At 34.0% G+C, this 115343-nt stretch carries 95 protein-coding genes, 4 tRNA genes and 7 pseudogenes (1 of these 106 running past the window's edge); 67 read left to right on the forward strand and 39 right to left on the reverse strand.

All coding sequences use genetic code 11. From position 1 onward, the window contains the following. Together dnaA and secF are read left to right on the forward strand one after the other, a co-directional pair. The gene (gene dnaA, locus ACQ4M0_RS00005) at window positions 1–1383 is read left to right on the forward strand and encodes a chromosomal replication initiator protein DnaA (RefSeq protein WP_213863681.1); all 1383 of its coding nucleotides are present in this window, start codon (window positions 1–3) and stop codon (window positions 1381–1383) included. A 157-nt stretch (window positions 1384–1540) separates the two neighbouring features. Further along, the gene (gene secF / locus ACQ4M0_RS00010; protein WP_007302794.1) at window positions 1541–2416 is read left to right on the forward strand and encodes a protein translocase subunit SecF; all 876 of its coding nucleotides are present in this window, start codon (window positions 1541–1543) and stop codon (window positions 2414–2416) included. A 5-nt stretch (window positions 2417–2421) separates the two neighbouring features. On the opposite strand, the gene ACQ4M0_RS00015 is transcribed toward secF, so the two are convergent. Further along, window positions 2422–2946 carry a TIGR02281 family clan AA aspartic protease gene (locus ACQ4M0_RS00015; RefSeq protein WP_213863682.1) on the reverse strand — a complete coding sequence of 175 codons (525 nt, stop codon included), beginning with the start codon at window positions 2944–2946 and terminating at the stop codon, window positions 2422–2424. Window positions 2947–3059: 113 nt separating this feature from the next. Here ACQ4M0_RS00015 and yidC point away from each other — a divergent pair, with 113 nt between their 5' ends. The 3 genes from yidC to nusB are packed head-to-tail and all read left to right on the forward strand — an operon-like array spanning window position 3060 to window position 5657. Continuing rightward, a complete protein-coding gene (gene yidC / locus ACQ4M0_RS00020) occupies window positions 3060–4769 on the forward strand; it encodes a membrane protein insertase YidC (protein WP_019236304.1) in 1710 nt (569 codons plus the stop codon). Beyond that, window positions 4747–5175 carry a 6,7-dimethyl-8-ribityllumazine synthase gene (locus tag ACQ4M0_RS00025; protein WP_052264871.1) on the forward strand — a complete coding sequence of 143 codons (429 nt, stop codon included), beginning with the start codon at window positions 4747–4749 and terminating at the stop codon, window positions 5173–5175. The genes yidC and ACQ4M0_RS00025 overlap by 23 nt, the downstream gene beginning before the upstream one ends. Continuing rightward, entirely contained in the window at window positions 5175–5657 is a 483-nt protein-coding gene (nusB, locus tag ACQ4M0_RS00030; protein WP_006014794.1) for a transcription antitermination factor NusB, read from the forward strand. Before ACQ4M0_RS00025 ends, nusB begins: the two co-directional genes overlap by 1 nt. Before the next feature lie 99 nt (window positions 5658–5756). Here nusB and ACQ4M0_RS00035 read toward each other — a convergent pair whose 3' ends face one another. The 3 genes from ACQ4M0_RS00035 to ACQ4M0_RS00045 form a co-directional block, all read right to left on the reverse strand. Continuing rightward, a complete protein-coding gene (locus ACQ4M0_RS00035) occupies window positions 5757–6401 on the reverse strand; it encodes a hypothetical protein (RefSeq protein ID WP_438456405.1) in 645 nt (214 codons plus the stop codon). A 67-nt stretch (window positions 6402–6468) separates the two neighbouring features. Continuing rightward, window positions 6469–6930: a dUTP diphosphatase gene (gene dut, locus ACQ4M0_RS00040; RefSeq protein WP_438456406.1), complete on the reverse strand. Its 462-nt coding sequence runs from the start codon at window positions 6928–6930 to the stop codon at window positions 6469–6471. A gap of 458 nt (window positions 6931–7388) precedes the next feature. Beyond that, window positions 7389–8345 carry an IS5 family transposase gene (locus ACQ4M0_RS00045; protein WP_213863789.1) on the reverse strand — a complete coding sequence of 319 codons (957 nt, stop codon included), beginning with the start codon at window positions 8343–8345 and terminating at the stop codon, window positions 7389–7391. A gap of 220 nt (window positions 8346–8565) precedes the next feature. Between ACQ4M0_RS00045 and ACQ4M0_RS00050 the strand changes: the two genes are divergently transcribed. The 3 genes from ACQ4M0_RS00050 (at window position 8566) to ACQ4M0_RS00060 (ending at window position 10131) form a co-directional block, all read left to right on the forward strand. After that, entirely contained in the window at window positions 8566–8967 is a 402-nt protein-coding gene (locus ACQ4M0_RS00050; protein ID WP_127463556.1) for a DUF3168 domain-containing protein, read from the forward strand. Further along, window positions 8942–9331 (forward strand): phage tail tube protein, encoded by a 390-nt coding sequence (locus tag ACQ4M0_RS00055; protein WP_438456407.1) that lies wholly within the window; start codon window positions 8942–8944, stop codon window positions 9329–9331. The genes ACQ4M0_RS00050 and ACQ4M0_RS00055 overlap by 26 nt, the downstream gene beginning before the upstream one ends. A gap of 65 nt (window positions 9332–9396) precedes the next feature. Continuing rightward, window positions 9397–10131 (forward strand): hypothetical protein, encoded by a 735-nt coding sequence (locus tag ACQ4M0_RS00060; protein WP_127463557.1) that lies wholly within the window; start codon window positions 9397–9399, stop codon window positions 10129–10131. A 56-nt stretch (window positions 10132–10187) separates the two neighbouring features. On the opposite strand, the gene ACQ4M0_RS00065 is transcribed toward ACQ4M0_RS00060, so the two are convergent. After that, on the reverse strand, window positions 10188–10559 hold the full coding sequence (locus tag ACQ4M0_RS00065) for a holo-[acyl-carrier-protein] synthase (RefSeq protein ID WP_019236308.1): 372 nt from the start codon (window positions 10557–10559) through the stop codon (window positions 10188–10190). Continuing rightward, window positions 10556–11815 (reverse strand): proline--tRNA ligase, encoded by a 1260-nt coding sequence (proS, locus tag ACQ4M0_RS00070; RefSeq protein ID WP_438456408.1) that lies wholly within the window; start codon window positions 11813–11815, stop codon window positions 10556–10558. Before proS ends, ACQ4M0_RS00065 begins: the two co-directional genes overlap by 4 nt. 279 nt (window positions 11816–12094) lie before the next feature. On the opposite strand from proS, the gene ACQ4M0_RS00075 reads away from it, so the two are divergent. The 3 genes from ACQ4M0_RS00075 (at window position 12095) to ACQ4M0_RS00085 (ending at window position 14921) form a co-directional block, all read left to right on the forward strand. Further along, complete coding sequence (locus ACQ4M0_RS00075) at window positions 12095–12589, forward strand: hypothetical protein (protein WP_007302735.1); 495 nt, start codon at window positions 12095–12097, stop codon at window positions 12587–12589. Between the two features lie 27 nt (window positions 12590–12616). Further along, complete coding sequence (gene dxr / locus ACQ4M0_RS00080; RefSeq protein WP_213863711.1) at window positions 12617–13792, forward strand: 1-deoxy-D-xylulose-5-phosphate reductoisomerase; 1176 nt, start codon at window positions 12617–12619, stop codon at window positions 13790–13792. Between the two features lie 172 nt (window positions 13793–13964). Next, window positions 13965–14921: an IS5 family transposase gene (locus tag ACQ4M0_RS00085; protein WP_213863789.1), complete on the forward strand. Its 957-nt coding sequence runs from the start codon at window positions 13965–13967 to the stop codon at window positions 14919–14921. Between the two features lie 119 nt (window positions 14922–15040). On the opposite strand, the gene ACQ4M0_RS00090 is transcribed toward ACQ4M0_RS00085, so the two are convergent. Continuing rightward, the gene (locus tag ACQ4M0_RS00090) at window positions 15041–15295 is read right to left on the reverse strand and encodes a hypothetical protein (protein WP_438456400.1); all 255 of its coding nucleotides are present in this window, start codon (window positions 15293–15295) and stop codon (window positions 15041–15043) included. A 46-nt stretch (window positions 15296–15341) separates the two neighbouring features. Here ACQ4M0_RS00090 and ACQ4M0_RS00095 point away from each other — a divergent pair, with 46 nt between their 5' ends. Together ACQ4M0_RS00095 and ACQ4M0_RS00100 are read left to right on the forward strand one after the other, a co-directional pair. Beyond that, on the forward strand, window positions 15342–16478 hold the full coding sequence (locus ACQ4M0_RS00095; protein WP_438456409.1) for an IS481 family transposase: 1137 nt from the start codon (window positions 15342–15344) through the stop codon (window positions 16476–16478). Then, a pseudogene (locus tag ACQ4M0_RS00100) lies at window positions 16457–16558 on the forward strand (IS200/IS605-like element ISW1 family transposase); the annotation flags it as partial. The gene ACQ4M0_RS00095 and the pseudogene ACQ4M0_RS00100, both read left to right, overlap by 22 nt. A 16-nt stretch (window positions 16559–16574) precedes the next feature. Here ACQ4M0_RS00100 and ACQ4M0_RS00105 read toward each other — a convergent pair. After that, window positions 16575–17321 (reverse strand): hypothetical protein, encoded by a 747-nt coding sequence (locus ACQ4M0_RS00105; RefSeq protein WP_213863941.1) that lies wholly within the window; start codon window positions 17319–17321, stop codon window positions 16575–16577. A gap of 213 nt (window positions 17322–17534) precedes the next feature. On the opposite strand from ACQ4M0_RS00105, the pseudogene ACQ4M0_RS00110 reads away from it, so the two are divergent. Then, window positions 17535–17648 (forward strand): annotated as a pseudogene (locus ACQ4M0_RS00110) (IS481 family transposase); the annotation flags it as partial. 298 nt (window positions 17649–17946) lie between these two features. On the opposite strand, the gene glmS reads toward ACQ4M0_RS00110, so the two are convergent. From glmS to ACQ4M0_RS00125, 3 genes are all read right to left on the reverse strand, one after another. Continuing rightward, window positions 17947–19758, reverse strand: coding sequence for a glutamine--fructose-6-phosphate transaminase (isomerizing) (glmS, locus tag ACQ4M0_RS00115; RefSeq protein WP_438456410.1), 1812 nt, complete (start codon window positions 19756–19758; stop codon window positions 17947–17949). 8 nt (window positions 19759–19766) lie between these two features. Beyond that, window positions 19767–20180: a preprotein translocase subunit YajC gene (gene yajC / locus ACQ4M0_RS00120; protein WP_006012489.1), complete on the reverse strand. Its 414-nt coding sequence runs from the start codon at window positions 20178–20180 to the stop codon at window positions 19767–19769. A gap of 130 nt (window positions 20181–20310) precedes the next feature. Continuing rightward, window positions 20311–20387, reverse strand: a tRNA-Asp gene (locus ACQ4M0_RS00125). 181 nt (window positions 20388–20568) lie between these two features. Between ACQ4M0_RS00125 and rpsB the strand changes: the two genes are divergently transcribed. The 5 genes from rpsB (at window position 20569) to ACQ4M0_RS00150 (ending at window position 24728) form a co-directional block, all read left to right on the forward strand. Further along, a complete protein-coding gene (gene rpsB, locus ACQ4M0_RS00130; RefSeq protein WP_012482019.1) occupies window positions 20569–21384 on the forward strand; it encodes a 30S ribosomal protein S2 in 816 nt (271 codons plus the stop codon). Continuing rightward, a complete protein-coding gene (gene tsf, locus ACQ4M0_RS00135) occupies window positions 21381–22226 on the forward strand; it encodes a translation elongation factor Ts (protein ID WP_108784350.1) in 846 nt (281 codons plus the stop codon). The genes rpsB and tsf overlap by 4 nt, the downstream gene beginning before the upstream one ends. Continuing rightward, window positions 22210–22953: a UMP kinase gene (gene pyrH, locus ACQ4M0_RS00140; RefSeq protein ID WP_010407219.1), complete on the forward strand. Its 744-nt coding sequence runs from the start codon at window positions 22210–22212 to the stop codon at window positions 22951–22953. Before tsf ends, pyrH begins: the two co-directional genes overlap by 17 nt. Before the next feature lie 7 nt (window positions 22954–22960). Then, a complete protein-coding gene (gene frr / locus ACQ4M0_RS00145; protein WP_007302601.1) occupies window positions 22961–23518 on the forward strand; it encodes a ribosome recycling factor in 558 nt (185 codons plus the stop codon). Between the two features lie 193 nt (window positions 23519–23711). Continuing rightward, the gene (locus ACQ4M0_RS00150; RefSeq protein ID WP_012482020.1) at window positions 23712–24728 is read left to right on the forward strand and encodes a substrate-binding domain-containing protein; all 1017 of its coding nucleotides are present in this window, start codon (window positions 23712–23714) and stop codon (window positions 24726–24728) included. Window positions 24729–24830: 102 nt separating this feature from the next. Here the strand turns inward: ACQ4M0_RS00150 and ACQ4M0_RS00155 are convergent, their stop codons facing one another. Further along, window positions 24831–25799: a hypothetical protein gene (locus ACQ4M0_RS00155; RefSeq protein WP_007302603.1), complete on the reverse strand. Its 969-nt coding sequence runs from the start codon at window positions 25797–25799 to the stop codon at window positions 24831–24833. A gap of 124 nt (window positions 25800–25923) precedes the next feature. Here ACQ4M0_RS00155 and ACQ4M0_RS00160 point away from each other — a divergent pair, with 124 nt between their 5' ends. Together ACQ4M0_RS00160 and dcd are read left to right on the forward strand one after the other, a co-directional pair. Then, window positions 25924–27381 (forward strand): TrkH family potassium uptake protein, encoded by a 1458-nt coding sequence (locus ACQ4M0_RS00160; protein WP_438456411.1) that lies wholly within the window; start codon window positions 25924–25926, stop codon window positions 27379–27381. 71 nt (window positions 27382–27452) lie between these two features. Continuing rightward, complete coding sequence (dcd, locus tag ACQ4M0_RS00165; protein WP_006012513.1) at window positions 27453–28010, forward strand: dCTP deaminase; 558 nt, start codon at window positions 27453–27455, stop codon at window positions 28008–28010. Here dcd and ACQ4M0_RS00170 read toward each other — a convergent pair whose 3' ends face one another. Next, complete coding sequence (locus tag ACQ4M0_RS00170) at window positions 28011–29036, reverse strand: hypothetical protein (protein ID WP_438456412.1); 1026 nt, start codon at window positions 29034–29036, stop codon at window positions 28011–28013. It lies immediately after the preceding gene. A gap of 126 nt (window positions 29037–29162) precedes the next feature. Beyond that, window positions 29163–30398 carry a metallophosphoesterase family protein gene (locus ACQ4M0_RS00175; RefSeq protein WP_052265037.1) on the reverse strand — a complete coding sequence of 412 codons (1236 nt, stop codon included), beginning with the start codon at window positions 30396–30398 and terminating at the stop codon, window positions 29163–29165. A 190-nt stretch (window positions 30399–30588) separates the two neighbouring features. Between ACQ4M0_RS00175 and ACQ4M0_RS00180 the strand changes: the two genes are divergently transcribed. The 8 genes from ACQ4M0_RS00180 (at window position 30589) to ACQ4M0_RS00215 (ending at window position 38869) form a co-directional block, all read left to right on the forward strand. Then, a tRNA-Leu gene (locus ACQ4M0_RS00180) sits at window positions 30589–30676 on the forward strand. A gap of 20 nt (window positions 30677–30696) precedes the next feature. Further along, complete coding sequence (locus tag ACQ4M0_RS00185) at window positions 30697–31782, forward strand: GTP cyclohydrolase II (RefSeq protein WP_438456413.1); 1086 nt, start codon at window positions 30697–30699, stop codon at window positions 31780–31782. 72 nt (window positions 31783–31854) lie between these two features. Continuing rightward, window positions 31855–32535, forward strand: coding sequence for a virB8 family protein (locus ACQ4M0_RS00190; RefSeq protein WP_007302609.1), 681 nt, complete (start codon window positions 31855–31857; stop codon window positions 32533–32535). Then, entirely contained in the window at window positions 32522–33313 is a 792-nt protein-coding gene (gene virB9, locus ACQ4M0_RS00195; protein ID WP_029237539.1) for a P-type conjugative transfer protein VirB9, read from the forward strand. Before ACQ4M0_RS00190 ends, virB9 begins: the two co-directional genes overlap by 14 nt. A gap of 16 nt (window positions 33314–33329) precedes the next feature. Next, window positions 33330–34841: a TrbI/VirB10 family protein gene (locus tag ACQ4M0_RS00200; protein WP_438456414.1), complete on the forward strand. Its 1512-nt coding sequence runs from the start codon at window positions 33330–33332 to the stop codon at window positions 34839–34841. 1 nt (window position 34842) lies between these two features. Next, window positions 34843–35835 (forward strand): P-type DNA transfer ATPase VirB11, encoded by a 993-nt coding sequence (gene virB11 / locus ACQ4M0_RS00205; RefSeq protein WP_438456415.1) that lies wholly within the window; start codon window positions 34843–34845, stop codon window positions 35833–35835. Between the two features lie 30 nt (window positions 35836–35865). After that, complete coding sequence (locus tag ACQ4M0_RS00210) at window positions 35866–37884, forward strand: type IV secretory system conjugative DNA transfer family protein (RefSeq protein ID WP_438456416.1); 2019 nt, start codon at window positions 35866–35868, stop codon at window positions 37882–37884. A 100-nt stretch (window positions 37885–37984) separates the two neighbouring features. Then, complete coding sequence (locus tag ACQ4M0_RS00215; RefSeq protein WP_213863946.1) at window positions 37985–38869, forward strand: P44/Msp2 family outer membrane protein; 885 nt, start codon at window positions 37985–37987, stop codon at window positions 38867–38869. A gap of 178 nt (window positions 38870–39047) precedes the next feature. Here the strand turns inward: ACQ4M0_RS00215 and topA are convergent, their stop codons facing one another. Further along, window positions 39048–41498 (reverse strand): type I DNA topoisomerase, encoded by a 2451-nt coding sequence (topA, locus tag ACQ4M0_RS00220; RefSeq protein WP_019236955.1) that lies wholly within the window; start codon window positions 41496–41498, stop codon window positions 39048–39050. Window positions 41499–42146: 648 nt separating this feature from the next. Between topA and ACQ4M0_RS00225 the strand changes: the two genes are divergently transcribed. Together ACQ4M0_RS00225 and radA are read left to right on the forward strand one after the other, a co-directional pair. Continuing rightward, window positions 42147–43418, forward strand: a complete 1272-nt coding sequence (locus ACQ4M0_RS00225; RefSeq protein WP_438456417.1) for an MFS transporter — start codon at window positions 42147–42149, stop codon at window positions 43416–43418. Window positions 43419–43484: 66 nt separating this feature from the next. Next, window positions 43485–44828 carry a DNA repair protein RadA gene (gene radA / locus ACQ4M0_RS00230; protein ID WP_019236958.1) on the forward strand — a complete coding sequence of 448 codons (1344 nt, stop codon included), beginning with the start codon at window positions 43485–43487 and terminating at the stop codon, window positions 44826–44828. 751 nt (window positions 44829–45579) lie between these two features. Here the strand turns inward: radA and ftsY are convergent. Continuing rightward, a complete protein-coding gene (gene ftsY, locus ACQ4M0_RS00235) occupies window positions 45580–46491 on the reverse strand; it encodes a signal recognition particle-docking protein FtsY (protein WP_019236959.1) in 912 nt (303 codons plus the stop codon). A gap of 176 nt (window positions 46492–46667) precedes the next feature. Here ftsY and iscU point away from each other — a divergent pair, with 176 nt between their 5' ends. From iscU to ACQ4M0_RS00255, 4 genes are read left to right on the forward strand one after another with little or no spacing between them, the layout of a single operon-like run. Continuing rightward, window positions 46668–47051, forward strand: a complete 384-nt coding sequence (gene iscU, locus ACQ4M0_RS00240; protein WP_007302620.1) for a Fe-S cluster assembly scaffold IscU — start codon at window positions 46668–46670, stop codon at window positions 47049–47051. Between the two features lie 5 nt (window positions 47052–47056). Beyond that, the gene (locus tag ACQ4M0_RS00245; protein ID WP_006012614.1) at window positions 47057–47443 is read left to right on the forward strand and encodes a HesB/IscA family protein; all 387 of its coding nucleotides are present in this window, start codon (window positions 47057–47059) and stop codon (window positions 47441–47443) included. Continuing rightward, window positions 47436–47894: an iron-sulfur cluster co-chaperone HscB C-terminal domain-containing protein gene (locus tag ACQ4M0_RS00250; protein ID WP_007302621.1), complete on the forward strand. Its 459-nt coding sequence runs from the start codon at window positions 47436–47438 to the stop codon at window positions 47892–47894. The genes ACQ4M0_RS00245 and ACQ4M0_RS00250 overlap by 8 nt, the downstream gene beginning before the upstream one ends. Next, window positions 47872–49767, forward strand: coding sequence for an Hsp70 family protein (locus ACQ4M0_RS00255; protein ID WP_019236960.1), 1896 nt, complete (start codon window positions 47872–47874; stop codon window positions 49765–49767). The genes ACQ4M0_RS00250 and ACQ4M0_RS00255 overlap by 23 nt, the downstream gene beginning before the upstream one ends. Before the next feature lie 3 nt (window positions 49768–49770). On the opposite strand, the gene lepB is transcribed toward ACQ4M0_RS00255, so the two are convergent. Continuing rightward, a complete protein-coding gene (gene lepB, locus ACQ4M0_RS00260) occupies window positions 49771–50556 on the reverse strand; it encodes a signal peptidase I (RefSeq protein ID WP_007302623.1) in 786 nt (261 codons plus the stop codon). 199 nt (window positions 50557–50755) lie between these two features. On the opposite strand from lepB, the gene ACQ4M0_RS00265 reads away from it, so the two are divergent. Then, window positions 50756–51112, forward strand: coding sequence for a TrbC/VirB2 family protein (locus ACQ4M0_RS00265; protein ID WP_007302624.1), 357 nt, complete (start codon window positions 50756–50758; stop codon window positions 51110–51112). Window positions 51113–51114: 2 nt separating this feature from the next. Here the strand turns inward: ACQ4M0_RS00265 and ACQ4M0_RS00270 are convergent, their stop codons facing one another. Continuing rightward, on the reverse strand, window positions 51115–52113 hold the full coding sequence (locus tag ACQ4M0_RS00270; RefSeq protein WP_438456418.1) for a pyruvate dehydrogenase complex E1 component subunit beta: 999 nt from the start codon (window positions 52111–52113) through the stop codon (window positions 51115–51117). A gap of 61 nt (window positions 52114–52174) precedes the next feature. After that, window positions 52175–53659, reverse strand: a complete 1485-nt coding sequence (locus ACQ4M0_RS00275; RefSeq protein WP_438456419.1) for an ankyrin repeat domain-containing protein — start codon at window positions 53657–53659, stop codon at window positions 52175–52177. Window positions 53660–53984: 325 nt separating this feature from the next. On the opposite strand from ACQ4M0_RS00275, the gene uvrA reads away from it, so the two are divergent. Continuing rightward, the gene (uvrA, locus tag ACQ4M0_RS00280; protein WP_438456420.1) at window positions 53985–56798 is read left to right on the forward strand and encodes an excinuclease ABC subunit UvrA; all 2814 of its coding nucleotides are present in this window, start codon (window positions 53985–53987) and stop codon (window positions 56796–56798) included. 51 nt (window positions 56799–56849) lie between these two features. Next, window positions 56850–57563: a double zinc ribbon domain-containing protein gene (locus ACQ4M0_RS00285; RefSeq protein ID WP_438456421.1), complete on the forward strand. Its 714-nt coding sequence runs from the start codon at window positions 56850–56852 to the stop codon at window positions 57561–57563. A 115-nt stretch (window positions 57564–57678) separates the two neighbouring features. On the opposite strand, the pseudogene ACQ4M0_RS00290 reads toward ACQ4M0_RS00285, so the two are convergent. Beyond that, window positions 57679–57960: pseudogene (locus tag ACQ4M0_RS00290) on the reverse strand (transposase); the annotation flags it as partial. A 481-nt stretch (window positions 57961–58441) separates the two neighbouring features. Here ACQ4M0_RS00290 and ACQ4M0_RS00295 point away from each other — a divergent pair. Next, window positions 58442–59500, forward strand: a complete 1059-nt coding sequence (locus ACQ4M0_RS00295) for an ankyrin repeat domain-containing protein (protein ID WP_438456422.1) — start codon at window positions 58442–58444, stop codon at window positions 59498–59500. Window positions 59501–59817: 317 nt separating this feature from the next. Then, window positions 59818–61155 carry an AAA family ATPase gene (locus ACQ4M0_RS00300; RefSeq protein WP_213863953.1) on the forward strand — a complete coding sequence of 446 codons (1338 nt, stop codon included), beginning with the start codon at window positions 59818–59820 and terminating at the stop codon, window positions 61153–61155. Between the two features lie 356 nt (window positions 61156–61511). On the opposite strand, the gene ACQ4M0_RS00305 is transcribed toward ACQ4M0_RS00300, so the two are convergent. Further along, window positions 61512–62468, reverse strand: a complete 957-nt coding sequence (locus ACQ4M0_RS00305) for an IS5 family transposase (protein ID WP_213863789.1) — start codon at window positions 62466–62468, stop codon at window positions 61512–61514. Window positions 62469–62749: 281 nt separating this feature from the next. Between ACQ4M0_RS00305 and ACQ4M0_RS00310 the strand changes: the two genes are divergently transcribed. From ACQ4M0_RS00310 to ACQ4M0_RS00335, 6 genes are all read left to right on the forward strand, one after another. After that, the gene (locus ACQ4M0_RS00310) at window positions 62750–65953 is read left to right on the forward strand and encodes a glycoside hydrolase/phage tail family protein (RefSeq protein ID WP_438456423.1); all 3204 of its coding nucleotides are present in this window, start codon (window positions 62750–62752) and stop codon (window positions 65951–65953) included. Window positions 65954–66041: 88 nt separating this feature from the next. Beyond that, entirely contained in the window at window positions 66042–67187 is a 1146-nt protein-coding gene (locus tag ACQ4M0_RS00315) for a hypothetical protein (RefSeq protein ID WP_264376766.1), read from the forward strand. A 203-nt stretch (window positions 67188–67390) separates the two neighbouring features. After that, window positions 67391–68539 (forward strand): hypothetical protein, encoded by a 1149-nt coding sequence (locus ACQ4M0_RS00320; RefSeq protein ID WP_265025019.1) that lies wholly within the window; start codon window positions 67391–67393, stop codon window positions 68537–68539. Between the two features lie 105 nt (window positions 68540–68644). Continuing rightward, window positions 68645–69469 (forward strand): hypothetical protein, encoded by an 825-nt coding sequence (locus tag ACQ4M0_RS00325; RefSeq protein ID WP_007302637.1) that lies wholly within the window; start codon window positions 68645–68647, stop codon window positions 69467–69469. Window positions 69470–69589: 120 nt separating this feature from the next. After that, window positions 69590–70417 (forward strand): hypothetical protein, encoded by an 828-nt coding sequence (locus ACQ4M0_RS00330; protein WP_438456424.1) that lies wholly within the window; start codon window positions 69590–69592, stop codon window positions 70415–70417. Between the two features lie 210 nt (window positions 70418–70627). Beyond that, window positions 70628–71584 (forward strand): IS5 family transposase, encoded by a 957-nt coding sequence (locus ACQ4M0_RS00335; RefSeq protein ID WP_213863789.1) that lies wholly within the window; start codon window positions 70628–70630, stop codon window positions 71582–71584. A gap of 300 nt (window positions 71585–71884) precedes the next feature. On the opposite strand, the gene lipA is transcribed toward ACQ4M0_RS00335, so the two are convergent. The 7 genes from lipA to rpsD form a co-directional block, all read right to left on the reverse strand. Next, a complete protein-coding gene (lipA, locus tag ACQ4M0_RS00340) occupies window positions 71885–72757 on the reverse strand; it encodes a lipoyl synthase (protein ID WP_007302639.1) in 873 nt (290 codons plus the stop codon). Beyond that, complete coding sequence (rpmB, locus tag ACQ4M0_RS00345) at window positions 72750–73064, reverse strand: 50S ribosomal protein L28 (RefSeq protein ID WP_007302640.1); 315 nt, start codon at window positions 73062–73064, stop codon at window positions 72750–72752. Before rpmB ends, lipA begins: the two co-directional genes overlap by 8 nt. A 54-nt stretch (window positions 73065–73118) precedes the next feature. Continuing rightward, complete coding sequence (locus ACQ4M0_RS00350; protein ID WP_438456426.1) at window positions 73119–73442, reverse strand: DciA family protein; 324 nt, start codon at window positions 73440–73442, stop codon at window positions 73119–73121. 9 nt (window positions 73443–73451) lie between these two features. Continuing rightward, window positions 73452–73832, reverse strand: a complete 381-nt coding sequence (locus ACQ4M0_RS00355) for a hypothetical protein (protein ID WP_438456427.1) — start codon at window positions 73830–73832, stop codon at window positions 73452–73454. Window positions 73833–74096: 264 nt separating this feature from the next. Continuing rightward, window positions 74097–74291 carry a Fe-S cluster assembly protein IscX gene (iscX, locus tag ACQ4M0_RS00360; RefSeq protein ID WP_026097274.1) on the reverse strand — a complete coding sequence of 65 codons (195 nt, stop codon included), beginning with the start codon at window positions 74289–74291 and terminating at the stop codon, window positions 74097–74099. Window positions 74292–74311: 20 nt separating this feature from the next. After that, window positions 74312–74398 (reverse strand) — tRNA-Leu (locus ACQ4M0_RS00365). Between the two features lie 10 nt (window positions 74399–74408). Further along, window positions 74409–75023: a 30S ribosomal protein S4 gene (gene rpsD / locus ACQ4M0_RS00370; protein ID WP_006012690.1), complete on the reverse strand. Its 615-nt coding sequence runs from the start codon at window positions 75021–75023 to the stop codon at window positions 74409–74411. 113 nt (window positions 75024–75136) lie between these two features. Between rpsD and tkt the strand changes: the two genes are divergently transcribed. After that, complete coding sequence (gene tkt / locus ACQ4M0_RS00375) at window positions 75137–77065, forward strand: transketolase (RefSeq protein WP_438456428.1); 1929 nt, start codon at window positions 75137–75139, stop codon at window positions 77063–77065. 115 nt (window positions 77066–77180) lie between these two features. Here tkt and ACQ4M0_RS00380 read toward each other — a convergent pair. Continuing rightward, window positions 77181–78218, reverse strand: a pseudogene (locus tag ACQ4M0_RS00380) (IS481 family transposase); the annotation flags it as partial. Window positions 78219–78601: 383 nt separating this feature from the next. Here ACQ4M0_RS00380 and dnaQ point away from each other — a divergent pair. From dnaQ to ACQ4M0_RS00445, 13 genes and pseudogenes are all read left to right on the forward strand, one after another. After that, window positions 78602–79154, forward strand: a pseudogene (gene dnaQ, locus ACQ4M0_RS00385) (DNA polymerase III subunit epsilon); the annotation flags it as partial. 69 nt (window positions 79155–79223) lie between these two features. Beyond that, window positions 79224–79304: pseudogene (locus ACQ4M0_RS00390) on the forward strand (IS5/IS1182 family transposase); the annotation flags it as partial. A gap of 33 nt (window positions 79305–79337) precedes the next feature. Continuing rightward, a complete protein-coding gene (locus ACQ4M0_RS00395; protein ID WP_438456429.1) occupies window positions 79338–80450 on the forward strand; it encodes an ankyrin repeat domain-containing protein in 1113 nt (370 codons plus the stop codon). Beyond that, window positions 80428–81501, forward strand: a complete 1074-nt coding sequence (locus tag ACQ4M0_RS00400; RefSeq protein WP_438456430.1) for an ankyrin repeat domain-containing protein — start codon at window positions 80428–80430, stop codon at window positions 81499–81501. The genes ACQ4M0_RS00395 and ACQ4M0_RS00400 overlap by 23 nt, the downstream gene beginning before the upstream one ends. 120 nt (window positions 81502–81621) lie before the next feature. Next, a complete protein-coding gene (locus tag ACQ4M0_RS00405; protein ID WP_438456431.1) occupies window positions 81622–82371 on the forward strand; it encodes an NTP transferase domain-containing protein in 750 nt (249 codons plus the stop codon). Window positions 82372–82496: 125 nt separating this feature from the next. After that, window positions 82497–83450 carry an NAD-dependent epimerase/dehydratase family protein gene (locus ACQ4M0_RS00410; protein ID WP_438456432.1) on the forward strand — a complete coding sequence of 318 codons (954 nt, stop codon included), beginning with the start codon at window positions 82497–82499 and terminating at the stop codon, window positions 83448–83450. Next, on the forward strand, window positions 83407–85734 hold the full coding sequence (locus ACQ4M0_RS00415) for a glycosyltransferase (protein WP_438456433.1): 2328 nt from the start codon (window positions 83407–83409) through the stop codon (window positions 85732–85734). Before ACQ4M0_RS00410 ends, ACQ4M0_RS00415 begins: the two co-directional genes overlap by 44 nt. After that, a complete protein-coding gene (locus ACQ4M0_RS00420; RefSeq protein ID WP_438456434.1) occupies window positions 85695–87371 on the forward strand; it encodes a WG repeat-containing protein in 1677 nt (558 codons plus the stop codon). Before ACQ4M0_RS00415 ends, ACQ4M0_RS00420 begins: the two co-directional genes overlap by 40 nt. 4 nt (window positions 87372–87375) lie before the next feature. After that, window positions 87376–88365, forward strand: coding sequence for a phytanoyl-CoA dioxygenase family protein (locus tag ACQ4M0_RS00425; RefSeq protein WP_438456435.1), 990 nt, complete (start codon window positions 87376–87378; stop codon window positions 88363–88365). After that, window positions 88366–90159, forward strand: coding sequence for an ABC transporter ATP-binding protein (locus ACQ4M0_RS00430; RefSeq protein ID WP_438456436.1), 1794 nt, complete (start codon window positions 88366–88368; stop codon window positions 90157–90159). Further along, window positions 90143–91192 (forward strand): threonine aldolase family protein, encoded by a 1050-nt coding sequence (locus ACQ4M0_RS00435; protein ID WP_438456672.1) that lies wholly within the window; start codon window positions 90143–90145, stop codon window positions 91190–91192. The genes ACQ4M0_RS00430 and ACQ4M0_RS00435 overlap by 17 nt, the downstream gene beginning before the upstream one ends. Then, entirely contained in the window at window positions 91189–92241 is a 1053-nt protein-coding gene (locus tag ACQ4M0_RS00440; protein WP_438456437.1) for a threonine aldolase family protein, read from the forward strand. The genes ACQ4M0_RS00435 and ACQ4M0_RS00440 overlap by 4 nt, the downstream gene beginning before the upstream one ends. A gap of 127 nt (window positions 92242–92368) precedes the next feature. After that, window positions 92369–93514: an MFS transporter gene (locus tag ACQ4M0_RS00445; protein WP_438456438.1), complete on the forward strand. Its 1146-nt coding sequence runs from the start codon at window positions 92369–92371 to the stop codon at window positions 93512–93514. Window positions 93515–93531: 17 nt separating this feature from the next. Here ACQ4M0_RS00445 and ACQ4M0_RS00450 read toward each other — a convergent pair whose 3' ends face one another. The 3 genes from ACQ4M0_RS00450 to ACQ4M0_RS00460 all read right to left on the reverse strand — a co-directional run bounded on the left by ACQ4M0_RS00450 (window position 93532) and on the right by ACQ4M0_RS00460 (window position 96288). Beyond that, window positions 93532–94839: a UDP-glucose dehydrogenase family protein gene (locus ACQ4M0_RS00450; protein ID WP_438456439.1), complete on the reverse strand. Its 1308-nt coding sequence runs from the start codon at window positions 94837–94839 to the stop codon at window positions 93532–93534. 47 nt (window positions 94840–94886) lie between these two features. Then, on the reverse strand, window positions 94887–95786 hold the full coding sequence (locus ACQ4M0_RS00455) for a DMT family transporter (RefSeq protein WP_214303431.1): 900 nt from the start codon (window positions 95784–95786) through the stop codon (window positions 94887–94889). 304 nt (window positions 95787–96090) lie between these two features. Then, on the reverse strand, window positions 96091–96288 hold the full coding sequence (locus ACQ4M0_RS00460) for a hypothetical protein (protein WP_063630617.1): 198 nt from the start codon (window positions 96286–96288) through the stop codon (window positions 96091–96093). Between the two features lie 412 nt (window positions 96289–96700). Here ACQ4M0_RS00460 and ACQ4M0_RS00465 point away from each other — a divergent pair, with 412 nt between their 5' ends. Together ACQ4M0_RS00465 and gatC are read left to right on the forward strand one after the other, a co-directional pair. Beyond that, on the forward strand, window positions 96701–97621 hold the full coding sequence (locus ACQ4M0_RS00465; protein WP_149168843.1) for a ribose-phosphate diphosphokinase: 921 nt from the start codon (window positions 96701–96703) through the stop codon (window positions 97619–97621). Then, entirely contained in the window at window positions 97611–97964 is a 354-nt protein-coding gene (gene gatC, locus ACQ4M0_RS00470) for an Asp-tRNA(Asn)/Glu-tRNA(Gln) amidotransferase subunit GatC (RefSeq protein WP_007302647.1), read from the forward strand. Before ACQ4M0_RS00465 ends, gatC begins: the two co-directional genes overlap by 11 nt. Before the next feature lie 38 nt (window positions 97965–98002). Here the strand turns inward: gatC and ACQ4M0_RS00475 are convergent, their stop codons facing one another. From ACQ4M0_RS00475 to ACQ4M0_RS00495, 5 genes are all read right to left on the reverse strand, one after another. Continuing rightward, complete coding sequence (locus tag ACQ4M0_RS00475; RefSeq protein WP_438456673.1) at window positions 98003–99259, reverse strand: protein TolB; 1257 nt, start codon at window positions 99257–99259, stop codon at window positions 98003–98005. A gap of 446 nt (window positions 99260–99705) precedes the next feature. Continuing rightward, entirely contained in the window at window positions 99706–101340 is a 1635-nt protein-coding gene (locus ACQ4M0_RS00480; RefSeq protein ID WP_438456440.1) for a ribonuclease J, read from the reverse strand. A 169-nt stretch (window positions 101341–101509) separates the two neighbouring features. Next, a complete protein-coding gene (gene dnaJ / locus ACQ4M0_RS00485) occupies window positions 101510–102628 on the reverse strand; it encodes a molecular chaperone DnaJ (protein WP_438456441.1) in 1119 nt (372 codons plus the stop codon). Window positions 102629–102710: 82 nt separating this feature from the next. Continuing rightward, a tRNA-Arg gene (locus ACQ4M0_RS00490) sits at window positions 102711–102788 on the reverse strand. 852 nt (window positions 102789–103640) lie between these two features. Next, the gene (locus ACQ4M0_RS00495; protein ID WP_007302652.1) at window positions 103641–106700 is read right to left on the reverse strand and encodes a phosphoribosylformylglycinamidine synthase subunit PurL; all 3060 of its coding nucleotides are present in this window, start codon (window positions 106698–106700) and stop codon (window positions 103641–103643) included. Between the two features lie 108 nt (window positions 106701–106808). On the opposite strand from ACQ4M0_RS00495, the gene ACQ4M0_RS00500 reads away from it, so the two are divergent. From ACQ4M0_RS00500 to fumC, 3 genes are all read left to right on the forward strand, one after another. Next, window positions 106809–109607: a PD-(D/E)XK nuclease family protein gene (locus ACQ4M0_RS00500; RefSeq protein WP_438456442.1), complete on the forward strand. Its 2799-nt coding sequence runs from the start codon at window positions 106809–106811 to the stop codon at window positions 109605–109607. A 214-nt stretch (window positions 109608–109821) separates the two neighbouring features. Continuing rightward, window positions 109822–111228, forward strand: coding sequence for an ankyrin repeat domain-containing protein (locus ACQ4M0_RS00505; RefSeq protein ID WP_438456443.1), 1407 nt, complete (start codon window positions 109822–109824; stop codon window positions 111226–111228). Between the two features lie 192 nt (window positions 111229–111420). Further along, window positions 111421–112809, forward strand: a complete 1389-nt coding sequence (gene fumC, locus ACQ4M0_RS00510; RefSeq protein ID WP_017532669.1) for a class II fumarate hydratase — start codon at window positions 111421–111423, stop codon at window positions 112807–112809. A 24-nt stretch (window positions 112810–112833) separates the two neighbouring features. Here fumC and ACQ4M0_RS00515 read toward each other — a convergent pair whose 3' ends face one another. Beyond that, window positions 112834–113766, reverse strand: coding sequence for a hypothetical protein (locus ACQ4M0_RS00515; RefSeq protein ID WP_438456444.1), 933 nt, complete (start codon window positions 113764–113766; stop codon window positions 112834–112836). 319 nt (window positions 113767–114085) lie between these two features. Here ACQ4M0_RS00515 and tnpA point away from each other — a divergent pair. Next, a pseudogene (gene tnpA, locus ACQ4M0_RS00520) lies at window positions 114086–114504 on the forward strand (IS200/IS605 family transposase). Between the two features lie 184 nt (window positions 114505–114688). On the opposite strand, the gene ACQ4M0_RS00525 reads toward tnpA, so the two are convergent. Further along, window positions 114689–115165 (reverse strand): hypothetical protein, encoded by a 477-nt coding sequence (locus ACQ4M0_RS00525; RefSeq protein WP_438456445.1) that lies wholly within the window; start codon window positions 115163–115165, stop codon window positions 114689–114691. A 125-nt stretch (window positions 115166–115290) separates the two neighbouring features. Here ACQ4M0_RS00525 and ACQ4M0_RS00530 point away from each other — a divergent pair, with 125 nt between their 5' ends. Then, window positions 115291–115343: the 5' end (the start) of an HAD family hydrolase gene (locus ACQ4M0_RS00530; protein WP_010401658.1), read on the forward strand. Its footprint extends 589 nt past the window's final position; 53 of the gene's 642 nt are visible here — the first part of the coding sequence; the start codon lies at window positions 115291–115293; its stop codon lies beyond the right edge, outside the window.

The following is a 115343-nucleotide window of genomic DNA, read 5'->3' on the forward strand; positions in this document are numbered from 1 at the left end:
ATGAACTTAACTAACCCTAAGGTTTTTACTATGTTTTTTGATCAGATTATTACAGTAACGGACCACAATGTTACTTGGGAAAAAATCCAAAATTATCTCCATAATCTCTATGGAGAAGCAACATATAACAGCTGGCTGAGTTCACTAAGATTTATCAGCAACAGAAATGGAGAAGTTTTGTTGTCTGTACCAACAAGATTTATAAAGGAGTGGATTACAGTTCACTACATGGAAAAAATATTGTCATTATGGCAAAGCGAAGATCAAAGTGTATGTTCTATTGATATTCAATTAATTGAAGAAAGAAATTCAAATTCTAATACGATACTAAAAAATAGAGAGGAAAATAATCATAATCTTGGTTCACCACTAGATACCAGATTCACTTTTGATAATTTTGTGGTAGGAAAGTCAAATGAGTTAGCATTTACAGCGGCAAAGCGTGTAGCGGAATCTATAGATCCAATATCAGGAAGCAACCCTTTATTTCTATATGGTGGAGTGGGACTTGGTAAAACACATTTAATGCATGCTATAGCTTGGGACATAGTCAATTCTCCGTCAGCAAAAAGAAAAGTGGTATATTTATCAGCAGAGAAATTTATGTATCAATATATTACGGCGCTGCGGAGCAAAGATATTATGTTATTTAAAGAGCAATTTAGATCAGTAGATGTATTGATGGTAGATGATGTGCAATTTATCAGTGGTAAAGATAGTACACAAGAAGAATTTTTTCACACTTTCAATGCATTGATAGACCAAAATAAACAATTGGTTATATCAGCTGATAGGTCTCCTAGTGATCTTGATGGAGTAGAAGAAAGAATAAAATCACGACTTGGTTGGGGATTAGTTGCAGATATTAATGAAACAACTTTTGAATTAAGACTTGGTATATTGCAGGCGAAAGTGGAACGAATGAATATGTATGTTCCAAAGGATGTCCTAGAATTTTTGGCAAGGAATATAAAATCCAATATAAGAGAACTAGAAGGAGCATTAAATAAGGTTGCTCATACCTCTTTAATTGGAAGAAGCATGACAGTAGAATCAGCTAGTGAGACCCTAATTGATCTTCTTAGGTCAAATCATAGGTCAATCACAATAGAAGAAATACAGAAAAAAATAGCTGAATTTTTCAATATAAAGATTGCAGATATGCAATCTAATAGAAGGCTCCGCAGTCTTGCGAGGCCGAGACAAATAGCTATGTATTTCGCAAAGAAGTTTACGCAAAAAAGTTTACCAGATATTGGAAGAAATTTTGGTGGTAGAGATCATGCTACTGTTATACACGCAGTCAAACAAGTGGAAAATTTCATAAGAACTGACCCAAAATTTGCTGATGAAATCAATCGATTAAAAAAGATGTTTAAGTAGCACTTTATTAATGACAACCAGGCTGTTTTCATTTTTTTGATCAAATATCTTGTTCAAGTAGATTAAGTAAATCAAAGATCATTATTAGTATAAGCTAAGAGAAAATAGCTAGTCGATTGCTTAAAAAGTATATAAAATCACAATTTAAGTAGGAAATATGGCAATTAGACTTATTCCAGATAATCTTGATATAAGATTTAGTAAATATAGAAATTTGACAGCACTTGTTAGCGTTATTCTTATCATTTTTTCAATGCTTACTTTTATGCTGCGTGGAATGAATTTGGGTATAGACTTTACAGGTGGAATTTTGATAGAGATAAAATCTTCAAGCAAGGATGATGCTATTCTCGGTATATTAAAAGAGAGTGGATTTACGATACAGAGTTCAAAAGCTGGTGATAACTTAGTTGTGCGGTTTAAAGATGAGGGAGATGAAGATAAAATTAAAAAGGTTAAAAGTATATTAGAAAGCAAATTAGGTAATTTAGTAACTTATCGTAAAATAGATTATGTTGGTCCACAAATAGGCTCAACGCAGATATTTGAAGGGATATCAGCCATGTTAATTGCAATTATTGGAATATTTTTTTATGTTTGGCTTAGATTTAGCTGGCAGTGTGGACTTGGTGGAATAATGGCACTGATCCATGATGTGATTTTAACTCTTGGCTTTATCAGCTTAACGAGTATTGAGTTTAATATTTCATCAGTTGCAGCTCTACTTACCGTGATTGGCTATTCAATCAATAATTCAGTGGTTATATACGATCGGATTCGAGAGTATAAAAAAAATAGAAAAGATGTAGAAATGGATGAAATAGTTGATGCTAGCATTAATTCTACACTATTTCGTACTATGTTAACTTCAGGTACTACTCTTCTTGCTGCTCTTCCTTTAGTGCTGATTTGTACAGGTGTGGTCAGAGACTTCTGCTTAATCATTTCTTTTGGCATTGCAATCGGCACCTGTTCCGCAATATTTATCTCTGCTCCTATATTGACCTGCAGAGCGTTGATAAGTAGAGTATAGAACGTTTAACTACGATATAATATTAGCTTATTATCCCTAATAGTGAAATGAAAATATCTCAAAAAGCTCATACCAAGTAATGAATGGGACATAGAGTGAGTATTAACACTAGCGTGTACATCATTAATTAAAAAATTTCCTATTTTAACTTGAGGGATGTGAACAACACCAGCTTTTATTTGACCTTTTGCAGTTTCATATATTTTAAAGTCTTGAATGTTTTGTAAGTTAATACCAGCATGTAACGCATCTTTTTGCGATAGAACAATATCAGTTGCTCCGGTATCAAGCAAAAACGTTATATTACGATCATTGACTTGAGCTTGAATATAAAAGTGTCCATCGTATGACTTTGTAAATTCAATACTTTCGCCATTTTGAACCCTTCCTTTGTACGGTAGAAAAGTGCTCAGAAACCTATTGCTTAGTTTATCCCCTTGTGAATCAATAAACATTGCAGTAATGACTATTATCAGTAGCCAAATAACTAGATTTTTTGCTGCATTCATATTATTAAAATTTGAAGCCATAAGAGTAAATTTTTAAGATTAGCGTTAAAAGCTATTATTAAAAATAAGTAAATTTTATTGTTTTAGTACAATATTTAATATATACTTTAAGGAGGTATGTTCGATTTAATTTCATGTCAGAAGCAAAAAATTTAATTTTAGCAACAATTCTTTCTATATTGATTATAGTATTATGGCATATTATTTATGATAATTTTCTTAACACGAGCCAAAGCCAACCATCGATTGAAAATATTGAACATATCGAATCTTCTAACGACCTTGCTCCTATGATATACCAAAATCGTTCTGAAATTATTAATTCTACTAGAGAACAGAGAGTTAATTTAACCAATAACATGCTTGAAGGATCAATTTCTCTGAAAGGTGCAAGGTTTGATGACTTAATCTTAACTAACTACCACTTAGAACCGAGTTCTTCTTCTCCACAAGTGGTGTTACTGTCACCTGCAGAATCAAAAGATGTATATTTCGCAGAATTTGGGTGGCTCGATCCGAATGAAAAGATTAAAGTTCCAGATTCTAAAACAGTATGGCAAGCAGATAAACTCAATCAAAAAGAGGTCAATTTATTTTGGGATAATGAAAATGGCATTTTATTTAGAATGAAAATTAGCCTTGACGATAACTACATGTTTAAAGTTGAGCAAATTATTGAAAACAATACAAAAGATAATGTAGTTTTGGTTCCCTATGGTAAAATCAATCGTAAACGTGATAATATTAACGAATCCTATTGGATATCACATGAAGGAGTACTAGGTGCATTTAACAATAAACTAGAGGAGTGGACATATAAGGATATTTCCAAGAAACGTTTAATAAAGGCCAGCACAAGTGAAAAAAGTTGGTTTGGTTTTGCTGATAAATATTGGTTTACAGCTATCATACCTGAAAAATCTGATCAAATAAATGTAAGTATTAAGCATACGAATGTTAATAACATTGATAAGTTTCAAGTAGATTTTGTTAAACCTTACAAACACATACTCCCTGGTGCAAGTGTTTCTACTCTGAACTACTTTTTTGCTGGGGCAAAGAAATTGAATTTACTTGATTCTTATAAAGACACTCTCAATATACCTTTGTTTGATAAGGCTGTAGATTTTGGTGTTCTTTATTTTATAACCAAGCCGGTGTTTTTACTGCTTGAATATTTTAACTTTGTTTTGAAAAATTTTGGCTTAGCAATATTATTGCTAACTTTAGTAATCAAACTTTTGATGCTTCCCTTATCTAATAGATCATATATTTCGATGTTCAAGGTGAAAAGCCTGCAGCCTGAATTAACTCGTATAAAAGAGTTGTACAAAAATGACAGCTTAAAGCAGCACAAAGAGACAATTGCGTTGTTCAAGAGAAACAATGTAAATCCAATGTCGAGCATTTTCCCTATGCTCATACAAATACCAGTATTTTTTGCTCTGTATAAAGTATTATTTGTTACTATAGAGATGAGACACGCCCCTTTTTATTTATGGATTAAGGATCTTTCAGCTTCTGATCCAACAAACATTTTTACATTATTTGGGTTGTTTAATTATAACTTTCCTATTTCTATAGGCATTTTACCTATAATTTTCGGCGCTACCATGATAATTCAGCAGAAGCTAAGTGAGAAAGATCAAACCAGTAAAGATGATATTCAAGTAAATGTTATGAAGTTTTTACCTTACATTTCCGTCTTTATTTTTTCTTCTTTTCCTGCCGGCCTGGTAATATATTGGATATTTAGTAATATTATAACTCTGGTTCAACAATACTTAATAAAGTTCTTCTTAACAAGAAAAGTCGGGATAAATGTCGAAAATACTAATAGTTAATTCAATTTATTATACCGAAATAGCGAACCTTTTGCTTGAAGGTGCAGTCGATAGATTAAAAGAAAGTCATGCAAGCTATGACATAATTGAAGTTCCTGGTGCATTTGAGATACCAGCTACAATTCTCTTTGCAGTAAAAAGCAAGAATGCTAATTATGACGGTTATTTAGCTCTTGGGTGCGTGATTCGCGGTGAAACTGATCATTATAAATACGTTTGTAAAGGAGTAATCGAAGGCTTAAATGAAGTTATTATGCATTATGCAATACCCCTTGGTATGGGCGTAATTACCGCTGACAGCAAAGATAAAGCACTAATTAGAGCTGACAAAAATAAAAAGAACGTTGGTGGCCATGCAGCCTCAACTGTTTTGCATATGATAGATCTACACAATAAATTAAAATAATGGAGGAAAAACCAGTAGATAAAAAGTGGCGCATAAAAAGAAGTACGGCAAGATTTCTTGCTGTACAAATTGCTTATTCAAATATTTTTGTAAGTTACAACAAAAGCACTTTTAAATTGGAAAATTGTGAGCTTAAGGACTACATAAGTACGTTGAAAGATATATTTGAATGTGAAGAATTTGAACATCAGTTCTTAGAAAACTTGTTATGTAAGGTTATAAAAAGCAGTGAAGAATATGATAAAATAATAGAGTCTTATTTACACCCAAGCTGGTCACTTTCACGATTAAATCTTATAAGCTTATCTATTTTGCGTATTGCAGTATGTGAGTTAATTGATTTTGATACACCAGCACCAATTGTTATTAATGAATATACTAACATTGCATCTGATTTACTTGATGCTCCAAACAAAATTGGCTTTATTAATGGGTTGTTAGATAAGGTAAAGGATGCAGTCAGACTAAATAAAAATCCTTAGCAAATTTCTTACAAGTATGTGAATATCTATTTTTTGAGACAGTTTCTACAATAAGTTTAAGTCATTAACACTAAAAAATGAAGGGAAGACTTATTCCTTTTATACTTGGCTGATTAATAATCTTGCTGGCTTTTCGTGTTCAACTTTTGGTGACTTAACAATTGAGCTTGGCACAAATTCGATGGTTAGTTCTTGAACATTATTTTCTTCAACGTTTAAACCTAACGTTTTTAACTCCTGTCCACAATTTATCTGTTCAAATGTACTATCCCCTTTCTTCTTGTATAGCTGATGTATATCAAGGAGTTTAGTGTTGCCAAGCAAGATTGGATCAGGATTATCAATATATCTGATCTGACCATAACTCTCAGCTTTGAATACTTCGCCTTTTGAGTTAGTAAAATCTATAGTATATTCACCATTTTCGTTCTTATAGTTATTTTCAATAAATTCAAGATCCTCATTTGTTACTTGCAATATCAGGTATCTTTGATAGCTACCAGTAACAATTCTCGGAGCTTTAAGCTCAGATATTTCATTGTTTTTGATGATGGAATATGTTACTGAAGCAATCAGTGCAAAGGTAACAGTTGCAAGTAGATTTATTCCAATTGGCCCTATCATAGAAGCTGAAGACATCCAACATGGAACTGAAAGTGTTGTTGCTGCACCTATGACACATAGAGAAGTAAGTACTATAAGTACAATGTTTGTTTTTTGAAGATAGTTCTTAGAAGTTAACATAATATCTCATTTAAATAAGTTGAAGTAATATGTAAAAAATTATTATTGTCAACTTATAAACAATAAATTATCTACCACTTGAGCCAAAGCCTCCTTCATTGCGGACGGTTTCTTCTGTGCAGAATTCTTCTCTGTCATCCCAAATTACCTGAGATACAGGAGTGATGAGGATTTGTGCGATTCTATCTCCTCTTTTTATTTCATATGGCTGATTACTTAGATTGATTAGGCAAACTTTAACTTCACCTCGATAATCGGAGTCTATAGTGCCCGGAGAATTTAAGACAGTGATTCCATATTTTGCAGCAAGCCCAGAACGTGGGCGAACTTGCCCTTCAAAACCGTTTGGTATTGCAATCACAATGCCAGTTGGAATAAGTAACCTTTCAAGTGGATTTAAAATAACAGAGTCGTCCAATGCAGCATAAAGATCCATGCCAGCACTCTGCATAGTTGCATAACAGGGAAGAGGCAAGCTTTTACCATGTGATAACTTTTTTATTTCTACTTTAATTTTATCTCTCTGCATTTTTATTCACCAGTTATGAAAATTTGATTGTAGCATGTAAATTATGCCTGTAAAAGATAAGAAAACTACTTGACAAATATTGCCAACTTTCCTTATTATGACACTAAGGGTATTTATGACTCAAAACTTGTTTTTGACCTGCAGGCTCAATAACAAAAATTCAGTGAAAAACTTAAGGTACTTATTGGCGGATTACATAAAATTATAGCTGCTGCATGTCTTTTTTATTTTTTCTACGTTCAGCCAAAACGCGCTTATTTTAAGCGTTAGCACATTATTACAGCGCCAGTTTAAATTATTATAGAGTCAAACTCACTAAGTGGGGATCCTTTTGCCTTTTTTATAATTAGTAAATTTATTAATATTTTGGATTAGTGAGGAGTCCTATAGAGATAGCACTTGATGCTGGAATGGCTTTGTTGCACAGCTCTTCGGATAGTGGGTAATGTATAATAAATTCATGAAGCTATATCAAACTTAGCCATGCCTATTTCAGTAAATTTGTTAAGCAAATAACACTTGAGTAGCAGTTCCTTCTCACGATTAATCTCAGATTTATTCCTAAAACTAAATCCAAATATTTGCTTCAGTCGCGAGAAAAAACTTTCTATATAAGATCTCTTCCAATAATTTATCTCTTTTTTCCACCTCTTCATACCATCTTCATCATATGACTTTATGAGCTTGATTGTAGAATTTCTCTCATTCATATAATCCAACTTTGGATGCTCTACTGCATTATTTTGCGGAGGAATCCTTGTCTTTATGTCAAGCTCATCGCACAGTTTGTATAACTTCTTTCGATTATATGCCCTATCTGCATATATCGTGCTTATGTTATACTTGGTATCCACTCTTTCAATAAGATCACAGGCTCCATAGTGGTCGGAATAAACTCCACTACTGTATTTTGCAGCTATAACTTTTTTACTACCTATCTCTAGCATTACATGTAGCTTTCTTGTTTGCTCATAGCGGCGATACTTTCTATCTGTACCATTTGCCTTACTATGGCCTGGAATATTATTGTAGATGCTGATACCTGTACTATCTATAGCAATTTCAATATCTTCCATATCGTTCTTATCAACTCTGCAGTCGTTGATTTTGATATTAAGCTTTTTAAACCTTCTTGAAGCCTGCGAATAGCTGATAATTTGCAAAATTTTCCCTATTTGCTCAAGATATTTCTCTATAAATCCCACTGTTTGCCTAAGACCAATCCTGAATAGATAGGTTATTATGTGAATTAGAATCACTACTTTGTCGCTGTAGACATTGTTGCCACCTGCTACTTTTGGACTATTTTCGTACCAATTTTCAATGGCATCGTTGATATAATGAAAAACATTTCCCCTTTCTTGAAGAAATTTGTTATATTCATTGCAGTTACTGACTTTCATTCTTATTGGCATATTTTTCCTTTGTCGGCTAAATATCTATTTTATAACAAATTCCATCAGTAACTGCCTGTTCTTTCCTTGAGTGGTGCAACAAAGCCATTCCAGTACTGGAATGATACTACATAGTCTCCTTGAATGACACTAAAGGCGCCACTGGAGTCTGTTATATCTGCATTGCAACTACTTTCATGGCACCCCTGCAAATTGCAATCTTCGTAACCGTATCTGTGAGATGGAAAAAATTCAAATTATAAATGAGTTGTATAATAGTATTTATGCAGCATTAAAAGCAAACTCTGATTTAAAGAAATATGTTACTAACATCTATGATTACCTGCCTAAGCAGATTACTATTCCTTATCTGAGATTGCGCATAGTAAATTATGTTAACCTGCATATGCTATCTAACTTTGCTACAAAAGTAAGATTTTCATGCGACATATATACTTATCATATAAGCAGTATGCTTGCTGCTATAAAGCATGTTAGCTTGGTGGTAAAGAGCATTAGTAGTGAGACCATTTTGGAAAGTAATTGTGCTATGAATCAGCATGATGAAGTTTTACATTCAACAATTAATTTTGATATTTTAATACAAGGAGGTAGCGATGAGCAAATTACAGCTGAAAATTAAAGGTCATGACAATAATTTTGTTGTGCTGAATAATATACGAAACTTAAGGTTTACTTTGCGTAATAACAAAGAAGAGATGAAAGATATTTCCTCTTTTGGCTGGAGAAAAGTGCTTGATTATGCTGGAAGTAGAAAGATTACAATAAAAATTAATGGCATTTTAAATTCAGTATTGGCTGATGAATTATTGCGTAATTCTGCAATGTTAAACTCTAATAATGATTATGAGATTAGTTTTGATGCTAAGGAGAAAATAAAACTCAGGTGTTCGGTTGAATTGTATGAGAGATATTATGATCCTGCCACTTTTGACAGCTTCACTGTAGTTTTAGCCAGTGCTGAAGTTGTAAACACTTTTCATTAGTGTTAATTTAATTTTTTCATATACAATAATAATAGGTGGGGTTTTAACTAAATTAAAAAAAATTTATGAACGATGAGGATCTTTTCAAAGAAGGCGATGATAATGTTGAAGAGAATAGCGATGACAGAAGAGAAAGGAATTTGAAGAATGAAAATCAGCTTGAAGAGCAGTGCAAAGAGTATTTAAAACCTTTTGAGGATATTTTAAGTCAAATTGATGAAGGAGTTGATAATTTAGATAGCTACGAAAGGACTATGCAAGTAAAGCGAAGTATAGATAGGCTCATAGAAACCTTATATAGCCAAGCAGCATCTGAGGATATTGATGTAGAACTTGAAACCACAAAGCACACTCGCGATAAATCAGAGTCCAAGAAAAGAGTTCTGGAAAAGAGAAGAAAACAATTGATGGAAGAGATCTTAAGTGCTCAACAACAAAAGGAGCTAATGAATAATAGGCAAAAACATGAAGCAGTAAGTGATGGGGATGTTCAGAAGGCAAAAGCACGAATGAAGTCTTCAATTAGAGGAGTGTTGTTTTCAGTTATTGCTCATAGAATGGATCCAAGAAGGAGGGCAGGGGAAACTGCTGATGATAATGAAAAGCAAGCTCGTATATATGGTAGGGAAGCAGTTGGTGGAGCTCTAGGTGCACTTCTGAAAGCATTTTTAACCGCAGTTACTGCCGTTGTACGCGAAATTGCTAAACCACTTCAACATATGAATACACAAGAGACGTCTTTTGCAAAACAAGTTGAAGAAAGCAGAAACCAGGATTCACAAAAAGGTCGATCTGTGTAGGTCAAAGTATAATTTCAAAAAAAATTTTTGAAATCATATGTACTAAACAATATCTACTAAACGCAAATTACAACAAACGCAGTAGCATAATCTTGATCATCACTTAGAGAAAGGTGTATCTTGTAGTCTTTTGAGATGAAATCCTTTGTGATAGCAAGATGTGGTTTTCCCCTGATATTACTGTATATTTCTATATCTTTCATTATAATTCCCTGGCTGAATCCAGTGCCTAGCGCTTTAACAAAAGCTTCCTTTGCAGCAAAGCGTTTAGCAAAATATTTTGCCCTTACTTCTTGGCTATTATATTTTTTGCTTATCTCTATCTCCTTCTTAGTATAGATTTTATTGAGAAATTTTTCCCCGTATTTTTGTGATATTCTCAATATTCTGGGTATATATACTATGTCAGTGCCAATACCGTATATCATTTTGCGCTAAAACGATTTATTGCTTCTTCAATTTGTATTTCCTCTACCTTGCCAGTTGCTCTATTTTTTACTTCAACTATATTTGAAGTTACTGCTTTCTTTCCAATAATTATTTGCCACGGCAAGCCTATCAGATCCATTCTGGCAAATTTCACTCCTACACTTTCGTCCGTATCATCATAAAGCACTTCATCGCTTTTCAAAGCTTTGTATATTTTATCTGCAGCCTCCGTTACTTTTGTTTGTAAATTGATCAAACCAACCTTAAAAGGAGCTACTGCCTCTGGCCAGATAATTCCTTTATCATCATGGAAAGCTTCTATTATTGCGCCAACAAGCCTTGAAACTCCAATACCATACGAACCCATATGCATGTTAACATTTTTTCCATCTTGAGAAGTAACACTTGCCTTCATAGGCTTTGAATATTTGTCGCCAAAATAAAAAATATGCCCTATTTCAATACCTTTACTAACATTTAACTGTTCTTGCGGTATAGGACAAATTTTAGGATCATGCATATCGTCTGCAACTGCATATATGCTCTTCAGGCTTTCAATATCTTCGCTTTCTAGTAATTCAAAAAGTTTATTGTCATAATATAGAGTGCTCTCACCGGTGTTTGCCAATATATGAAATTCATGACTTAAATTTCCTCCAATTGGTCCTGTATCTGCCCTCACTCCAATTGGAGTAAGCCCCATTCGTTTGAAGATTTTTATGTAAGTTTTATACATCAAATTATATGAATTCAGTGCACCTTCGTAATCTACATCAAAACTGTATGCATCCTTCATCAGAAATTCCCTGCCTCTCATAACGCCATAACGAGGTCTTACTTCGTCACGAAACTTCCACTGAATTTGATATAAACAAAGTGGTAAATCTTTGTAACTTTTTACCGTATTTCTAATCAAATCAGTTACCACCTCCTCATGTGTTGGACCAAAAAGCATATCGCTTTCATGCCTATCTTTAATACGTAGCATTTCTTTGCCGTAATCATCGTAACGTCCTGACTCTCGCCAAAGACTTGCTGGCTGCACACAAGGCATTAACACTTCAATCGCACCAATTTCATCTCTGATAATATTTTCAATATTTTTAAGTACCAAAAGACCAAGCGGCAGCCAAGAATAAATTCCAGATGCTGTCTGCTTGATTAAGCCCGCACGTAACAAATATTGATGAGAAATAATTTCAGCACCAGCAGGGGTTTCTTTTAAAGTTGGCAGGTAATATTGAGATAAGCGCATTTGATAAATCTGATTGTACTAAGTAATCTTAATACAATCAGACCTGTAGGTAAACTTATTTAAAAAGGAAAGAGAGAGGAGCAGTCTTCTAAGAAGAAATAGAAGCTATCTTAAACCTCAAGTCATCACTTTTTTACCACAGCACATCATCGATGTTTTGGTATTCAGAATCATAAAAATAGCTTAGTGTTAGATATTTTTATGATAACCTCTCTTAAACAATTGATATTTTACAGTGTTTTTGGTAAAATAATAGCTTAAGGCTTAGAATAAAAGTTTATGAGTGAAGCACAAGGTCCAAATATTGCAGAATGGCAGGCACAGCAGCAACACCAGGAAGCCGCTAGTGAGAAAAGTGGTTTCGGTCTTGGTCATAGTGACTCTGTTGCAACAATTGTGGATGGAATGAAGTGGATGTTCAACTTTCATGAAGGAGCAATTGCTGCTTATAATAATGTGTTTGAAGGTTTGGTAAGTGGTAGCAGTCTAGTAACGTTATTTGGGAAATCAGGTAATATGTTTGGCATAAAATTTCTTGAAAGTCTTGCTGAATATTTTTCAGGTGGAGGTGGAGAAGATATGCCATCAGAAGGAATGGGTATGGACTACGGTGATGAGGGGCATCATCCGGATGATTATCCCCACGCTAGCAATGAAATGGCTCATAGTGCTGATGGTTTGCATGATATGCATGATGCAGGTGATCATCATGGCCAATCTTTTTCACCTGGTCCTTCACCATCTGTTGGTGATGATCATGAGCTTGGTTACTAAATAACTAAGAAGATTTTATTGTAATTAGTGAAAAAAGTTTCAGTTTTAGGATCAACAGGAAGCATTGGAAAAAAGACTGTAGATTTGCTCTTAAAGAGAAAGGAAGAATATCAGGTGGAAGCACTAAGTGCCAATTCTAACTTTGCTCTGCTAGCACAACAGGCAAATCTACTTAATGCAAAATATGCTGCCATTTCTGATGAAAGGTTCTACAAAGATTTAAAAGAAGATCTACTTGGTACAAACGTCAAAGTAGAAGTTGGTGCTCCAGGTCTAGCAAATGTTGCTTCTCTACCCGTTGATCTCTCAGTTATTGCAATAGTTGGCATCGCAGGCCTTGAGCCAGTTATAAAGGTTATAGAAAGCGGTACTAAAGTTATTGCTCTAGCAAACAAAGAGAGTATTGTTTGCGGTGGTAAGTTACTACTTAAAAAAGCTAAAGAAAGGAGCGTACAAATAATTCCCATCGACTCTGAACACAACGCAATTTTTCAAGTTTTGCAAAATGATGATAAATGTGTAGAAAAGATTATACTCACTGCCTCTGGTGGACCATTTTTAAATTATAGCCTTGAACAATTAAGAAATATCACAGTAAATCAGGCACTAAGTCACCCTACTTGGAAAATGGGAAAGAAAATATCAGTTGATAGTGCAACAATGATGAATAAAGCACTAGAAATAATAGAAGCACATCATTTGTTTAAAATTAGCCCAAATAGAATTGAAGCAGTAGTGCATCCTGAATCGATAGTACATGGAGTTGTAGTTTACCAGGATGGGTTTAGCTTTGCTGTGCTTGCAGAAACTGATATGGAAATTCCCATTGCATATGCTTTGTCTTGGCCAGAAAGATCAACTTTGAACTACAAGTTAGACTTAACAAAACAAAAAAAATTGACCTTTCAAGAACCAGACCACAAATGTTTTTCTTCACTAAAGCTAAGCATGGAAGTGTTAAATTCTTCTTCTCCACATACAAATAGTATTGTTTTGAACGCTGCAAATGAGATAGCTGTTAACGAATTTTTGAAGTCACGAATCGGTTTCTTAGAAATATTAGAGGTAGTAAAATCAACAATAGAAAATTTTGACAAGTACTCTGATATTAAATCACTATCTGACATAACAAGTATCGATTTTGAAAGCCGTATTATTGCTAACAAAATTATTGAAAATAAAGGTATCCGTTCAGCAGAGTGATAAAATAAGGTAGACGAGAAAAGACAACTAAATGGTCAAGTAGACCCATTTCATACTCCTGTCATCCTAGTAGCTGACACTGGGATGGCTTTGTTGCACCACTCAAGGAAAGAACAGGCAGTTACTGATGGAATTTGTTATAAAATAGATATTTAGCCGACAAAGGAAAAATATGCCAATAAGAATGAAAGTCAGTAACTGCAATGAATATAACAAATTTCTTCAAGAAAGGGGAAATGTTTTTCATTATATCAACGATGCCATTGAAAATTGGTACGAAAATAGTCCAAAAGTAGCAGGTGGCAACAATGTCTACAGCGACAAAGTAGTGATTCTAATTCACATAATAACCTATCTATTCAGGATTGGTCTTAGGCAAACAGTGGGATTTATAGAGAAATATCTTGAGCAAATAGGGAAAATTTTGCAAATTATCAGCTATTCGCAGGCTTCAAGAAGGTTTAAAAAGCTTAATATCAAAATCAACGACTGCAGAGTTGATAAGAACGATATGGAAGATATTGAAATTGCTATAGATAGTACAGGTATCAGCATCTACAATAATATTCCAGGCCATAGTAAGGCAAATGGTACAGATAGAAAGTATCGCCGCTATGAGCAAACAAGAAAGCTACATGTAATGCTAGAGATAGGTAGTAAAAAAGTTATAGCTGCAAAATACAGTAGTGGAGTTTATTCCGACCACTATGGAGCCTGTGATCTTATTGAAAGAGTGGATACCAAGTATAACATAAGCACGATATATGCAGATAGGGCATATAATCGAAAGAAGTTATACAAACTGTGCGATGAGCTTGACATAAAGACAAGGATTCCTCCGCAAAATAATGCAGTAGAGCATCCAAAGTTGGATTATATGAATGAGAGAAATTCTACAATCAAGCTCATAAAGTCATATGATGAAGATGGTATGAAGAGGTGGAAAAAAGAGATAAATTATTGGAAGAGATCTTATATAGAAAGTTTTTTCTCGCGACTGAAGCAAATATTTGGATTTAGTTTTAGGAATAAATCTGAGATTAATCGTGAGAAGGAACTGCTACTCAAGTGTTATTTGCTTAACAAATTTACTGAAATAGGCATGGCTAAGTTTGATATAGCTTCATGAATTTATTATACATTACCCACTATCCGAAGAGCTGTGCAACAAAGCCCACTGGGATCCAGAAAAATTTACAAGTAAACTGAGCTTATGCTAAATTCAATGAGATTAAATGAAAACCAGCATCAAGTGCTGGAATGACACCTTACCTGAACAGATAAATCACTAGCACGTTCGTTCACAATAACTTGAGAGAAGCTTACATCATTAATAACTGTATTTGCTCTATACAGAAAACCACATCCTATTGCAAAAAAAAGCAACGAAGTTGCAGCAAGTGGAACCGGGTTGTCAACTACGAAACATAGACCAACAGCAAATACTCCAGATAACAAAAAAGCACAAGCATAATGTGTATTAAACAAGACTTGATCTGACACTTTAAAAAAGTAAGTTATAAAATAATAAAAGAAAGGAGTGTTAGATATGAGTACGATACAAACAAAAATACTAAAACCAAAGTTAGGGTTATTAGAACTAGCAAAGCAATTAGGTAACGTATCACAAGCGTGTAAGGTGATGGGTTATTCGCGTGATACATTTTATCGATTTAAGGAGTTATATGAAAGTGGGGGAGAAGGAGCATTACATGAAATAAGTAAGAAAAAACCCCTATTAGCAAACAGAGTTTCCGAAGATATAGAAAGGGCAATAATTGGCATAGCTACAGAATTTCCAGCATATGGACAACAAAGAGCTGCAAATGAGCTGAGAAAAAGGGGTGTAATAATTTCCGAAGGTGGCGTAAGATCTGTATGGCTAAGAAATGACATTGAAACGTTCAAAAAAAGACTTAAAGCCCTTGAAGCAAAGGTTGCACAAGACGGCATAATTTTAACTGAAGAGCAACTTGCAGCATTGGAAAAAGTTAAAGAGCAAAGAGAAGCTCACGGTGAAATTGAAACAGAACATTCAGGTTATTTAGGGTCTCAAGATACTTATTACGTAGGCAATATCAAGGGCGTTGGGCGCATTTACCAGCAGACTTTTATTGATACATATTCGAGAGTGGCTTTTGCTAAGCTTTATACAGATAAAACTGCTATTACCGCTGCCGACTTGCTGAATGATAGAGTAATACCATTTTTTGATGTACAAAACGTGCCATTATTGCGCATTTTGACTGATAGAGGTACAGAATATTGTGGTAAACCAGAAAATCACGCTTATCAGCTTTATTTGGGAATTGAAAATATTGATCATTCAAGAACTAAAGCCAATTCACCACAAACTAATGGCATATGCGAAAGGTTTCATAAAACTATGCAAGATGAGTGTTACAATATTATCTTTAGAAAGAAAATCTACAGTTCTTTAGAAGATTTGCAGATAGATGTTGATCATTGGTTACGCTCTTACAATGAGACCAGGCCTCACTCAGGTAAATATTGCTATGGTAAAACGCCTATGCAGACTTTTCTTGATAGCAAACACATTGCTTTTCAGAAAAATATTAGTAACGTTAAACAAGAGACTGATATTAGTTTTCAATTCTTCTGTCAGTTAATTCGTTGCTGTCAGATTAAGTTGTGTCTAGTACAGTCAGGACTAGCGGAAATGTAACTGACGAAATGATAAAAAATTATATTGAAAATCACTCTAAAAAAGAAGATAAATTTGGTGACTTTCAAGTCGAAAGTTAGCATTCTATGCTCTCTCTCAATCTTTGGATTTTAATCCATAGTGGTTGAATTGGACTTCTTTTGATTCATCTATTTTAGTATTAGGTCTTAGTGCTTCATATGTAGCACCACCAGCTACGAGTGCAGATGCTGTAGCTATGCCAATTATTGCTAATATACTTAGTCTAGTTGTATGTTCAAGTATAGTACTTGCTACCAGCCCAACAGCAAGACCAATAACAGCAGTGTACAACATTCTAGGATTATTTGAATTAGGCATATAGCTCACTAACTCTCTGCAACACTTTTCTGATTCTTTCTTTATGTCCTCGAGCTTATTTAGATCTTCTTTTTCTATTTTAGCATTTAATTCTAGTTTCTTACATAATTCTTGCATTTCTTTTACTTGTTTTTCTAATTTTTTTAAAAAATTTATTATTTTTGTTCCTTGTAATTTTATTATTGTTTCCTTAAGTAGTAACGTTGATATTGGCATTGCTATTTCTTCTATCTCTTTTTCTATTTTCCTTTCCAATTCCACTACTTTTTCTATTCCTTCTTCTGATATTTTAGTGTCTTTTTTTAGTTCTATTTCAAACTTTCTTTTTTTCAACTCTGATTTTGCTTCTTCTAATGATTCTAATACATTCCATAGCTTTTCACCAGAATTCTGACTCCGTTTTGGTGACATAGACTGACTGCCTTTGAACTTTTTTGGTGATATGGGCTGATTTTTACCATCTTTAAGCTTTTTTGAGTTTTCACCAGCACTTACTTTAGCCATAATAAACCTCACATATTAAATAATGCTATTACATAATATCTTTAAAGCTCAATGTCAAATAGTATCTTTACATAATATAACTCATAAACAGAAAATTTTAGTGTAAATTGCCATATTTACTTTGTGCTACGGTTTGAGATAGAATAACAACTTGCTTCAAATATGGAAAGGCAGTACAACTCTATAATCAAGTTACTGAACTCTCATTTACTCCTCTTTTTTTGTAAAACAATCTACAATTCATTAGAAGATCTTCAGATAGACGTTGATCATTGGTTGTGTTTTTACAATGAGACAAGACCTCATTCTAGTAAATATTGTTATGGCGATGTAGACTTTCCTGAATAGAAAACATATTAGAAAAATATTAGTAACATTACATAAGAGACTGATATTAGTTTTCAATTTTTCTGTTAGTTAATTCTTGCTTGCTAGGTTAAGTTGTGTCTGGTAACCATAATGGCAAATCTTGTTAATTTGAGGCGTGGATTTTAGCCTCTCTCATCCTTACATTAGTTACATATTCTTTCGCAGAGGGCTAATGATAGCAATGAATTTATTAGTAAAATTCAGTAATTTATAACTGACAATTAGAGCTGTTAATTAGCAACTCACTTTAAATAAGTTACTCAACTGTGACAGATTTAGCTAAATTTCTCGGACAATCTACATCTAAGCCTTTTTTTTCTGCAATAGAATAAGCAAGAAATTGCATAGCAACACTGTAGATAATTGGAGAAACAAAATTGTCAACTTCTGGAAGTTGCACCACATCTATGCAAATTCCCTTTAAGAGCGGTGCTCCTTGCTTATCACTAAAGGCAATTACTTTACCTTTTCTTGCAATAATCTCTTGTATATTGGATAGCGTTTTAAAGAATAAATTATCGTAAGGAATAATTGCGATAACAAGTACAGTAGAGTCTATCAAGGCGATAGAACCGTGCTTCATTTCTCCCGCTGCAATACCAATTGTGTTGATATATGAAAGCTCTTTTATCTTCAATGCACCTTCCATTGCAACTCCATATGAGCTTCCTCTCCCAATTATAATTATATTGTTGTGCTCTAATATACTGCCTGATATATGTTGTATTTCCATCACATTCAAAACATGCTCTACATGTTCGGGAATGGAATTAATAGCACCTCTTAGTTCCTTTATCCTCTCTCTACCCAGTATACCTTTTATTTTTCCAAGCTCTACAGCAAAGCATGCTAAAATTGCAAGCTGCGTAGAAAAGGTTTTTGTCGAAGCAACACCAATCTCAGGTCCAGCAAGAGTATGCAATACAATATCTGAGGCTTTTTCTATGCTGCTATTAAATGTATTAATTATGCTAATGATCATTTGTTTCTGCAATCTCGCATAACGTAGTGCTTCCATAGTATCTGCAGTTTCACCAGATTGAGAAATGAATAAGCCAATACTACCTTCTTCGAGCTTGACGCTGCTATACCTAAATTCTGACGAGATTTCTAGATATACCCGAATTTGAGCAATACTTTCCAGCCAACACTTTGCTATTAGTCCAGCAAAATAGGATGAACCGCATCCAACTATAGTAATGTAACCTAGTTCAGAAAATAATTCTTTGTTGATTTCTTTATATTGTTTATAAAATTGATTTATTGTTTTGTTTAATGCATACGGTTGCTCAAAAATTTCTTTTAGCATAAAGCTAGGGTAACCATTTTTACTAATTAGAAAATTTCTTGGACTGCTATTTTCTGTTCTGCGTTTAACTTGTATACCATTATTATATATACTGAATTCGTTAGATTTTATTACTGCAATATCATTATCTTCTAAATGCAATATTTTTTCTACAAATGAATTCAAAGTATTAGTATCAGAAGCAGCAAACACTTTATTACAGTTATATCCTATTGCTAAAGGCAAATTTCTTTTTGCAACAAATAAAGTATCTGGATATTCTGCAAATAATAAAGCCAAAGCAAGTGAACCTTGTAAATTGTTTAGACACTGTAATATAGAATCAATTGGTGATAACCCTTCATCAAGATATGAAGTTAATATGTTTGGTATCACTTCTGTATCAGTATCGGTGTGGAAAGATACTCCCTTTTCCTCCAGATCCTTTTTTAATATATTGTAATTTTCAATTATGCCATTATGAGCAACAACAACATTATTTATATAAATGGGATGAGCATTTTTAAGATTTGGAGCTCCATGTGTAGCCCAACGAGTATGTGCTATACCAACTTTGCTACTAGATATCTTGCTCTCATGAACAACTTCACACAATCTTTCAACTTTACCTTCTGATTTTTTTACTTCTATCTTACCTCTATTATTTATAATTGCTATACCTGAAGAGTCATAACCTCTGTATTCCAATTTTTGCAACGCGGTTAGTAAAGTTGGTATTACTGAATCACCGCTACTTACTATACCTAATATTCCACACACTTCTTAAATTATGAAGCATTTTTGTCTTTTTTACTTTCCTCTAGTTTATTTTTCTTGCCATTCTTTTCAACTTTGCTTTTTTCAATAGATTTAGCTACTGGCTTTTGAATTTCTTTATTTAAGATTTCAGATATAGCAGACTTTAGGATTTTTATTTCAATTTTTGGTGCTATTTCTAGTATTAGTTGTGCATTTACTTCGTCAACTTTGTTTACTTCACCTATTATTCCACTAGAAGTAATAACCGTATCACCACGTTTTATTTGATCTATCATCCTTCTATGTTCTTTTAGTTTTTTGTGATTGGGACGAATAATGAGAAAATAAAATACTACAAATATTAAAATGAGTGGAATAAAGCTAGCAACAGATGCTGATACATTGTTAGTCGCATCTGCCGCAAAAACCTCAGAAATGAACATATTTAATCCCAATTATTAACGATAAAGTTAAATAGATTAAGCAGCAATTACAATATCATGTCAAGTCTCTGAAAGAAATTAATTCAAATTAATAAGAAAGTTAAGGAATTTTAAGGTGTTTCTGCTGTAATGGCGGGAGTGATGAGACTTGAACTCACGACCTCATGCGTGACAGGCATGCGCTCTAACCAACTGAGCTACACCCCCCATTGCTTTTTAACGTTTGCAATCTTAAAGCTAATCAACGTGTTGCTACTTGTCAATATTTTTTGTTTGCGCTTTTTTGTCTTTTTTATTACTATGTAAATAACTTAATTTCACACATGGCTTATGCAAGTAGTCCCGTTAGGGTTATGCCATGGAGGATAAACTATTTGGAGGAGTAAATATGACAAATTTGCCTAAAGTCACTATACGTGATTTAGCTGAATCTGGTGTGCATTTTGGCCATAAAGTTAGTCGCTGGAATGCGAAAATGGCCCCATATATATATGGTGTACATCAACAGAATCGTATACACATAATAGACTTACGAAAAACATTACCATTGTTAGAGGCGGCAATGAAAGCTTTATACGATGTTGCATCTCAAGATGGTCGCATTTTATTTGTTGGTACGAAATTTCAAGCTTTAGATATTGTTGCAAGTGAAGCGGTTCGTTGTGGTCAATATTATGTAAATGATCGATGGCTTGGTGGTATGCTTACTAATTGGAACACTGTTTCTTCTTCGATAAAAACTTTGATACAATATGAGAAAATATTAAATGATGAAGATAGTATCTTAACAAAAAAAGAATTAGGAAATATTGAAAAGAAAAGAAAAAAGCTTGATAAAGAATTGGGTGGCATTAGAGAAATGGGAGCAGTTCCTGATATTTTATTCATTATTGATACTAACAAAGAGCATATAGCGGTTAAAGAGGCTAAAAAACTGGGTATTCCTGTAGTTGGAGTACTTGATACCAATTCTGACCCAGATGATATTGCCTATCCTATATCAGGAAATGATGATTCAAGAAAATCAATAGAGCTCTACTGTAAATTAGCTGCTGATTCTATATTAGCTGGAATAGAGTCTAGTTTGACAAGGTCTAGAGTTAAGGATGATGAGCTTATTCAAGAAAAAGAAGGGGGTATTGTGCAAACTAAAAAGAAGCGTATGAAGGATGAAACAGAAAGGGAGGTAATAGTAAGTAAATGAAGATGGATTCAAGTAGTATAAGGGAATTACGCGATAGAACAGGGCTTGGCTTAAGCGATTGTAAGAAAGCGTTAGAAGAGTGTGATGGTGATATTAAGAAAGCCGTTGATAGGTTACGTACAATAGGATTTGCTAAAGCTGACAAAAAGTCTGATAGAGTAGCTTCAGATGGGCTTATTGCTATGTGCTTGGCTAAAAATTATGGTGTATTGGTTAAAGTCAATTGTGAAACTGATTTTGTTGCTAGAAATGAGAAGTTCATAGCATTAGTTTCAAATTTAGCATCAATTGCTTGTCAAGAACGTTGTACTAGTCTTGATGAGTTAAAAAATGCCAAATATGAAGATGTTGGTACAGTACAGGAAGCTATTATGAGTGGTACATCAGTTCTTGGTGAGAAGTTAGAGTTAAGCAATCTTTGCTACCTAGAGACTAAGGATGGGATTATTGCTGGCTATGTACATGGTGATATGCATGGCTTAGGTAAGATTGGTGCTTTAGTAGCATTGCAATCATCTGGTGATAAACAAGAGATTGGAAAGCAAATAGCTATGCATGTAGTTGCTATGAAACCTGAAGCTTTATCTATAGATGATTTAGATCAAGAAAAATTAAACAATGAGCGTTCTATAATTGAGGAGCAAGTAAAGAGCTTAAATAAACCTGAAGAGGTAGCGAAAAAAATAGTAGATGGACGAATGGCTAAATACTATGAAGAAGTTGTTCTACTAGAGCAGAAGTTTATAAAAGATGATAAAATGAAGATTGCTGATTTTATAGAATCAAGTGCTGTTAAATTAGCTAATTATAAGTTACTTACTTTGGATGGTGCAAATAAGTAACAAAACTTCAGAAGTAAAGTACCCCAGAGTGTTATTCAAAATCTCTGGGGAGGCTTTGATGGGATCAAAGCTATTTGGCCATGATATGGAAGTTATAGATAAACTATCCAAAGACATAGTTGAAGTTTGTAATCTTGGAGTTCAAGTTTGTATTGTTGTTGGTGGTGGGAATATTTTTCGTGGTGCATCAGCATCTTTAAGTGGCTGTGAAAGAGCAAGCAGTGATTATATTGGAATGCTTGGTACTGTCATTAATGCTTTAATTTTGCAAAATTTTTTAGAAAAAAGCTCTATAGTCTCTAGGGTGTTGTCTGCTATACCCATGACTACTATATGTGAACCTTATATAAGAAGGAAGGCTATTCATCATTTAGAGAAAGGTAGAGTAGTCATTTTTGCAGCAGGCACAGGTAACCCATTTTTTACTACAGATACAGCTGCAGCTTTACGTGCTGTTGAAATGAATTGTGATGTTATTTTAAAAGGTACTCAAGTAAGTGGTGTATATTCTGCCGATCCAAAAAAAAATGAGAATGCTGTGATGTATGATAGGCTTTCTTATACAGATCTGCTAACTCGTGATTTAAAAGTTATGGATGCATCAGCAATTTCACTTGCTCGTGAGAATTCTATCCCAATTGTAGTTTTTTCTTTAAAAAGAGAAAAAATGGTTGATATTATTAAGGGTCAAGGCACTTATACTATAGTTTCAGATTGTAAACATTAGGTAATTTATGTTAAACGAAATAAAAGCTAAAACAAAAGAAAGAATGCTAAAAACTATTCAGTCTTTTCACGATGATATGAAAGGTGTACGTACTGGTAGAGCTAACGCATCATTACTTGATGGTATAGTTGTAAATATCTATGGTGGACATCAAAAACTGAACCAAGTTGCAGGAGTTTCAGCTATAGATAACAAAACTCTATCAGTTAAAGTTTGGGATGCTACTGCTATCGGTGAAGTAAAAAATGCGATAATCAATGCTAACCTGAATTTAAATCCTGTTGTTGAAGGAAATACTATACGTATAGTTCTTCCAGACTTAACACAAGAAACTCGTGAAAAATTAGTGAAATTATTGCATCAATTTTCTGAAAATGCACGAGTTGCAATTAGAAATATACGCAGAGATGTTATGGAAGAAATAGAGGAAATGAAGAAAAATAAGGAAATCTCAGAAGATGATTTTCATGTTGCCAAAAAGGAAATACAAAACATTACTGATGATAATGTAAAAAAAGTCGATGATGACTTATCTATTAAAGAAAAGGATATATTGCATCATTAAGTTAATATGAAAGAATTTTTCAGTATTGAAAAACATAAGAGGATTCGATATAGATACAGTTGTATGAATGCTGTGATTCAGATCTCATCATTACGCACACATTTGATCGTTATACCTTTTGAAATCTAGAAAAAAAGCTTTTCAGTTTGATTTTTTATTACGATAATTAAGTTTACACTCTTGAGCGAAAACGATGCTGAAACGCCTTTTCCTTATTTTTGCATTTGTATTACTCATCCCACTGTCAAATGTTGATGCCAGAAGATATATCAGAATTGTTGGATCTTCAACTGTTTTTCCTTTTATCTCATTTATATCTGAAGAATTCAGCCGTATATTTTCCTTTAAAACTCCAGTTGTAGAATCGATAGGAAGTGGATCAGGGTTCAAAATGTTTTGTTCAGGAATAGGGGAAGGCACACCAGATATCACTACTTCATCTCGCCCTATGAAGGAAGTAGAGAGAGAATTATGTAAAAGAAATAAAGTGAATGAAGTAATAGAGATAATAATTGGCTATGATGGAATTGTTATTGCAAATTCAAATCAAAGCCATAGATTTGATTTTACAAAAAATGACCTGTTTGAAACTTTATCTTCATATTCTGAAGACAATGATAGATTAGTAAAGAATAACAAGAAATTTTGGTCTGATGTAAATCAAGCTCTACCAAAAACAGAAATTAAAATCTATGGCCCACATCAAAATACAGGTACACATGAAACTTTGATTAATTTTATTATGCTTGATCAATATTCATGTATGAACTCAAGGATTTTCAAAGAGAATTATCAAGACCAAGAAAAAAGAAAGAAAGCATGTAGTAATATCAGAGATGATGGAAGATATATAGAAGTTGGAATTAATGAAAACATAATAATACAAAAATTGAAGAGCAATAAAAATGCTTTAGGAATATTTAGCTTCAGCTTTTTAGCGAAAAACCAAGATGAGATTCAAGGAAGCACAATCGCAGGAATTGAGCCAACTTATAAAAATATATCATCGGGGGAGTATATGTTAGCAAGGCCTTTATATCTTTATATAAAGAAAGAACACTTAGATACTGTTGATGGATTAAGGGAATTCATTAGAGAAGTTGTAGACTCTATTAGTACTGAAGGTGGATATTTATCTAGGCTTGGCTTAATTCCACTTTCAAGCGAAAATATAAAAAAAGTCTTGGAAAAGGTTCGTGATATAATATGATGACTTTGATATTTTTTTATTCTGGATACTAGGTTAAAAATAGAACGTTTAAATTTCTTGTTTTTATTGTTATCATACTTAGATTTCCTAAGAACTTATTTACTACAAAATACAACAAGTTCTATTTATTTGAGAAAGTTGTGCGTCTTGTAGAACAGATTTTGTTGTAGGTTTCTCTGTAGCTATTTCAAGGTTTTCTTCTATGGTTTTTTGTTCTCTGTAATCTTTAACTTCTTGAATGAAATCTTCAAGCCACTTCTCACTACCTATCTTGGCATGTCGTTGTTGCTCACCTTTAAGAAGTTTTATTACAGCTGCATCTTGATTTTCAGGCACTCTTTGATATTTAAGCCACAAGTCACGAATATCAGGAGGAGCTTTTTTCAAATGAGCTTCAAAGGTTGCTTTTGTGTCTTTTGTACTTTCTTCTTGTTGATCTTGATGGAATTTAAACCAGAAATTGCGAATATCAGGAGAAGCTTTATCCCAAAGAAGTTTAGTAATTTCTTTTATATTTCTCAGATCTTCTTGTTTCAATCTTTTACCATCACCTATATATCGTTTATTAAGACCAACTTGCAGAGGATAAAGTAAAAGGGTAGTTTTGCTCTGTGAATGTATAGGTCTATTTAAAATCATTGCTAGATTTGTATCACAATCTTCTAATACTGCTTTAACTTTTTTAACATCTAAATAATCTATTGCTTGACGTAATTTGTGGTGAAGATCACTTGTTCTCTTTAAGTTTTTCACTTTTTGCATATGCGAATCATCATTTCCTTTCGCTTCTTGCATAGCTATATCACACGAAATACTCTCAATTTTTTGCTCCATTTTCTGTATACATTGATTAATTTCCTTTTGATTTTTTTTGAATATAATCAACTGTGAAGTGGTACAAGGGTTAGGTAGATCGTCTTTAAACTCTTTTTGTATATTACTAGGTAATTCGCTTTTCAAAACTTCTTGTATATCGCTATCGTAATTATTTTTTATATTCTCAAAGTTGCCTTGTATAGCTTCACTAATTAATGAATCTCGAATGTTTTTTTGTCTGTCAGTTAATAACATACCTTACCTCTATCTCTTATGGCAAATTTAGCGCTATAATTATACGTATTTATAATCAAGTCAAGAGAAAAAATTAGCAAAGCGGTTGAAGTTTTAATAACATATAGCTTTCACAGTACTGTCTATGGAAAGTCTGCAAGTTTTACGTTCAATTGCGTTTATTGTGGGAATTTTTCTATTGTTGTTTGGCGTAGCAATGCTTATTCCTGCTATTACTAATAATTATCTAGGTTACGAATGGAAAAATTTTCTGGTTGGATTTATAGTTACCTGCACATTTAGTGCGACTTTTATTCTACTGGGTAAACTAAATAGGGTACATGGAATGCCGGCAATTTTTGCGATTACCAGTTGTACCTGGATTGCATTATCTCTGTTTGCAGCTATTCCATTTTATCTTGATAGTTTAAGCTACATTGATGCACTGTTTGAAGCAGTATCTGGGATTACAACCACAGGAGCAACTGTTCTAAGTTACATCGAGCAACAATCTCCGGGGATACTACTGTGGAGAGCAATGCTACACGGTATAGGTGGTTTTGGAGTAATTACAGTAGGAATTGCAATTTTTCCCATATTTAAGGTTTTGAGCTTAAATAATGTACTCTATTCTGAGTACTCAGATGCTCTTAAAAGAAAGTTACCACATACGCGAAGCGTAGTAATACATATTGCAGAAATATATTACTGCCTAATTTTATTGTGCATATTTTCCTATTATCTAGCTGGCATGCCATTATTTGACGCAGTATGTCACGGAATGTCCGCTGTATCAACTGGTGGATTTGCTAACTATAACGATTCTATAGGCTACTACAATAACCCTATATTGGAGGTAATAACAATTATCTTTATGATTTTAGGCTCTTTACCTTTTCTGAGCTATTTAAAAATTGTAAGACGATTAGACGTTTGTTATGATGAACAGGTCTCTTACTTTATTAAGATAGTTGTTATTTCATCTTTGCTTGCTTGTTTTTGGTTATATAAAAATTTTGACTTAGGAGTATTTTTATTATTTAGGTACAGCACATTCACCATTACCTCCTTTATCACATCAACTGGCTATATAATGTGCAACTACTTGAATTGGAGCTTTATTTCAGTCTTAGCTTTCTTTTTAGCCTTTATTGGTGGATGTGGTGGTTCTGCTAGTGGTGGAATCAAAATCTTCCGTTTAGTCATTTTTCTAAAATCTATAAGGAATTACTTTAGCTCTTTATTAAATCCAAGTGAAAGCGATAGAGTAAAACTCAATGGTAAAATACTGGAAAATGATGAAGTTCAATCCGTCTTTACGTTTTTTGCGATTTACATGTTAACGTTCACTATATCATCAATAGTGATGTCTTACTTGAGCAATGCGGACTTTATAACTAGCATCAGCTCTGTTTCTGCAATGCTTACAAATTCTGGCCCAGGATTTAGTAACCTAATAGGTCCTTCAGGTAATTATTCCTCCTTTAGTGGTGGAGTAAAGCTATTTCTATCGTTTTTGATGCTGCTTGGCAGGCTTGAAATATTGCCAATTTATTTTTGTATAGGTAGTTTATACTGGAAACTTTGCCATTCCAGAGTGTAACGCTAATTCAGGTTTACATTTAAATTCTATTACATATTATTATAAGTATTACAAAACTTTAAAGGACAATTATGGCAGTTATGCCAGATAAATGGATAAGGGAAAAGGCTGAAAACTCTAGAATGATAGAGCCTTTTGTGAATCATAAAAGCAGTAAGGGTGTTGTATCTTTCGGATTATCATCTTATGGCTATGATGCAAGAGTTAGTAATAAGTTTAAGATTTTTACTAATGTTAATTCAGCTATTGTAGACCCAAAGAATTTTTCTGAGAATAGTTTCATAGATAAGGAAACAGATGTATGTATAATTCCACCAAATAGTTTTGTGCTTGCCAGCACAGTGGAGTATTTTCGTATACCAAGGAATGTACTAGTAATTTGTGTTGGCAAATCAACTTATGCAAGATGTGGTATCATAGTGAACGTCACACCTTTAGAACCTGGATGGGAAGGTCACGTCACACTTGAATTCTCTAACACTACTCCACTTCCTGCAAAAATTTACGCTAATGAAGGAGCATGCCAATTTGTGTTTTTAAGCGGCGAAAGTGAGTGTGAGAAGTCATATGATGATATGAAAGGAAAATATATGAATCAACATGGTATCACTTTGCCGTTAGTTAAGTGATTACTTTATAAAGCAAGATATTGTTGGTTTATATTGAAGATTACCAAAATGCTCTTTTATTAGTTCATCACATCTTTTATCGCCTAAAACTGCACGTGCAGAGTGATTTTTAAATGATTCTATAAAGCTAATAAAGAAATTTGTAGAAGGATTACTTAAAGCTTCTGCAACTTCTTTTTTTTCTTTATCATTGGAAAGCCGATTAAATAATTCTTCACCTTTTTTTTGTAGATCATTTTCAAACTCTTGTTTTACAGTAGCCTTATCCGCTCTTTGCAAGAAGAAAAATTCTTCAAAAGTGTACAAGGAAGAGACAATACTGTTAAAGGCACCAGTAAAACATGCACTGCCAACAAATACTCCATATTCTGTTTGCGATTCTACTAAATGTTTAACCAGTTGATATTTTCTCTGTGATATGCGGGTATTAATATCTATATTATCATCAGCACTTTTTTTATTTTCATCTTTACAAGCTTTCCAAACCAAATTTAAAACTTGCTTCAATGTTAATCCGCTTCCACTATGTGTATCAGGGTTGTTTTTTATACGCTCCAAGCACTTAAGTGCATGTTTTTTCTCATCTTCTGTGAGTTGATCTTTATCCACAGCTTTTTGTGTACCATTTGCTATACACTCTAACTGATCAATAAATCCTTCTATTTCCTCTATAAACTTATCATCAACATCAGGCTCGCCATAGTTTTCTTTTAGCTTTTGAACGTTAATATTAATTGCATCATTTACATTAGTATCATGCGTTGTTTGTGGGACACGCACTGCCTCCATAAATGCTTCAGTTCTTTGCTCTAACCATTCTGGTAATTTGCCTCCTGCAAGAAGATATAGCTTACCCAATGCTTGAGCAACTAGAATTAACGCTATGACAAAAACAATAAATGCTATGAGTAATACTACAGCTAAACCAATGACTAGCCATCTCACAGGGGCTAGTAAAATATCTCTTGCCTTTTTAAATTTCGACATTCTTTGTATGTTATCTGGTGTATTTACTGCTACTGGCATAATTAATTTTAAATACTCTTACTACCATTAATATACTATATTTCTCTTATTTTGTCAACTCACATTTCTACTTCTCTACTTTTTCTCGGTAAGGTCAGTAATCGATAACAACAAATAGTCCTAATTTTAATTTGTTTTAAGTTTAAAGTCTTTCGTTAGGTTTGCAGAATACATTTCCTTATTATCTTGGTTATAGAAAGTAAATTTGTGATCGTCTAAACCTAATATTGCAAAGCCAAAGCCGAAAAAGTTTCTAACTTCGTGTGCTAAGTAATTTCTACTATTTGGATAGTTAAATTCTACGTTTTGATAAACAGGTTCTTGATCTTGAGCGTGTAATAATGCACCGCCGTTTCCAACTATAATCTGATCTGGAACATTATCCATTAATAAAATCTGGGCTATATGAATGTGGCCAGAAACTATGGTAGTAACATTGCTTGGAAATTTATCTCCAAAAGCTTCAATTTGTGTAAGATTGCCATGGCTTTTTAATGTCAAAAATTCTTTTTTTGGAGATCTCCAAAGTGGTTTATGAGTCAAAAACCACGTGGGCTTATCTTGTATCAATTTATCAAACTGCCTCTCAAAAGCATCAACTGTGCTTTGGGTTGTAAAAATTTCCTCACCGGATGAAGAGTCGAAGATAAAAAACTTCATCGGCCCAGCATCTAAGAACCAACTGGAAATAAGATCTTCACATTTTTGAGGGGAAAAGGGGTATGAATCTAAATATCTGAACCATCCTTCATAAGCTCTATTACAACTCTCATGATTTCCACGAACAAAAAGAAAAGGAGATTGTGTTAAAATATCTTTTGCAGGCTCAAACCAATCAGCGTACCAAGCTTCTTTGCTATATCCATAAATATCGCCGCACTTTTTTGTGTTTCTACATTTTGTTTGTCTATAATGATAATCACCAACATGGATAATTAAATCTGGTTTATGAAAAGCGATTGAATCTAAATTTTTTTTCAAAGGCCAGTTATCTACAGAATTACATTCTTGCTGAAATAACATATTTATTCTACATCCTGTATCGCCAATGAAGGCAATTTTGCTGATCTTTTCCGCTAATACGGGAACTTTTATATTGTCAATACTAATGTTTTGAGCATTTGTTTCTACTATCAGTTCACAAACTGTTTCGGTATTGTTAATTGAGCTGCGACTTAGCATTTCTACTGCCTTATTATCGACGTAAGCAATGGGACACATGTTATTGTCTATAATCGCACGTATGCTTAATTTATTTTCTGGAATGATTTGAGACCATGTGTACAATATTTGTGCATGATTAGAGTGAAAGCTAATTGTAAGAGATAGAATTAAAAAAATGAAGATATTAGCTACTTTCATTTGTATAAAAACCTAAATTAAGAATTAGTATTAAGATTATCTTAAATGATTAAAGTTTGTAACCATAAAATTCATAGTTAAATTATACAGGCATTTCCTAAATTATCCTAGTATCAGATTGACACTTTAGATGAAAAATCCTAAAATGATTAAGTAATTTAAAGTAATTATATAGAAACTAGAATAAAGTGCGGTCGTGGTGGAATTGGTAGACACGCAGCGTTGAGGTCGCTGTGGCTCACAAAGCCTTGGAAGTTCAAGTCTTCTCGACCGCACCAAGTTGTTTGGTGTAGGTGAAATGTTTATAGGAAATCAAAGTAGAAATAAAGTAGAAAGGGCCATCAGTGAAGTCAGGCGTGGTCTTCCAATTTTAATATATGATGATGAAAATAACTATCTATTGCTTGCTGCTGCTGAAACTTTAGAAAAAAATTTATTTAGTCAATATAAGCTTATATCAGGTAATGTGTATGTTACTTTGACTGCAAGTAAGGTAAAATACATATGTCAGAGTAAAGAACATAGTAGCAAACGTCTGTTGATAAGCAATTTTGATGAACTGCTCCATTTAATAAACTGTTCAAAGGAAGATTGGATAAAAGAGTTGCAATGCTCAAAGACAATAGATGCGTATGCTGTTGCCTTGCTTAAGTTCTCAGAATTATTGCCATACGCGTTAGTGGCTGATATGACTTTTGAGAATAAACATGAAATGCGAAATTGGTGTGAAGAAAATGACATTATTGCACTAAATACGTTACTTGTGAATGATTTTCAACAAAATCATAGTGTGTATGAAGTGTGCAAAACATCATTATTTTTAAAGCAGACTCAAGAAGTAGATATCATATCTTATAGAACCAAAAGTGGCGGAAGAGAACATTATGCAATTATCATTGGCAATCCAGATAAAGATAATGAGCCATTAGTGAGAATTCATTCTGCATGCTATACAGGAGACTTATTAGACAGCTTATCATGTGATTGCAGAAGCCAGTTACATCAAGCGATTCAAATAATGACCGACTTTGGGAATGGCATTATATTATACTTGATGCAAGATGGGAGAGGCATTGGTTTAACTAATAAGTTAAGAGCATACAGTATGCAAAGAAAATATAATCTTGATACTGTTGATGCAAATAGAGTATTGGGTTTTGAAGATGATGAAAGGAGCTTTGCTGTTGCAGCTAAAATACTTAAGAAATTGAACATTAACAAAATACAATTACTTACAAACAATGGTAGAAAGTTATTAGAGTTGAAAAATAACGGTATAGAAGTTACAAAGTGTGTACCACTTATTATGGAACGCAATGAATATAATCATTCATATATGGAAACAAAATTTGGCAAGTTAGGCCATGGATTAAGGGTTTATTAGCTTTTTTGTTATAACTACTTTGTTAGCTTGCTATGTTAATTAATATAAGTTAAGATTTTTAAGAATATTGAGATGCTGAAATTTTTAAAACAAGAAAAAAGTAATGAGTCATTGGATAAGGATATAAATTGGAATTCAAGTCGCTATAGCACAGTTGTTGCTCAGAGAAATACTTTACTTTTATTTACATTAATATTACTAGTTGCAATTTCTATAAGCATATTAGCTATATTTAAAATTAGCACAAGTAGCACTATTGAGCCATTCGTTATAGAAATTGATAAAAAGTCAGGAATAGTGCAATTGGTTGATCCTGTTACAGTAAAACAATATTCTGCAAATGAAACGCTGAACGATTATTTTATTTCAGAGTATATAAAAGCAAGGGAGGTTTTTGACCCATATAATTATAATTATAATTATTATACAAAAGTAAGGTTGTTTTCTTCGCCTAGTGTATATAGTGAATTTAGCAATTATATAAAATCGCAGAATATGAATGACCTTTTTAATTTATATTCAGATGCTAAAGGTGAGTTGAAAATTCGTTCAATTCAAAAATTAGGTAATGATGCTCTTCAAGTGAGATTTTCTATAGAATTTACACGAAAAGATGGAAATTCCTCAAGGAAAAATAAGATAGTTGTGATGTCGTATAAATATGCATCGCTTGAAATGAATGATCAGCAAAGATATATTAACCCGTTAGGGTTTCAAGTTATTTCATATAGAGTAGATGATGAATATGTGTAGGATATTGTTAGTTTTAGCTTTACTAATAAGTGGCAACTTAAATGCATCTATTAATAATAAACCTATTTCTGTAGATAGTAGAATAAAGACTTTTGTATATAGCCCTAATGAGGTGTTTACAGTAATTTTTAGTCAAGGTTACTATTCTTATATTGAGTTTGCAGAAGGGGAAAAAGTCAAAAATATTGCTGTTGGTGATGCATCAAGTTGGAAAATTAATCCTTATGATAATAAACTGCTTGTCATGCCATTTGAAGTCAGTAGTCGCACTAACATGATTATTACGACAACTAAAAAGAGAAATTACATTTTTGATCTAATTTCAAGACCAAATTACGATAAATACCCAGATACTGATGCTAAAAAAGTGGATCATGATTATTCCGTTGAAAAGGATATATCTTACGTAATACGTTTTTATTATCCTCAAGAAGAAGATGAATTTGATGTTGATTTAGATGAGGTTTCTTTACCTACTCAAATGCAATACATTACAGAAAAGCCAGAAAAAATAATACAAGAAAATAATACGAGGTACAACTATACATATATTGATGAAGGTGGTAACATAGATATAGTTCCAATTGAGTTATTCGATGATGGTTATTTAACCTATTTAAAGTTTAGAAATAGTAATAAAATTCCTCAGATTTTTATAGAAGGCGAATCCTGTAAAAGGCTGTTATTTGATGATTATGTTGTAATAAAAGGAGTACATAAAAAGCTATTAATGCGTTATGAAGGTAGTGAAGTTGAAGTTATAAATAGGTCACTTTAGTTCTGGTACATATAATATGAGTAAAGAAAGGCATAATAGTGTAGAAGATGAATCAGAGATAGAAAGCAAGGTAGTAACAGTTAGCTCTAATCAAGGTTATAAGGCATTGATGATAGTTATGGTAGCGCTCTTAGTTGGTGGAGTGTACTATCTTTATTTTAGTCCTTCTAATAAAGAGGGTCCAGAGATTGTTAAAAAAGAGGAAACAAAGCAAAACATTCAAGAATTGAAAGGAAAGTTAGAACAAGTTCCAGATAATGTAGTAGTTTCCGAGAGGATAGCAACTGATCTCTTGCCACCCTTACCTCCTCTTCCTATCCCACAAGTCATACCAGAAGTAAAACAAATCAAAAAAGAGGAAGTGACAAAAAAAGAAGAGCAACTAAAAGAAATTCCCTTGTCAAATATACCTGTTTTACCAAAGCAAAATTTTCCTTCTGGTAATGTTATTAGCAATTTGCCTACTTCATTTCCTACAATAGGGGGTGGCGGTTATCCTAGAGACAGACGTAGTGCACAAATGTTAGCAATTTCAGGTAGTAGTGGGGAAGGTAAAGCTACAGATGCTGTTTTATCCAATACCTCAGCACAGTCGAGCAAAGCTACCAAAGCTGGAAAGCTTGGTTTAATGATTATTCAAGGTAAAGTTATTGACGCTATTCTTGAAACTGCAATAAGTTCTGACTTAAAAGGAATGCTCCGTGCTGTTGTTAGTAGAGACGTTTATGCAGAAACTGGTGATACAATTTTAATACCAAAAGGTTCAAGGTTAATAGGTGGTTATTCATTCGACTCAAATGTTGCAAAAGCCCGCGTGAACATAAATTGGAATAGGATCATTCTTCCTCATGGTATAGATGTTGCTATTGCATCATCTGGTACCGATGAGCTTGGAAGGGCAGGGATAGCTGGAATAGTTGATAATAAAATAGTAAGTGCATTATTCTCTTCAGTGGCACTTGCTGGTGTTTCGATTGGTTCAGCTGTTGTAGGACAAAAAGCCTCTAATCTTATCGATGCGCTAACTGCCATGTATGCAGAGAAGTCTATTACTGCAACTGAAATAGATATTTCTTCTCTCAAAGGGGCTATTGTTGAGAGATTGGAGAATTCTATAAAAACTGAAGTTGGGAAGGTAGGAGACGAAAAATGGAAATTGGGTATTAGGGCTATTGAAAAAATTCGAAATGCTAAAAGTGATCAGGATTTGCTGAGAATAATAAAGGAAGAAATAGTAAGTGTGATAAAAAGTTCTGGAGCTAGTGGAGTTGATACAATTACTAGTGACAATATCGGTATAACTTTAGACGATGTACGTCAACTGTTGAGGCAAACTCAGAAAAGAAGCAAGTCTGTTTATGATGAAGAAATTGGGAAGTCAATCAATGATTTTTCCAAAGACATGCGAGATATAGTTGATAGGAGTGTAGATAAAAAACCAACTATTTATGTTAATCAAGGAACTGCATTGAAAGTATTTGTTAACCAAGATATAGTATTTCCTCCACAGTCAATATTAAATAACTGAAATGAACTATGCTGCACTTGATACATACTTGGAGCCATTACAAGGGATATTTCAAGAGGAAGGTGTAAATGAAATATCAATAAATAAACCGAAGGAAGTATGGATTGAAAATCGCGGTGAAATAAGATGCGAAAAGTTAGAAATATTTGATCTTAATCATTTAAAATCTCTTAGCAGGTTGATTGCTCAAGCTACAGAACAAAAACTGAGCGAAGAGACACCGCTGCTTTCAGCTACATTACCAAATGGTTATCGTATACAGATAGTGTTTTCTCCAGCATGTGAGCCTGATAAAGTAGTCATTTCAATTCGTAAACCTTCTTCTATGCAATTGGCATTGGATGATTATGAAAAAATGGGGGCTTTTTCTGAAACTGTTATAGGAGTGACCGATAATCCAGTAGATCGTCACCTAGATTTGCTACTGAAACAAAAAAAAATAAAAGAGTTTTTAGAATATGCTGTAATAAGTAAGAAAAATATCATAATTAGTGGTGGAACTTCCACTGGTAAAACCACTTTTACTAATGCTACTTTGCGTGCTATTCCATCTGAAGAAAGAATTATTACTGTTGAAGATGCGAGGGAGATAGTTTTGAATGATCATCCGAATAGAGTACATCTTATTGCTTCTAAAGGAGGGCAAGGCAGGGCAAAAGTGACCACTCAAGATTTGATAGAGGCATGTTTACGTTTAAGACCAGATAGGATAATAGTTGGTGAATTACGTGGAGCAGAAGCTTTTAGTTTTCTTAGAGCAATAAACACTGGCCACCCAGGGTCAATATCAACTCTTCATGCGGATAGTCCGGCAATGGCTCTTGAGCAAATAAAACTTATGGTTATGCAAGCAAATCTTGGCATTCCCCCAGATCAGATCATACCATACATTAGAAATGTAATTGATATTGTTATTCAGCTAAAAAGAACCAGTGGAGGCAAAAGAAGCATTTCTGAGATATTATTTACTAGATCTTCAAATGAAAATACTTAAATTTATACGTAAGTTAAGAAAAAGTAGTTTATGAGTAATGGAAATCACCTACGCAATATTCTCATAGGAGGTGTAGTATCTTTTAGCATACTTGAATTTTGCTTCTATTTGTCTGGTATATTATTCTACCTGTTTGTTGACGGTCCAGATGGTGTAGATTTTAGAGCAATTAATCCTAGCTTGACACCTTTTCCTCAAGCTCTCTGGCCGACAATTTTTGATCATATACAATATTGTTGGCATCATCCAGAGCTATATAGCTTTGAGCTCAAAATTAAATTAGTTGTATCTTCTATACTGCCTCAAATTGTTTTGATGATTATTTTGTGGAATGTGAGAGAAAGACTAATTGAGTGGCGGCCATTTAAAAAGAAAGAATCACTTCATGGAGATTCACAGTGGGCATCAGAGAAAGACATACGAAAAGCGGGATTAAGAAGCAAAAAAGGTCTATTGCTTGGTAAAGATAAGAGAGGATATTTTATTGCTGATGGGTTTCAGCATGCATTGCTCTTTGCACCTACAGGCTCTGGTAAAGGTGTTGGTTTTGTAATTCCTAATTTGTTATTTTGGAATGATTCGGTAATTGTGCATGATATAAAATTAGAAAACTATGAAATAACAAGTGGTTGGCGAGAGCGACAAGGACAAAAAGTATATGTATGGAACCCAGCGCAGCCAGATGGGGTAAGCCATTGTTATAATCCACTGGAATGGATTAGTGAAAAACCTGGACAGATGGTTGACGATGTGCAAAAAATAGCTAACCTAATCATGCCTGAACAAGATTTTTGGCAAAACGAAGCAAGAAGCTTATTTGTTGGGGTGGTACTATATTTACTTGCTGCACCAGAGAAAGTTAAATCTTTTGGTGAGGTTGTGCGTACGATGCGTAGCGATGACGTAGTTTACAATCTTGCTGTAGTTTTGGACACAATGGGTAAAATAATACATCCGGTAGCGTATATGAACATTGCAGCTTTTTTGCAAAAGGCTGACAAAGAAAGATCAGGTGTTGTGTCAACTATGAACTCGTCGCTTGAATTGTGGGCAAACCCATTGATCGATACTGCAACTGCATCAAGTGATTTTAATATTTTGGATTTTAAAAAGAAGAAAACTACAGTTTATGTTGGTTTAACTCCTGATAACTTAACTAGGCTCAGGCCTTTAATGCAGGTTTTTTACCAACAGGCAACTGAGTTTTTATGTAGAAAATTGCCATCGGATGACGAGCCTTACGGCGTATTATTTTTAATGGATGAGTTTCCAACACTTGGAAAAATGGAGCAATTTCAAACGGGCATCGCATACTTTCGTGGCTATCGAGTAAGGTTATTTTTAATTGTTCAAGATACTGAACAGCTTAAAGGAATATATGAAGAAGCAGGAATGAACTCCTTTTTATCAAACTCAACCTATAGAATAACTTTTGCAGCCAATAATATTGAAACGGCTAATTTGATATCTCAGCTTATAGGAAACAAAACTGTACAACAAGAATCATTAAACAAACCTAAATTTTTAGACTTGAATCCTGCATCAAGATCATTGCATATCTCTGAAACACAGAGAGCATTGCTCTTACCTCAAGAAATTATTATGCTGCCACGTGATGATCAGATAATTTTGATAGAATCGACTTATCCAATTAAGTCAAAGAAAATTTTGTACTATAGTGATAGCACATTCACAAGAAGGCTGATTAAACCAACACGTGTGCCTACACAAGAGCCATATGATCCAAACAAGGTCTTTTCTGCTGCTAACAAAGATAAGATTAGTAATGAAGAAGAGAGTAATGCTATTGAAGCTGCTGATTATCCTGTTGAAGATAAAACTGAAGATGCAATATACGATGAGCCAGGGATTGAAGATGGATTTGAAGACGAGGATATTGATGATAAGTTTGAAGGTGGTGATGGGTTTGATGATGAGGAAGACGATGATGGGTTTGATGATGAAGACAGTAAGGATGAATTTGACGATGATGATGAATTTGAAGATGAGGACAAACTAGACGGCAATAAAATCGAGGATAGAGGTTAATTTTACCTATTTTTTAGCTTAGAAAATAATTAGTTTTTTCATATTAAATCATTTTTAATTAATTAGTACTAGATTAGCTATTTTAACTAGAGGAATAGTCATGATGAGTAAAAAAACATTAGCAGTTACAGCACTTGCTTTATTGTTGTCACAACAATCTTTTGCAAGTGAAACAGAAGGATTTTACTTTGGTGGTGGATATTACGGTCAATATTTGAACTTGGGTAAGTTAAAAGCAAAAATTGGAGGCAAAGATGCTAAAGATGATAACCGTGTATCTATAAATGACATAGACGCTCAGAGAACAGAAGGTCAGTTAATAAGTAAGTATAAAGGAGATTATAACCCACCTTTTGCTGCAAATGTAACGTTTGGTTACACAGGAGAACTAGGCAATAATAGCTATAGAGCTGAATTGGAAGGGATGTACTCTTCTGTAAAAGTAGATAATATTGGTTTATCAAGTAATCAAGTAACTGTTTCGTATCTAAAAGACGTTAGTGAGAGTGCTAATAAAAAAACTTATATGTATAAAACTGTAATTAATCATGACCAAGTAGAAAACGCATCTGTAATGGCAAATGTTTATCATTATTGGAAAAGTGATAGTTTATCTTTTTCTCCTTATGTTGGGGTTGGAGTCGGTGCAACAAGAATGACAATGTTTGAAAAATCGTCAATAAGACCTGCAGGTCAATTGAAAGCTGGCTTTGATTATCGTATAAACGAAGATGTAAATATGCACATCGGATATAGAGGTTTTGGTGTTCTTGGTAGTAATGTTGATTTTGAAGCAGAGGTGTTAGGAGAAATGAAAGCAAAGCAACCGGTAAACCCAGATGGAAAAAAGATATTAGAATTGAATAAAAGTCAAAAACCATCGGACCAGAAGTTACACAAAGAAAGTATCAGTATAGGCAATCAAGTGTTTCACACACACGGTATAGAAGCTGGTCTTACTTTTCATTTTGCAAGCAAAGCTTAACTCTGATAGAGACTATTTTCCTTGTAGCACGTCTGCGTCACACGACTGTAGCTGCTAACCAGGTGACAACTTTCTCGTTATCTGAATATTTTCTTTCTTGTAATTCAGGCTCTTTTTTTCTCAGTTCCAGCGTGTAGCGCTGGAACAACAATAAAAAGCATATGGTTATGCAAGAAGTCTACTTTTTATTCTTAATTAACTCTAAAGCCTTCTTCAGATCTATACTTTCAATATCTGCATTCTTGCCCAACGCAACGTTTGTTTTACCGCATTTTATATAGAATCCGTACCTACCGTTGCAGATAAAAACTTCTTTTCCCTTTTCATTAAAACCAAGAGATTTTAGCTCTTTGCGTGGGCTGCTCTCAATAATTTGTATAGCTTCGTTTAATTGTGTGTCTAATACCTCCTTAGAGCTTTTTTTAAGAGAAAAGTATCGACCATCATAGAGAATATAGTACCCAAATCGTCCAAGACCTATTTTTACTTCTTTTCCAGTTTCAGGGTGCTCTCCGATTATTTTCGGCAGGGAAAGTAATCGAGTGGCGGTATTTAGATCAATATCATTAACATTTATATCTTTTGGTACAGAAATCTTTTTTTTCTTTTCTGACTCACTATTAAACTCCAGATAAAGTCCAAAAGGACCTTTTTTGATCATTACCTCTTGGCCTGTCATATCATCTATACCCAAACTTTTTGGATATTCTGAATTGTCATTACTGCCCGTAATTTCTTTTGTATGATTGCATGCAGGATAGTTAGAACATCCAAGAAACACACCGGCTTTTCCAAAATTTAATTTCAATATACCACCAGAGCAATTAGGACATTTTTTACCTATTTCTTCCTTTCCTTCCTCTGAGCAAAACCAATTGACTACCAAATCATGAATACCACTAAAAATCTCATCATGTGTCATTTGCTTAACAGAATTTACATGATTAAAAAATGGCACCCAAAAATAGCCTAGTTCTTTTTTCCAATCTGCATGTCCATTTGAGATTGAATCAAGCCTTTCTTCCATTTGTGCTGTAAAGTCATACTCTACACAACGCTGAAAAAAAGTTTCCAAAAATATAGTCACGATCTTACCGCGGCTGCTTGGAATAAATCTTTTGTTATCCAATGAAACATATTCACGATCTTGTAATACCGAAATAATTGTTGCATAAGTTGATGGGCGACCTATACCGACTTCTTCCATTTTTTTTACTATACTCGCTTCACTATAACGAGGTGGCGGTTGAGTAAAATGCTGTTTCGGATCAACAGAAATCAACTTGCACGCTTCCTCTTCCTTCATGGCAGGTAGCAGGCCTTCATTTTCGGCTTCTATGTTATCTTGATAAACTTTATAAAAACCATCAAAGAATATACTTGATCCACTTGCTCGCAGAATCACTTTCTGGTCAATAGAACTAATTTCAACTACCACTTGATCAAGAATCGCCGATTCCATTTGACTTGCGATGGTTCTTTTCCAGATTAAATCGTATAATTTAAATTGCTCTGGCGTTAAGTAATCCTTAATACTACCCGGTGTTCTATTAATATCAGTTGGCCGGATTGCTTCATGTGCTTCTTGAGCATTTTTGACCTTTTTTACATATTTACGAGGAGACTGCGGTAAATATTTATCACCATATAATGACTTAATTGATCCCCTGATTGAGTTTATAGCCTCATCTGCAATATGAAACCCATCTGTACGCATGTAAGTTATCAACCCTACGGTTTCACCACCAATATTGATACCTTCATATAAATTTTGCGCTACTCGCATAACATTTTTCACATTAAAATACAGTTTATTCACTGCATCTTGCTGAAGACTTGAGGTGATAAATGGAGGAAGCGGGTTTCTCTTAACTTGCTTGCGTTCTACTGTGCTTACAGCATACTGCCTTGACTCGATCTCCCTGACTAAGTTCTTTGCCTCTTCTTCATTCTTAATATCAAATTTTTCTAGCTTTTTATTGTCATAGTGGCTTAGCATAGCAAAAAAAGCCTCATCTTTGCTATTTTGCATTTCTGCCTTTATGCTCCAATACTCCTGTGTTATAAATTTACTAATTTCATCTTCTCGTTCGCATATAAGCTTTAATGCAACAGACTGCACTCGCCCTGCAGATTTGCTTCCCGACAATTTTGTCCACAGCAGCGGTGACAAGCTAAATCCAACTAGATAATCCAAAGCTCTGCGTGCTTGCTGTGCACGCACTAAGTCCATATTAATTTCACGTGGATTTTTTATAGCTTCTTGCACTGCTCTTTTTGTTATTTCGTTAAAGACTACTCTATGAATGTTACTTTCATCATTGATTGCTTTTCTTTCCTTTAGTGCCTCTATCACATTCCAAGCTATTGCTTCCCCTTCTCTGTCTGGATCTGTTGCAAGGTATATATCTGATGTTTTACTAGCTTCCTTGACTAACTCTTTTACATACTTTTCTGCTTTTTCAATAATCTCATACTTCATGGCAAAGTCATTATCAGGATCAACAGAACCATTCTTCGCTGGCAGATCTCTGACGTGGCCAAAAGATGCAGCCACTTTGAATTCTTTACTCAAATATTTACCTATCGTCTTTGCCTTTGCTGGCGACTCAACTATTAATAATGCCATAATTATTAGTACTTAAAGGTAATATGTTGAAATATATAGAATAAAAAGTAAAAAAATATTTTAATGGTCTTTCCAATTTTTCTAAGTAATTGTTTGATGTTCGCAAAAAAACTAATGAAAGAACCTGCTTTATAAATTTTTTCAACTCCCTTACCATAAGGATAACGCTATACTATTTATCTTCGTCTGTGCAGATTAAACGACAAAAGCATAACGCAGTTGTCGTCTTATTTTTAATTTTTTGCACTATGTGCATCTTATTTCTTTACAAAACTTCCAGTTTTTTAACCATATAAGCTGAAACGGGCTGTTTAAGACAGGCCAATTTTCAGGATTAGAGCTAGCTAATAGGGGGTTTCTTTTGTCTTTTTTCTACTTGGTAAATTTCTTGATATTTGTAGCTAAAGTAATTTAAGAGAGGTGTCATCCCAGTGTCGGAGCACTGGGATGACAAGAAAAGGAGTACTGGAATGACACATTCCACCATGTCATTCCAGCGGATGACCAGATTTTTTTATTTGATCCCAGACTGGCTGGTTATGCAAGTTCCAATTTTAATAATATTTACATATAAGCCATACGCTTGAGTTGCAAAGTTCTAAAAAGCAGCCAAAATAAAAATAAGCAGACATTTACAAATTAAACTAAGTGTACAATCAACAAACAAGAGTATTGATTGCAACAATACTCTGTAGAATCGCAATATGGTATGACCATATGCTCTTTATTGATCTGGTTAATATAATTAGTAGAGAATTTTGTTATGCAAAAGATATCTACTACAGCATATTGCAATTGTTTGGAATTGCAGGACTGGGTGCAATGGTAAGACCACTTGGTGCATCTGTATTTGGTCACATTGGTGATAGGTATGGAAGGAGAATGGCGTTAACGATTGCTATCTTGCTAATATCGATTCCTTCTAGTCTCGTTGCGTTTATTCCAAGTTATAGTAAAATAGGAATAACCTCTAGTATGTTGCTTCTTACAATCCATCTGATACAAGGGGTTGCACTTGGCGCTGAGCAAGGAGGTAGCTCTGTTTATCTCATAGAGCATTTACCTAATAAGAAAAAACTAGGAATGTTTTTTGGAATAATAAGTTTTGGTCGCTCTATTGGCATATTGCTCTCTGTGGTTGCAGTGATCATCTGTAAAAAAACCACTGATTTTAACGCTTGGGGTTGGAGGCTGCCGTTTATTTTTTCAGCCATTTTAGGATTAATAAGCGCATATAGTATATATACACTAGGAGAAACTCCAGTGTATGAAAAAAATCGAGAACAAAGAAATTTACCTAATTTACCAATAATAGAGCTTACAAAACGCTATAAAAGAGCCCTGATACTTGCCATTTTAATATCTGTACCTGTTAATGTTGCTGTTGGATTTACCATATTTCTTAGAACAATTGCAAAAGAAATAGTGTCTGTTGAAACTTATGTAACAACGTATGTCAACGAAGTTGTACTCATTATAACCAGTATATTAATGCCGATATCTTCAATAATGCTTGGAATTTTAGCTGATAAAACAGGGAGAGAACGCACTGCAATCTTATTTATAGTGATAACAATGGTATTATGTTGTCCTATGTTATCTATTGCATATTACTATAAAAGCTATCTTATAATCATGTTGAGTGTTATGGCTCTTTCTATAATCGAGAGGGGTATTAATCCTATAGGGATAGTTACTGCTGAGCTTTTTCCTACTAATGTTAGATTTAGTGGTGTGAGTTTATCACGTAACATTTCTTATGCCCTGCATGGTGGATTTACTCCTATGATATGCACTGGGTTTACTATAATGTTTCCTAAAATAGACTTTGCTGCTGGGCTTTATGTAATTTTTTGCTTATTAGTCAGCTTAGTAGCAATATTGCAAATAAAACCACAAGATAAAAAGTGTGATTGGTAATTTTCTCTATTTAAATTTATTTCACTTATTTAGCTAATTTTTATTAGAATTATAATTTTGGCTTTTATGAAAACTGCATACGTATGTCAATTCTGCGGTCATAGCACTGGAAGGTGGGTAGGAAGGTGTATTGCATGTGACAGTTGGGATACGGTTGTCGAAGAAATAGTACTAAAAACAGAAACGAGAAGTACATCTGCACCAATTTCAATAAAAGCGTTATCAGATAGTGAAATTATTACCCCCGATCGTTTTTTAACAGGAATAGAAGAGTTAGATAGAGTTTTTGGTGGAGGTATCGTTCAAGGTGCTAGCATTTTAATTGGTGGTGAACCTGGAATTGGCAAATCTACTCTTTTGCTTAGGATTGCAGCTAATGTTGTACAACTTTCCTCTTTTGAATGTCTTTATGTATCTGGCGAGGAATCTTTAGAGCAAGTGAGCCTCAGAGCAAAGCGTCTTAAGATAAATGAACCTAAAATTAAGCTTTTATCTACAGTATCTTTAACTGATGTAGTAGCAACAATAAGGAAAAATAAAAGTATTAAGTTCTTGATAATTGATTCTATACAAACTATGTATGATAGCAAAGTCACATCAGCACCAGGAACTGTAACTCAAGTCCGTACCTGCGCTCATGAATTGACTGTTCTTGCAAAGCAATATAGTGTTTCTCTCTTAATAGTTGGCCATATAACGAAAGATGGACAAATAGCAGGACCTAAAACCCTGGAGCATATGGTAGATACAGTACTATATTTTGAGGGTGAAAATAGTAATCAATATCGCATTTTACGCACTATTAAAAATAGATTTGGCCCTGCAAATGAAATTGGTGTTTTTGAGATGTCTGAAGCAGGACTCATGCCTGTTGATAATCCATCATCATTATTCTTGACCGTACATGATAGAGAAGTAGTTGGCAGCGCCGTATTTGCAGGAGTTGAAGGCTCAAGACCAATCTTAATGGAAGTGCAAGCATTAATAGCAAGGACTAATATGGCAACTCCAAGAAGAGCAGTAGTTGGTTGGGATATTAATAGATTAGCTATGATAATCGCGGTTCTAAGTGCTCGTTGTAAAATGTTTTTGCATGATAAAGAAGTATACCTAAACATTGCGGGAGGACTCAAAATACAGGAACCATCAGCTGATCTTGCTGTTGCTGCTTCCCTTATTTCAAGTTTAGTAAATTTACCGCTACTAACTTCTTCAATAATCTGCGGTGAAGTTGCACTTTCAGGAGAAATTAGAAATGTTTCGCATGCTGATCTCAGACTAAGGGAAGCACAAAAGTTAGGATTTAAAAAAGCGATTATGCCTAAAAATGGCAATTATTCTTCTCATGATATTGAGATAATTAAGCTTGGTCATATAAAAGAGTTAAAAGAGGTCTTCAATCACAATTAAATATTATCTGCATGAACATTTTGCTTGTGGGAAGGGTGTCATCCCAGCTTCCATAATGTCATCTGAGTAGGTGACACTGGCTTCTTTTTTTACTGTTTTTACTGTAATTAAAAATTCATTGGATCTTGATTATATATTTCCTCTGCTATAAGCAATAATTTTTCGCTCTCATCAAAGAGACTTTTTGCGCTAGCTGCTAATTTCTCACTAATTTGTGGTAGACATTGTCATAATATACTCCTTAAATTTTTAAAATATATTTATGTTGGTATACAAGTATCAATATTACATTAATATAATTGCTTTTTAGGCATGAGTGACAAGCTGAAGTGGTTTTTAATTACTCAAAAAACAGAAACGTTTCTATTTCCTACACTTTCTAAAACCATAGGCGCCCATTATTAGCTAAAGTAAAGGTCAAGTATCTGGAATTCTGGACATAAAATCCTCCTGTGTAAAAAAGAGTTAGAAAAAAAATGCAGTGCACATACGACAGATATACACTGAAGAATACATTTTTTAATAAGTTTGATTAAAAAGTCTGCAGACTAAAGATAGATTTTGAGCTCTTAAAATATCTCTATTTGTAATTATAATGAGATTGAAAATATGCGGAAGTAATTTTTATACGTTAACGGCTCACCCAACCCAATAATCACTTGCAACCAGCGTCACATGCTGGAATGAGACCATCTAAAAACGGCTTCTCATGATAATTAAGCTTGGTCATATGAGAAAATTAAAGAGATCTTCAATCACATTTAAACAGCGCTTCAGCAAACTCTTTGCCAGTAAATTCCCTCAGGTCTTCTATACTTTCACCAATTCCTATAGCGTGTAATTTCACCTTATAAGCTTCTGCAAGCCCAATCACTACTCCACCTTTGGCAGTACCATCTAGCTTTGTTACAATTAACCCGGTAACACCAACCATTTTACTAAAGGCCTCTAATTGGCTATAAGCATTTTGGCCAGTAGTTGCATCAAGAACCAAAATAACATCATGAGGAGCAGTATCATCCAATTTCTTTATCGTTCTATGTATTTTTGACAGCTCTTGCATGAGATTTACATTGTTTTGTAGCCTTCCTGCTGTATCAATTAAAACAACATCAACGCTATCTTTTATCGCTTGATTTACAGCTCTATATGCCACACTTGCAGAATCGCTACCGTGTTCTCCAGTAACAATAGAGCAATCAGAACGTTCTGCCCAAATATTTAATTGCTCACTCGCAGCAGCTCTGAATGTGTCGCACGCAACAAGCATAACGGATTTTCCTTTTTCCTTATATTTATAGGCAAGTTTACCTATAGTTGTAGTTTTTCCATTACCATTCACTCCGCACACCATTATTATGTGTGGTTTTTTATTCAAAATGAGCGGCTGCACAACAGGGTTTAATATTGTTTCTATTTCGCTCATTAACTGCTGTGTGATAATGTTATGTTCAACTTCTGATTCAAATTTGATACTTGCGAGCTTATCAATAAGCAATCTAGAAGTTTTATGACCTATATCCATGCTAATCAGCAGCTCTTCCAGATCATCTAAAAGCGACTGATCTAATTTTTTTTTGCCAGAAAAAATATTTTTTACTCCATCACTAAAACGGGAGGAGGTTTTTAATAGTCCTTGATAAAGATTACTGAATAAACTCAAGAAATACTCCTTTCAAAATTACCATATAAAGAATGACATGCACTATATGTATTTGTAAAGTAAATACACTCGTAACCTATATATTTTGTGAGTAAAATGTACTGCTTGCTAGTGTATTTTACTTTAGTTTTTAACCTAAATATGTTATAATGTAAGTAATGGTTTACGGGTAATCTATGAGTTATAATGAGAAAATTTTAGATCATTACGAAAATCCAAGGAATGTTGGTTCTCTGGATAAAAATGATCCAAATGTTGGTACTGGTTTAGTTGGTGCACCATCATGCGGAGATGTAATGAAACTGCAAATAAAGGTCAACGATAAAGGTGTTATTGAAGACGCAAAATTTAAAACTTTTGGTTGTGGTTCTGCTATAGCTTCAAGTTCTTTGCTTACAGAAATGATCAAAGGAAAAACTATTGAGAATGTAACAAAGATAAAGAATACTCAAATAGTGGAAGAATTGTCTTTGCCGCCAGTAAAGATACACTGTTCAGTACTTGCTGAGGATGCTATAAAAGCTGCTATTCATGATTATCAAAATAAACAAAAACATTGAGGAATATGAGTGAATTTCAAGGAGTAAATTCTGTTAAAAAACCTATCACTCTAACTGCAAATGCAGTAGAGAGGGTAAGGTTTTTATTGGACAAAAAGAAGCATGCTAACCTTGAAGAAGCAATAGGAATAAGAGTTCTAATTAAGCAAAAAGGATGCTCTGGTTTAAAATATGATATTGAGTATGCATATGATGTTCGTCCTTTGGAGTCGGTAATTGAAGAAAGCTGCAGTGATGATCAAAAAGTCAAGGTGCTGATCGATCCAAAATCTATCATGTTTATCCTTGGCTCTGAAATGGATTATGTAGAGGAAAAATTCTCATCAGGTTTTATTTTCAAAAATCCTAATGAGAAAGGAAAATGTGGTTGTGGAGAGAGTTTTCATGTCTAGCAACCATTTCACATTATTTGGAATTGAACCGGCTTTTAACATCAGCTTTGATGAGCTGGAGAAAAAATATATTGAGCTAAGCAAAACTGATATAAATGAAAGAGAGTCCAAAAGTATGGAAAATATCAACAAAGCTTATCAGGTACTGAAGTCACCGCTAAAGCGTGCCGAACATTTGTTGGATCTTTTTGACGTAAAAAGCAAAAAAGAGCATCTTGATCCTGAAATATTAAATGAATCAATGGAAATAAGAGAATACTTTCTAGACTGCGATGATTTACAATTTGCAAGTAGGATGATTGATGAAAAGGTAAAAGATTGTACTAAAAACCTAATTAATGCTTTTGCTACAAAAAATTTTGATGAAGCTGCTACGCAAGTTTTTAGATTGAGATATTTATATAAGTCATTTGAGGAGATAAAGGAAAATGCGGCCAGTTCAAATTTCTGAACCAAGTTTAAATGAGGTAGTTTTTGGTATAGATCTTGGAACTACTAACTCTTTAATTGCCATGGTAAATAAAGCTGGCAATGTAGAAATATTTAAAGATGAGCAAGGTCGTGAACTATTACCTTCTGTCATTTCATATGAAAAGGATGTACTAAAAGTAGGCTACGATGTTGGCGAAAACGCTATCTGCTCTATAAAACGCTTAATGGGTAAAAGTGTTAAAGACTTGCATAAAGAAGGTATCAATTGTGAAATAGATAACGAAAGTGAAAAAGTTATTAGGGTAAAATGCTCAGAAGAAAAGTATCTCACTCCTATTGAGATCTCTGCTGAGATACTAAAAACTCTATGCAAGAGGGTAAAAAAATTCACAGGGATGAAAGTTAACAAAGCAGTGATTACTGTACCAGCTTATTTTGATGATTCAGCACGTAACGCAACCAAATATGCAGCAAAATTAGCTGGCATAGATGTTCTTCGCCTCATTAATGAACCAACCGCTGCAGCACTTTCTTACTCCATTGAAAAGAACAATAACAGTGGCATATATGCAGTTTATGACCTCGGTGGTGGAACATTTGACATTTCAATATTAAAATTACATCAAGGAGTGTTTCAAGTTCTTGCAGTTGGTGGTGATACTAAACTTGGTGGTGATGATTTTGATCATCTACTTAGTTTAATCGTGCTTGAAAAGTATAGAGAACAGGTAGGTTTAAATAAAAAATGCTCTAGTGTCATCCCAGTGCTCCGACACTGGGATCCAGAAAGTTTGATTGCAAGTGAACACACCAGAAAGTTATATAATAAGAACTGGATTCCAGTGTCAAGCACTGCACCATCTGATACAACTACCTACAAATTACAACATTCATACACTAAAACTGGTATCTGCAATATACGTGCTATAAAAGAGTACCTAAGTGAAGATACCTCTGGCACTTTTGAATTCAGCATCAATGGTGAATTATTTAAGTGCAAAATTACCAAAGAAGAATTCGAGCAAGCAATCAGTCCTTTGGTTAATAAGACTATAAATATAGTTACTCGTACTATAAGCAACATAGATCTTAAAATCGATGATATAAAAGGGGTAATTTTAGTTGGTGGCGCAACTAGAGTGCCATTAGTGCAAAATTCACTAATCAAACTCTTTGGCAATAAAGTGCTGAATGATGTGGATCCGGACAAAGCAGTTGCCAATGGGGCAGCTTTGCAGGCTCATTATTTAACTTCAAACTCAAAAGATAGGAATATTCTCCTTGATGTGCTGCCTTTATCACTTGGCATAGAAACTATGGGGGGAATAGTTGAAAAAATTATACCAAGAAATACACCACTACCAGTTTCAGAAATAAAAGAGTTTACAACTTACGCTAACGGGCAAACAGCAATGAAAATTCACGTTTGTCAAGGAGAACGTGAAATGATAAAAGATAATAAATCTCTAGCACGATTTGAACTCAAAGGTATACCACAATTGCCTGCAGGTTCTGCAAAAGTTGAAATAGGATTTACAGTTAGCATTGATGGAATATTGACTGTCACTGCAAGAGAAAAAACTACTGGAGTCGAACAGACAGTTAAAATAAATTCAAGCTCTGGCTTAAATGAAGAAGATATTCAAGATATGGTCAATCAGTCAGTAAGTAACTTTGATGAAGACATGAAGGCTCGTTCCCTTGCAGAGGCTAAAATTAACGGTAACAAGCTCATACATCTAGTTGAAAATGTTTCCACTGAGCAAAAGTTAAAAATTTTACTACAGAACGCAAAAGACGCTTTACAGGAAAATGACTTAGACAACATTAATAATGCTATCTCTGAGTTAGAAAACTCTGCTTTAGAATTATGCGAATCAGCAGACAGATAGAGTTCATACAACTTTGTGAAGTACCCTGTCAAATCTCAGAGCAATAGGTAACCTAAAATCAAACGGCAACCAATCAACTTTGCCTAATTTAAACGATAAACCAACCATGCTTACGCGTCCAACTATATTTTCAGTTGGTATTAACCCAATTTCAGAAAACCTGCTATCAAAAGAATTATTTCTATTGTCTCCCATAACAAAAAATTGATCATCAGGCACATAATAAACTGGAGTATTGTATGATAACTTATTAGAAAGATTATCTATTAGAATTTCATGCTCCTTGCCGCTCGGGAGTGTTTCGATGTATCTTGCTATATTACGCTTTGACTCATAATCAAAAAAATTTTCAATTTGTCTTCGCTTTACTTTCTGATCATTTAAATATAACTCCCCCTCTATCATTTGCACTTTATCGCCCGGTATTCCTATTACCCGCTTAACAAATCTAATGCTGTCATTTCTTGTAGGCTTGAAAACTATTATATCACCACGCTCCGGAGGGGTATAAAAGATTCTACCGCTAAAGATGTTTGGAGAAAATGGAAAAGAGTGTTTACTATAACCATATGAATATTTACTAGTAAAAATATAATCTCCCTCAAGTAGAGTGCTTTTCATTGAACCAGAAGGAATATGAAATGGCTCAAATAAAAAACTACGTATTGATAGCGCAATTAGTAGCAAAAAAAACAGTGAAGATAAAAACTTTCTCGTTCTTGCTATCCGGTTCTCTCTCAATTCTTTCAATTTTATTTTCTTTATAAATTTAAGCTTATCATAACACATAAAAGTGGTAATGTGAAATTTTACTCATGGGTGTTATTGCTCTTTTTCGAAAGTCGAAATAAGCTCTCAAGTAATTGACAGTGATTGATAACCAATAGACATCATTTGCTATGCAATATTGTATAAATCACAATGCTAGTTTTACTAAAAATTATACTATTTTAGATATAATTATAGTATTTAAACTTAAGGTATAGGGATGAACCCTACAATTAGAAAGGTTTTTTGTATTCTACTTATAGTATTATTTATTTCTTTTTCTCATGTTGGAAGTGCTGCTAACTCTAATGACGATACAACTGCTCAAGTAATATGTAATATTATTGGCTACGTTTGGGGAATAGGTGGACCGCTTATGACCGTAGTGATAATAGGAGCAGCTTTACTTGCAATATTTGGTAGAATGCCGTGGCCTGCTCTTTTCGCCCTCGGTGTATTTTGCGCTGTGTTTTTTGGCGCTAAAACTATTGTCATAAAAGTAATGGGTGGTATAAACTCTACAAATGCCTCTTTTATGGAAGAATGTGGAACGGGAGATAAAAAAAAGAGTCAATAGGACTATTTCTTTCTAAAGCAGACTTGGTGCACAGCTTCAACTATATCTTCCACTTGTGGTAATGCTTTCTTTTCTAGGTTTGCAGCATAAGGTAAGGGGACATCCTTGCCGGTTACCCGTACAACCGGAGCGTCAAGGTAGTCAAATCCTTGTTCCATAACCATGGCTGAGAGTTCTGCTCCTATTCCTGCAAATGGCCAACCCTCTTCTATGCTTACTAATCTATTGGTCTTCTTAATAGAGTTAATAACTGTTTCAGTGTCAAGTGGTCTTAAGGTTCTGAGGTCGATAACTTCAGCTTCTATTCCTTCACTAGAGAGTAAATCTGCTGCATTTAATGCATCCATTAATTTCAATGAGAAAGCAGTAATAGTTACATCCTTTCCTTCCCGTATAATAGCGGCTTTGCCTATCTCAAGTAGATAATCTTTATTTGATAGCTCAGAATCAGGAATCTCATGCTCATGTCCGTAAGCAATCTCATTTTCTAGAAATATTACTGGATTTGGATCACGAATTGCAGCTTTAAGCAGACCTCTGCAATCAGAGGCAAAGTAAGGTGCTATTACTTTCAAACCTGGAACATGCGAATACCAAGATGCAAAGCACTGAGAATGTTGTGCGGCAACTCTTGCCGCAGCTCCATTTGGTCCACGAAACACTATAGGGCATCCAAGTTGTCCACCTGACATATAATTTGTTTTTGTTGCGGAATTCACAATTTGGTCAATAGCTTGCATAGAAAAATTAAAAGTCATAAACTCAACAATAGGTTTGAGCCCAGCAAACGCTGCTCCAACAGCAAGACCAGCAAATCCATGTTCGGTAATAGGTGTATCAACTACCCTATTTTCTCCGAACTCTTTCAGTAATCCTTTTGTTACTTTATAAGCACCATCATACTCTGCAACTTCTTCACCCATGATCAATACATCATGGTCATTTTGCATTTCTTCTCTGATTGCCGTGCATAACGCTTCTCTTACACTTAAGCTTGCCATTTGTAAATCTGTAAATTTCAACTGAAGTAACTATATCAAAATTACCAGGAAGTGCACAAGTTTAAGTTTTACAAACATCATGTTGCATCAAGCCTTGAATACTTACTTCTTTTAATTCACTAGGTTTCGTTGATATTACATATGTAACTCCACTGACTATTAATGAAGACATCATAGAAGTTGCAATCATCAATAGAATTGGTAATTGGAAAGCTATACTAAAGGCAACACCTACTGTCAACATAGTTACAAAATTTACAGAAGCAATTTTTAAGAAAGACAGTTGTCCTTTTTCTGTTTTTTTTAGTAATACTTTATTTGCTTTGGTTTTACTTAATTCACTATTAAGTGTTGTATTCTCGTTTTCCATATCTTTTATTTTTTGCTTTAGTGATTGATTCTCTTTGTTGAGCTTGCTAAGTTCTTCCAACTTAATCTTATGTTCATTTAAATCATTAGAGTGATGACCTTTTATTTTTTCTAATTCACTATTAAGAGTTGTATTTTTACTTTTTAGATCTTGTATTTGTTGTTTTAGTGATTGATTCTCTTCACTGAGCTTATCAAGTATTTCTAACCGAGTCTCATGTTCAGCTACGTCACTCTTTAATTTTTCTGATTCTTTCTCAACATGTTTTAATTCTTTACATGACTTTTCTAACTTCCGAATTTGGCTATCTTCTAACTGAACTTGAGTTTGCAGACTTTCTAAAATTTGGTCATCAACTTCATTAGCTGCTCCGTCTTGATTTATTTCGGAGTAGGAAGAAGTATCAAATGTAGCCTCAGACTCTAGAGCGCTGTCGTCACTACTAACACTTTCACCAGTAATAGAATGAGAAGCGATTTGCTCACTCTGAATATTATCATTATTCTCTTTCCTTCTTTCATTCCACATTTGTATTTCCACTGCTATTGATTTTTCTCTATCATTTCCTAATTCAGTAATTCCATTCACAAATGAACTGACTCGAGTTATATTATCATTCTGAGATGAGTGGTCACAACTTCCTTCTCCAACTTGGATGTGAAAGCCTTTTATCTTCTTTCGCGAATGATTTTCTTCTGCTTCCTCTAACATTTGTACTATCGCTCCCTTATTTTCTGTATTACCTACCACCTCCCTTGGAGTCTTGTTTTTACTTTTTAATGAAGGATTCACTCGATCATCACTTAGTAGTTGTTTTACCATGCTTTCATGTCCACAAGAAGTAGCAATATACAAAGCAGTTAGTCCATCATTTTTAGAACCATCTTTTACTCGAGCGCTAACACTTGCTTTCTTTTTTAGTAAAAGTTCCACTATTAACATATTGTTGCATGCTGTAGCAAGATGTAACAACGTCCAATCTTCTGCAGCTTCTTCTGAAATTTTTATACTAAATTGATGTTCTTTACTAAAATTTCTACTAAACTTGTTGTACTCTCCTGCATCTTTTCCTTTTAACTCATTCTTTATTTTTTCAAGTAAATTATCTTCATCCAAATCGCTACTTTCACCTACCTCATTTATTATTTCAAAAAACTTCTCCTTCTCTATTGCCATAACCTTTCCCTCTAAATTTATTTTTATCGCTGCATGATCTCACAAAAAAGTTAAATTTATCAAAATTCTATATTTTATATAAAATAAAATTTGCTGTTTCCAAGAATTGGTAAGCATGTTTTTGATGAGATTGTAGAAAACATACTTTTATGACACCATTTGTTGTACGAACTAACTTGGCGAAAACAGATGTTTATATAGTTGTGTGGCAAAATGTTTTGCACTAGTTGTGCTATCTCGTTTTCCGTAATAGTTGAAAAAATTAGTAGAAAGTTGTTGTAAGTTTATGTATTTTGAGGCTGTAATGGTCAAAGGTACATGAAGTATGATCAGAGTTAAAGGTGCAAGAGAGCATAATTTGCAGGGTATTGATGTCGATATACCAAAAAATAAGTTAGTTGTTATAACTGGACTAAGTGGTTCTGGTAAGTCTAGCCTCGCATTCGATACGATTTATGCAGAAGGCCAACGCCGATACGTCGAAAGTCTATCGGCTTATGCACGTCAATTTCTTAATATTCAAGATAAACCAGATATTGAGTCAATCACAGGCCTCTCTCCTGCAATATCAATTAATCAAAAGTCGATCTCAAAAAATCCAAGATCAACTGTTGGAACCGTTACTGAAATTTACGATTATGTACGTTTGATATATGCACGAGTGGGAATACCTTATTCGCCTGTAACTGGGTTGCCAATAACGAAACAGGCTGTATCTCAAATTGTAGATACTATTATAGCATTACCTTTAGAAACTAAAATATATATACTTGCTCCTATTGTGCGTGGCAGAAAAGGAGAGCACTTCAAAGAGATATTGGAAATTAAAAAGCAGGGTTACGTGAGACTAAAAATAGATGGTGAAACATACAATATAGATGACTTGCCTAAACTCGATAAAAACAAGAAACATGATATTTTTGTTATTGCAGATAGAATCTCCATATCAGATGATATAGGAAATCGACTACCAAGCAGTGTAGAATCAGCATTGAGGCTAGGCCATGGCTTAATGTATGCAGAAATAGTGAACTTACCTGATAACCACAGTTCCGAGTATAAAAATGGTCAAACTTTAACTTTCTCAGAGAATTTTGCATGTCCTGAGTCTGGCTTTACTCTTGAAGAAATAGAGCCAAGATTGTTTTCTTTTAACAGCCCCTACGGTGCATGCAGTTCATGCAATGGGCTCGGTAAAAAACTAAGTGTTGATGCAAAGCTAATAGTGCCAGATGAAACGCTCTCGATATCTGAAGGTGCTTTAAAGCCAATTGGATCAATATTCCGTCAAGTGCATACAAACTATGGATTGCTAAAAAATGCAATTCTATCACTGGCTGAAAATTGCAAATTTAGCCTTGATGTTCCGTGGAAGAATATAGACCAAAAAGTGAAGGATTTAATACTTTTTGGCTCTAGAGAAATGAAATTTCAAGGTTTGGTCAGTATCCTAGAACGCCAGATGGATTACGATTCATCACTTATTGATAGGTATTGTTCTGTTACTGACTGCAAAGAATGTGCTGGCTATAGATTGAGAAAAGAAGCACTTACAGTGAAAATTGACGAAAAACATATAGGTGAAATATCAAGGCTCAGCATCGATGAATCCCTTAAGTGGTTTGGAAATTTATCAGACAAACTTACAGAACAACAAAGGCAAATTTCAAATAAAATATTAAACGAAATAATCAAAAGGCTGACATTTTTAAAGAATGTAGGGCTAAATTACCTTACACTTGACCGTGAATCTAGCACTCTCTCTGGTGGTGAAAGCCAGAGGATCAGGCTTGCTTCGCAAATTGGCTCTGGTTTAACAGGAGTGCTATACGTGCTTGATGAGCCCTCAATTGGCCTTCATCAATGTGATAATGATCGATTAATTACCACACTTAAAAATCTGAGAGACATGGGTAATACTGTGATTGTTGTTGAACATGATGAAGATACAATAATGGCTGCTGATTATGTGATTGATATTGGTCCTGGAGCTGGCGTGAATGGAGGAAAAATCGTTGCAGAAGGAACACCAGATCAGGTACAAAAAAATTCAGAAAGCATAACAGGACAGTATTTAAGTGGAAAGAAGGAAATTTCAATTTCAAAAAGAAGAAAGCAAACAACTCAGTTCATAAAGGTAGTTAATGCTTGTGAGAACAACTTAAAAAATATAAATGTTGAATTTCCTATAGGGAATTTTATTTGTGTTACTGGAATATCAGGAGGAGGGAAATCAAGTTTAGTGATAGAAACATTATATAAATACTCAGCACACAAGATAAATCATTCATCTGCAAGGCATGGTCAATGCGACAAAATAGAAGGCCTTGAGTATATAGATAAAATTATAGAAGTTGATCAATCGCCAATTGGTAGGACCCCAGCATCAAATCCAGCAACATATGTTGGTATGTTTACTCACATCAGAAATTGGTTTGCAGGTCTTCCAGAGTCGAAGGCACGAGGTTACAATATAGGCCGATTTTCATTTAATACCAAGGGAGGAAGATGTGAAGCTTGTAAAGGTGATGGGCATTTAAAGATCGAGATGCATTTCCTACCGGACGTTTATGTGAAATGTGAGCAATGTAGAGGACAGAGGTATAACCGAGAAACATTGGAAGTTACTTACAAGGGAAAATCAATTTCTGATGTGCTTGATATGACAATAGATCAAGCATGTGACTTTTTTGAAAATCTTCCAATGATAAAGGAAAAGTTGATTTCTTTACAGGAAGTAGGGCTTGGCTATATAACGCTTGGACAGTCGTCAACAACGTTGTCCGGGGGTGAAGCACAACGAATAAAGCTGTCTAAGGAACTATCAAAGCGATTTACCGGGAAAACATTGTATATTCTCGATGAGCCAACAACTGGGTTACATTTTGAAGATGTAAATAATTTACTGAAAATACTCCATAGGCTAGTTGATTTAGGAAATACTGTTATAGTTATTGAGCACAATTTACATGTTATAAAAACTGCTGATTACATAATAGATATTGGTCCAGAGGGTGGAGTAAAAGGTGGCGAAGTGGTTGCTGTAGGAACTCCAGAAAAAGTTGCACAGACTCCAAAAAGCGTTACAGGCAAGTATCTTAAAACATATTTATTGGATCAAGTATCGACTATTTCTTAATAATTAGGTTATGAGGAGCATTTTAAAAGGTATACCTAACATATTTAATTCATGAATCTTCTCTTATTAAAAAAAGCTACAGATCTCATATTTCCAAACGTATGCGTAAGTTGTGAACGTATAATTGATAAAAGTTATGATTTATGTAGTGAATGCAATAAAAAAATCAATTTTTTAACTAAGCATTACTGTAATGTTTGTGGTGTAGTAATTCCAGATAACATTGATACATGTGGTAAATGCATCAGTAACCCTTCACCATTTAAAGTATTAAGATCAGTTTTTGCTTATGATGAACATAGCAAAAATATGATTATAAATTTTAAATTTTTTGATAATTTAAATTATGTGAAAGTCTATGCAAAGTGGATGTACAAAACTAACAAAGACATATTTCAAAATGCAGAGGTCATAGTTCCCATACCGCTACATAAAATACGCTTATTTAAACGTAAATATAATCAAGCAGCGTTGCTCGCGAAGGAATTAAGTAAGTTATCTAATTTATCTAATTTATCTTATACACCATTTGCAATAAAACGTATTCGTCACACCAAATCTCAAGCTGGTCTTTCACTTAAACAGCGTGAAAAAAATTTGAAAAATACTTTTAAAGTAAGTAACAGCGAAATTATCAAAAACAAAATCGTGATATTGGTTGAGGATGTAGTAACAACTGGCGCAACCGCAAGGTCTTGCTCTCAGGAAATTTTAAACTCTGGTGCAAGAGAAGTGAGAGTGCTATCGCTTGCAAGAACTGTATGAAAATCAGCTTTAAGGTATAATTTTCATTTTTGAAAACTGTTTAGTGTCTTAGTACTAACTTCTGTATCATTCCTCTTAAAAAAAAGTCTAGTTATAGTGTATACGGAGTCTATAATTATAGCTCTTTTTCTAATAGTTCGAATAGCTGAATATTCTTTCTGGCTAAATTTTTTATAACAAACCAATGGTTTGATTAAAATCAGGAGAATATGGAGGCAGATATATAACTTCAGCACCGACACTTTTAACAAATTCACTTATTTTCTATGAAAAGTTGCATTATCCAAAATCACCCAACAAAAAGCTTGAACTAGCTATTAAAAACGTCTGTATCGCAATAGCCTTCAAAAATCATAGGCGCCATAATTTTTCCCTTATTCAAAGCTGCAATCATATTTTTGAATACTCACTGCATTCAGAAAAAAATAGGTACATGCTAGTGTAATAGCACTGGATATAATAATTGGAACAAGTAAAAAAGCCTCTATTAGTTTTCTTATAGAGCTGGCTGGTTTAATGCTGTTATTATTCAATGATGCAAAATAATTTTCACTAAGGTTGGCCATCCATTTTGCGCCAGATAAGACCCTCTCACTATTTTTTAGATAAGTTGACTTGTATTTGCTTTCCCATGTTTATAATCATGCTAATAATAAATATGATAAGATCAACATAAATTTTTTACTTCCGTGTTTTTTCTGTTGTTGTTTATAATTGCTATAGTTACATCACATATTTCTTCCAATTAAATGTATCAGTTATTTATTGTAAATTACTGACTTTTTCAGTGGTTTCTTTTTCTAAATAATTCCTAAAAATGTGTTTACTTTTGTTTGTAATTGTGTAGTAACTGCAACGTAAAGTTATAGGAGGTAAAGATGGATTTTGAAAATCTGAAAAAGATATTAAGTGCAATTGATAAAGATGCAAGTGTAAATAAAGATAACGTAATTAATAAAATAAAAGAGGTATTGCGAAGGGAAGATACAATAGCGTATCAAGAGTGGGAAAATAAAAATTTTAGTATAAATCATACATTCATCCAAAGTGATCCTGATGCCGAATTTACATTATTAATTGCAGCTGCAGCATCTAGCTGTAAGGATTTAGTGAATGTTTTATTAGATAGGCATGCGGATGTTCATGTAGAAGATGAAAATAGAGAGACTGCTTTGCATCATGCCGTTTATAGTAGATGTGTAGGTGTAGTAAATGCTCTACTAAAAAAAGGTGCTGATGTTAATGTAAAAGACAGAAGTGGTAGTACTCCTTTGCATTATGCTACTATATATAAATTCATAGATGTAGTAAATGTTCTACTAAAAACAGGTGCAGATATTAATGTAAAAGATGAAAATGGTAGTGCTCCTTTGCATTATGCTACTTTAAGTAATCATGTAGAGGTAGTAGATGCTCTGTTAGCTGAAGGCGCAAGTGTTCATGTAAAAGATAGAAATGGTAGTACTCCTTTGCATTATGCTGCTAAAAATGGCTATTTAGAGATAGTAGATGCTCTACTAGACAGAGGTGCAGATGTTTATAAAAAAGATAGTTTGCAGAAAACTCCTTTGTATTATGCCATTATAAATCACCAAGAAGATACGGTAGAGAGTATAAAAGGGTTTTTAAAAAATAAAGTAGTTCAAGGTAGTGTAGTTGTTGGTGGCTTAGTTGCCATGTTAGGGAATTTTGTAACATCGACGCTTTTTATAACCGAGACAATGGAAATTACATTAACATCTGTTACGGCAGCAATAGCTGTATCTGCATCAACAGCATTAACATCTGGTTATGTTAAATATCTAATGTCAAAATTCGATAACGAAATAAAAGAAATAAAAGAGCGACAAAACGTAATGGAAGGGAGGCAAAGCTTAACAGAAGGGTGGCAAAGTGTAGATCTACAAAGCATACGTATACATAATGCTCTTTCGTAAATTTTTACTTCCGCACTTCTTTAGTGTTGCTTATGATAACTATAGATTCATATTTTAATTAGAGGCTTTAATTACCTACTTTAAGTTATTGAATTTCTTATCATAGCATCTGTCATTCCAGTACCCTGGAATGACAGAAAAAGAACACTGAATTAAAAATACAACATACCATCTTATATCTTAATACTGCATAATACCTCGATCATAGATTGATTAAGGACACCTTGAGTTATCTCTTTAATTAGTCTTGATTTACTATGAAAAGCTTGTACTCTTTAAATGTATTATTTATAAATTAACTGTTTATAAGCTAAAATATGTCTAGTAGAGCTAATATACCTTTTTTTATAGCTGGTGCTATTGCTTCTCTTACATTAATTACATCTGGAGTTTTTGCTGTAGCTCCTTACGTTGCATTTTTATCTTCAGTTGCAGCTTTAAATATAGCTCCCCCTGTTATTTTTATTTTATTTGCGCTTTCTGCAGTAGTAATTGTGTTTTCATATAAAATGATTAAACAAAATAAAAAATCTCAAGAAAACTCGAAAGCTGAAGTCGAAGAGCCGAATAAAGGGTTAAGGAAAGAAGAAAATAAGCTAACTCCAATTAAAGAAGAATTAGAAGATGGAAAGGATAAAGAAAATAAATACGGGTTTAGTGGTCTAGAAGAAAAAGTTCATAGAATTTTAGAGAATTTTGTAACGAAAGATGAAGTGAATGGGTTAAAAAAAGAGGTTAGTGACCTTTCTGCACAGTTAATTAATAGTACTGCAATAGATGAAGTAGAAGCAAAGCTGAATATGGAATTTTACGCAAAAGGTGAAGAAAGAGGGTGGAATACAACATTTAGTGATATTATATTACCAAATGACATAAAAGAAAAATTGAAAGGGATTTGTGAGTTACAAGGCAGAGGATATCTCTTGTACGGTCCACCAGGAACTGGTAAAACTAGTATTAGTAAGGCAATTGCAAATCAAACTAAATCTCTATCTGCGTTTATATCTATTTCTGCATCTTGTTTGTCTAATAAATCGAATATAGATCAAATTTTTGAGAAAGCAGAGACAAACAGTCCGTGTATAATTTTTATAGATGAGATTGACGGCATTGGCAAAAAGCGCACTTCCAGTGAAAATGCAGGACCTTTAACTCATTTACTCACTAAATTGGATCGAGAGTTTTTATCCTCAAAAAATATAACGGTAGTTGCTGCAACTAATCATAAGAATCATTTAGATCCTGCGCTTATTAGGGGTGGTCGTTTGGAGTGTATTGAGGTTCCTGGGCTGGATAAAGACGATACACGTCAAAAAATATTACAAGAACGGCTCATCAAAAAGTTAAAAGATAGCGATATGAAAATTCTTGTACAGGCTAGTAAGGGATTCTCAATGGCAAATCTGATTTGCTTAATCGATAAAATAAGCGAAACTACAGAAAAGGAAGGCGAAATAAAATATCTTCGCACTTTCTGTAAAAATTTCAAGAAGGAGCATAACATAAAAGATGAGCCAGATAAGAAATATAGTAACGGGAAAACTAAAAACAAGGATATAAGGCTATCATCTGGAAGCTTATCTAGAAGTTCATCAGTAAGCTCTTCATTAAGTGATGTATCTTCTCGAGGAAGTAAGTGGCAAATCGAGGAATAAAGAGAATTACTACACAGTCTGGTCATGCAAGTCGAATCATGTCATTCCAGTGCTTGACAATAGTTTTTATCCAGAAGGAACTTCTAAAAGGGTGTCATTCCAGTACTGGAATCTAGGAATTTTTTGAGCATGCAAGTTGTGCCAAGTTTTTTGTTGGTAAGAAAGGCTGGATCCCAGTACTGGGATGACAGGAAGAGGGCTACTCGGGTGACATCGAAGGGGCTACTTGCATGACAACAAAGGGGCTACTTGCATAACTCAAATTCAAAGAAAAATCATTTAATGTCATTCCAGCGCGTAACGCTGGAATGGCTTTGTTGCACAGCTCTTCGGATAGTGGGTAATGTATAATAAATTCATGAAGCTATATCAAACTTAGCCATGCCTATTTCAGTAAATTTGTTAAGCAAATAACACTTGAGTAGCAGTTCCTTCTCACGATTAATCTCAGATTTATTCCTAAAACTAAATCCAAATATTTGCTTCAGTCGCGAGAAAAAACTTTCTATATAAGATCTCTTCCAATAATTTATCTCTTTTTTCCACCTCTTCATACCATCTTCATCATATGACTTTATGAGCTTGATTGTAGAATTTCTCTCATTCATATAATCCAACTTTGGATGCTCTACTGCATTATTTTGCGGAGGAATCCTTGTCTTTATGTCAAGCTCATCGCACAGTTTGTATAACTTCTTTCGATTATATGCCCTATCTGCATATATCGTGCTTATGTTATACTTGGTATCCACTCTTTCAATAAGATCACAGGCTCCATAGTGGTCGGAATAAACTCCACTACTGTATTTTGCAGCTATAACTTTTTTACTACCTATCTCTAGCATTACATGTAGCTTTCTTGTTTGCTCATAGCGGCGATACTTTCTATCTGTACCATTTGCCTTACTATGGCCTGGAATATTATTGTAGATGCTGATACCTGTACTATCTATAGCAATTTCAATATCTTCCATATCGTTCTTATCAACTCTGCAGTCGTTGATTTTGATATTAAGCTTTTTAAACCTTCTTGAAGCCTGCGAATAGCTGATAATTTGCAAAATTTTCCCTATTTGCTCAAGATATTTCTCTATAAATCCCACTGTTTGCCTAAGACCAATCCTGAATAGATAGGTTATTATGTGAATTAGAATCACTACTTTGTCGCTGTAGACATTGTTGCCACCTGCTACTTTTGGACTATTTTCGTACCAATTTTCAATGGCATCGTTGATATAATGAAAAACATTTCCCCTTTCTTGAAGAAATTTGTTATATTCATTGCAGTTACTGACTTTCATTCTTATTGGCATATTTTTCCTTTGTCGGCTAAATATCTATTTTATAACAAATTCCATCAGTAACTGCCTGTTCTTTCCTTGAGTGGTGCAACAAAGCCCGCTGGAATTCAGAAATAAAGAACAATGGATCCCAGTGTCAGCTACTCGGATGACAGGAAAAGGGCTACTCGGATTACATCCTTTTTTTCCTGGATACCAGTCGCATGACACTACTATATAGTAGGTCCCAATTTTATCCCAGTCTGGGATCTTCTTTCAAAAATTCAAAACAATCTATTAAAAAGGAGAATATTATGTCTACAATAATTTTATCATCAATTTTAAGTAAAGCGGGCAGTATTTTTGGGCCAATTGGCCAGATTGTTGGCTCAGAACTCGGTGCTCTGCTTGGTGCACAGCTTGATAATGCAATATTTGGTCTTGATGCCGACCAAAAGATAACGCATGGGGCGAGGCTGAAAAATCTGCAAGTTCAAACCTCAACTTATGGCAAAGCAATTCCAATTATCTATGGCACTGCTCGCATTGCTGGAAACATTATTTGGTCACAGCCAATAAAAGAGGAGGCGATAACCACTCAAAATAAAACAGGAAGAGGTATAAATATTACATATAACTACTATGCAACACTCACAATTGCAATTTGCAAGGGGAAAGTAGAAAAATTAAATAGAATCTGGGCGGATATAAAATCGCTTAGTTTTGATGAAATAGATTATACTTTTTACCACGGCAGAGAAGACCAAAACCCTGATCCGTTTATGTTATCAATCGAAGGTGAGAAGAATGTACCAGCTTATAGAGGAATATCTTACATAGTCATCAAAAATTTCCCTTTGGCAGACTATAGTAATCGTGTTCCGGTGTTTACATTTGAAGTGCAAACTGCACTGAAGCTCAATGGATTCTCAGTAGCAGAAAACATTAAAAATATCAATATCATACCAGGTTCAGGGGAGTTTGTGTATGATACGAAAATACAGAAGAAAATTGCACGAGAAAAAATAAGCAGTAGTCAATATATTCCCTATGGACCGGTACAAAGAGTAAATCACAATAATCACACAAAAAAGAGCGATGCTATGCTTTCTTTGGACCAATTGAAGGAAAGTTTACCAAATGTTGAATGGGCATCGGTAGTGGTTAATTGGTTTGCAAGCAGTTTGAATATCAAAGATTGTAAAATATATCCTGCAGTTGAATTTCAAGACGATTCTGCTATAGTGCCTGATGATTGGCAAGTGGGAAATATAACCAGGGATAATGCCCAGCTCATTTCAAAAGATAATCATGGCAATCCAAGATATGGTGGTACAGTTAGCGATGCAGCACTAATAAGATATATAGAAGAGCTGCATAGCAGAGGTTATAAGGTGATGCTCTATCCAATGCTCTTGCTTGACACAAAAAACAAAGAGTGGCGAGGAAAATTGAGCGGTACTCCTCAGGATATAAGTGATTTTTTTGAGAATCAGTATAGCAAATTCATAGAGCATTACACAAGCATTGCCAAACAAACTAAAGTGGAAGGGTTTATTATTGGTTCTGAGTTTGCTCAGCTTACCAGAGTAAAAGATGCGAAAGGCAATTATCCTGCAGTAGCAGAGCTAGTTAAAGTTGCAAAGCAAGTAAAATTTCAGCTTGGAAAAGAAGTAAACGTAACTTACGCTGCCGATTGGAGTGAGTATCATTCATATGATGGTTGGTATAATATGGATGAACTATGGTCTTCAGAGTTTATCGATGTTGTTGGCATAGATGCTTACTTTCCACTCACCGATGGCCCAGAACCTCCTTTTGGCTATTCCGCGAAAGATGTAACGGGTGGTTGGAGCAGTGGGGTAGGGTATGATTATTTTTACGATTACTCAAAAAGTGATCCTGAGAAAATAAAGTATAATGACAGCGAATATGCGTGGAAAAATATCGAGAAATGGTGGAGTGAAGTTCATGTAAATTCAGGTGGTAGTAAAACAAAATGGCAACCAAAAATGAAGAAAATATGGTTTACCGAATATGGATTTCCCAGTATGAACGGCTGCACTAATGAGCCCAATGTGTTTGTTGATAAAGGTAGTATAGAGAGTAAATATCCACGATACTCAAACGGAGAGGTGAGCTTTCTTTCGCAGAAAACTGCAATCGAAGGAACATTAAAAAAGTGGCAAAGCTCAGAAATGGTGGAGAAAATGTTCCTCTGGGCGTGGGATGCAAGGCCATTTCCTTATTTCCCCAATTTATGTGACATGTGGGCTGACTGCCATAACTGGCAGACCGGGCACTGGATTCAGGGAAAAATTTCACAACTTAATGTTTCCGATGTTTTGTCTGATCTGTTGCAAAAGGTAGGTCTCAAAGGCGATCAGTTTGATACAAGTGATGTTAAAGGATTACTATCTGGGTATGTAATAAATGATCAGCAACCCGTACGCTCAATTATTAAAATGCTGCGAAGGTGCTATTTTTTTGATGTGGTTGAACAGAACTCAAAACTGAAATTTATTCAAAAGGGCAGGGGAGTGACAACTGGTATACCAGTTGACGAAACTGTTTTCAATCACAATCCCAAGCTGATACAGCTTAGTCAATTAGATTTAAACAATAGGATTAACATCGTTTATTTTAACCGCAATTTTGGCTATCCAATTGATGTGAAATATGCTGAACTGCCAAAGCAGGGCAATGCTGCAACAGTTGAAATACCTCTCATTATGGAGGAAGGGGAGGCGCAAAATATAGCTGAAGTTTTACTTTATTCTTCGTGGCAAGAGAGAAATGTATACAACTTTAAGCTCCCGATAAAATATGCATGGCTTTTACCAAGTGATGTCATAGCAATTTCAGATGGCGAGAAAAGACATACGATGAGAATTATAAAAACAAAGTTTGAAAGCATGTCCATTCAAGTAATGGGAGTTGGTTATGATCCCTCTATATACAAGCTCTCCTTTCCTTCAACAAGATCACTTATGCTTAAAGAATACCCTCCTTCTCACATCAGTAAATCTATCGTAGAAATGATAGATTTACCGCATATTAAAGGTAATATCGCAAGTTTTACTTTAATTAGTGAAGAGGAAGGTTGGAAAGGAGCAACACTTTTTATTTCGTATGATGATAAAAATTATAAGCCCATCGCGAGCGCAAATATACAATCTACTTACGGATATGTAATCGAATCTACCGATGAGGGAATTACAGTAGTGCTACGTTTTGGTAAGCTAGACGTCATGAATTCAACTGTGTTAGCGCTGGTTGGAAAAGAGGTAATAAAATTCCAAGATGCCAAGCTTATAGATAAAAATAAATATAAGCTTAGCAACCTAATTAGAGGTCAAGAAGGGACTAAGAAATATGAACACACTGCAGGTGAAAAATTTATTCTACTTGATGATTCAATAATTTCTTTTGAAGTGCAAAAAGGGAGAAAGTTTTATCTTAAGGCAGTCACTTACGGTGATTCATTAGATAATACGGAAACAAAAATTGTAAACTGAGAGAGCGTAAGTGAAATCTTAATGTCTACTTGTATTTTATTAAAAAATCCACTATATTATAAATATAGCAATATAGTAAGGTAAAATAATGATCGGTAATGTAAAAAAATTATCAAATGAAGCGCCAATAATACTAACATGGGTGCCAAGAGTACATGGTGCATCTTTACCTGATGGTAAAAACAGTGACCTTAATTACTTAGATATAATAAAAAATCATAAATTAATAAATAAAGAAGAGAGGGATATATATTTGATTATCAACGGTCCTGGATTCAAAGAAAATCAAATAGATGATTTAAAATGTGAACTGAAAGGAATTGAAGGAGTACATGTTATAGACTTGCATCAGTATGACTGGAGCGAAATAGATCAAGGATGGAAGATAGATGGTAAAGATACTAGTATCAAAGATTTCTTTAGAGATATGTATAACATGACAGGTGAACAAAGAACATACTTTGCTGTTGAAATAGATACTTTTAGATTAGTTGCTCTGGCACTCTTAAAGCAGTTTACGGAACATGAAGGTGGAATATATATAGACTTTGATTCTTTAAAAGCCATTGACACTCATATAGGGAAGGATATAACAATCCCTGAGGGAATATTGTTGGGACCGATTGTTGTAGGTATTAACGATAGTGGAAAAATCGTTTATACACAGTTAAATAATGACTTAATTGCGATAAATGATTTAAGCATAGCAGTTGATATCTTATCTAAGTATAAAAGTGAAATACTAAGTCAAAAAGAAATGTGCGGTAAATTAGTAGAGTATTTACCTTCAGCTATAATTAAACTAGGTGATTGCATCAGTATGCTTGAAAAAGAGGAAGAGATGAAAAAGGAAGAAGAGAAAGATGAAATAAAAAGGATTATCAAAGAAGTGAAGAATCAGAAAGAGTATGCAGAAAGGTGTGTAGAAGATTTAAGCAATGGTAGAATAGCGACGTTATATGAACAAGCTTTTTTTCCCTTCCTTACCCAATTTGGAGAAAATTTAGGTCAACGAAATGTTGTGAGGATAGTGCATGATAAATTAATTGGTCAAGAAGAAAGCAAATGGAAGTCATTTGCTTTTGGAGAGAACAATGGTAACTATTCTATGGGTCTAGTAAATAGTGATGTATCCTGGATGAAAGGAAAAGATCTATACCGTGAACGAGTAGATAATAAGCTGGAAGGAGCAGAAGTAGACAGGGTAGCAATGGGAGAGCTATCACTTATATAGCATTGATTAAAGAACTTTCTAGTATCGTCGATTCGGTGCTAGAAAATTCAGTAAAGTAGTTAAAATATTAGCTGAAAAATAATTTTCTTCGAAACAGTCACCTACATATAGAAACGAGAATGTTTAAGCCCCTAGGAGATTTTATTTGTACGCCGCTAAAATTTCATTATAATATGAGTATGTTAATGTGTTGAGGTAAAATAATGATCGGTAATGTAAAAAAATTATCAAATGAAGCGCCAATAATACTAACATGGGTACCAAGAGTATATGGTGCATCTTTACCTGATGGTAAAAACAGTGACTTTAATTACTTAGATATAATAAAAAATCATAAATTAATAAATAAAGAAGAGAGGGATATATATTTGATTATCAACGGTCCTGGATTTGAAGAAAATCAAATAGATGATTTAAAGCGTGAACTGAAAGGAATGGAAGGAGTGCATGTTGTAGATTTACACCAATACGACTGGAGCGAAATAGATACAGGATGGAAGGTAGATGGTGAAGACATTAGCATAAAGGATTTCTTTAAGAATATGTATAATATGTCAGAGGAGCAAAGGATGTATTTTGCTGTTGAAATAGATACCTTTAGATTGATTGCTCTTGCTCTTTCAGAAAAAATGACAGGAGAGAAAGGTGCAATATATATAGACTTTGATTCTTTAAAAGCCATTGACACTCATATAGGAAAAGACATAACGATTTCTAAGGGAATTTTGTTAGGGCAAGTTACTGTACATGTTAATCAAGAGAGCGGCAAAATTATTAAAACGGATTTAAATAATGACTTGATTGCAGTAAGTTGTCCAAGTATAGCGATTAATATTTTAGCTCAATATAAAAGAGAAATACTGAGTCAAGAAAAAATGTGCTATGAGTTGGCAGAACGTTTATCTCGGTTTATGCAAAGAGAAGAATCACAATTTTTTACCGCATGTAAAAGATTGGAAGAAGAACAGCTGTGGGATTATGAGACGAAGAGATTAGTGAGAGTTATTAAATACGGATTAAAGAAGATAGAGTGTACAATAGGTGATCTCAAAAATGGTGAGATAAGAAAATTATATGAGCCACGGGTGTTAAGGTATATGCAACATCCTGAAGTAAGTATGAATTTGGGTCAATTTTATACTGTAGAAGTAATTCGTAGTGAATTAATTGGTCAAGACGAAAGTAAACTGAAGCTGTTTTGCTTCGAAGAGGACAATGGCAATTACGTTTGTACAATAAATGGTGACCTATCTTGGGCTAGAGGAGCAAACTTATACCATAAACAGGTAAAAAGTGAGTTAGAAAAAGTACAAGTAGATCAGATGGAATTGGAAAATCTATCGTTAGAGTAATCAAGTGTAAACCGGAAAGTAACTCAGGTTACAGTTGATAGTCTATATTATTAAAAGGTTAATAGTTATATATATATTATAGTATAAGAGCTATTAATAGTATATATGTCAAAAAAAATGATTAATGAGTTGAAAGATAAGGCGAGGGAGAGGAGATATGCTGATTTGAAGTCTACAGAAAGTTCTGATTATAGAACATATAAGGATTTGGATATGGACTTCAATAGTGAATATGAATTTGTTTGTGACCTTGTTATTAATGGGAAGGCAATAACTAATGATTTCATTAAAAATTTATATTTAAAACATGAAAATCTCATTACAGAAGATAAGGACAAAAAAGGGAGTTATCGTCTGTTTCTTAAGCAAATCTTCACGGAAGTATTTGTACACGCCGGTGCAGCAGTTCCAAATGACTCTATTATGGAAGAATTGATAACTTATTATAACAGGTCTGGGTACAAGCAATTCTTTTCTTCTCAAAGTCAAGCACTTCGTTCTTTTGGATTGTGCATGTATTCATTCCACTATTTAATTCCTTCTTACAGAGAAAGGACCTGTATAAGTTGTGAAGATCCAAATTATCTGAAGTTCAGTTTTAGCGTAAATGATGGTATATATAACGGTAATAAAATTTTAGTATGTGATTTACAAAACTCAGTGGAGTTTAAACTAAAATGTGAAGGTGAAAATGTGATATATGAAGAAGGTAAGGTTTCTCTCACTATTCCTAAGGAGCTGAAAAATTACAAAGCAAATGATAAGAATTTGTTTGACGTTATTATTGAGTATTTTCAGAAATTTTGCGAAAAATTTGGATTTCACTTTTTTGAGGAAAATTTTGAGTATAATCTGGATAAGCCACTTGGAGTATTAAGTGATATAAATACAACCAAAGACAAGAATCTAAACTTGAAGAATTTAAAATAAGATATTGAAATCTCCGCTTTTTTTAATAAGGTGAGTATAATAAAAAGTAAATCAAGTTTTACAGAAAACCTTTACTTATGATGAAAAGTACGTAATACGTATATAATATAAGATTGTGATATGTCAAAAAAAATAGTTAACGCATTGAAATCTGAAGTAAAAAAGCTCAAGTATTCTGATTTAAAATCTATACCAATGAAATCAGGTGGTTGGAGTAGCATAAACTCTGGTTACAACACATATATTGACCTTGATAGATCACACAACCTTACTATCAACAAACAAAAAATAACCAATGAGCTTATCGAGGAGCTATATTCAAAACATAAAGATCTCATTTTAGGGAATGAAAAAGGGAAAAGAAACTATTGTTTGTTTCTTAAAGTAGTCTTTATGGAAATGTTTATACGTGTTGGTGCAATAGTTCCAAATGACTCTATTATAGAAGAATTGATAACTAGTTATCATCAAGAAGGATATAATCATTTTTTGTTTCTGCATTTATTAAAGGCTCTTTTTCCACTTGGCTTGCTTGTGTTAGATTCTGATATAATAATAACTTATAGTATGGATTGCCATAGTTCCAATTGTCTAAAACTCAGTTTTAGCATGGAATGTATAAGGGTACTTAGCAGTGATCTTGCTAGTGATATCAAAACACCAGGTTTTTACAGTTCAGTAGAATTTAAACTGAACTGTAAGGGTAGAAATGTAACATATGAAGATGGTAAAGTGTCTCTTATTATTCCGAAAGAGCTGAAAAATTATAAAACAAGTGGTAGAAGTTTGTGTGACATTACTATTGAGTATTTTCAAGAATTTTTTGGAAATTTGGGATTTAAATTTGAGACAAAAGTGGAACATAGTCTAGGGGAGCCACTGAAGGTGTTAAATGATGTAAGTGTGCTTTGCTCTCAGTTAGAATGTATCCGTTCAGCAGAGTGGTAAAATAAATTAGACGAAACTAATAAGTGGGTATCATGAAAATCCAGTCTTTTCATGCAAAAAAAAATGATGTCATTCCAGCGCGTGACCAGTTCTGATTGACTAATCAGTCTTCTGGATCCCAGTAGGCTTTGTTGCACCACTCAAGGAAAGAACAGGCAGTTACTGATGGAATTTGTTATAAAATAGATATTTAGCCGACAAAGGAAAAATATGCCAATAAGAATGAAAGTCAGTAACTGCAATGAATATAACAAATTTCTTCAAGAAAGGGGAAATGTTTTTCATTATATCAACGATGCCATTGAAAATTGGTACGAAAATAGTCCAAAAGTAGCAGGTGGCAACAATGTCTACAGCGACAAAGTAGTGATTCTAATTCACATAATAACCTATCTATTCAGGATTGGTCTTAGGCAAACAGTGGGATTTATAGAGAAATATCTTGAGCAAATAGGGAAAATTTTGCAAATTATCAGCTATTCGCAGGCTTCAAGAAGGTTTAAAAAGCTTAATATCAAAATCAACGACTGCAGAGTTGATAAGAACGATATGGAAGATATTGAAATTGCTATAGATAGTACAGGTATCAGCATCTACAATAATATTCCAGGCCATAGTAAGGCAAATGGTACAGATAGAAAGTATCGCCGCTATGAGCAAACAAGAAAGCTACATGTAATGCTAGAGATAGGTAGTAAAAAAGTTATAGCTGCAAAATACAGTAGTGGAGTTTATTCCGACCACTATGGAGCCTGTGATCTTATTGAAAGAGTGGATACCAAGTATAACATAAGCACGATATATGCAGATAGGGCATATAATCGAAAGAAGTTATACAAACTGTGCGATGAGCTTGACATAAAGACAAGGATTCCTCCGCAAAATAATGCAGTAGAGCATCCAAAGTTGGATTATATGAATGAGAGAAATTCTACAATCAAGCTCATAAAGTCATATGATGAAGATGGTATGAAGAGGTGGAAAAAAGAGATAAATTATTGGAAGAGATCTTATATAGAAAGTTTTTTCTCGCGACTGAAGCAAATATTTGGATTTAGTTTTAGGAATAAATCTGAGATTAATCGTGAGAAGGAACTGCTACTCAAGTGTTATTTGCTTAACAAATTTACTGAAATAGGCATGGCTAAGTTTGATATAGCTTCATGAATTTATTATACATTACCCACTATCCGAAGAGCTGTGCAACAAAGCCATCCCAGTATCAAGTACTGGGATGACAAGAGTAAAGAGGAAACTGGGATGACATTATGAAGGCCTAGCAATTTATGACGGTGTCATTCCAGCGCGTGACCAGTTCTGATTGCCTGGTCAGTCCTCTTGGTTTCAGTGTTAGGCTACTCGAATAACAGGTGTTACTGAAATAACACCGATGGGCTACTGGAAGGATAAGAGGCTACTTGAATGAAAAGAAAGGGAGTGCACATTTCTTTGAACAGATAGGTTAAATTAGGTTGAAGTTTTAGCAGCAGCAAGTCTGTTAAAATCTTCTTCAGCGTGGTACGATGACCGCGTTAATGGGCTTGATGCAACTACCAAGAAGCCTTTAGAATAAGCAATATATTTATAATGCTCAAACTCTTCTGGAGTAACATATCTATCAATTTTTGCATGCTTTGGAGTTGGTTGCAGATATTGACCAATTGTAATGAAATCAACTTCGGCGCTACGTAAATCATCCATAACCTGAAAGATTTCTTCTTTTGTTTCTCCAAGACCAACCATAAGCCCTGACTTCGTGAAAAGTTTAGGATTAATCTGTTTCACCATCTTTAGCAAATATAGTGAATGAAAATAACGAGCTCTTGGTCTTATTTTTGCATACAGCCTTGGTACTGTTTCGATGTTGTGGTTATAAACATCAGGTGATGCAATAGCTATTGCTTCAAATGCTCCTTTCTTATTTAAAAAATCAGGAGTGAGAATCTCTATTGTTGTTTCCGAAGTTATCTTTCTAATTTCTTCTATACACCTTATAAACTGATTTGCACCACCATCTGATAAATCGTCACGGTCAACAGAGGTAATGACAACGTGCTTTAAATTTAACTTTTTTATTGCTTTTGCTAAATTTTCTGGTTCATGAGGATCGAGCTTATCAGGAATGCCAGTTGCAACGTTGCAAAACGCACAAGCACGAGTACAAACAGAACCGAGAATCATCACAGTAGCATGACGTTTATTCCAACATTCACCAATATTTGGACACGCAGCTTCTTCGCATACTGTATGTAAGTTATGTAGCTTAACAGTGTTTAAGGTTTCATTGAATACTTTACCAGCTGGAGCTTTTGCTCTGAGCCATGTAGGCTTACTATGCATCTGAAACAGCTAGCTCTACCTCTTGTTTTGCTAAAACTTTCTTTAATCTTCTTTTTATCTTTTGCGCTTCTTTACTTAGTTTAATTGTTTTTGTGTTGAGCAAGAAAGCATCAAGATCACCTTTGTAATCTATAGTTCTTAAAGTTCTTGTCGCTATACGAAAGCTAAACTTTTTTTCTAATATATTACTCGTTAATGTAACTTTATGTAAATTTAAGAGAAAGGTACGCTTTGTTTTACGATTTGAGTGCGATACCTTATTACCAAAAGACTTTTTTCTATTTGTTAATTCACAAATTCTACTCACTTCAATATACCAATTTATCCTATGTAACTAGGTTAACCTTATATAGTTAAATAGTCAACTCCCTTGCTTGATTTTTATACCGTATACTGCTTTATAGCCAAAAAACACTGTAATTTTTTCTATTACAAGAGAAACCATATGCTGCATTTCTAATGCTTTACTGCCATTTGTTACTAACAGATGCAGAACACCAGAATTTACGTTTTGTGCGTATGAGATCTTTTGTGGTTTTGTACATTCTGCTAATTCCTCTCCAACTATACTTTTCCAGTTTAAAATAAGACGTATTTCATTTTTGCTGATCTTATTTTTCATGCATTTTAATGCATAGTTTTCTATTATAGATTTTAATTTCTTTGGCCCGATATATTTAAGCATAGTTTTCTATTAATCAGATTTTGTCATATTCACAACATAGTGTGATGGATATTGTTTATAAGCTCCAGTAATTGCATCGACAGCAAAACCAGGTAACCATAGTAGATTCAATAAGGTAACGCTATTAAAACTTTCACCTACCATCACATTTAATTGTTTATAATCTTCTTTTTTACAATCAACAAACAATGATCCCGAACCTCGATGAATAACCACTGTTCCAGGGTTAGATGTGAGAGAATGATTCGTTCCAGATGGGTCACGTATGACACATTTGACTTTTTCTACTAAGTTATCGTTATCATCTACTACTTTCATTTTAATCTCTTGTGTAGAACCCGAAAGAATTGTTGCAAAACAACCGGTTAATAACACAATTGTAGACAACATTAAACAAATGTTTAGTAACCTAGAAGATATACAATATTGGTATATTTTAAACATAACAACCTCACAAATCAAATTTTATTATCCGGTAGGCTTAACATAACACATAAAAAGCAGTATTTGTATATTTTTGCCTAACTTGTAATCATTTTTAATTGTAATTTATTAAATTATTATGAAGCTAATTAAAATTCGAGTAAAGTATAGTATTTCCAAGAAGATTATCTTTTTACTGTATGCAGTAATTTTCTTATAGCTATCTGTTTTTTAAGATCTTTCTGCAATCCAAGCTGCTTGAATGGCCTCTAATATTTTTTCATTACAATACTTTTCATCATCATCAAACTCCTTCAAACCCAAGATCTTTTTCTTAAGTTCAGTGAATCTAATACTAATTATATCCTTATTGGGAAACTTCTCTTCTAGAGCTTCTGCAATATCTTCTATATCAAGCCATTTCATACTTTTTTGATAAATTAAACTGGTGCCCATGGGGAGACTTGAACTCCCAAGGTCGCAAAACCCACGGATTTTAAGTCCGCTGCGTCTACCGATTCCGCCACACGGGCCTTATGTTGTTTATCTAGAGTAAAATTCTACTACTAAATTGACTTCCATGTCTGCTGAATAGGGGACTTCGGAATATTGAGGCGCTCTCAAATACTTCACTGAAAGTGCTTTGCTATCTGCCTCTAAATAATCTGGAGCCTTACGTTCTTGTTTTTGTTCAGCCTCTATTAATATAGGAATTTTTGCTGCTCTTTCCCTTATTTTTACTATATCACCAGGCTTCACTCTATAACTTGATATGTTAACCACCTTATCATTAACTGTAACATGTTTATGAGATATAAGCTGTTTTGCCGAGTAAATTGTTGGCACAAAACCAGAGTGATATAAAACAGAGCTTAACCTTGATTCTAAGGCACCAATAAAATTATCAGCCGTATAACCCTTTCTTTTGTAGGCATCTAAAAATGTACGTCTAAGCTGCTTACTTGAAATTGCATAGTAGAACTTAAATTTTTTATGTGCAGCAAACTGCTTACCAAAATCAGATAACTTCTTAAATCCAAGAATACCATGCTGACCTGGAGGGTATTTTCTTTTATTGACCGAATCTTTTGCTCTACCCCATAAGTTTACACCAAGCCTGCGACTGATTCTATACTTTCTATTGATAACAGTTGTCATACAAAAATTCTCACAATCTAACTATAAATTATTAATGATTTTAACATTAAGTGTCAACTTGTTTTTGCCACTATGATATAGTATACTTCACTTTTAAGTTTTCCTATTAATACATGAATCATCTACTACTAAAATCCATGGCAAATGCTGTCCGCTTTTTATCAATTGATGCAGTACAAAAAGCAAATTCTGGACATCCAGGTATGCCACTTGGCATGGCAGATGTTGCCACTGTATTATTTGCTAAATACCTAAACCATAACCCTGATGATTCTCAATGGATCAGTAGAGATCGTTTCGTCTTATCAAATGGTCACGGTTCAATGTTGCAATACTCTATATTATATCTGACAGGCTACATTAGTATAGATGAACTAAAAAACTTCAGGCAACTTACATCAAAAACTCCAGGTCACCCAGAATTTGGCTTAACTTCTGGTATAGAAGCAACAACAGGCCCGCTTGGTCAAGGATTTGCCACTGCTGTTGGCATGGCACTTGCTGAATCGATTCTTGAAAAGCAGTTTGAAATCAGTCACTACACTTATGTAATGCTAGGAGATGGCTGTCTTATGGAAGGTATAAGCCATGAAGCAGCGTCCCTTGCTGGGCATCTTAAATTAAATAAGCTGATAGCACTTTTTGACGACAATGACATCTCTATAGACGGCTCTACTAGCCTCTCTTGTTCTGATGATGTAGAAAAGCGTTTTTCAGCGTATGGATGGAATGTTGACAAAATCGATGGGCATGACTTTGATGCTATATCCCTTGCAATAGAGCAGGCACAAAAGTCTGATAAACCTACACTAATCTGTTGCAAAACTATTATCGGAAAATTTTCGAGCCGTGCTGGCACATCTTCTGCTCATAGTGGTGCCTTTACAGAGGAAGATGTAAAACAGATGAGAGAAAAATTGAATTGGAACTATGAACCATTTTATGTACCAGAAGATGTGAAAAACGCTTGGATGGAAACAGTTAAGAGGGCAAAACAAAACTATACATCCTTGATCAATGAAGAACTACAAAGAAGACTTGAGAAACGTTTGCCGAATAACATCGAGAGTGATTTGGCTAACCTGAAGAAACAAATATGTGAGCTCATGCCAAACGAAGCTACTCGATCTTCTTTCGGCAAAGTAATGGAAATATTGACTAAGTCTATGCCAGAACTAATTGGTGGCTCTGCTGATCTTACCGGTTCAAATTGTACTAAATATAAGCACATGCAGGCAATAGATAGTAATGATTATGGTGGCTCTTATGTCCACTATGGAGTGAGAGAGCACGCTATGGCAGCTTGTATGAATGGTATGGCTCTTCATGGTGGAATTATTCCTTATGGTGGAACTTTTTTAGTATTTTCCGATTACTGCCGCCCTGCTATACGTCTTTCAGCTTTGATGAAACAGCAGGTTATATATGTAATGACTCATGACTCAATTGGAGTAGGGGAGGATGGTCCAACTCACCAGCCAATAGAGCATTTAGCTTCTCTGAGAGCTATACCAAATCTGTATGTTTTTAGGCCAGCAGATGCAATTGAAACTTTGGAGTGCATTAGCATTGCATTGGAAAAAAAAGAATCTCCATCGTTATTTGCACTTTCAAGGCAAAATATTAATTACATGCACTCTTATACTGACCAATTGGCCAACCTATCAAAATTTGGTGCATATATACTATGCGAATATTCAGGGAAGCTAGAAGTGACGATATTTGCTACCGGATCTGAAGTTGAAATTGCAGTTGAGGCAAGAGAAAAATTACAGGAAAAAGGTATAGGTACAAGGGTCATTTCTATGCCGTGTTGGAGGCTTTTTGACGAGCAAAGTGATGAATATAAAGGGGCAATATTAAATAATGACAGCATTAAAGTTGCAATTGAGGCTGGAAGTGAAATGGGTTGGCGTAAATATGTAGGCTCAAACGGTATATTTATTGGCATGAAAAATTTTGGAGAATCAGCACCTTATGAAGCTCTTTATAAGCATTTTAATATTAGCGCTGATTATGTAGTAAAATGTGTTTGTGAATAACACTTTTTGTCATTACGCTGCGCATAAAATTACTTAATTGTACTAGACACAACTTAATCTGACAGCAACGAATTAACTGACAGAAGAATTGAAAACTAATATCAGTCTCTTGTTTAACGTTACTAATATTTTTCTGAAAAGCAATGTGTTTGCTATCAAGAAAAGTCTGCATAGGCGTTTTACCATAGCAATATTTACCTGAGTGAGGCCTGGTCTCATTGTAAGAGCGTAACCAATGATCAACATCTATCTGCAAATCTTCTAAAGAACTGTAGATTTTCTTTCTAAAGATAATATTGTAACACTCATCTTGCATAGTTTTATGAAACCTTTCGCATATGCCATTAGTTTGTGGTGAATTGGCTTTAGTTCTTGAATGATCAATATTTTCAATTCCCAAATAAAGCTGATAAGCGTGATTTTCTGGTTTACCACAATATTCTGTACCTCTATCAGTCAAAATGCGCAATAATGGCACGTTTTGTACATCAAAAAATGGTATTACTCTATCATTCAGCAAGTCGGCAGCGGTAATAGCAGTTTTATCTGTATAAAGCTTAGCAAAAGCCACTCTCGAATATGTATCAATAAAAGTCTGCTGGTAAATGCGCCCAACGCCCTTGATATTGCCTACGTAATAAGTATCTTGAGACCCTAAATAACCTGAATGTTCTGTTTCAATTTCACCGTGAGCTTCTCTTTGCTCTTTAACTTTTTCCAATGCTGCAAGTTGCTCTTCAGTTAAAATTATGCCGTCTTGTGCAACCTTTGCTTCAAGGGCTTTAAGTCTTTTTTTGAACGTTTCAATGTCATTTCTTAGCCATACAGATCTTACGCCACCTTCGGAAATTATTACACCCCTTTTTCTCAGCTCATTTGCAGCTCTTTGTTGTCCATATGCTGGAAATTCTGTAGCTATGCCAATTATTGCCCTTTCTATATCTTCGGAAACTCTGTTTGCTAATAGGGGTTTTTTCTTACTTATTTCATGTAATGCTCCTTCTCCCCCACTTTCATATAACTCCTTAAATCGATAAAATGTATCACGCGAATAACCCATCACCTTACACGCTTGTGATACGTTACCTAATTGCTTTGCTAGTTCTAATAACCCTAACTTTGGTTTTAGTATTTTTGTTTGTATCGTACTCATATCTAACACTCCTTTCTTTTATTATTTTATAACTTACTTTTTTAAAGTGTCAGATCAAGTCTTGTTTAATACATCTCACTTCGCTTGAAATAAGTAATAATAATATTGGAGACAGAGGTTTTGCATTTTTAATTGGCAGCAAACGCTTCACAAAACTTACTTCATTAAATGTAGAAAACAATAACATTGTTGGAGTATGGCGCCATCACTATGGAGGAGATATAGCACTCAAAAATCTTACTTCACTTTATGTAGAGGGCAATGGTAAAAAATTTTTAGATGATGAAGTAGTTATCCTTAGAAACGTGACAAGACAAAACACCAAAGTACCTATATGCTCTGGAGTAGAGGGCGAAGTAAAATCTGAAGGTGCTACACAAAAATTGTTAGCCAGAAGAAAAAAAGCGGTAAAAACTACTCTAACTGTAGCACTTTCTAAGCAACGTGAAATAGTGCTTGATACTGAAACTACTGGTCTTAGTGTTAAGTTCGGTCACCGTATTATTGAAATAGGATGTGTGGAACCGTATTCCAACAGGCAAAGTATCCCACTGGTACATCAATCCAGAACGGCATATAGACAAAGGGGCATTTAAGGTTCACGGCATCAGTGAAGAATTCTTAAAAGATAAACCATTATTTTCAGAGATTGCACCTGAATTCCTTAAATTCATATCTAATGATATTTTGGTAATTCACAATGCTAAGTTCGATGTAGAATTCCTTAATATGGAACTTGGTAAACTGAATGCCAAATTAATCTCTTCAAACAGAGTGTTAGATACATTACCACTTGCGAGAAAAAAGTTTCCAAAGTCACCTGCATCTTTAAATGAGTTATGCAAGCGTTTTGATATATCGCTGAATGATAGAACATCACACGGGGCGCTAATTGATGCTCAGTTACTTGCAAAAGTTTATGCTCAGCTTTCAGGTTACAATTATGCAGCATGAGGTTAAAACTCTAGCTTATTTATCTCTCATAATGGATTACATTCATAAGGTGAGTTACATTTTTTTACTGCACTGCTGAAAAGATGGCTTTCTGAAAGCTCTTTTGCTTGGTTGGAAAAATGTAGAAGATTGTGATAAGCAAAAACTCAATATTAGCCTGCAAATTTGCTTTTACCCTCAAAAGATTATGAACAGGTTCTTAGTACTAAAACAGATAAACTTAATACACCTTTACACCTAGCAGCAGAGAATGGTCATCTAGATATAGTAAATGTTTTTATTGAAAATGGATTAGATGTTAATGCTGTAAATAATGATCGAGCAAGACCTTTGCATTCTGCAGTACAAAATGGTAACCTCGAAGTAGTTAAAGCTCTTATTTCACAAGGGTCTGACATTAACGCTGGATCTTCAGGCATAGGTAATCGTAAAGTTGATGCAAACATTACACCCTTACATCTGGGAACACAAACTGGTAGGTTAGATATAGTTAAAGTTCTGCTTGAAGCGGGAGCAAACGTTAATGCAAAAACAGATGATAAGATTACACCTCTACATTTAGCGTCTCAAAATGGCTTTTTAGAGTTAGTAGACATTTTACTAAAAGCAAAATCTAATGTTAATGCTAAGGACCACGATAATTCCACAGCTTTACATATAGGATCTCAGAATGGTCACTTAGAAGTAGTGAAGTTACTAATAGAGAAAAAAGCCAATGTTAATGCTAAAAAAAACGAAGGTTTTACACCTTTACATCTAGCAATGCAGCAAAGTCATTTCGAGGTGAGTGATTTTTTAATTAAAAATGGAGCAAACATTAACACCGTGGATGATCAGAATTGGACTCCTTTACATAATGCAGCATATAATGGTTTTTCTTTAAAAATAGTAGAGAGCTTAATTGCAAAAGGAGCAAATATAAATGCAAAGATGGATGATGGTAGAAGAGCTCTACATTTAGCAGCAGAACATAATCACTTGGAAATAATGAATTTCTTGATTGAAAATGGAGCAGATATTAATGCTCTAGATAACAGAAGTTGGACTCCTCTACATTGTGCAGCATATGATGGTAATTTAGAAGTTGCTAAATCTTTGCTTGAGAAAGGAGCAGACATTAATGCTAAAACAGTTAAAAGTACTACACCTCTACACTTTGCAGTAGACCATGATCATTTAGAGGTGGTTGAATTGCTCTTAGAAAAGGAAGCAGATATTAATGCTCTAGATCACACAAATTGGACTCCTTTACATTTTGCAGCAGAAAAAAGGTTATGATCAGATAGCAACCGTTCTATTGAAACATGGTGCTGATGTAAATGTAAAAGAAAATCAAAATAAAGGCACAGCCCTACATCTTGCAGCTCAATATGGTCATCCTAAGGTAGTTAAAACTCTTATTATAAATGGAGCGGATGTTAATGCAAAAATGGATAAAAATGCTACGCCTTTACACTTAGGGGCACAAATTGGTAATTTAGATATAGTTAGGTCTCTACTTATGAGCGGAGCATACTTTAATGCTAGAGCTGAAGGAGGTAGATATGTTTTACCATTACACTTTGCGGAAAGAAGAGGAAACCCAGAAGTAATAAAATTACTAAAATTGGTTGAGAAGTTATTTAAGGCTATAGAAGATAATAATTATTTAGGAATTGAGAGTTCCATTAGAGATGGAGCAATCATTGATTCGAAGAACGTGGATGGAAGAACGCCATTACATTATGCTGTTAATAATGGGCACATAAAAGTTGTAAATATCTTGCTAGCAAATGGAGCTGATGCTACTCAAGTTACTAACAAGGGTAATACACCATTACACACTGCTGCTTCCAAAGGTCATAAAGAAATTATTGAAGCTTTGTTACAACGTGTAAGCCACAATAAATTGAGTGATTTTATTAATGCTAAAACAATAGTTAAAGGCACTACATCGTTGCATGTTGCTACTGAAAATAGCTTTTTCGAAGCTGTAAAATCTTTGTTGAAACACGGTGCAATTTATAACATCAAGAATAAAGAAGGTAAAACACCACTTGATCTTTCTCGAGACCAGAATATTACTAACCTATTGAAATTAGTAGAAGAGCTATTTGAGAATGCAAAAAATGGTAATGTTGAAATTATCAGTAAGCTGAGAGCAATAAAATCCGATGAGCGCGTAGCTGTGACAAATGCTCGTAATGATCAAGACAAGTCATTAGTCCAGGTTGCAGTAATCAATAAACACTCAAACCTTGCAAGTAGATTATTAGAAATATTAAAAAGTCCAGATCAGAGTTTACAAGATGTCAGCGTAGAAAATCGAGTAAAGAGTTTAAAGTTATAGTTCTCTTAAATGAAACTCTAATGAGGGTGCCAAGATCTAGATCATTTAGAAAATTATAGTGGGCTTTACATCTTATTAATTATAAATTAACTTACTATCTAATCAATCCCTAAGTCATGTATGAGTAACATTTTGATAATATTAGCAGCAGGAAAGAGCAGTAGAATGAATTCTGAATATTCAAAAGCGTTGCACCAAGTGGGAAATCTTACTCTTTTAGAGCATATAATTCACAATGCAAAACCGCTGAGTCTAAAAAGCTTATCAATTGTTGTTAACAACTCCCTTCTAAAAGATTTAGAAAACTTTGATACTCTAAAAAGTATAATCGATCAATACAATATAAAACTAATAATTCAAGAAGATATTACAGGTACTGGCACTGCAGTTAAAATTGCTCTAGAAAATCTGGAGGAGTTATCTGATCAAGACATAGTTTTAATACAGTATGGAGACACTCCTTTTATATCTAGTGATACAGTTATGAAAATGACTGATTGTTTAAAGTATAATAATTTAGTTCTTCTTGGATTCAATAGTCAAGATGAACAATATGGAAGATTAGTAATTGATAATTACGGAAATGTTCAAAAAATCCTAAAAAATGGAGATAAAATGCTTCTTGCAAACTCTGGAATAATAGCTTCATATGCTAAAGATCTTTTTACCTTAGTAAAAGAAATAAAATTTAATAATTCGACCAATGAATATTGTCTTAATGATATAGTACCCATTGCAGCAAACAATAACTTGAGTGTAGGTTATGTAGTTTCTGATGAAAGAGAAGCAATGGGAGTAAATAATAAAGAGGATTTGATTAAAGCCGAACACTATTTTCAAAAAAAAAGGCGGCCAACTTTTCTTTCATAACTACATTTTCTTATTCATTAATTTAAGTTGACATTTGTTTTATACTGGTTTTATAATACCTTTTGATTCTTACTTGTAAGATAATTGGTACGACAAATTTTCCTAGTTGTAGTGAGAGGGTATACATGGGGATATTAATAACAGGTGCTGCAGGTTTGATAGGGTCAACCTTGGTGAAAAAGTTAGAAAACCAGGGCCATGAAGTAATAAGCTGTGATATTAGGTTTCACAACAATCCACTCAGTTTTTTTTCAGAAGATATAGTACCACTACTTGCTAAGTGTACAGGAATTATTCATCTGGCTGCAATTTCTCGAGTTATACATGGTGAACTTTATCCTGAACTGTGTAGAAAAATTAATGTTGATGGTACAATGCAGTTTTTAGGGTTATGTAAGTCACTTTCAAATAAACCATGGTTTATATATGCAAGTAGTAGGGAAGTCTATGGAGAGCAGAAGGAACTGCCAGTTACAGAATCTGCTAGTATCGATCCAATAAATAATTATGCAAAAGGTAAAGCATTTATTGAGGAACAAATAACAAGTTCAAAAGATTTTAATGTAGCAATATTACGCTTTTCAAATGTATACGGTGGTTTACTAGATCATAACAGTAGAGTAATTCCTGCACTCTTTATTAATGCATTAAGAGGTGATCCAATTAAAATAGAAGGTAAAGAATGTGTTTTTGATTTTACCTATTTGGATGATGTTATAGAGGGTATATGCTTAACTGTTAAATATTTACAAAGCGAAAAATCTTCTCTTCCTGCTATTCATCTTACTACTAATAGCCCATGTACTTTAGAAAACTTAGCAAAAACAATATTAAAAGTCACGAAAAGTGATTCTAGAATTTATTTTTATCCTCCAAGAAATTTTGATGTAACTAAGTTCCATGGTGATTTTACTAGAGCTAAAGAGCTACTTGGTTGGTCTCCAAAACATTCATTAGAAGTAGGATTAAGTAAATTTATAAAAAGTCTACAAAACAATACACAAGAATATCCTAACAATATAGATATGGTAATATATGAAAATATTAAAAGTTATTCATGGTTACCCTCCTTATTATAGTGCTGGTTCAGAGGTTTATAGCCAAACTCTTGCTCATGAACTAGCAAATAACAATGAGGTACAAGTATTTACTAGGTATGAAAATAGCTTTTTACCTGATTTTTATTACACTACAGTACTAGATCGTAGTGATTCTCGAATCTTACTGCATTTAATTAATATACCCATAGCTAAATATCGTTACAAATTTATCAATGAAGAAGTAGATATACAATTTAAAAGAGTAATAGATAACTTTCAGCCAGATCTTATACATTTTGGTCATCTTAATCATCTATCAATTACTTTACCAGAAATTGCTTTTAAAGAAAATATACCTACAATTTTTACGCTACATGACTTTTGGTTAATGTGTCCAAGAGGAAGGTTTATTCAACGCAATTCTGAAGATTTGTTACGGCTTTGTGATGGACAAAAGGATCAAAAATGTGCAACCCAATGTTACAAAGGATATTTTACAGGAGATGAAAAATTCCTCAATTTAGACATAAATTATTGGGAACAATGGGTTGCAACTAGAATGAAGCACACAAGGAAAATAATAGACTATATAGATTACTTTATTTCCCCATCGAAATTCTTGATGGACAAATTTACTCAGGATTTTAATGTTCCGATAAACAAAATTTCTTATCTTGATTATGGTTTTGATCTCAATCGTCTTAAGAATAGAAATAGAGCACAAGAAAAAGAGTTTATTTTCGGTTATATTGGTACTCATACTCCCGAAAAAGGTGTTGATCTATTATTGAAAGCTTTTTCTCACTTATCATCTAAAGCAAAACTTAGAATTTGGGGAGCAGCAAGAGAAGAAACTAAAGCTTTAAAAGCGATTGCCGATCAGTTTTCACCTGTTGTTAAAGAAAGAATAGAGTGGATGGGAAGTTATGATAATAAGAATATAGTTACTGACGTATTTAATAAAGTTGACGCAATAGTCGTTCCTTCAATTTGGGGTGAAAATTCACCGTTAGTAATACATGAAGCACAGCAACTTAGAATACCAGTTATAACAGCCGATTATGGTGGCATGGCAGAATATGTAAGAGATGGACTATTATTTAAGCACAGAGATGCAAGTAGTTTGTCAGAAAAAATGCAAGTCCTATCTACAAATCAGGAGTTATACAATAAACTTACCCAAAAAGGCTATCCTTATACTGAAAATGGAAATATACCTTCTATAAGTGAGCATACTGAGAAACTTAACAAGATTTACCGTAATGCTATTGAAAAGAAAGGCAAATCAGTAGCTTTGAAACCTGGTCCTTGGAGAATTACTTTTGATACTAATCCAGATTACTGTAATTTTGCTTGTATAATGTGCGAATGTTTTTCACCATACAGCAAAGTTAAAGAAGAAAAGAAAGCTAAAGGAATAAAACCTAAGATACTGTCGATAGAAACTATCAGAAAAGTAATTAAGGAAGCAGCTGGCACACCTTTAAGGGAAATCATTCCTTCTACTATGGGTGAGCCTTTAATGTATAAAAGCTTTGATGAAATAATCAATTTGTGCCATGAGTTCAGCCTTAAGCTTAACCTCACAACCAATGGTTCTTTTCCTATTAAAGGAGCTAGAAAATGGGCTGAACTATTGGTACCAATTTTATCTGATGTTAAGATTTCCTGGAATGGGGCAACTAAAGAAACTCATGAAAGAATCATGAAAGGTTCAAAATGGGAAGTAGTGACAGAAAATTTAAAAACTTTCCTTGAAGTTAGAGATAAATACTTTAGCGATACAGGTGAAAGGTGTACCGTTACTTTACAATTAACATTTTTGGAAAGTAATTTACATGAACTCTATGACATAGTTAAGATGGCCATAAAGAATGGCATAGATAGAGTCAAAGGACATCATCTTTGGGCACATTTTGAGGAAATTAAGGATCTATCTATGAGAAGAGATGAATTAGCAATTAGTAGATGGAACACGGAGGTGAGAAGGTTATACGAACTTAGAGATAATATGCTATTGCCAAATGGTAAAAAGATAAAATTAGAAAATTTCACAATCCTTTCTCAAGAAGGTATTAAGGATTTGGCTCCAGGTGGTCAATGCCCATTTTTAGGTAAAGAAGCATGGATAAACAATGAAGGAAAGTTTAGTCCTTGCTGTGCTCCAGATGAACTCCGTAAGACATTAGGAAATTTTGGTAATGTTAATGAGGTTAAACTCGAGGAAATATGGCAGAGTAGTGAGTACCTAAGCTTACAAAAGAATTATTTAAATTATAAATTATGCAAAACATGCAACATGAGAAAACCTTTGATCAATTAATCAAAGATAATTTTAAATCTATTAAAATTTCACCATGTGAGGGCTTTCATGAATTACTAGGAAATCCTTTGTATGAAAATAGGTTTATAAAGGTTGGTAAATTTCATGAGCCCGGTCTTGCACCGGTTTATGATCAGATAGGCGCTTATCATATCAATGTGAGAGGAGAAGCAGTTTATCATCATAGATTTCTAAAAACTTTTGGATTCTACTTTAATAGAGCGGCCGTAGAAGATGATACAGGGTGTTACCATATTGATTCATCTGGATGTAGAGTATACAAACAGTCGTATCAATTGATTGGAAATTATCAGGAAGATGCTTGTGTAGTTAGAAGACATGATAAATGTTTTCATATTAATTTAAATGGCAACAGGATTTATCAGGAGGAATATGATTATGTTGGAGATTTTAAGGATGGTATCGCTGTAGTCTATAAGGATGGCAAAGCTACACATATTAATCATCATGGAAAGTTAGTACATAATAAATGGTATAAAAAACTTAATGTTTTTCATAAAGGGTATTCTATTGCAGAAGATCAACATGGTTGGTTTCATATAGATATTAATGGTGATCCTGTTTACCAGCAGAGATTTAAAATGGTAGAAGCATTCTATAATGGCATGGCAAAAGTTGAAACTTTTGAAGGTGTGTTAGGACAAATCGATATTACCGGAAATGTAAAGTTTAGTATTTTTGATTTAGGTAAAGAATCTCAAGTGCATAGGATTTCTGCAGAACTTTCAGCCTTTTGGAAAACTTACCTAACAAGCGTTGCTATTGAACTTGATTTGTTAAATATTTTACCTGCAACTGTGCCGTTTTTATCTAAAAAGTTAAACATTATCGTACCAAATCTAGAAAGGCTGTTAAGGGCGTTGTGGGAAATAGGGTTTATTGATTACGATAAGGACGAGGACTTATGGAAACTATCATCAAAAGGTAAGTGTTTTAAGGAAATACCATTTTTGCCAAAAGCAGCAACAATGTGGGCAAGAGTTGCCGCTGAAAAGAATTGGTTAAAGATTGCCGATATACTAAAACAGAAGTCAATCTCTTCATTTGAATCTTTTAAGGAAAGAGAAGCATCAGAAGATAAGAAAATAGCGTTTTACCAAGCATTGCTAGGATATTCTAGATTTGATACTAAAGAGTTTAATTCTAGGATTAATATAGATGGTGCTAAGAATATATTGCTATTTGGTGTACACTCTTTATTTCTTGCTTATTCTGATATACACAATAAAGGTTCTATAGGCCTATATAACGAACATAAAGTACCAAGACAGTTAGTAGAAAATTTAAAAGTCAAACTTATAACTCAGGAAGAACTATCAACTACAAATTATGAATTAGGTGTCTTTTGCCGTTTTCTACAGCATTATGATGATGATAAAGTACTATCTTATTTAAAATTGGTCAAAGGAATATCTCGCATTTTATTGATAGAAACTATTTTAGATAACCATTCTTCAGTAGGAGGTTCTGTAGATATTAATGTAATGGTTGAAACAGGAGGTAAGCTAAGAACATTAAGCAATTGGGAAAAAATACTAACACAAGTAAAAGGGTTCAAAATTTTTGCTGTTGTACCTTTAACAGATTACTTATCAGTTATTGATGTCAGGTGTTAATCATATGGAAATACTACAAAAAAATGGTTTTTTTATTATCAAAAATCTTGTTCCTTTAGAGCTAATAACTCAGTCTTTAAGTAATATAACAAATAAGATATCAAAGCTATCCCAAGAACTAAGTGTTTCAACTTCTGACTACTTAAACTGTACCGGAAGATGGGGCACGTCATCTCAAGTAACTAGAATTGTTTCTCAAGCATTAGATAAAACTATTAAAAATTACCTTGAAAAGTCACTTCAGTGTCAGATACTGCAGAAAAAATCAAATGTTATATGTAAAACTGCTGATTTAATAGATGCAGTTCCCTTCCATCAAGATATCTCTTATAGTTTTAATGATCCTTACCACTTTTCCGTTTGGTTAGCTTTGAATAATGTAAGTGAAACTTCAGGTGCACTGCAAATTATAGAAAATAGTCATAAATGGGAAATACAGCCTTTAGTTGATTTTTGGTACCCATATTTTTTTGATCAGTACTCGAATAACCGAAAAAATTATAAAATTGAGTCACTGCCTATTTTAGCAGGGGATGCAATAGTTTTTGATTCGCGGTTGTGGCATGGTAGTGATAAAAATACAGATGCTAAAGATAGATTTGCTTATGTGACAAGGTGGGTTATAAAAGATCAAAATCTTCCCTGTGTGCCAAAACCTCAGCCTTCAGTTTTTGGTATACTAAATTGTGGCAAATTGACGGAATCTATATTAAGAGAATACTTGTCATTATTTGGCTACCAGAAAAGTATAAAAGCAAAAAATATGGAAGAACTTATCAAGAGTTGGTTAGCCTTTATTACAGACACAACTACAAATATTTCTGAGGTCAACACTGCTGGAGCTGAGCGAGATTTATATAAGCTACTTATTCTGAATCAAGCGTCAGCACTACATGATGCTGGGGACATTTCAGGAAAAATATACAAAAATTTATGGTTTTCACTACTTGTATTTCTCAATAAAAAAGTCAACGTAGTGGAGCTAGCATTATAAATGAACAGAAGTAGAGTTGATAGCTTCAAATGTGTATTGATGTTCATCTTGAATATAGTATCTAAATTCAAACTTAATGTACTTATAATGTCTTTAGTTGCCCTGGTGGTAGCTATTGATTTGTCTTTTAGAAAGTATTTAGTAAAAAATATTCTAGATACAGCTGTAAAATATCAGGAAGGTAATGTAATTGAGAATCTTTTATTACCTGTAAGCGCTTATCTTGGTATGGCATTACTTATCACTACTGCTTTTAGATTCTATGGCTATTTTGTTGACATTCGAATGTTTACCTTAATGCGTCAAAAAATAGCTGATATCTCTTTTTGTAGACTATTTCAACAAGACCATTCCTACTATCAGAACAATTTATCTGGAAGTTTAGTACATAAGGTCAGTAACTTAATGGATAGTGTGATAGAGTTAATAAGGTTGCTTGTAGATTGTTTTTTCAGTTATAGTATAGCATTAATCTTAGCTATTTATACTTTATCACTAGTAAACATAAAGTTTGCAATCGCTACATTTACTTGGGTAAGCATTTTTATTTTAATTTCGATTTTCAGCTTTCGTGTACTTACTGAATTAGCTAATAATTATTCTAAACAAAATTCACAAGTAATAGCTAGTATAGCAGACAGTATTTTAAATGTTATATCAGTAAGGTTATTTACTCAGCAAGCACATGAGAGACACAAATTTTTTCAAATATGCAAGAAAAGAACTATTGCAGAGAGAAAATTACAATGGGCATACTTTTGTCTTTGGTTTATATATGGATATTCATTCGATATACTTCAAGCAGTAAACTTGTATTTTTTAATTCATGATTATCAATTGAACAAGGTTGCAATAGGAGATATTGCTCTTGTACTTGGAATTAATATATCGATTATAGAGTTTCTTAACCATCTAACTAGGAATCTTACCCAATTTTCTACTCATTTCGGCAAAGTTTCAGATGCATTGCCAATCTTGACTACCGTACCAGAAATTCAAGATAAGAAAAATGCTAAAGAATTAAATTTATTAAGTGGAAGAATAACGTTTAAGAATGTTTCTTTTTCTTATGAAGGTCAGGAGTCATTATTTCAAGATTTTTCAGTTACCATTAATCCTTGTGAAAAGGTAGGTCTAGTTGGTTATTCTGGAGGTGGTAAATCTACTTTTATAAACTTAATCCTAAGGTTATTTGATGTTAAAAAAGGTAATATAGAGATTGATAATCAAGTAGTATCAGAAGTTACACAGAGTTCTTTGAGGCAACAAATATCTGTAATACCTCAAGACCCATTGTTATTTCATGATACTATTTTAGCAAACATCATATATGGTAGACTTCAATCTACTATCGAAGAAATAATGAGAGCTGCAAAGCTGGCTGGTATTCACGATTTCATTATGACTCTACCAGATCAATATGGAACTACAGTCGGAGAAAAAGGCATCAAGCTATCTGGAGGAGAAAGACAAAGAATAATAATAGCCAGGGCATTTTTAAAAAACGCTCCAATACTATTTCTCGATGAACCAACTAGTCAGTTAGATTCTATAACAGAAAAAACAATTCAAATGAGTTTATTTAAACTGATGCAAAATAAAACTACGATTACTATAGCACACCGTATTTCTACACTTTTACACATGGACCGAATTCTAGTATTTAATAAAGGAAAAATTGTCCAAGATGGTAAACACGCTGAACTAGTTTCTAAGCAAGGTCTTTACAAAGAACTTTGGAATGCTCAAATTGGTTGTTTGAATGGCAAAAAAGAAGATGGAAAAAATTATTGATCTGAGAAGTGACACTACAACTCTGCAGAGCTCCAACGTTATACATGCAATAAGTAATGCAACTGTTGGAGATTTTGCTTACGGTGAAGACAAAAGCTGTAATGACTTATCAGAATATTGCAAACAATTATTCAAAGTAGAAGAAGCATTATTTGTAACTAGCGGTATGCTTGCAAATAGATTAGCCATTGCCAGTCAAACAAGTCCTGGTGATGAACTAATAACTCACTATAATTATCACGTTAATTTTTTCGATAGCGCAGGCAATGCAAAAGTAAATAATATCGTATTTAATTGCATTAGAAATAATAGCGGAATCTTAGATGTTGATGAAGTAGAATATGCTATTAATTCTAAGCCAAGGTATAAAATTTTTGCTCAGGTGAGTCTTGTTTCTATAGAAAATAGTATAAACGGGTTTAATGGTAAAATTTATCCTTTTGAAAAACAAGCAGAGTTATATCACTTCTTAAAAGCTCACAATGTAAATCTTCATTTAGATGGTGCAAGAATATTTAATGCTCATGTCGAAACAAATACTGCTTTAGCAGATTATGCTAAGTATGTGGACACAATGAGCTTTTCTTTTACTAAAGGACTTGGCGCTCCTTTTGGTTCAATGCTTATGGGTAAAAGAGAGATAATTGAAAGGGCTAAAAAGCTACAGATTTGGCTAGGTAGTGGTTATCATCAAATAGGGTATTGTGCTAATGCAGCAAAGTATGTACTACAGAATAATATTTCTAGGCTTAAAGAAGACAATAAACTCGCCAAACTGTTTGCAGACAAGATTAAGGAAATTCCACACATAAAACTGATACTACCTTATCCAGAAACTAATATAGTAAGCTTTAGTATAAAAGCACTAAATGTAACTAATGAGGTTTTCTTGAGTAAGTGCCAAGCTTGTGGTTTATTGCTTTTTCCTTGGCTCGAATCTCATATAAGAGCAGTTACCCATCTTGGCACAAAGGAAACAGATATCATGAAAGCTGCTGAAATTATAAAGGAGGTTGTGTTAAATTTAATATGAGAGTAAAAATAGATTTCTTTAGCGATTCAAACACTGACCCTTCAGCTAAAATGAGGGAAGCGATGGCTAAAGCAAAAGTTGGAAACGAAGCTGCATGTGAAGATCCAACTGTGAACGAATTAGTGGCAACCGCATGTAAAATATTAGGTAAACCTGCAGGAATCTTTTTGATTTCAGGAACGATGTCCAATGTAATTGCTTATAAAGTACACATTCAAAGACCTGGTGATTACTTGCTGCTTGATGAAACTTCACATCCACTCATAGTACAATCTGGCTTGATCGCAGCCCAGGCACATGCTACTCCTTTGCCCATCAAAGGTACAAGAGGAATATTTACTGGAGAACAAATTGTTGAGTTTATTACTCGTCCTAGTTTAAGAAATATTCCGAGAGTTGGGCTTGTTTCTATCGAACAAACGACAAATTTTGGTGGTGGAGCTGTGTGGCCTTTAGAATATATTCAAGAGATCTCAAGTCTCTGCAAAGAGAATGACGTATTCACTCATTTAGATGGAGCAAGACTGTTCAACGCTTGTGCTTATACTAAAATATCTCCAAAGGAGTATGCAAGTTATTTTGATTCGGTATTCATTGATTTTAGTAAAGGATTAGGTGCTCCAATGGGCGCAATATTGCTTGGAAGTGAAGATTTTATTGAAAAAGCTTGGTACTATAAGTTTCAAATTGGCGGAGGTATGCACCAAGCTGGCATTATTTCAGCTGCATGTTTATATGCTCTACGTAATAATGTAAATTCTTTAGAAGAAGATCATAAAAAAATGCAGCACCTTATAGAAGGCCTAGACTCCATAGATCAAGTTATAATTGATATCGACCTGTATAAAACTAATATAGCGTATTTTTCATTACGTACTAATTGTATATCTACTCAAGAATTAATAAACGTACTAATGACAAATTATGGAATTAGAATGGCTAACATCAAAGGTAAAATCAGAGCTATAACACATAGAGATATAAGCTATGAAGATATTAATACTACTGTATCTGCTATAAGAAAGATACTAAGTAATTTTCTGCACTAATTGTTTGCAAACTTCTTGTCAAACAATATTATACCAATATAGTATTATTCTAGCATCTGCATAGAGCTATTTGGGAATAGGTGTGAACTTTGTCTTCTTTCAATATTTACTATTCTTCTGTGGATATATGCTGCTTTATTTATCAAGACAAAGTATACCAATTGCTCTACCACTGTTAATAGATACTGACCATGTAAAATTAAGCTATTTTTTTGCCTGCTTTTCTTTTTTTTATGGAGTATCAAAATTTGTTAATGGAATAATCATGGACTCCAAAAATAATCCATTATTTATGTTTGGGCTATGCAATATTGCAACTGGATTATTAACCATTGGTATAACTTTATCATATAATAATCTAACTTTATTACTGTTAACATTAATATTATTAGCTTGGACACAAGGGTTAGGTTGGCCAGCTATTACCAAGTTTATGGTTACAAACTCTAGCATCTCTTCAATTGCATCATCATGGGGAGTTATGAGCGCATCTCAGCAACTTGGTTCTTGTATTACTTTAATTGTATTACCAAGTATAATTAAAATATATGATGCAAAAAGTGCATTTTTGTACTCTGGTTTCTTATGCTTACTTTTTGGAATTTATATAATATTAAAGGCATATTACAAAGAAATTGCCAACTTTACTACCTATTATAAGGTGCATAAATCTCAAATAGGTATCAAGGTAACAAGTTCCATATGGTTTCTATGTTGTGCTACTTTTTGTGCTTATATTATAAAAATGGGAATCTTCTTTTGGTTTCCTATAATTTTAAGGGATAAATTACAAATTTCTCTTGTACAATCCTCACTAATAACAGGCGTATATGATTTAGGTGGAATCCTTGGAACTTTAATCACAGGAAGAATTAGTGATATGTACTTCTTTCAAAATAGAAGCTTGCTGGCATTACTTTACATGTTGGGTATAGCACTCACTTTTATTGTAATGAATTTTGGTCAAAACATAATTCTTATGAACCTTGGTGCAATCTTATCAGGATTCTTTATATTTGGAACGCAAGTACTGACAGGTGTTATAGCTGTAGAAATTGCTCCACAAAATAATGTATGTGCAATTGTAAGCTTAACAGGATTATTTGGGTATATTGCAAGTTCAATATTTTCATGCGTGCTCTTAGGAGTACTTGTTAAGCACTGTGGTAACAGTATTATGTTTTCATTTTTTTCCATTTGCTCTGTTGTTGCACTCGTTTGCTTTTCCATACTATCAAGCAAAGATCTAAAAAAACTAAGTAAAGCGGTGTAAAAAAAATTTCTCAACAGTTAAACTTTGTAGATAGATTTTTTACCCAAGGAATAAACATGGTAACCATATCTTAGTAATAGCTCGCTATCTAATAAATTACGGAAATCAAAAACATTAGGTGCAGCCATAATACTCTTTAAACTTGCAAAATCTTGATTTTTAAATTCTTTCCACTCCGTTAATAATAATAAGGCTTCCGCGTCTCTTGCAGCTCCTATAGCGCTGTTCGCGTACTCTATATCCTTTAGAATTTGCCTAGCATTATCCATCCCTACTGGGTCATATGCAGTAATTTTAGCCTTGTTATTCACTAACGATTTTGCAATATCTATAGCTGGGCTATTTCTTACATCATCAGTACCAGACTTAAAAGTTAGCCCCCATATCGCTATTTTTTTATTTTTGACTCCATTTAATAGATATTCTACCTTTTTAGCAATGTTTGTTATATGATTATAGTTAGATTCCTTAACTGAACTTAAAATTTGTAGCTTGACATTGTGATCTTCAGCAAGTCTTATTAAAGCTGACAAATCTTTAGGAAAACATGATCCTCCAAATCCTGGACCAGCTTTGAGAAATTCCTTACCTATTCTATTGTCCATTCCCATACTGTTAGCTAAAAGGTCAATGTCTGCTCCTAATAGCTCACATAAACCTGCCATCTCATTGATAAAAGCAACCTTTGTTGCTAGAAAAGCATTAGAAGCATATTTAATCATTTCAGCAGTAACTGTATCAGTGACTATTAACGGAATATTCTTATCTATAAATGATCTATATATAACTTCTAGTTTTGCTCTAGCTAGCTTAGTTTTTACTCCTATTATTATCCTATCTGGGTATAAAAAATCTGATACTGCAGAGCCTTGCTTGAGAAACTCTGGATTAACTCCCAAATCAAAGTTATAGCCCTTATTAGATAAATAATTATGTATATTTTCTGCAGTACCAGGAGGAACAGTTGACTTTATCACTATTAAGCAATCTTGATTAACTCTCTCAGAAACTTCACTTACTGCATTATATACATTCTTTAAATTTGCATTTCCTAGAGAGTCTGATGGAGTATCTACAGTTATAAATACTACTTCTGTATTGGGATTTATTTGAAAATAAGAATCGAAAAATCTTATCCTTTGTGACTTTATATTATTCTCTAAATAATCTGCTAATCCAGGTTCATATAAGGGAATTTTCCCTGATTTCAAAAGTTCAATCTTCTCAGTATTTATGTCAATGCAATCAACTTTATGGCCCTGCTCAGATAACATTGTACCAGATACTAATCCTACATACCCTACTCCTATAATAGTTATGTGCATTTTATTATCACCTTAAAAATATAGCTTAGCATCTAAAATAAATACCATTAACAATTATAAACTTTTGTTGTTACATTATTTTTCTTAATTGCCTTACCTTCCGAATAAGCTATAAATAAGGTTGATGGTATTAATATCAAAGTACCATATAAAGCACTTTTATCAGGTAATTCATTAAATATAACGTATGTTACTATTGCAGAAATTATTAGCTCTATGTATCTATACGGTGCAAGTGCAGTAGCATCAGTAAGAGCAAAAGCTTTTAACATGAAGAACAGAATTAGGTTTGAACTTATTCCCAAAATCAGCAGTAATACTAACTCCAACAAGGAAGGCATATGCCAATAAAATAACAAAGGTGGAGTAGAAAAAATAGTTGTCGTTAGAGCTGAATAAAATAACATACTTATTACTGACTCTTTTATTACAAGTTTCTTATTAAGTATGTCTAATATAGCAAAGATTAATGCGGATACAATAAAAATAAGAATTTTAGGATTAAAATCTTCACTATGAGCTTTGGTAGTAATAGCAATACCAACAAAGCCAATAACAGTTACTATCCATCTTTGCCAAATTATATTTTCGTTTAGCAAAGGGATTGCAAGAAGTATAACAAATAATGGTATAGAAAAACTTATAATCGTTGCAGTTACTATGGGGAAAACAGTCAACCCGTAAGTCCATAAGGTCATTCCACAAAACAACAACCCACCCCTGGTTATTTGAGTAGATATTTGACTTGTTTTAAAAGTTTCTATTCCATAGTAAAACATAAAAGGTACAAGGGTAATAGTGGTAAACAGAAAGCGGAAAAAAATTATTTCAAAACTCTGAAGATGTAAACTTAGATATTTTGATATAGTATCATTAGCTACACTACTAAGTAAGCTAAGTATAAACCAGATAACCCCAAACAAATAAGCTCTCAATCTGTAATCCATAAAGCTTCTGATTTAATAGATACGATGTACTCATATAATTTTACTACAAAACTAATAATATAAAAGTTTTCTGATGTACGTCCCCAGAATGTGATTGTAAGGGTTCATTATAAATAATTCGGGAAATTTCGTCTCTTTAGACATATTAAGAGCTATGTAACGAACGTTTATATTTGTGAGTAATAGTAAGGCTCAAGGTAAGGAAAATGCTAGTGAGGTAAAGTAGAATAACGTTGATTTGATAATTTAAGCTCATTCCCTCTTGCTACATCTCTCTTTAAATATCTCCTCTTTTGCAGCAGGTCTATAGAATTATACAGAGTATTTTATCTTCCAATACAGGCAATCTTGACGTTCTTCCATGGCATTTCTTCTGTTCTTGAACTTTTTCCCACTCTGGGCGCACTTTTTCTACAATCTTTTCGAATTCTTCTATTTTCAAACCTGTTACATCTCGAAAATTTCTCGGATGTTCTTTTAGATTATGGTAGTTTAAGCTCATCTTCCCTCTCTATTCTCTTGCTATACCTCCCTATTTTATAACCATTCCCACTCTTTTGCAGCAGGTTTAAAGAAATACTAAAGGCAAAAGATACGCTTGCGTAGTTCGAAAGCTTTCTATAGGATAAGTCTCACCTGATTTACAAATAGAATTGTTATGTTAGATGTTTGCTATTTATTCTTAAGCTCATTTTAACAGCATTTTGCTTTTTTTAGTATGTAGGGGTTTTCTAGGAATTATCCTATTGAATTCTATGATATTATTTTTTGTAACATTGTTATACATATCATGATAAGAAAGCTAGTGAAATGTTTCGAATAACTTTTTCTTTTCTATGAGCTACTTGACGGCAAGAATAAAGTTTTAATCATTCCATGGTTTCTGTATAATTTTCAAAACTTAATTGGTATATATGAAGGTAATAATAGGTAGCGCTAGTAAACGATTAGGAGATTCAATAGCAAGTGGGCTAAATGCTCAGCTATTCCCCAATCAGGTGTCAAGATTTGCCGATGGTGAGGTAAATGTAGAAGTAGCAAATGATCTACGTAATCAAGAAGTATATATAGTACAATCTCTTTCTTCCCCTGTAAATGATAACCTTATGGAGCTTCTGCTTACAATTGATGCAGCAAAGAGATCTGGAGCCAAGAGAATAACAGCTATTATTCCTTATTACGGATACAGTAGGCAGGATAGGGTTATTAAAAACAATAATATGCAATCTGCTTTAAGTGCTAAATTAACTGCAAATCTTATTCAAACAGCTGGTGCAAATAGCGTTGCTGCTATTGATTTGCATTCAAGTCAAATTGAAGGTTTTTTTGATATACCAGTTACTAATCTAAGCTGTTTTGAAGTATTTGTTAACTCTATATACAAGGAAAACTTGGCAATAGTTGCGCCTGATGTTGGAGCAATTGGCAGAGCTCGTGCTTTTGCAAAGATTTTAGAGGAAAAACACAAGTTGGATAATGATATTGTTGTAGTAGATAAATATAGAGAAAAAGCAGGTACATCTGAGGTAATGAATGTAATCGGAGAAGTTGCAAACAAAAATTGCGTCATTGTTGATGATATAGTTGACTCTGGCGGAACATTATGTAATGCAGCTCTTGCTTTAAAAAATCGAGGAGCAAAGTCTGTAGTTTCGTGCATTACACATGGAATACTTTCAGGAAATGCAGTTGAGAAAATCTCTTCCTCTTCTCTGGATAAATTAGTAATTACGGACACCGTATTTCACAAATTTGAAAAAAATGATAAGATAGAGGTTGTTTCAATTGCAAATATTTTAATTTGCTTTATGCAAGGAGGTAAAAGTGCCAGCTAGATCAACAGAAGATGTTATCACTTCGTTAATAGAATTTGCAAATAAGAGAAAAATAACAATTACTAAGGAAGAAATGCTTAAAACTGCACAGCTTGTGAGGATTAAGTTATCCGATGATGAGATTCAATACTACTCAAAAGAACTGACAATGCTGGATTGGATACATGATACTTTGTTGAAAGTTAATACTGAAGGTGTTTCTCCTATGCGTTATGGAACTATAGATAAGGATATTCATGTACGCGATGATATTATAAATTCTCAAAACATTAAAGAAGAAATATTATCCAATACAAAATCAGAGCATGGGTATTTCGTAGTACCGAAGGTTATAAACGATTAAGATAAAGCAAGATTTATACCGATTTTATAGATCTACTTTCAAAAATAAGACCAATCTGGTAAAGAAGCATTCGTTGGAGTAAAAACCATTTTTTGATTTTTCTTTACTAAATCTACTAAATATAATTTAGAGTTGCTTGGTGATTCTGCGTTAGTAAAGATAATTTCTCTGCCATTTGGTAGCCATGCCGGAGATTCAATTTTATGTCCCTCTGAAAGCAAGCTCTCTTCTTTGCCATCTGGCTTCATAACTCCTATGTAAAATTTTCCTGACTGAATTTTTGTAAAAGCTATCAGATCTCCTTTTGGCGACCAAACAGGTGTAGCATATCTTCCATTTCCAAAACTAATTCTCTTGGGTTTTTTGCTTTTTTTAGTGAAATCTATGATATATAGTTGCTGACTTCCACTTATATCAGAACTAAAAACCATGTACTTTTGATCTGGAGACAAAGAGGGAGAAGTACTTATAGCTGAACCTTTAGTAATTTTTTTTGTTCGTTTACTGCTTAAGTCTAGAGATAATATATTTGTTTCACCACTCAATGAGTGGGAAATAAAAAGAGATTTACCATCAGGAGAAAATCTTGGTGCAGAAATAACTCCTTCAAATGCGCTGATTATTGATTCAGTGTTATCTTTTAAATTTTTTAATATTATATAACTTTTACCATTTGTGTATGATATATAAACAATACCCTTTCCATTTGGTGAAAATCTTGGTGTTGACACAAATTTCTCACCATTTGTTAAGTACTTTATATTACTTCCATCTTGATTCATCACAGCAATTTTACGGACGGATTTGTAATTGCTATCTTTTTCTTCAGCGATATATGTAATTTTTGTATTGAAATGCCCTTTCTCACCAATCAATCTATCATGTATCAGATCTGAAACAAGATGACTAATTTTCCTCCAGTCTTTTGCTAGAAAAACAACCGACTGAGTAAGCAATTCTCTGTTTGTAAAGCTGTCAGATAAACGAAAAGATAGCTCTAAATTTCTGTTTGATACTTCACTTAAACTTATTGTGACTACAGTATCGCTTTTCCAAGACTCAACTTTCGCGTCACGTTTCACATTAAATAAGCCACAATTAGATAGATTTGTTTCAATTACTTTTGTGATGCTTTCACTTAGCTCATTTTCCACTTCTGTCTTGCATGTACATTTAGATACAACAAGATCAATATTACCAATATTGCTTTTTTTTATATCAACATATAAAACAGCTTTTGTGGAATAAGGAATAAATAACGAAATAAATAACACCAGTTGAACGAATAGCTTCATTAGATTTCTTGCATTACCTCCTTTCATCTCAGCAAATAGCTTACTTTTGAAGTTAAACTGCATGACAGTAGAGTAAATCAATTTCTGCAGTACTTGACACTGGAATCCAGAAATTTGACTGCAAGTAAGTGCACTGAGGTGGCAAGCATAAAAGTAGCTGTTTTATTCTAAAATAAACGTCTTTGACAAGGTTGCATGAAAAACTGGATTCCAGTGTCAGAGCACTGGGATGACACTCTACTGGTGGAGATTGCTCTAAAACTACAATGTTTGCCTGGGCGTTGAGATGGCACCCTTCTGGTAGATTCAAATCACAATGTTTGTATAGTTGTGTGATCTGACACTGATTTTTTTTTACGGATTCCAGTATTGCATGCTGAAATAACATCAAAGAATACATTGTTAACTTCTTACTCAAATAATGGTTAATAAAAAGAGGTATATTTCTATACCTGTTCTATTTGGACTTCAATTATAGGTCTTTTTAGTAAATATTCCTTTAAGATACTAAATATTGAACTTTCAATCTTATTTCTTATTTTTTTTATCGGCTGTGAGTCAAATGCTGACTCAACCTTCTTTATGATCTTTTGCATAATGGCTGCATCTTTTTGCGCTTCGAAAACACCAGGTGCAAATACTTTTGGCTTAGCAAGCAGTTTATTTTTCTTGTTTACAACTGCTGTCACTACGATAGCTCCGGCATCTCTCATTCTCTCACGCATTTTTATAACGCTGCATTCTGGATGACGGAGTAACATACCATCAATACCAAAGTAGTCGACATCAATGGAGCTAACTTTTTCCCCATTTTCCAAATTAACAATATCACCTGGTGCAATCATTATTGCTTTTTTCACACCGCACTCTTTAGCAAACTTTACATGTGCATCCGTATGAATATACTCACCATGAACCGGAATAGACATCTTAGGTTTTATCAAAGAATACATTTCCCTTAGCTCTGCTTTTACTGGATGCCCGGAAGCATGAACATTCTCTGTTTTTTCAGTAATAACTTCCACTCCCATCTCAATAAAGGCATTGAGCGTGTTATGTGCACGAGTTTCATTGCCAGGAATGACTTTTGATGAAAAGATCATGGTATCACCTTGCTGCATTTTAAATGCTTGATGACTCTTAGAGGCAAGTCTTGCGGTAGCTGCCAGTGGCTCACCTTGACAACCTGTGCAAAGTAGCACCAGCTTTTCCCTTGGAAAATTTACTGCCTCCTTTGCTTCTAGAAACTCAGGAGAATCAGTTAAATAACCACTATCCTGAGCAACTTTCACTATTCTCCATAAAGATCTGCCAAGTAAAACCACTTTTCTATTTAGTGCTTTTGCAGCTTGGCTTATTGTTTCAATTCGCGCCACATTCGAGGCAAATAGCGAGACAGCAACCAATTTTTTAGACCGCTTTATTATATTGTAAATATTATCATAAATTTCACTTTCTGATTCAGGGTCGTGTTTGCTCAGTATGTTTGTTGAATCACAAATTGCTGCAAGTAGATCACCTTTATCGCCAATTTCTTTTAAACGCTCTATATTAGAAATTAATCCAACAACAGGTTTTGGATCAAATTTCCAGTCCCCAGTATGAAGTGCACTACCTGCTTCAGTGCTAATTAATATTGAATTTGCCTCAGGAATTGAGTGAGTTACATTTATAAACTCAACGGTAAAAGGACCCAAATTTATGCTGCCATTTATGTCTACCTCTTTCACAGGTACCACACCTTCCAATCGAAACTCCTTTAGTTTCTCCTTGAGAAAATTAACTGTAAACTTTGTTGTATATATGGGACATTGCAAATCTTCCCACAGATGAGGCACTGCACCACAGTGATCTTCATGTGCATGTGTAATTATTATTCCAAGCAAATCTTTTTTTCTTTGAGCAATAAAATCTACATCAGCAATGAGTAGCTCAACACCTGGCATAGTTTCATCTGCAAAACCGATACCAAGGTCGATCATAATCCACTTGCCTTGATAATGATATAGGCTAACGTTCATCCCAATTCTTCCTACTCCTCCAAGAGGAAGAAATAAAAACTCATTTTTGTTTATGTTCATTAATTTTAAATTATTAAAATGCGAGGATAGCAAAACTTCGACCTTAAATAAAGGAATTTATCACTTTTGCATAACTTAAAAAAATCTTTTCACTAAAAGAGAAGGCTTTCAAATTGGTAAAAAGAATTAAGTGTAGACAGCTACCTCTTTATATCATTTAGCAAATTTCTCATTTTTTTTTTACTTTTCCAAAGAATCCTTCAGATTTCTGCTCTACACTTTCATGTTCCTCTTCCTCAAGCGCTTTTAATAGCTCAATCTGCTTTTGGGTTAAATTCTTTGGATTTAAAGTCTCAACTATTACCTGTACGTATAAATCACCACGAGCATGTGAGTTCATATATGGCATACCCTTTTCCCTACAACGTAGTTTGGTACCAGTTTGAGTGCCTTCAGGGACCTTTACTTTTATTTTAGCTCCATCAATTGATTGAATATCGATTTCACCACCAAGTACTGCTAGTGTCATTCTTATAGGCACTTTACAGTGTAAATCTGCTCTATTGCGAGTGAAGATCTGATGAGTAGCTATTTTCACACATACGTATAAATCTCCGCTTTTTCCACCTCTTGCTCCAGCTTCTCCTTTACCACTGACCCTTACCTTAGCTCCTTCTTCTATGCCTTTTGGAATTGAAACGGAGATATTTACTTCATCTCTTTTACGCCCACTTCCACCGCATTTCTTACATTTATTTTGTATTATTTCTCCTTCCCCATAGCATGTAGTACACGTTCTTTCAATGGTAAAAAAGCCCTGTTGAGTTCTAATTCTACCGCTTCCCTGGCATGTGTTGCACTGAACTGGTTTGATTGCTCCTTCGCTACCTGTGCCTTGGCATGTATTACATTTTATATTTGTCACATAATGTATAGGTGCTTGTATTCCTTTAAATGCATCTTCCAAGGTAATTTTAAGGTCGTAGCGCAGATCTGCTCCAGATATTCCTGTTGTACTTCTTTTTGTTCTTGACCTACTTGTACTGCCGCCGAATCCTCCACCAAAAAAATCGTTAAATATATCACTAAAATCCCCTCCAGCTTGGCTGAAATCAAATCCACCGGAAGCACCATCGTGACCATAACGATCATAACCTGCTCTTTTTTCAGAGTCAGATAGAACTTCATATGCAGCTGTTACTTCTTTAAATTTTTCCTCTGCTTCCTTATTACCAGGATTTCTGTCAGGATGATATTTTAATGCTAGTTTTTTATATGCTTTTTTTATCTCGTCAGTACTAGCATTTCTGCTCACTTCTAGCAGGTCATAGTAGTCTTTTTTGTTCATATATAATAGCTCAGTATTTTACCTTTAAAGATAGGTATTACATATATGAATTTCAAGTATGACCTCTATTTCCTATAAAATATGGTGCACCCTGAGCGACTTGAACGCCCGACCTTTTGATCCGTAGTCAAATGCTCTAATCCAACTGAGCTAAGGGTGCTTGCACAAAGCTGACTTTAACAGATTTTATAGCTTATTTCAATTGGTTTAGCTAAAAATAAAACTCTTATCATGTATGAAACCTGTAAGAAATTGTACTAGCTCTCTTAAAGGATAACTTAAGTTAACAGTTTCCAATTACTTTGATTTTAGAACCGCTATCCGAATAAGAGCTTTTCACATTATACTGCCAAGCTGCTAACAAATAGCGGAATGACGGTTATAGTTAAATCTAAACTATTTTGGCTATATCAGAAGACGGGTTATGCAGAAACCTTAAAATACTTCTTGCTTGCCAAGGAGAATAAATACATTCCTACAAACAAGCAGATACTCAATATCGATGCATAGGAAAACTTGAAAATTAAATCTTTAATATATATTGATAAGCATTTACCTGCAGAAATTTTGTATAGTAGTCCAACACAAATAATCGTACTATCAATGACCGATGCTATAATTAAAGTGATGAAATTTGCCATATGAAAATTCAATTTCGACTTTAATTCTTCAAAAACAACTATGCTTGAGAGAAGAGAGATTAAAATTGGAGTATATAGAACCAGTATCATAAAACCAAAATTTTGCAATTTAAAAAGACAGCATATCACTGTACACACTATTAAGCTGTAAGTAGCTTTGCTTCTACCATAAAACTCAACCATTGAGTTTACAACTAAAGTAGCTCCCACAAATAAGGCAGCACATATCATTAATTTATTTGAAGTGTTAAGTAAAGAAAGACTGATAAGCAAGAGTATTGATAAAATGGACATAATCACCTACCCAAATTTAATAATATGCATTTATTTTAATCAGACATTACACATAATGAAAAATTTGTCTAGCGTAATCAAAAGTTATTTAAACTAGTACCTAAGTCTTTCAAATCTATTCTTATAATATCCTTTATATTGAGAGCTTTCTCCTCTGTCACTTTTCCAATACATGAAAAAACTATACCTTTAAACAATTCTTCAAACTTCCGCTGATTTTGCGGGGCAATGGTTACTAATATTCTACTTTGCGATTCAGAAAACATTATTATCTTGTTTATTATGTCTGTATTTTGTGTTTTTCCTATTGGTACTAGTGAAAGATCAATTTCAGCACCAAGGTCTCCTGCAATTAGCGATTTTGCCAAAGCAATAATTAAGCCGCCTAAGTTTGGTGCAATTGCAGAGACAATTATGCCATCTTTTATTGCCTGGTTGTAACGTTCATACAACTTCCTAGCGCTCTTTGCATTAACTTTTGGCACGTTGTTATTATCTATTCCACTATATAACTGATATTCAGATCTACCAAGCTCATCGTAGGTTGTACCAAGCACATATATCAAGTCCCCTGGCATTTTCACATCAAGCGATACCGCATTTTCAATATTGTCTATAATTCCAATTGCTGAAATGAGTAGTGAAGGTGGTGCAGATATCATCACTTTCTCGCCATTTTCATCATATCCCTTGAAGTCATTGAACATACTGTCTTTTCCGGATATGAATGGTGTTTTAAATGCAGTTGCAAAGTCGTAACAAGCCTCTGCAGCTCTCTTTAGTTGCCACAATCTTTCTGGATTATAAGCATCACACCAGCAAAAATTATCGAGCAACGCTAGATGATTTATATTTCCTCCTGCAGCTACGTAGTTGCGTATGGCAGTGTCAATCGCACATGCTGCCATGTGATAAGTGTCAATTTCTCCATAACTTGAGCCAAATCCCTGCGATTTTACAACACCTTTGTTTGAAGAAAGGACTGGCCTCGAGACAACAGCTTCGCTGCACACTCTTCCCTTGCCTTGCAGTGGTTTCAGTATTGACGATCCTTGAACCTCATGGTCATATTGCACCACTATAAACTCTTTGCTGCGTATGTTTGGTCTGCTTAGCATTTCTTTTAGTTCAAAGGTGTCATGCAAGTAGCTGAGACTGGAATCCATTTCACGCTCAGCTCTACCATCGTATGGGTTTTGGCGTAAAATGTTTGCAGGCTTTACCTGCTGGATCCCAGTGTCAAGCACTGGGATGACAGGAAAGGATACAGCAGACTCCTTAGACCACGGTTTCGTCTGTAAATGCACTTTGGGATTACCGTCATGCAGAAATTCAGTTTCGATGTCCATTATTACTTCTCCTGGGGGACATTTTACAACGGCTTTGCCACTTTTGTTGAATTCTCCAATTACACAGACCTCCACATCATGTGTTTTCATGATTTGCTTAAACGCAGGAAGATTTTCTTCTGGCACTGCTAAGGTCATTCTCTCTTGTGATTCTGATATCCATATTTCCCACGGAGCCATACCATCGTTTTTAAGGAGAACCTTGCTCAAATCAACTTCAAATCCGTCTTTTCCCATTTCACCAATGGACGATGATAGACCGCCTGCTCCATTATCCGTTATTGCATTATAAAGACCAAGATCTCTTGCTTTTACGACGGCGTTGGATAATTTTTTTTGTGTTATAGGATCACCAATTTGCACAATTGTTGAAGGGCTGTTTCCCGACAATGCCTCTGAAGAAAAAGTTGCACCGTGAATTCCGTCCCTTCCAACTCTTCCACCAATAATTACGATTTTATCACCGTTTTTGGGTTCTTTTATGTGTGAAGGTGCATTATTTATATTCCGTGGAATAATTCCGATGCTTCCAACAAAAACTAATGGCTTTCCACAGAATCTATCGTCAAAGTATACCGATCCAAGTTGCGTTGGAATACCGGAGCAATTACCAGCAACATTAACACCGTGAATCACTTCTTTCATTATATATTTTGGTGGTAAGATTTTATCAGTACGCTCTTTATCTCTATAAAGTTTGCCTTTTGATTCTTTGGCAAAGCAAAAGTAATAAGTATTCATGATAGGTTCTGCACCTTTGCCAAAACCGACTATATCTCGATTAACTCCAAGCACTCCAGTCATTGCTCCACCGAACGGATCGAGAGCTGAAGGACTATTGTGAGTTTCAACTTTATCTACAATCAAGTAATCGTCATCAAAAATTATTCCTCCTGCGTTGTCGGAGAAAACTGACACGCATATGTTAGAATTTATCTCACGCGTTGCACGCTTAATATAATGAGCATATAGACCATCTTTTATTTCATCAATAGGGGAGCAAAAAATATTGTGTTTACAATGTTCAGACCAAGTCTGTGCCAGAGACTCAAGTTCAATATCATATGGATTTCTACCGAGTTTTTTAAAGTAATCCTTTATAGCTTTCATTGCTGCCAGCGAGAGCCCTAAAGTGCCATTACCATCGATTCCATCTCTGCTGATTTTTTCAAGCTCTTGGTCACTTACATTGAGTTTGACAGATTTTGCTCCATTATTACCTGGTGTCATCCCAGTGCTTGACACTGGAATCCATTCTTTTTTTTCCTGGTCACGCGCTGTAATGACACCAACTGGGGTATTTTGTTTACTGTAATACTTCCAATGGCAATTGCCGTTTTCTTTATGGAAAAGTGTGCAATATTCAGTAATAGGATTGAATTCCTGTTTTATGTCATCTTCGGTTGGAAAACCTCCTTGACTTAGAATCAATTTTGAACTTCTTGCCTTGATAGAAACACTTTCATCAATGTGGCGTTTGCTCATTAGATATTCTCTAACAATTTGTTTTGCCGTGTTTCCTACGTTATCGGTCATGCCAGGTAAAAAGCTTATCTCCAAGCCCCACTTTGCTTGTGATTCTATGAAGTTATATTGAACTTCTTCAAGGTTTTCATTGTAGGAATAATAACGGCAGTCTTGTATGGCTTTATTATAAAATAGCCCACAAATTTCTTCATGTAATTTTGATGGTAATTCTTTGCTTATGTAAATCAAGTAAACATTAACTACCCTTCTGCGGCTAACTTGTTCACATTTATTAAAAACTTCTATTCTGATGTTTGCCATGTAATATTGTGAAAGACTTTAATATATCATAGCATAAGAAACTGCGAGCACATTTATATTTTAAATAATTTCTATACAATAAAAGTGTTGTATTAATTGTTACTGTTAGTGGGAAGAGTTTTTACTGTTAATGTGAATGAGTCCCTTTTTGATGTGCTGGTTCAGCACATATTTTCTGAATATGAAAGAGAAAAAATTCCCGAGATAAAGATCATACTTCCCTGCAAGAGGGATGTTATAGCATTGCTGAGTGCATTCAAGAATTACAGAACTATAATTTTGCCAGAGATAGTTTCACTAGAAAACATTGATGAAGAAGATTTAATATTAAATCTTGATAGAGTTAAAGTTATCAACCCAACAAAAAGAACACTGCTACTCATTCAATTTATATTGGAGTGGAATAAAAAAAACAATGATAATTTTCCAATCGATCTGGTTTACAGTTTGCCGTCATTGCTTCAATATACCCAAATAGAGGGTGATTATCAACTTGATGAGCACTCAAAAAAAGTAGGGAATTTCATAAATTTACTTATCAAAACTTGGAGTAAAACTTTAAAAGGTTTGGGAGTAATAGATATACTAAAGCATAAGAATGACTACATAAACAATATGATAAACTTCCTGCAGAAAGATCAGCATATGATCTTTATTGGAATTGGAAAGGGTGAAATCTACAAGTTATTGATTAAGGCTATATATGACCTGCCATTTGGAAAGATAATTCTACCTAACCTGAATTTGAAAATGAACGAAAAAGATTGGAAATCACTTGATAAAAAACACTATCAACATTGCCTGAAAGATTTACTCGATTATTTAAAAGTGGATAGAAGGGATGTTAGTTTTCTGTCAGAAGCGTGTTCTGGTGTCATCCCAGTGTCAAGCACTGGGATGACAGAAGAAAGGGCTGGGATAACAGGAAGTCCTGAGGAATATCTTGATTATATCTTCGATACAACTGCTGATCTAAGTGAAGTTGGTGGCGGATCAATTGAAAATATTGAAGTCATCACTTGTGATTCAAGGGAGGAAGAAGCACAAGTGACGTCACTAATTATAAAGAATGAAGGTTATGAAAACGCTTCTTTGTTTGTCTTTGATAAATTACTTGCAGATCGTATGGCGTGTACCATATCGGAAAACTATTCTTATGTGACGCTTCTGCTTTATAGTATTGAGATTTTGAACTCAAAATGGAACGGTGTGGCATTGCTTTCTCTTCTTAAACATAGGCTAGTGACTTTTGGTTACGCTCAAGAAGAGTACACTCGTATTTTATCTGAGTTTGAGATAGAAGTATTGCGTAGCTTTAATACAAATGGTCTTAAGGATATTATTAACGCTATTAATACTTGTAAAAAGCTAAGACATAAAGAAGATATATTAATTATTATCAGTAAGTTAAAGATTATATTTAATCCTTTACTGTATCTTGTAAATTATCCCATTTTTGATGTGGCATCAGCTCATTTGCAGTGTGTTAATGTCCTTTCTAATATCAATTTTTTAGAGCTAAATGGTGAAATAGGTAATTTTACTCGTGATTTCTTAAATGCATGTGAAGATGTAGCAATAAAATGCTCCTTAGAGTTATATAGCCAAATCCTGATATTATTTTTAAAAAGGAAGTTTTTTTCTCCAGAAAATAACTTAGATAAATTCAGCTTATATCACAATAAGGTTGTAGTACTTGCTGGATTTAATGATATACCAAATTTTCAGAATCCGTTTTTGAGTGCACTGAATAGAGAAAAATTTAACCTTCCTTCTGTGCAAGAAGAGCAAGGGTACTTTTTGTATACTTTGCGCAATTTATTTGGTGCCGGCAAGGTTTATATTACGAGGCTAGTGAGTGATAGAAAATCAATTCTATTGCGCCGTTTGGAAGTTCTGTTACAAGAACCAAAATATCCTTATCGCAATTGGCTAAGAATATTAAATACACCTGAGTGCATTGTTCCATGTACTCAGCCTATGCCAAAACCTAAAACTGAAGTGAGGCAAGCAAAAATGCAAGTGATGTCTTGCAGTGCGGTAGAAAAACTGATTCGTAACCCTTATTCATTTTATGTTGAATACATACTGAACCTTAGACAGTTGAAAGACTTAAATTTTAAGCCATCGATATTGGAGTTTGGCACTATGGTACACAATATTCTTGCAAGATATTTACGCAACGAAAAGTCGCTGATGAATATTGCACGAGAAATATTCTCGTCTAATCGATTCCACTTTTCAAATATGTGGTGGGTAAGGTTGCAGAGGATAATTCAATCTTTTGTTGAGCTTGATAGGACTGGAAACAATCAAGTTGAGTTGGAGAAGAGCTTTTCCTATCCGATATTTCATATTCCAGCGCGTGACACACAACTGCGCGGATGCTGTACAACTTCCACTAAGAATAAGGGTGTCATCCCAATGCTTGACTACTTGGATCCAAAAAATTTGATTGCAAATGAACACACCAGACAATTGTGTAATAAGAGCTGGTCAGATACTCGAATGACAGAAGAAATTTTATTGACAGCAAGATGTGATAGAGTTGAGTATCTACCAGGTGGGCAAGTAGCAATTATAGACTATAAACTTGGTTCACCACCTTCCAATGAGGAAGTTATGTCAGGATTTTTCCCGCAATTAATTTTACAAGCTTTAGCAGTGGAATACACAACAAAAAAAGAAGTCTCGGAGCTTGCTTATTGGAAACTTGATTATGATAAAATAAAGGTTATTGCTTTGAAAGATTATAGACAAAAAATGCATGAATTTCAGAATATTCTACCAGATTTCTTATCTAATTATTTAAGAGATACTACTCCCTTCATTGCCTCTCCTTATTTTGATAAATTCCTGAGATTTAACATCTACAAACAACTAGAAAGGATAGGGGAGTGGTTATAAATTATATCTCCTCTCATCCAGATCAAAATAGCTGGTTGTACAGCTGGTTTACTAAGTGCAGTAGGAGAATTACTAGATTGTGATATAGACTCATCTTTGCTAGACTCAAACAACCATAAAAAAACACTAAAAAGTGATTCAATCAATTTTAGCCATTAAAACTTGAATAGTGGCTAAAATAGCTTTAAACTGTATATTTATTTTAGAGGGGTATATGCCATCACAAAAACAGCTAAATGCGCAGCTAATTGATGCTGCTAAAAAAGGACAGCTAGATTTTGTTCAGCAAGCTATACAGGGTGGAGCAATTATTAATACAATAGATGATGATTATGGGAGAACTGCTTTAATATGGGCTGCTGACAATGGTCAACTAGAGATATTACAATACTTGATAGAAGAGGGAGCAAATGTTAATGCAGAATCTCCGGGAAACATAACTGCTCTAATTCATGCTGCTGCCCATGGTCATCTTGAGGTAGTACAACTTCTAATAGCAAATGGAGCTGATTTAAATGTGAAACGTAAGGGTCAATTCTCTGCCCTAACATATGCTATTGTAAATGGCCATACGGAGATAGCAAAGCTTCTAACTAGATATCGTTTAATAGCTAATCTTGATATGTCAATACCTCGCTTGCCTCTTCCTACTTGTATACCAGAGTTATCATCTTATTGGTATGACTGTAAGGATGAGCTCAATAAAATGAAGGAAGAAGATAGTGAATTATATAATTTTCTTGTAAGTAAGAGAATTAATGAACAGGTAAGAATTTGGACAGAGAGTGAGACAATACGAAATATTGCACAAGATAGATTAAATATAGAATACTCAATCTATGCTAAAGATTTAACAGGTAAAATAGAATTAGTGATATTTTTTCTTAACAACAGGGAAATAATCAATTCTTTATCGTGGTATTATAAGGTAAGAATTCAAACAATTGATCAGGTAAAAAGGCTACTTGATCGTTTCACAAGAGAACATGTAGAGCTTGAAGTAGAAATTGTTCCAGCACAATTAAACTTTAATACTCAAGAGTTACAACCCCCTAAACTAAAAACATTATCATTTGCACAAATGATTAACAATCATGCAGGATTATTTTCAGCTGCCAAAAATGGTCAATTAGAAACAGTAAGATACCTGATAGAAAAACAGAAAGAAGATATTAATTCAACAGATCACTATGGAAGAACTGCTCTAATGTGGGCTGCTGGAAGTGGCTATTTAGAGGTAGTAAAGTACCTGATAGAAACAGCAAAAGCAAATGTTAATGTGAAAGATGGCTATGAAAACACTGCTCTGAATTATGCTACTAGAAACGGGCATTTAGATGTAAAAGAATATCTGAAAAGTCATATACAAAAAGAGCTACGGAAGAAATACGTCTGCATTGGTGTTAGTGGTATAGTAGGTTATGTTGCAGGTATGACAATATCATGTTCTGCGGGAGCAGTGATTACAGTTTGTGCAGCATCAGCGACCGTTAGTCTAGCGTTAGGTGCAATGTTGGGTTATATGATTGTAGAAGTAAAAAAAGAGAAAGCAAACAAAGGTATAGCTTCTGCGCTTAAAGATGTTTTCACTATTCAAGCTCTAAGTAGAATAGCCTTATAGAGAGTGAAAGTAGGTTTATTGCTTAAGGTTGCATGATTGCCTTAATAACAATAAAAAAATAATAGAAGCAAAAGATATGGCTTGAAAATTTTCTAAGGTCTTCACTAAAAATGTCTCAACTTGACACTGAAATACAATTTGATTTAATTAATTCATATATGTAGGTAACGTCAAGCACTAGAAGGAGGAAATATGGATAAAAAAATTAGGATAGAATCAGATAGCTTAGGAGAAGTAAAAGTACCAAGTGAACGTTACTGGGGAGCTCAGACTCAGCGTTCTTTGGAAAATTTCAAAATTGGTACAGAGAAAATGCCAGAGCCCCTGATTAAAGCGCTAGCAATAGTAAAACTTGCAGCAGCACGTGTTAACATGAAACAGGGTAGCATAGATAATAGAGTAGGGGATGCAATCTGCACAGCGGCACAGGAGGTAATAGACGGTAAATTTAATAATCAATTTCCGCTTGTTGTTTGGCAAACCGGTTCTGGAACGCAGACCAATATGAATGTGAATGAAGTGATCAGCAATCGTGCAATAGAAATTTTGGGCGGTGATTTAGGTAGTAAGTCTCCAGTGCATCCAAATGATCATGTAAACTGTGGTCAGTCATCAAATGACACTTTTCCAACAGCAATGCATATAGCAGTAGCAGAGCAAATAAACCGCTTGCTTATTCCCAATCTTGAAGAATTATATAAAGCGCTAAATAATAAGGTTCATGAATTTAAAGATATAATAAAAGTAGGGCGTACTCATCTGCAAGATGCAACTCCTCTAACACTTGGGCAGGAATTTTCTGGCTATGCAGTTCAGATTAAAAAGGGAATAGAGAGAGTAAAGTCAACTCTAAGCAATGTATATGAACTTGCACAAGGTGGTACCGCGGTTGGCACGGGAATCAATACTAAAAAGGGTTTTGCTGAGGATTTTGCTAAAGAAGTGGCAAAAATCACTAATTTTCCATTTATTTCAGCAAAAAATAAGTTTGAAGCACTAGCAGCAAATGATGCTTTAGTTGAGCTCAGTGGAGCACTCAATACAGTAGCAGTAAGCTTGATGAAAATTGCAAATGATATAAGGCTACTTGGTTCTGGTCCAAGATGCGGGATTGGAGAAATAATGTTACCAGAAAATGAGCCTGGCTCTTCAATCATGCCGGGTAAGGTGAATCCAACTCAATGCGAAGCAGTGACTATGGTATGTGCTCAAGTTATGGGAAATCATGTTGCAGTGACAATTGGTGGCTCAAATGGTCACTTTGAATTGAACGTGTTTAAGCCGGTGATAATTTACAATGTTTTGCAGTCTATAAGACTTTTAGCTGATGCAAGTTTAAATTTTGCAGAGAAATGCGTAGTTGATATTAAAGCAAACGAAGAAAGAATAAAGGATTTACTAAATCAGTCGTTAATGCTAGTTACTATATTAAATACGCATATAGGATATGACAATGCAGCAAAAATAGCGAAGCTTGCTTATAAAGAAAATATCACTCTAAAAGAAGCAGCAGCAAAACTTCAACTGCTCACTGAGGAGGAGTTTGAAAGGATAGTGAAACCAGAGGAGATGGTAGGTTAATCTACCACCTTTTTTTGTCCCTAGTTAATTGTGGTAATATGTATAGAACTTTGCTGGTTGCTCTACATATACCTCTTCTAAATCACTTAGAGCGTGGTCATTGTGATTAAAGCCATATCTCTTAACCATCTCATCTAGCGTAACAGAGCTTAGAGAGAAACTGAACTCTGGCAATGGATTCACATTTGAGGATTGCAGACTAGTGAATGGCTCTCCGCCATTTATTTGAGAGTCTAGGAAAGTTAGCTCACCTTCCAGGCTAGTATGTTCTTCTGGCACTGCACTATCATTAACTATTGAATCTTCTGGTACTATATTGCAGAATTGATTATGGAATTCAGCAAAACCCTCAAATGGAGGTACTGATATGCACTGGCGCTTTGCTGGTGGCTCCACTGTGCATATTTCTTCTAATTCACATTCTGTAAGACTATTATACGCTGTAAAATATAAGTCTTGTGATCGCTGTTTTCCAGTTATTGAACGAATTATTTGGCTATATAATTGATTCTCTTCAGCTCTTTTTCTTTTGTTTACTAACGGTTCATTTTCATAAGAAAAGTCTGGTCTACTATCAAATGTATGTTCAATAATTGTTTCCTCGAATGCAGGAGTTATAGGAGATAAATTTAACTCTGGCAAATCATCCACAATTGAGGATTGCAGACTAGTTACTCCATTTATCAAATAGTTATAATACTCTGGGGATAATTGCTCACCTTCTAGGCTATCTGATATATGCTCATTCGACGTTAAACTACTACTAACTGTTGAATTTTCTGTTACAGTATTGCAGAATTGATTATCGAATTCAGCAAAACCCAGAAATGGAATTACTGTTTGGCTACATGATTGATTCTCTTTGTCAGAAGAAAGTTCTAGTCTAGTATCAAATGTATGTTCAACAACTGTTTCCTCGAACGCAGGAGATATAAGAGAGAAATGTGCTGCTGGCAAATCATCTCTGTTTTGTATTAACGGTTCATTGGAGTTTTCAGTACTTAAGTTGCTTGAACTCTCTTTATTGCTTAAGTAAACATTCTTTAGGACAAGCTTAGCTTTGACAGTTGATTTTGTCTCTAAATTTACTTTATAGTCTTCTTTTTGCTGGGGATTCAGTTGATTAAATAGGGTTTTAAATAAAGTAGATTGGGGAGAAATACAATCGAGTGTATTGAAAGAAAATTTTTTATTGTCCCAAATTTGGGAGAAAAACCCTGGACTTGAAGTCCATCCTTTTAAGAATATAATTTTAAGGTGAAAAATCTGAAAGAATGTGGAATATTATAGAAAAAGCAGTCACTCTGTATATATATCACATAGTGTGGATAACAAAATATCGATATCCAGTACTAGTTGGAGATATTGGACAGAAAGCTAAAGAAGTTGTACAAGAAGTATGTGCAAATAATCAAGTAGAAATTATCAGAGGTAGAGTTGCGTCAAGTCATGTACACGTATACGTTTCTGTACCCCCATACTTAAGTATTAGTAAGTTAGTGCAGTTAATAAAAGGAAAAAGTTCCAGAAAAATCCAGAAAAACTTTCCAGAGCTAAAAAAGAGATATTGGGTTGTGGGCAGTAGGCTAGTTTGTCAGGACTAGCGGAAATGTAACTGACGAAATGATAAAAAATTATATTGAAAATCACTCTAAAAAAGAAGATAAATTTGGTGACTTTCAAGTCGAAAGTTAGCATTCTATGCTCTCTCTCAATCTTTGGATTTTAATCCATAGTAGTTGAATTTGATCAGAAATTTTGCCTTCTAATGTAGTTTGAGATTTTTTATTACTTTCAAACTCTGCAACTTTTTTACTTGTAAAAATGTCTTTTCCTTCGAATTTTTGTTTAAATCCAGCAATCTTTTTAAAATCTTCAGCTATTTTTTTTTTGCTGCACGATCCATTCGACCTTCAAGATTATGAATCAATTTTTTAATAATCTTCACTTCATCTTTACGCCCTTTTTGAGCTTTAAGCTCTCGGTGCAATTTAACAATAATTTTTACTTTATCTTCCAATGAAGAATTTTCTGGAAAAACATCTTTAAGTTCCCGATTCAACTCGACGATCTTTTCAAAATCTTTAGCTACTTTTTTAGCTGCACGGTTCATTCGATCTCTAAGACTACGATTTAATTTTGCACTGGCCTTCACTTTATCTTCCAATGCAGAAATATCTTCAAACTTTTTCTCGAGACTTTGTCTAGTTACTTGCCTTTTGTAAGCTTTAAGATCTAGACGCAACTCATTGATAATCTTCACTTTATCTTTCAGCGACGTGCTTTCTGGAAAAGCGCCTGCAAAAGCATCTTGAAATTTCTTCTCAATATTTGATATATCTTGAAGCTGTATCATACCTACTATATAAAAGCTTATGCTAAAATAAGTATACTAGGTAATTATGTAAAAATGATTAACATAGAAGCTTTATCATCAAAATATTATTTACTTATTAGCTTAAAATACGTAACAATATAAAAATGAAAAATAGCCGATTAGCGGTAGTATTCGATTGGGATAATACCTTAGTTGA

Origin of the sequence: Wolbachia endosymbiont of Kerria lacca, from assembly GCF_051602725.1 — a bacterium.
Taxonomy (GTDB): domain Bacteria; phylum Pseudomonadota; class Alphaproteobacteria; order Rickettsiales; family Anaplasmataceae; genus Wolbachia.

Bases quoted from the DNA above. Each gene is read 5' to 3' on its own strand.
- dnaA (WP_213863681.1), top strand. From the start codon at position 1: ATGAACTTAACTAACCCTAAGGTTTTTACTATGTTTTTTGATCAGATT.
- secF (WP_007302794.1), top strand. From the start codon at position 1,541: ATGGCAATTAGACTTATTCCAGATAATCTTGATATAAGATTTAGTAAA.
- ACQ4M0_RS00015 (WP_213863682.1), bottom strand. From the start codon at position 2,946: ATGGCTTCAAATTTTAATAATATGAATGCAGCAAAAAATCTAGTTATT.
- yidC (WP_019236304.1), top strand. From the start codon at position 3,060: ATGTCAGAAGCAAAAAATTTAATTTTAGCAACAATTCTTTCTATATTG.
- ACQ4M0_RS00025 (WP_052264871.1), top strand. From the start codon at position 4,747: ATGTCGAAAATACTAATAGTTAATTCAATTTATTATACCGAAATAGCG.
- nusB (WP_006014794.1), top strand. From the start codon at position 5,175: ATGGAGGAAAAACCAGTAGATAAAAAGTGGCGCATAAAAAGAAGTACG.
- ACQ4M0_RS00035 (WP_438456405.1), bottom strand. From the start codon at position 6,401: ATGTTAACTTCTAAGAACTATCTTCAAAAAACAAACATTGTACTTATA.
- dut (WP_438456406.1), bottom strand. From the start codon at position 6,930: ATGCAGAGAGATAAAATTAAAGTAGAAATAAAAAAGTTATCACATGGT.
- ACQ4M0_RS00045 (WP_213863789.1), bottom strand. From the start codon at position 8,345: ATGCCAATAAGAATGAAAGTCAGTAACTGCAATGAATATAACAAATTT.
- ACQ4M0_RS00050 (WP_127463556.1), top strand. From the start codon at position 8,566: ATGGAAAAAATTCAAATTATAAATGAGTTGTATAATAGTATTTATGCA.
- ACQ4M0_RS00055 (WP_438456407.1), top strand. From the start codon at position 8,942: ATGAGCAAATTACAGCTGAAAATTAAAGGTCATGACAATAATTTTGTT.
- ACQ4M0_RS00060 (WP_127463557.1), top strand. From the start codon at position 9,397: ATGAACGATGAGGATCTTTTCAAAGAAGGCGATGATAATGTTGAAGAG.
- ACQ4M0_RS00065 (WP_019236308.1), bottom strand. From the start codon at position 10,559: ATGATATACGGTATTGGCACTGACATAGTATATATACCCAGAATATTG.
- proS (WP_438456408.1), bottom strand. From the start codon at position 11,815: ATGCGCTTATCTCAATATTACCTGCCAACTTTAAAAGAAACCCCTGCT.
- ACQ4M0_RS00075 (WP_007302735.1), top strand. From the start codon at position 12,095: ATGAGTGAAGCACAAGGTCCAAATATTGCAGAATGGCAGGCACAGCAG.
- ACQ4M0_RS00085 (WP_213863789.1), top strand. From the start codon at position 13,965: ATGCCAATAAGAATGAAAGTCAGTAACTGCAATGAATATAACAAATTT.
- ACQ4M0_RS00095 (WP_438456409.1), top strand. From the start codon at position 15,342: ATGAGTACGATACAAACAAAAATACTAAAACCAAAGTTAGGGTTATTA.
- ACQ4M0_RS00105 (WP_213863941.1), bottom strand. From the start codon at position 17,321: ATGGCTAAAGTAAGTGCTGGTGAAAACTCAAAAAAGCTTAAAGATGGT.
- yajC (WP_006012489.1), bottom strand. From the start codon at position 20,180: ATGTTCATTTCTGAGGTTTTTGCGGCAGATGCGACTAACAATGTATCA.
- rpsB (WP_012482019.1), top strand. From the start codon at position 20,569: ATGACAAATTTGCCTAAAGTCACTATACGTGATTTAGCTGAATCTGGT.
- tsf (WP_108784350.1), top strand. From the start codon at position 21,381: ATGAAGATGGATTCAAGTAGTATAAGGGAATTACGCGATAGAACAGGG.
- pyrH (WP_010407219.1), top strand. From the start codon at position 22,210: ATGGTGCAAATAAGTAACAAAACTTCAGAAGTAAAGTACCCCAGAGTG.
- frr (WP_007302601.1), top strand. From the start codon at position 22,961: ATGTTAAACGAAATAAAAGCTAAAACAAAAGAAAGAATGCTAAAAACT.
- ACQ4M0_RS00150 (WP_012482020.1), top strand. From the start codon at position 23,712: ATGCTGAAACGCCTTTTCCTTATTTTTGCATTTGTATTACTCATCCCA.
- ACQ4M0_RS00155 (WP_007302603.1), bottom strand. From the start codon at position 25,799: ATGTTATTAACTGACAGACAAAAAAACATTCGAGATTCATTAATTAGT.
- ACQ4M0_RS00160 (WP_438456411.1), top strand. From the start codon at position 25,924: ATGGAAAGTCTGCAAGTTTTACGTTCAATTGCGTTTATTGTGGGAATT.
- dcd (WP_006012513.1), top strand. From the start codon at position 27,453: ATGGCAGTTATGCCAGATAAATGGATAAGGGAAAAGGCTGAAAACTCT.
- ACQ4M0_RS00170 (WP_438456412.1), bottom strand. From the start codon at position 29,036: ATGCCAGTAGCAGTAAATACACCAGATAACATACAAAGAATGTCGAAA.
- ACQ4M0_RS00175 (WP_052265037.1), bottom strand. From the start codon at position 30,398: ATGAAAGTAGCTAATATCTTCATTTTTTTAATTCTATCTCTTACAATT.
- ACQ4M0_RS00185 (WP_438456413.1), top strand. From the start codon at position 30,697: ATGTTTATAGGAAATCAAAGTAGAAATAAAGTAGAAAGGGCCATCAGT.
- ACQ4M0_RS00190 (WP_007302609.1), top strand. From the start codon at position 31,855: ATGCTGAAATTTTTAAAACAAGAAAAAAGTAATGAGTCATTGGATAAG.
- virB9 (WP_029237539.1), top strand. From the start codon at position 32,522: ATGAATATGTGTAGGATATTGTTAGTTTTAGCTTTACTAATAAGTGGC.
- ACQ4M0_RS00200 (WP_438456414.1), top strand. From the start codon at position 33,330: ATGAGTAAAGAAAGGCATAATAGTGTAGAAGATGAATCAGAGATAGAA.
- virB11 (WP_438456415.1), top strand. From the start codon at position 34,843: ATGAACTATGCTGCACTTGATACATACTTGGAGCCATTACAAGGGATA.
- ACQ4M0_RS00210 (WP_438456416.1), top strand. From the start codon at position 35,866: ATGAGTAATGGAAATCACCTACGCAATATTCTCATAGGAGGTGTAGTA.
- ACQ4M0_RS00215 (WP_213863946.1), top strand. From the start codon at position 37,985: ATGATGAGTAAAAAAACATTAGCAGTTACAGCACTTGCTTTATTGTTG.
- topA (WP_019236955.1), bottom strand. From the start codon at position 41,498: ATGGCATTATTAATAGTTGAGTCGCCAGCAAAGGCAAAGACGATAGGT.
- radA (WP_019236958.1), top strand. From the start codon at position 43,485: ATGAAAACTGCATACGTATGTCAATTCTGCGGTCATAGCACTGGAAGG.
- iscU (WP_007302620.1), top strand. From the start codon at position 46,668: ATGAGTTATAATGAGAAAATTTTAGATCATTACGAAAATCCAAGGAAT.
- ACQ4M0_RS00245 (WP_006012614.1), top strand. From the start codon at position 47,057: ATGAGTGAATTTCAAGGAGTAAATTCTGTTAAAAAACCTATCACTCTA.
- ACQ4M0_RS00250 (WP_007302621.1), top strand. From the start codon at position 47,436: ATGTCTAGCAACCATTTCACATTATTTGGAATTGAACCGGCTTTTAAC.
- ACQ4M0_RS00255 (WP_019236960.1), top strand. From the start codon at position 47,872: ATGCGGCCAGTTCAAATTTCTGAACCAAGTTTAAATGAGGTAGTTTTT.
- lepB (WP_007302623.1), bottom strand. From the start codon at position 50,556: ATGTGTTATGATAAGCTTAAATTTATAAAGAAAATAAAATTGAAAGAA.
- ACQ4M0_RS00265 (WP_007302624.1), top strand. From the start codon at position 50,756: ATGAACCCTACAATTAGAAAGGTTTTTTGTATTCTACTTATAGTATTA.
- ACQ4M0_RS00270 (WP_438456418.1), bottom strand. From the start codon at position 52,113: ATGGCAAGCTTAAGTGTAAGAGAAGCGTTATGCACGGCAATCAGAGAA.
- ACQ4M0_RS00275 (WP_438456419.1), bottom strand. From the start codon at position 53,659: ATGGCAATAGAGAAGGAGAAGTTTTTTGAAATAATAAATGAGGTAGGT.
- uvrA (WP_438456420.1), top strand. From the start codon at position 53,985: ATGATCAGAGTTAAAGGTGCAAGAGAGCATAATTTGCAGGGTATTGAT.
- ACQ4M0_RS00285 (WP_438456421.1), top strand. From the start codon at position 56,850: ATGAATCTTCTCTTATTAAAAAAAGCTACAGATCTCATATTTCCAAAC.
- ACQ4M0_RS00295 (WP_438456422.1), top strand. From the start codon at position 58,442: ATGGATTTTGAAAATCTGAAAAAGATATTAAGTGCAATTGATAAAGAT.
- ACQ4M0_RS00300 (WP_213863953.1), top strand. From the start codon at position 59,818: ATGTCTAGTAGAGCTAATATACCTTTTTTTATAGCTGGTGCTATTGCT.
- ACQ4M0_RS00305 (WP_213863789.1), bottom strand. From the start codon at position 62,468: ATGCCAATAAGAATGAAAGTCAGTAACTGCAATGAATATAACAAATTT.
- ACQ4M0_RS00310 (WP_438456423.1), top strand. From the start codon at position 62,750: ATGTCTACAATAATTTTATCATCAATTTTAAGTAAAGCGGGCAGTATT.
- ACQ4M0_RS00315 (WP_264376766.1), top strand. From the start codon at position 66,042: ATGATCGGTAATGTAAAAAAATTATCAAATGAAGCGCCAATAATACTA.
- ACQ4M0_RS00320 (WP_265025019.1), top strand. From the start codon at position 67,391: ATGATCGGTAATGTAAAAAAATTATCAAATGAAGCGCCAATAATACTA.
- ACQ4M0_RS00325 (WP_007302637.1), top strand. From the start codon at position 68,645: ATGTCAAAAAAAATGATTAATGAGTTGAAAGATAAGGCGAGGGAGAGG.
- ACQ4M0_RS00330 (WP_438456424.1), top strand. From the start codon at position 69,590: ATGTCAAAAAAAATAGTTAACGCATTGAAATCTGAAGTAAAAAAGCTC.
- ACQ4M0_RS00335 (WP_213863789.1), top strand. From the start codon at position 70,628: ATGCCAATAAGAATGAAAGTCAGTAACTGCAATGAATATAACAAATTT.
- lipA (WP_007302639.1), bottom strand. From the start codon at position 72,757: ATGCATAGTAAGCCTACATGGCTCAGAGCAAAAGCTCCAGCTGGTAAA.
- ACQ4M0_RS00350 (WP_438456426.1), bottom strand. From the start codon at position 73,442: ATGCTTAAATATATCGGGCCAAAGAAATTAAAATCTATAATAGAAAAC.
- ACQ4M0_RS00355 (WP_438456427.1), bottom strand. From the start codon at position 73,832: ATGTTGTCTACAATTGTGTTATTAACCGGTTGTTTTGCAACAATTCTT.
- iscX (WP_026097274.1), bottom strand. From the start codon at position 74,291: ATGAAATGGCTTGATATAGAAGATATTGCAGAAGCTCTAGAAGAGAAG.
- rpsD (WP_006012690.1), bottom strand. From the start codon at position 75,023: ATGACAACTGTTATCAATAGAAAGTATAGAATCAGTCGCAGGCTTGGT.
- tkt (WP_438456428.1), top strand. From the start codon at position 75,137: ATGAATCATCTACTACTAAAATCCATGGCAAATGCTGTCCGCTTTTTA.
- ACQ4M0_RS00405 (WP_438456431.1), top strand. From the start codon at position 81,622: ATGAGTAACATTTTGATAATATTAGCAGCAGGAAAGAGCAGTAGAATG.
- ACQ4M0_RS00410 (WP_438456432.1), top strand. From the start codon at position 82,497: ATGGGGATATTAATAACAGGTGCTGCAGGTTTGATAGGGTCAACCTTG.
- ACQ4M0_RS00415 (WP_438456433.1), top strand. From the start codon at position 83,407: ATGAAAATATTAAAAGTTATTCATGGTTACCCTCCTTATTATAGTGCT.
- ACQ4M0_RS00420 (WP_438456434.1), top strand. From the start codon at position 85,695: ATGCAAAACATGCAACATGAGAAAACCTTTGATCAATTAATCAAAGAT.
- ACQ4M0_RS00425 (WP_438456435.1), top strand. From the start codon at position 87,376: ATGGAAATACTACAAAAAAATGGTTTTTTTATTATCAAAAATCTTGTT.
- ACQ4M0_RS00430 (WP_438456436.1), top strand. From the start codon at position 88,366: ATGAACAGAAGTAGAGTTGATAGCTTCAAATGTGTATTGATGTTCATC.
- ACQ4M0_RS00435 (WP_438456672.1), top strand. From the start codon at position 90,143: ATGGAAAAAATTATTGATCTGAGAAGTGACACTACAACTCTGCAGAGC.
- ACQ4M0_RS00440 (WP_438456437.1), top strand. From the start codon at position 91,189: ATGAGAGTAAAAATAGATTTCTTTAGCGATTCAAACACTGACCCTTCA.
- ACQ4M0_RS00445 (WP_438456438.1), top strand. From the start codon at position 92,369: ATGCTGCTTTATTTATCAAGACAAAGTATACCAATTGCTCTACCACTG.
- ACQ4M0_RS00450 (WP_438456439.1), bottom strand. From the start codon at position 94,839: ATGCACATAACTATTATAGGAGTAGGGTATGTAGGATTAGTATCTGGT.
- ACQ4M0_RS00455 (WP_214303431.1), bottom strand. From the start codon at position 95,786: ATGGATTACAGATTGAGAGCTTATTTGTTTGGGGTTATCTGGTTTATA.
- ACQ4M0_RS00460 (WP_063630617.1), bottom strand. From the start codon at position 96,288: ATGAGCTTAAACTACCATAATCTAAAAGAACATCCGAGAAATTTTCGA.
- ACQ4M0_RS00465 (WP_149168843.1), top strand. From the start codon at position 96,701: ATGAAGGTAATAATAGGTAGCGCTAGTAAACGATTAGGAGATTCAATA.
- ACQ4M0_RS00475 (WP_438456673.1), bottom strand. From the start codon at position 99,259: ATGAAGCTATTCGTTCAACTGGTGTTATTTATTTCGTTATTTATTCCT.
- ACQ4M0_RS00480 (WP_438456440.1), bottom strand. From the start codon at position 101,340: ATGAACATAAACAAAAATGAGTTTTTATTTCTTCCTCTTGGAGGAGTA.
- dnaJ (WP_438456441.1), bottom strand. From the start codon at position 102,628: ATGAACAAAAAAGACTACTATGACCTGCTAGAAGTGAGCAGAAATGCT.
- ACQ4M0_RS00495 (WP_007302652.1), bottom strand. From the start codon at position 106,700: ATGGCAAACATCAGAATAGAAGTTTTTAATAAATGTGAACAAGTTAGC.
- ACQ4M0_RS00505 (WP_438456443.1), top strand. From the start codon at position 109,822: ATGCCATCACAAAAACAGCTAAATGCGCAGCTAATTGATGCTGCTAAA.
- fumC (WP_017532669.1), top strand. From the start codon at position 111,421: ATGGATAAAAAAATTAGGATAGAATCAGATAGCTTAGGAGAAGTAAAA.
- ACQ4M0_RS00525 (WP_438456445.1), bottom strand. From the start codon at position 115,165: ATGATACAGCTTCAAGATATATCAAATATTGAGAAGAAATTTCAAGAT.